Origin of the sequence: Nocardioides islandensis (assembly GCF_015352455.1) — a bacterium.
Classification (GTDB): domain Bacteria; phylum Actinomycetota; class Actinomycetes; order Propionibacteriales; family Nocardioidaceae; genus Nocardioides; species Nocardioides islandensis.
Genome location: NZ_JADKPN010000015.1, coordinates 54,950 through 141,527 on the forward strand (window position 1 = coordinate 54,950; position 86,578 = coordinate 141,527).

The 86,578-nt window shown below is 72.1% G+C and carries 87 protein-coding genes, 1 tRNA gene and 1 pseudogene (1 of these 89 only partly in view); 45 read left to right on the forward strand and 44 right to left on the reverse strand.

The genetic code is table 11. The features are described 5' to 3' along the window. The 5 genes from ISU07_RS19955 to ISU07_RS19975 form a co-directional block, all read left to right on the forward strand. A protein-coding gene (locus ISU07_RS19955; RefSeq protein ID WP_194708590.1) for an FABP family protein crosses the window boundary here: on the forward strand, nt 1-239 show its 3' portion. Its footprint begins 301 nt before the window's first position; only the last 239 of its 540 coding nucleotides appear in the window; the start codon falls outside the window, past its left edge; its stop codon occupies nt 237-239. Continuing rightward, on the forward strand, nt 236-667 hold the full coding sequence (locus tag ISU07_RS19960) for a Fur family transcriptional regulator (RefSeq protein WP_194708591.1): 432 nt from the start codon (nt 236-238) through the stop codon (nt 665-667). The genes ISU07_RS19955 and ISU07_RS19960 overlap by 4 nt, the downstream gene beginning before the upstream one ends. Next, the gene (ygfZ, locus tag ISU07_RS19965) at nt 664-1,614 is read left to right on the forward strand and encodes a CAF17-like 4Fe-4S cluster assembly/insertion protein YgfZ (RefSeq protein ID WP_194708592.1); all 951 of its coding nucleotides are present in this window, start codon (nt 664-666) and stop codon (nt 1,612-1,614) included. Before ISU07_RS19960 ends, ygfZ begins: the two co-directional genes overlap by 4 nt. Nucleotides 1,615-1,780: 166 nt before the next feature. Then, nucleotides 1,781-3,031, forward strand: coding sequence for a FlgD immunoglobulin-like domain containing protein (locus ISU07_RS19970; protein ID WP_194708593.1), 1,251 nt, complete (start codon nt 1,781-1,783; stop codon nt 3,029-3,031). Next, complete coding sequence (locus ISU07_RS19975) at nt 3,028-4,278, forward strand: FlgD immunoglobulin-like domain containing protein (RefSeq protein ID WP_194708594.1); 1,251 nt, start codon at nt 3,028-3,030, stop codon at nt 4,276-4,278. The genes ISU07_RS19970 and ISU07_RS19975 overlap by 4 nt, the downstream gene beginning before the upstream one ends. A 4-nt stretch (nt 4,279-4,282) precedes the next feature. Here ISU07_RS19975 and ISU07_RS19980 read toward each other — a convergent pair whose 3' ends face one another. The 10 genes from ISU07_RS19980 to ISU07_RS20025 form a co-directional block, all read right to left on the reverse strand. Further along, nucleotides 4,283-5,710, reverse strand: coding sequence for an ArnT family glycosyltransferase (locus ISU07_RS19980; RefSeq protein ID WP_194708595.1), 1,428 nt, complete (start codon nt 5,708-5,710; stop codon nt 4,283-4,285). A gap of 7 nt (nt 5,711-5,717) precedes the next feature. Next, nucleotides 5,718-6,968: a sulfate adenylyltransferase subunit 1 gene (locus ISU07_RS19985; RefSeq protein ID WP_194708596.1), complete on the reverse strand. Its 1,251-nt coding sequence runs from the start codon at nt 6,966-6,968 to the stop codon at nt 5,718-5,720. Then, nucleotides 6,968-7,915, reverse strand: a complete 948-nt coding sequence (gene cysD / locus ISU07_RS19990) for a sulfate adenylyltransferase subunit CysD (RefSeq protein ID WP_194708597.1) — start codon at nt 7,913-7,915, stop codon at nt 6,968-6,970. Before cysD ends, ISU07_RS19985 begins: the two co-directional genes overlap by 1 nt. 91 nt (nt 7,916-8,006) lie before the next feature. Next, complete coding sequence (locus tag ISU07_RS19995) at nt 8,007-9,005, reverse strand: sulfite exporter TauE/SafE family protein (protein ID WP_194708598.1); 999 nt, start codon at nt 9,003-9,005, stop codon at nt 8,007-8,009. A 54-nt stretch (nt 9,006-9,059) separates the two neighbouring features. Then, a complete protein-coding gene (gene cysC / locus ISU07_RS20000) occupies nt 9,060-10,244 on the reverse strand; it encodes an adenylyl-sulfate kinase (protein ID WP_323742725.1) in 1,185 nt (394 codons plus the stop codon). A gap of 227 nt (nt 10,245-10,471) precedes the next feature. Next, entirely contained in the window at nt 10,472-11,188 is a 717-nt protein-coding gene (locus ISU07_RS20005) for an ABC transporter permease subunit (protein WP_194708600.1), read from the reverse strand. Continuing rightward, nucleotides 11,185-12,111 (reverse strand): ABC transporter ATP-binding protein, encoded by a 927-nt coding sequence (locus tag ISU07_RS20010; RefSeq protein ID WP_194708601.1) that lies wholly within the window; start codon nt 12,109-12,111, stop codon nt 11,185-11,187. The genes ISU07_RS20005 and ISU07_RS20010 overlap by 4 nt, the downstream gene beginning before the upstream one ends. A gap of 7 nt (nt 12,112-12,118) precedes the next feature. Further along, on the reverse strand, nt 12,119-13,024 hold the full coding sequence (locus tag ISU07_RS20015) for an ABC transporter permease subunit (protein ID WP_194708602.1): 906 nt from the start codon (nt 13,022-13,024) through the stop codon (nt 12,119-12,121). Further along, the gene (locus ISU07_RS20020) at nt 13,017-13,931 is read right to left on the reverse strand and encodes an ABC transporter ATP-binding protein (protein WP_194708603.1); all 915 of its coding nucleotides are present in this window, start codon (nt 13,929-13,931) and stop codon (nt 13,017-13,019) included. The genes ISU07_RS20015 and ISU07_RS20020 overlap by 8 nt, the downstream gene beginning before the upstream one ends. Before the next feature lie 5 nt (nt 13,932-13,936). After that, a complete protein-coding gene (locus ISU07_RS20025; RefSeq protein ID WP_194708604.1) occupies nt 13,937-15,100 on the reverse strand; it encodes a glycosyltransferase in 1,164 nt (387 codons plus the stop codon). A gap of 23 nt (nt 15,101-15,123) precedes the next feature. Between ISU07_RS20025 and ISU07_RS20030 the strand changes: the two genes are divergently transcribed. The 5 genes from ISU07_RS20030 to ISU07_RS20050 all read left to right on the forward strand — a co-directional run bounded on the left by ISU07_RS20030 (nt 15,124) and on the right by ISU07_RS20050 (nt 18,012). Beyond that, nucleotides 15,124-16,080, forward strand: coding sequence for an asparaginase (locus ISU07_RS20030; RefSeq protein WP_194708605.1), 957 nt, complete (start codon nt 15,124-15,126; stop codon nt 16,078-16,080). 129 nt (nt 16,081-16,209) lie between these two features. Then, nucleotides 16,210-16,632 carry a helix-turn-helix domain-containing protein gene (locus ISU07_RS20035; protein WP_194708606.1) on the forward strand — a complete coding sequence of 141 codons (423 nt, stop codon included), beginning with the start codon at nt 16,210-16,212 and terminating at the stop codon, nt 16,630-16,632. A 26-nt stretch (nt 16,633-16,658) separates the two neighbouring features. Then, nucleotides 16,659-17,276 carry a hypothetical protein gene (locus ISU07_RS20040; RefSeq protein WP_194708607.1) on the forward strand — a complete coding sequence of 206 codons (618 nt, stop codon included), beginning with the start codon at nt 16,659-16,661 and terminating at the stop codon, nt 17,274-17,276. Between the two features lie 80 nt (nt 17,277-17,356). After that, on the forward strand, nt 17,357-17,644 hold the full coding sequence (locus tag ISU07_RS20045; RefSeq protein ID WP_194708608.1) for a DUF2516 family protein: 288 nt from the start codon (nt 17,357-17,359) through the stop codon (nt 17,642-17,644). 29 nt (nt 17,645-17,673) lie between these two features. Further along, the gene (locus ISU07_RS20050; protein WP_194708609.1) at nt 17,674-18,012 is read left to right on the forward strand and encodes a phosphomannose isomerase type II C-terminal cupin domain; all 339 of its coding nucleotides are present in this window, start codon (nt 17,674-17,676) and stop codon (nt 18,010-18,012) included. Here ISU07_RS20050 and ISU07_RS20055 read toward each other — a convergent pair. Together ISU07_RS20055 and rfbB are read right to left on the reverse strand one after the other, a co-directional pair. Then, nucleotides 18,000-19,418 carry a sugar nucleotide-binding protein gene (locus ISU07_RS20055; RefSeq protein WP_194708610.1) on the reverse strand — a complete coding sequence of 473 codons (1,419 nt, stop codon included), beginning with the start codon at nt 19,416-19,418 and terminating at the stop codon, nt 18,000-18,002. The genes ISU07_RS20050 and ISU07_RS20055 overlap by 13 nt on opposite strands. Further along, a complete protein-coding gene (gene rfbB, locus ISU07_RS20060) occupies nt 19,415-20,410 on the reverse strand; it encodes a dTDP-glucose 4,6-dehydratase (protein WP_194708611.1) in 996 nt (331 codons plus the stop codon). The genes ISU07_RS20055 and rfbB overlap by 4 nt, the downstream gene beginning before the upstream one ends. Before the next feature lie 25 nt (nt 20,411-20,435). Between rfbB and rfbA the strand changes: the two genes are divergently transcribed. Further along, entirely contained in the window at nt 20,436-21,302 is an 867-nt protein-coding gene (rfbA, locus tag ISU07_RS20065) for a glucose-1-phosphate thymidylyltransferase RfbA (RefSeq protein ID WP_194708612.1), read from the forward strand. A gap of 625 nt (nt 21,303-21,927) precedes the next feature. On the opposite strand, the gene gmd is transcribed toward rfbA, so the two are convergent. Next, nucleotides 21,928-22,905, reverse strand: coding sequence for a GDP-mannose 4,6-dehydratase (gmd, locus tag ISU07_RS20070; RefSeq protein ID WP_194708613.1), 978 nt, complete (start codon nt 22,903-22,905; stop codon nt 21,928-21,930). A 36-nt stretch (nt 22,906-22,941) separates the two neighbouring features. Here gmd and galE point away from each other — a divergent pair, with 36 nt between their 5' ends. After that, nucleotides 22,942-23,949 (forward strand): UDP-glucose 4-epimerase GalE, encoded by a 1,008-nt coding sequence (galE, locus tag ISU07_RS20075; protein ID WP_194708614.1) that lies wholly within the window; start codon nt 22,942-22,944, stop codon nt 23,947-23,949. Beyond that, entirely contained in the window at nt 23,946-24,719 is a 774-nt protein-coding gene (locus ISU07_RS20080) for an N-acetylmuramoyl-L-alanine amidase (protein WP_323742726.1), read from the forward strand. The genes galE and ISU07_RS20080 overlap by 4 nt, the downstream gene beginning before the upstream one ends. Before the next feature lies 1 nt (nt 24,720). On the opposite strand, the gene ISU07_RS20085 is transcribed toward ISU07_RS20080, so the two are convergent. The 4 genes from ISU07_RS20085 to ISU07_RS20100 all read right to left on the reverse strand — a co-directional run bounded on the left by ISU07_RS20085 (nt 24,721) and on the right by ISU07_RS20100 (nt 29,844). Further along, complete coding sequence (locus ISU07_RS20085; RefSeq protein ID WP_194708615.1) at nt 24,721-25,827, reverse strand: glycosyltransferase; 1,107 nt, start codon at nt 25,825-25,827, stop codon at nt 24,721-24,723. 56 nt (nt 25,828-25,883) lie between these two features. Next, on the reverse strand, nt 25,884-27,341 hold the full coding sequence (locus tag ISU07_RS20090) for a sugar transferase (RefSeq protein WP_228522260.1): 1,458 nt from the start codon (nt 27,339-27,341) through the stop codon (nt 25,884-25,886). Between the two features lie 290 nt (nt 27,342-27,631). Next, nucleotides 27,632-28,723 carry a MauE/DoxX family redox-associated membrane protein gene (locus ISU07_RS20095; protein WP_194708616.1) on the reverse strand — a complete coding sequence of 364 codons (1,092 nt, stop codon included), beginning with the start codon at nt 28,721-28,723 and terminating at the stop codon, nt 27,632-27,634. Further along, complete coding sequence (locus ISU07_RS20100) at nt 28,720-29,844, reverse strand: adenylate kinase family protein (protein ID WP_194708617.1); 1,125 nt, start codon at nt 29,842-29,844, stop codon at nt 28,720-28,722. Before ISU07_RS20100 ends, ISU07_RS20095 begins: the two co-directional genes overlap by 4 nt. A gap of 52 nt (nt 29,845-29,896) precedes the next feature. Here ISU07_RS20100 and ISU07_RS20105 point away from each other — a divergent pair, with 52 nt between their 5' ends. The 4 genes from ISU07_RS20105 (at nt 29,897) to ISU07_RS20120 (ending at nt 33,217) form a co-directional block, all read left to right on the forward strand. Further along, nucleotides 29,897-31,066 carry an acyl-CoA dehydrogenase family protein gene (locus ISU07_RS20105; RefSeq protein WP_194708618.1) on the forward strand — a complete coding sequence of 390 codons (1,170 nt, stop codon included), beginning with the start codon at nt 29,897-29,899 and terminating at the stop codon, nt 31,064-31,066. A gap of 89 nt (nt 31,067-31,155) precedes the next feature. Next, nucleotides 31,156-32,019 (forward strand): dihydropteroate synthase, encoded by an 864-nt coding sequence (gene folP / locus ISU07_RS20110; RefSeq protein WP_194708619.1) that lies wholly within the window; start codon nt 31,156-31,158, stop codon nt 32,017-32,019. A gap of 11 nt (nt 32,020-32,030) precedes the next feature. Continuing rightward, nucleotides 32,031-32,561 carry a class III extradiol ring-cleavage dioxygenase family protein gene (locus tag ISU07_RS20115; RefSeq protein ID WP_323742727.1) on the forward strand — a complete coding sequence of 177 codons (531 nt, stop codon included), beginning with the start codon at nt 32,031-32,033 and terminating at the stop codon, nt 32,559-32,561. Beyond that, a complete protein-coding gene (locus tag ISU07_RS20120) occupies nt 32,558-33,217 on the forward strand; it encodes a dihydrofolate reductase family protein (protein WP_194708621.1) in 660 nt (219 codons plus the stop codon). Before ISU07_RS20115 ends, ISU07_RS20120 begins: the two co-directional genes overlap by 4 nt. Here the strand turns inward: ISU07_RS20120 and ISU07_RS20125 are convergent. Continuing rightward, nucleotides 33,211-34,569 (reverse strand): hypothetical protein, encoded by a 1,359-nt coding sequence (locus ISU07_RS20125; protein WP_194708622.1) that lies wholly within the window; start codon nt 34,567-34,569, stop codon nt 33,211-33,213. The two genes, ISU07_RS20120 and ISU07_RS20125, sit on opposite strands and share 7 nt — an antisense overlap. 93 nt (nt 34,570-34,662) lie before the next feature. Here ISU07_RS20125 and ISU07_RS20130 point away from each other — a divergent pair, with 93 nt between their 5' ends. The 3 genes from ISU07_RS20130 to ISU07_RS20140 are packed head-to-tail and all read left to right on the forward strand — an operon-like array spanning nt 34,663 to nt 37,016. Then, entirely contained in the window at nt 34,663-35,109 is a 447-nt protein-coding gene (locus tag ISU07_RS20130) for a hypothetical protein (RefSeq protein ID WP_194708623.1), read from the forward strand. Further along, nucleotides 35,110-36,078, forward strand: a complete 969-nt coding sequence (locus ISU07_RS20135; protein WP_194708624.1) for a GTP pyrophosphokinase — start codon at nt 35,110-35,112, stop codon at nt 36,076-36,078. It abuts the gene before it with no gap. After that, nucleotides 36,075-37,016: a hypothetical protein gene (locus ISU07_RS20140; RefSeq protein WP_194708625.1), complete on the forward strand. Its 942-nt coding sequence runs from the start codon at nt 36,075-36,077 to the stop codon at nt 37,014-37,016. The genes ISU07_RS20135 and ISU07_RS20140 overlap by 4 nt, the downstream gene beginning before the upstream one ends. Here ISU07_RS20140 and ISU07_RS20145 read toward each other — a convergent pair. The 8 genes from ISU07_RS20145 to typA all read right to left on the reverse strand — a co-directional run bounded on the left by ISU07_RS20145 (nt 37,000) and on the right by typA (nt 48,750). After that, a complete protein-coding gene (locus ISU07_RS20145) occupies nt 37,000-39,843 on the reverse strand; it encodes an ATP-binding protein (protein WP_194708626.1) in 2,844 nt (947 codons plus the stop codon). The two genes, ISU07_RS20140 and ISU07_RS20145, sit on opposite strands and share 17 nt — an antisense overlap. A gap of 87 nt (nt 39,844-39,930) precedes the next feature. Then, a complete protein-coding gene (locus ISU07_RS20150) occupies nt 39,931-40,701 on the reverse strand; it encodes an intermediate filament family protein (RefSeq protein ID WP_194708627.1) in 771 nt (256 codons plus the stop codon). 406 nt (nt 40,702-41,107) lie between these two features. Then, the gene (locus tag ISU07_RS20155) at nt 41,108-42,115 is read right to left on the reverse strand and encodes a LacI family DNA-binding transcriptional regulator (RefSeq protein ID WP_194708628.1); all 1,008 of its coding nucleotides are present in this window, start codon (nt 42,113-42,115) and stop codon (nt 41,108-41,110) included. 5 nt (nt 42,116-42,120) lie between these two features. Next, nucleotides 42,121-43,536: a glycoside hydrolase family 1 protein gene (locus ISU07_RS20160; protein WP_194708629.1), complete on the reverse strand. Its 1,416-nt coding sequence runs from the start codon at nt 43,534-43,536 to the stop codon at nt 42,121-42,123. Then, complete coding sequence (locus ISU07_RS20165; RefSeq protein WP_194708630.1) at nt 43,533-44,351, reverse strand: carbohydrate ABC transporter permease; 819 nt, start codon at nt 44,349-44,351, stop codon at nt 43,533-43,535. Before ISU07_RS20165 ends, ISU07_RS20160 begins: the two co-directional genes overlap by 4 nt. Then, a complete protein-coding gene (locus ISU07_RS20170; RefSeq protein WP_194708631.1) occupies nt 44,348-45,373 on the reverse strand; it encodes a carbohydrate ABC transporter permease in 1,026 nt (341 codons plus the stop codon). Before ISU07_RS20170 ends, ISU07_RS20165 begins: the two co-directional genes overlap by 4 nt. A 32-nt stretch (nt 45,374-45,405) precedes the next feature. Next, the gene (locus ISU07_RS20175; RefSeq protein ID WP_194708632.1) at nt 45,406-46,692 is read right to left on the reverse strand and encodes an ABC transporter substrate-binding protein; all 1,287 of its coding nucleotides are present in this window, start codon (nt 46,690-46,692) and stop codon (nt 45,406-45,408) included. Nucleotides 46,693-46,863: 171 nt separating this feature from the next. Then, nucleotides 46,864-48,750, reverse strand: a complete 1,887-nt coding sequence (gene typA, locus ISU07_RS20180) for a translational GTPase TypA (protein ID WP_194708633.1) — start codon at nt 48,748-48,750, stop codon at nt 46,864-46,866. A gap of 275 nt (nt 48,751-49,025) precedes the next feature. Here typA and ISU07_RS20185 point away from each other — a divergent pair, with 275 nt between their 5' ends. Continuing rightward, nucleotides 49,026-50,126 carry a hypothetical protein gene (locus ISU07_RS20185; protein WP_194708634.1) on the forward strand — a complete coding sequence of 367 codons (1,101 nt, stop codon included), beginning with the start codon at nt 49,026-49,028 and terminating at the stop codon, nt 50,124-50,126. Nucleotides 50,127-50,227: 101 nt separating this feature from the next. Further along, a complete protein-coding gene (locus ISU07_RS20190) occupies nt 50,228-51,583 on the forward strand; it encodes a M4 family metallopeptidase (protein ID WP_194708635.1) in 1,356 nt (451 codons plus the stop codon). A gap of 124 nt (nt 51,584-51,707) precedes the next feature. Here the strand turns inward: ISU07_RS20190 and ISU07_RS20195 are convergent, their stop codons facing one another. Next, nucleotides 51,708-52,397, reverse strand: coding sequence for an aspartate/glutamate racemase family protein (locus ISU07_RS20195; RefSeq protein ID WP_194708636.1), 690 nt, complete (start codon nt 52,395-52,397; stop codon nt 51,708-51,710). Nucleotides 52,398-52,407: 10 nt separating this feature from the next. Further along, on the reverse strand, nt 52,408-53,151 hold the full coding sequence (locus ISU07_RS20200; RefSeq protein WP_194708637.1) for an SDR family oxidoreductase: 744 nt from the start codon (nt 53,149-53,151) through the stop codon (nt 52,408-52,410). A 56-nt stretch (nt 53,152-53,207) separates the two neighbouring features. Here ISU07_RS20200 and ISU07_RS20205 point away from each other — a divergent pair, with 56 nt between their 5' ends. The 3 genes from ISU07_RS20205 to ISU07_RS20215 all read left to right on the forward strand — a co-directional run bounded on the left by ISU07_RS20205 (nt 53,208) and on the right by ISU07_RS20215 (nt 55,421). After that, on the forward strand, nt 53,208-53,558 hold the full coding sequence (locus ISU07_RS20205) for a hypothetical protein (RefSeq protein WP_194708638.1): 351 nt from the start codon (nt 53,208-53,210) through the stop codon (nt 53,556-53,558). 68 nt (nt 53,559-53,626) lie between these two features. Further along, complete coding sequence (mshA, locus tag ISU07_RS20210) at nt 53,627-54,892, forward strand: D-inositol-3-phosphate glycosyltransferase (protein WP_194708639.1); 1,266 nt, start codon at nt 53,627-53,629, stop codon at nt 54,890-54,892. Nucleotides 54,893-54,902: 10 nt separating this feature from the next. After that, nucleotides 54,903-55,421, forward strand: coding sequence for a type III secretion system chaperone family protein (locus ISU07_RS20215; RefSeq protein ID WP_194708640.1), 519 nt, complete (start codon nt 54,903-54,905; stop codon nt 55,419-55,421). Here the strand turns inward: ISU07_RS20215 and ISU07_RS20220 are convergent. The 4 genes from ISU07_RS20220 to ISU07_RS20235 all read right to left on the reverse strand — a co-directional run bounded on the left by ISU07_RS20220 (nt 55,377) and on the right by ISU07_RS20235 (nt 58,589). Next, nucleotides 55,377-55,730: a DUF1304 domain-containing protein gene (locus ISU07_RS20220; RefSeq protein ID WP_194708641.1), complete on the reverse strand. Its 354-nt coding sequence runs from the start codon at nt 55,728-55,730 to the stop codon at nt 55,377-55,379. The two genes, ISU07_RS20215 and ISU07_RS20220, sit on opposite strands and share 45 nt — an antisense overlap. A 9-nt stretch (nt 55,731-55,739) precedes the next feature. Then, nucleotides 55,740-56,675, reverse strand: coding sequence for a DMT family transporter (locus ISU07_RS20225; protein ID WP_323742728.1), 936 nt, complete (start codon nt 56,673-56,675; stop codon nt 55,740-55,742). 97 nt (nt 56,676-56,772) lie between these two features. Further along, nucleotides 56,773-57,450 (reverse strand): response regulator transcription factor, encoded by a 678-nt coding sequence (locus ISU07_RS20230; RefSeq protein ID WP_194708642.1) that lies wholly within the window; start codon nt 57,448-57,450, stop codon nt 56,773-56,775. Beyond that, on the reverse strand, nt 57,447-58,589 hold the full coding sequence (locus ISU07_RS20235; protein WP_194708643.1) for a sensor histidine kinase: 1,143 nt from the start codon (nt 58,587-58,589) through the stop codon (nt 57,447-57,449). Before ISU07_RS20235 ends, ISU07_RS20230 begins: the two co-directional genes overlap by 4 nt. A gap of 122 nt (nt 58,590-58,711) precedes the next feature. Between ISU07_RS20235 and phoU the strand changes: the two genes are divergently transcribed. Further along, entirely contained in the window at nt 58,712-59,368 is a 657-nt protein-coding gene (phoU, locus tag ISU07_RS20240; RefSeq protein WP_194708644.1) for a phosphate signaling complex protein PhoU, read from the forward strand. A gap of 102 nt (nt 59,369-59,470) precedes the next feature. Here phoU and ISU07_RS20245 read toward each other — a convergent pair whose 3' ends face one another. The 3 genes from ISU07_RS20245 to ISU07_RS20255 all read right to left on the reverse strand — a co-directional run bounded on the left by ISU07_RS20245 (nt 59,471) and on the right by ISU07_RS20255 (nt 61,524). Further along, entirely contained in the window at nt 59,471-60,214 is a 744-nt protein-coding gene (locus tag ISU07_RS20245) for a phosphoglyceromutase (RefSeq protein ID WP_194708645.1), read from the reverse strand. After that, entirely contained in the window at nt 60,211-60,735 is a 525-nt protein-coding gene (locus ISU07_RS20250) for a hypothetical protein (RefSeq protein WP_194708646.1), read from the reverse strand. The genes ISU07_RS20245 and ISU07_RS20250 overlap by 4 nt, the downstream gene beginning before the upstream one ends. Before the next feature lie 66 nt (nt 60,736-60,801). Then, the gene (locus ISU07_RS20255; protein WP_194708647.1) at nt 60,802-61,524 is read right to left on the reverse strand and encodes a UbiA family prenyltransferase; all 723 of its coding nucleotides are present in this window, start codon (nt 61,522-61,524) and stop codon (nt 60,802-60,804) included. A gap of 178 nt (nt 61,525-61,702) precedes the next feature. Between ISU07_RS20255 and ISU07_RS20260 the strand changes: the two genes are divergently transcribed. Together ISU07_RS20260 and ISU07_RS20265 are read left to right on the forward strand one after the other, a co-directional pair. Further along, nucleotides 61,703-62,188, forward strand: coding sequence for a CarD family transcriptional regulator (locus ISU07_RS20260; protein WP_194708648.1), 486 nt, complete (start codon nt 61,703-61,705; stop codon nt 62,186-62,188). A gap of 74 nt (nt 62,189-62,262) precedes the next feature. After that, nucleotides 62,263-62,823: a 2-C-methyl-D-erythritol 4-phosphate cytidylyltransferase gene (locus ISU07_RS20265; protein ID WP_194708649.1), complete on the forward strand. Its 561-nt coding sequence runs from the start codon at nt 62,263-62,265 to the stop codon at nt 62,821-62,823. Here ISU07_RS20265 and ISU07_RS20270 read toward each other — a convergent pair. Next, nucleotides 62,807-63,502: an IspD/TarI family cytidylyltransferase gene (locus tag ISU07_RS20270; protein ID WP_194708650.1), complete on the reverse strand. Its 696-nt coding sequence runs from the start codon at nt 63,500-63,502 to the stop codon at nt 62,807-62,809. The genes ISU07_RS20265 and ISU07_RS20270 overlap by 17 nt on opposite strands. 71 nt (nt 63,503-63,573) lie before the next feature. Between ISU07_RS20270 and nirD the strand changes: the two genes are divergently transcribed. Beyond that, nucleotides 63,574-63,978 (forward strand): nitrite reductase small subunit NirD, encoded by a 405-nt coding sequence (gene nirD / locus ISU07_RS20275; RefSeq protein ID WP_194708651.1) that lies wholly within the window; start codon nt 63,574-63,576, stop codon nt 63,976-63,978. Nucleotides 63,979-64,069: 91 nt separating this feature from the next. Here the strand turns inward: nirD and ISU07_RS20280 are convergent, their stop codons facing one another. Next, nucleotides 64,070-66,937: a M4 family metallopeptidase gene (locus ISU07_RS20280; protein WP_194708652.1), complete on the reverse strand. Its 2,868-nt coding sequence runs from the start codon at nt 66,935-66,937 to the stop codon at nt 64,070-64,072. Nucleotides 66,938-67,177: 240 nt separating this feature from the next. Between ISU07_RS20280 and ISU07_RS20285 the strand changes: the two genes are divergently transcribed. Beyond that, nucleotides 67,178-68,260 carry a PrsW family glutamic-type intramembrane protease gene (locus ISU07_RS20285; RefSeq protein ID WP_194708653.1) on the forward strand — a complete coding sequence of 361 codons (1,083 nt, stop codon included), beginning with the start codon at nt 67,178-67,180 and terminating at the stop codon, nt 68,258-68,260. Continuing rightward, the gene (locus ISU07_RS20290; protein WP_194708654.1) at nt 68,257-69,207 is read left to right on the forward strand and encodes a hypothetical protein; all 951 of its coding nucleotides are present in this window, start codon (nt 68,257-68,259) and stop codon (nt 69,205-69,207) included. The genes ISU07_RS20285 and ISU07_RS20290 overlap by 4 nt, the downstream gene beginning before the upstream one ends. Nucleotides 69,208-69,275: 68 nt before the next feature. Here ISU07_RS20290 and ispF read toward each other — a convergent pair whose 3' ends face one another. Next, a complete protein-coding gene (gene ispF, locus ISU07_RS20295; protein WP_323742729.1) occupies nt 69,276-69,827 on the reverse strand; it encodes a 2-C-methyl-D-erythritol 2,4-cyclodiphosphate synthase in 552 nt (183 codons plus the stop codon). A gap of 32 nt (nt 69,828-69,859) precedes the next feature. On the opposite strand from ispF, the gene ISU07_RS20300 reads away from it, so the two are divergent. Continuing rightward, entirely contained in the window at nt 69,860-71,431 is a 1,572-nt protein-coding gene (locus ISU07_RS20300) for a molybdopterin-dependent oxidoreductase (protein WP_323742730.1), read from the forward strand. Nucleotide 71,432: 1 nt separating this feature from the next. Here ISU07_RS20300 and ISU07_RS20305 read toward each other — a convergent pair whose 3' ends face one another. After that, nucleotides 71,433-72,596, reverse strand: coding sequence for a C39 family peptidase (locus tag ISU07_RS20305; protein ID WP_323742731.1), 1,164 nt, complete (start codon nt 72,594-72,596; stop codon nt 71,433-71,435). Nucleotides 72,597-72,687: 91 nt separating this feature from the next. Between ISU07_RS20305 and cysS the strand changes: the two genes are divergently transcribed. The 9 genes from cysS to ISU07_RS20340 all read left to right on the forward strand — a co-directional run bounded on the left by cysS (nt 72,688) and on the right by ISU07_RS20340 (nt 80,411). Then, the gene (cysS, locus tag ISU07_RS20310; RefSeq protein ID WP_194708656.1) at nt 72,688-74,145 is read left to right on the forward strand and encodes a cysteine--tRNA ligase; all 1,458 of its coding nucleotides are present in this window, start codon (nt 72,688-72,690) and stop codon (nt 74,143-74,145) included. Between the two features lie 64 nt (nt 74,146-74,209). Beyond that, nucleotides 74,210-75,151 (forward strand): 23S rRNA (guanosine(2251)-2'-O)-methyltransferase RlmB, encoded by a 942-nt coding sequence (gene rlmB, locus ISU07_RS20315; RefSeq protein ID WP_194708657.1) that lies wholly within the window; start codon nt 74,210-74,212, stop codon nt 75,149-75,151. A 45-nt stretch (nt 75,152-75,196) separates the two neighbouring features. Further along, complete coding sequence (locus ISU07_RS20320) at nt 75,197-76,573, forward strand: metallophosphoesterase (protein ID WP_228522261.1); 1,377 nt, start codon at nt 75,197-75,199, stop codon at nt 76,571-76,573. After that, nucleotides 76,486-76,737: a hypothetical protein gene (locus tag ISU07_RS24255; protein WP_228522262.1), complete on the forward strand. Its 252-nt coding sequence runs from the start codon at nt 76,486-76,488 to the stop codon at nt 76,735-76,737. The genes ISU07_RS20320 and ISU07_RS24255 overlap by 88 nt, the downstream gene beginning before the upstream one ends. 19 nt (nt 76,738-76,756) lie before the next feature. Then, entirely contained in the window at nt 76,757-77,905 is a 1,149-nt protein-coding gene (locus ISU07_RS20325) for an acyl-CoA dehydrogenase family protein (RefSeq protein ID WP_194708658.1), read from the forward strand. A gap of 118 nt (nt 77,906-78,023) precedes the next feature. Further along, on the forward strand, nt 78,024-78,710 hold the full coding sequence (locus ISU07_RS20330) for an energy-coupling factor ABC transporter permease (protein WP_323742732.1): 687 nt from the start codon (nt 78,024-78,026) through the stop codon (nt 78,708-78,710). Continuing rightward, entirely contained in the window at nt 78,707-79,006 is a 300-nt protein-coding gene (locus ISU07_RS24260; protein WP_228522263.1) for a PDGLE domain-containing protein, read from the forward strand. The genes ISU07_RS20330 and ISU07_RS24260 overlap by 4 nt, the downstream gene beginning before the upstream one ends. After that, complete coding sequence (gene cbiQ, locus ISU07_RS20335) at nt 79,006-79,674, forward strand: cobalt ECF transporter T component CbiQ (RefSeq protein ID WP_194708659.1); 669 nt, start codon at nt 79,006-79,008, stop codon at nt 79,672-79,674. Before ISU07_RS24260 ends, cbiQ begins: the two co-directional genes overlap by 1 nt. Then, nucleotides 79,671-80,411: an energy-coupling factor ABC transporter ATP-binding protein gene (locus tag ISU07_RS20340; RefSeq protein ID WP_194708660.1), complete on the forward strand. Its 741-nt coding sequence runs from the start codon at nt 79,671-79,673 to the stop codon at nt 80,409-80,411. Before cbiQ ends, ISU07_RS20340 begins: the two co-directional genes overlap by 4 nt. An 83-nt stretch (nt 80,412-80,494) precedes the next feature. Here the strand turns inward: ISU07_RS20340 and ISU07_RS20345 are convergent, their stop codons facing one another. Next, nucleotides 80,495-81,787, reverse strand: coding sequence for a DUF4032 domain-containing protein (locus tag ISU07_RS20345; RefSeq protein WP_194708661.1), 1,293 nt, complete (start codon nt 81,785-81,787; stop codon nt 80,495-80,497). A gap of 51 nt (nt 81,788-81,838) precedes the next feature. Here ISU07_RS20345 and ISU07_RS20350 point away from each other — a divergent pair, with 51 nt between their 5' ends. Further along, nucleotides 81,839-82,366 carry a DUF402 domain-containing protein gene (locus ISU07_RS20350; RefSeq protein ID WP_194708662.1) on the forward strand — a complete coding sequence of 176 codons (528 nt, stop codon included), beginning with the start codon at nt 81,839-81,841 and terminating at the stop codon, nt 82,364-82,366. Between the two features lie 85 nt (nt 82,367-82,451). After that, on the forward strand, nt 82,452-83,480 hold the full coding sequence (locus ISU07_RS20355; protein WP_194708663.1) for a hypothetical protein: 1,029 nt from the start codon (nt 82,452-82,454) through the stop codon (nt 83,478-83,480). Here ISU07_RS20355 and soxR read toward each other — a convergent pair. From soxR to pdxY, 3 genes are all read right to left on the reverse strand, one after another. Beyond that, the gene (gene soxR, locus ISU07_RS20360) at nt 83,477-83,908 is read right to left on the reverse strand and encodes a redox-sensitive transcriptional activator SoxR (protein WP_194708664.1); all 432 of its coding nucleotides are present in this window, start codon (nt 83,906-83,908) and stop codon (nt 83,477-83,479) included. The genes ISU07_RS20355 and soxR overlap by 4 nt on opposite strands. Before the next feature lie 47 nt (nt 83,909-83,955). Then, nucleotides 83,956-84,027: transfer RNA gene (locus tag ISU07_RS20365), tRNA-Thr, on the reverse strand. Nucleotides 84,028-84,049: 22 nt separating this feature from the next. Then, nucleotides 84,050-84,901: a pyridoxal kinase PdxY gene (pdxY, locus tag ISU07_RS20370; RefSeq protein WP_194708665.1), complete on the reverse strand. Its 852-nt coding sequence runs from the start codon at nt 84,899-84,901 to the stop codon at nt 84,050-84,052. 70 nt (nt 84,902-84,971) lie between these two features. Between pdxY and ISU07_RS20375 the strand changes: the two genes are divergently transcribed. Beyond that, nucleotides 84,972-85,919 carry an aldo/keto reductase gene (locus ISU07_RS20375; RefSeq protein WP_194708680.1) on the forward strand — a complete coding sequence of 316 codons (948 nt, stop codon included), beginning with the start codon at nt 84,972-84,974 and terminating at the stop codon, nt 85,917-85,919. After that, nucleotides 85,916-86,464 carry a GNAT family N-acetyltransferase gene (locus tag ISU07_RS20380; protein ID WP_194708666.1) on the forward strand — a complete coding sequence of 183 codons (549 nt, stop codon included), beginning with the start codon at nt 85,916-85,918 and terminating at the stop codon, nt 86,462-86,464. Before ISU07_RS20375 ends, ISU07_RS20380 begins: the two co-directional genes overlap by 4 nt. A gap of 10 nt (nt 86,465-86,474) precedes the next feature. On the opposite strand, the pseudogene ISU07_RS24265 reads toward ISU07_RS20380, so the two are convergent. Beyond that, a pseudogene (locus tag ISU07_RS24265) lies at nt 86,475-86,578 on the reverse strand (IS481 family transposase); the annotation flags it as partial.

Sequence of the window (86,578 nt, forward strand, 5' to 3'; positions counted from 1 at the left end):
GGCACGGCGAGATCCACCCCGACCAGCCGCGCATCGAGATGGTCACCGACGCGGTGGCCCGGACGGCCACGGCCAAGGACTACACCGCCGGCAAGCGGCTCTACGGGTACGTCGACGGCGACCTGCTCTACGCCTACGACATGGCCGCGGTGGGCCAGGAGCTCCAGCCGCACACCTGGGCGCGGCTGCAGCGCGACGACGGCGGCGGCCACGTCGGGTCCCACCGGGGGACCGGGTGAGCCACGAGCACGTCGACCTGCGCAGCCGGCTGCGCGACAGCGGCCTGCGGCTGACGCCGCAGCGCGAGCTGATCCTGGCCGCCGTCGACCGGCTCGGCCACGCGACGCCGGACGAGGTGCTCGCCGAGGTTCGCCAGCACTCCTCGGCGGTCAACGCCTCGACCGTCTACCGCACGCTCGAGGTGCTGGAGGAGCTCGGCCTCGTCCGGCACGCGCACCTGAGCGACCGCGCCCCGACGTACCACTCCGTGACCGACCACGAGCACTTCCACCTGGTCTGCCGGAATTGTGGGCGCATCGTGTCGGTTGGACCAGACATGCTCCAGCCCGTGACCGACCGCCTGCGCGACGAGCAGGCCTTCGTGGTGGACGTCGGCCACCTGACGGTCTTCGGCACCTGTGTCGAGTGCCCGGGGGAGCAGGCATGACCAGCGCCCTGCTCACGCTGCCCGGCGCGGTGGCGGGCGACGGCATCGACGCCGGCGTGGCCGCCCACTACGGATCGTTCAACACCGAGCAGCGGGCGTTGGAGGCCTACGACGCGTTCGTCGACCTGTCCCACCGCGACGTCGTGCGCATCAGCGGCCCGGACCGGCTCACCTGGCTGCACTCGCTGACCACGCAGTACTTCGAGGGCCTGCCCGCCGGCCGGTGGACCGAGGCCCTCATCCTGTCCCCGCAGGGCCACGTCGAGCACGCGTTCACCGGCGTCGACGACGGCGAGGCGTTCACCGCGCACACCGAGCCCGGCGCCGCGGTGGCGCTGGTCGAGTTCCTCGACCGGATGCGGTTCATGATGCGGGTCGAGGTGGCCGAGGTCACCGAGGAGATCGCCGTGACGTGGCGGCCGCGTGAGGGCGTCGACGCCGCCGCGGCGTACGAGCTGGTCCCGCGTGACAAGCTCGAGGCGTACGCCGCCGCGGCCGGCCGTCCCGCGGGCACCTGGGCCTTCGAGGCGCTGCGCATCGCCCGCGGCGAACCGCGCTTCGGCCTCGACACCGACCATCGGACCATCCCCAACGAGGTGGGCTGGGTCGGTCCGGCCGTGCACCTCGACAAGGGCTGTTACCGGGGCCAGGAGACCGTCGCCCGCGTGCACACGCTCGGGCGTCCGCCGCGGCGGCTCATCCTGCTGCACCTCGACGGGACCGAGAACCGCCTGCCGGCCCGGGGCGCGGACCTGCTGCTCGACGGCAAGACCGTCGGGTTCGTCGGCAGCTCGGCCCGGCACCACGAGCTCGGCCCCATCGCCCTGGCCGTCGTGAAGCGGAACGTCGCGTCGGACGCGACCCTCGACGCCGATGGCATGCCCGCCGCCCAGGAGGTCGTGGTCGACCCCGAGGTCGGCCTCCACGTCCGTCCCCACCTGCGCTGACCCCGGCGAACCGGAGGGCTCCGCCCGGCGTCGTGCGGGTAGGACGACGCGGGAGGGACCGTGCGTGGAGCGGCCATCCTCGGGACGGCGCCGGTGCCCTGACGCCCGTCCCGACAGCCGTCCCGGGCGACCGAACCAAGGACTGATCCGGCGCATCACATGGGGCATGAGACCCCGCTCCGCCGTGGCGCTGGCGGCCGGCCTGGTCGTCGGCCTGGTCGTCGGCCTGGTCGCGCTCCTGCCGACGGAGGCCACCGCGTCGGTGGGACGCGAGTCCGAGCCGCCGAACCACGCGTACCTCTCACCCGACGGTGACGGGGTCGCCGACACGGTGCGCATCCCGTACCCGGTCGAGAAGCCGGCCGGCGTGCGGATCCTGGTCCGCTCCGCGGTCAACTCCGAGGTCCTGCGCCGCGTCGTCCGGACCCACCAACAGCCAGGACAGCACCACTGGCGCTGGGACGGTCGTGACGACGCCGGCTTCGTGGTGGCGGACGGTTCGTACCTCATCGACATCAGGGTCAAGCGCGGCACCAACGTCGACCGCTGGGGCACGCAGGCACTTGTCGACACCGACGGCGACCAGGGCACGCTGCTCACCAGCCGGCCGACGGTGTACCCCGACGCCACCGTCGTGGACGACAGCGTGCTCCTGACGTACCTGCGGCAGGGCTGGAACCCCACCGAGGACGCCTACCCCGGGGAGGACTACTTCGGCGCGCGCATCCCCCTGCGGGCGCGCCTGAGCGTCGTGTCCCGCCGCGGCAAGGTCGTCTGGGAGGCCGCGCACCGGGTCGGCGGCATGTCCACGAGGTTCGTCTGGGCCGGGCGCCGGAGCGACGGCACGGTCGTCGCGGCGGGACCGTACGACGCGCGGCTGCTCGTCACCGACGCCGCCGGAAACGTCACGTCGTACGTCCAGCAGGTCCGTGTCTCGCACCGGCAGCTCGTCGCCGAGACGCTGACGGTGCACCTCGACCCGGCCACGACCGAGCGCACCGGCAGCATCTCGCCGCCCGGTTGCAACGGCTGCGGTGAGGGCTGCTCGCCCGTCGACAGCGACCGCTTCCCGGGGGGCCTGAGCTTCCGCGACTGCCTGGGATACGGGTACGACGCGCAGACCTACGCCAGGTTCGCGCTCCCGCTGCCCTTCGCGGCCGCACCCGTCGACACGTACCGGGTGACGGCGACAGGTGGTCCACCCACGGCCGGCGGGACCGGCGCGGGCAAGCTGAGCGGCCTGACCATGGGTCCCGGGGACGCCACGGTCACCACCGGCTGGGGGAGCGTCGACCTGAGCCACTACCCATACCTGCCGGAGCAGGACCTCGCGGCGACGTGGGGCTTCACCACGACCCAGGACTACGACCTGGCGTCGTTCACCGTCGAGTACCAGCACTACGTGGAGGTCTCGTGAACGCCCGCCGGTGGCTCCTCGCGCTGACGGCGCTCCTCCTCGCCGCCGCCACGACTCCCGCCGTCTCCGCGGCTCGGCCGTACCTGACCGTGCACCTGGCCCAGCAGACGATCTCCTTCTCCCCGGACGGCGACGGGCGCCAGGACCGTGCCCGGATCCGCTTCTCCCTCACCAGGGCCGCGGACGTGACCGTCCGGGTCGAGCGGGCGGGCGACGTGGTCCGCGGGCCGGTGATGCTGGGCCGCCTCCGTGCCGGGGTGCACGCCTGGACCTGGGACGGCACCCGGAACGGTGGCCCGAGGGTGCACGACGGCACGTTCGAGATCCTGATCCACGCCGAGGGAGGCGGCCAGCACACCCTGGTCGGGGTCACCACGTACGTCGACCGGATCGCCGACGCAGGCCGGCTGCTGACCAGCCGCCCGGCGGTGTACCCGAAGGCCGGCGTCGTCAGCGACCGAGTCGCCCTCGTCTACCTGCGGGAAGGCTGGAACGCCGAGGAGGCGGCCACCCCGTTCGACGGGACCTACGAGCCGCGCCCCGTGCTGGACCTGCAGCTCACGGTCGTCGACGGCTCCGACCGGACCGTGTGGCAACGCGGGTGGACCCCGCAGTACGGATGGCAGGACGGGAGCGGGCTCACCTTCACCTTCTCCTGGTACGCCCGCGGGCCTGGCGGCGAGCCCGTGCCCGAGGGCACGTACACCGCGCGGGTGCGGGTACGCGACCCCGCCGGCAACGAGTCGACGTACTCGGCTCCGATCACGGTCTCCCACCAGCAGCTGAAGGCAGCTCTCTGGACGACGACGGTGCCGGCCGCCTCGGCCACCCGGTACACGCCGGCGGGCTGCGGTCCCTCGTGCACGCAGGGCTGCTTCCCCGTCGCCAGCGACCGGTTCCCGGGTGGCCTCAGCTTCCGGGCGTGCCCGGACAACGGCAGCACCCGGGCGTGGCTCTCGGCCGCCCCTCCGGTCCTCGGCGCGCCGGTCGACACCTACCGGATCACGGCGACCGGAGGTCCGACCACGCCCGGTACGGACGACGTCGGCAGCCTGAGCGGCTACCGGACCATCGGACCCGGCGACGCCACCGCGTCGATGCCCTGGCTGCACGCCGGGCTGGTGGCCCCGCCGTACCTGCCCGACCAGCACGCGTCGGTCTCGTGGGGCTTCTCCACGAGCGTCGGTGACTCCTACGACATCGCGTCGTTCACGGTCGACTACCGGTACTACGTGCCGGTCGGCTGACGCGTCAGGGCCGCCGGCACACCAGCACCTGTCCGACCAGCTCCACGGACGGGAACCGCTCGTCGAAGGCCGACGCCGTCGCGTCCGTCCAGCGTTCCCGGTCACCCGGCAACAGCACCGCCGCATCGGCCCGGTCGAGGTCGGCGAGGGTCTGGCGCTGGTACGCCGCGGACAACCGGTACTCCTCGATGGTGCCCGTGCCGCCGCCGCTCGCCAGCACCGTCGCGTAGTCGTCGAGCGAGCCGGCGCACGGTGACTGCTCGCGGTCCACGGCGATCGCGGTGGAGGCGGTGCGGGTCCACACGCACTGCTCGTCGCCGAGGGCGGCGGTGACGCCGTCGGCCGGGAAGTCCGAGACGCTGGTCGCCTGGCGGAGGCCGGCGGCGACCACGAACGCCGCCACCGCGAGACCGACCGGGACGAGCACCCGGAGGTGGCGCGCCAGGAGCCTGGTCTCGGCCAGGGCGAAGCCGATCGCCACCGCCTCCGGGGCCGCGACGAACGCCGCGTAGTGGTCGAAGAACAGCGGGCCGGCCATCACCACGGCCGTCGTCACCAGGGTCAGGACGGCCCACACGCGTCCCCGCTCGGAGCGCAGGGCGAGCATCGCGAACAGCAGGAGCGCCAGGCCGAGAGCGGCCATCCCGCCCGTGCCGAGGACGCGGCCGATGGGCGGAGGTCCGCCCATCCAGTCGAGGTACTGGACCCGCGAGGCCCAGCCCGTCCAGACCCGCGCACGGCCCAGCTGGTAGCCGAAGACCTGGTCGACGAACCCGGACGGGGCGACCAGCAGGGCGGGCAGCACGAGCACGACGACGACGAGGCTCGCCGCCGCGGTCCAGGTCATGGCCGCACGCGTTCCGCGCCGACGCCAGACCGCCCAGAGCAGCACGGGCGCCACGGGCAGCAGGAAGAGCTTGGTGGCGGCGCCGAGGCCGACCAGCGCGCCGCTCAGCACCTGTCGCCGGCGCGTGGGACCGAGCCACCAGAGGGAGCCGACCAGGCAGAAGTTGAGCACCGCCTCGAGCATCACCGTGCGCTCGCCCGCCAGCGCCGCACTGCTGACGGCGTAGAACACGCCGGCGAAGAGGGCGGCTCGGCGGTCGGCCTGCGCCACGACCAGGTAGATCAGCACGGCCGTCGACGCGCCGAGTGCGGCCACGGCGACCCGGGCGGCGAGCATCGCCCAGGGATCCGACGTGACGTGCGCCAGCAAGCCGAACGGCGAGAGCAGGTAGACGATCCCGGGCGGGTGCACGAAGAGGAAGTCGTGGTACGGCAGGTCGCCGCCGGTGGCCCGGATGGCCGCGCCGAGGTAGACCCCGTCGTCGTTCTCCATGACGGCGCCCGTGCCGCCGGCGATCAGGACCAGGGCGATGCGGGTCGCGAACGCGACCGCCCAGACGGCCACTGCGGCCGCCCGAGTCCTCATCGAGAGGTCAGCTCGCGTTGTTGATCATGCCCGCACCGACCGTGACGCCCGTGGCCTCGTCGATGAGGATGAACGAACCCGTCGTGCGGTTCTTGGCGTAGGAGTCGCACAGCAGCGGCACCGTGGTGCGGAGCTGGATGCGGCCGATCTCGTTGAGGCCGAGCTCCTTGGTGTCCTGGTCGCGGTGCAGGGTGTTGACGTCGAGGCGGTACTGGATGTCCTTGACCAGCGCCCGGCCCATGCGGGTGGTGTGCTTGATCGCGAGCTTGGCGCGCGGCCGCAGCGGCGCGTTGGTCATCCAGCAGATCATCGCGTCGATGTCCTGCGCGGGCTTCGGGGCGTTCTTGACGCGGGCGATCATGTCGCCGCGGGAGACGTCCACGTCGTCGGCCAGGCGGACGGTGACCGACATCGGCGGGAAGGCCTCGTCGACCTCCTTGTCGAACACGTCGATGCCCTCGATCGTCGAGGTCATGCCGCTGGGGAGCACGACGACCTCGTCGCCCTTCTTCAGGACGCCGCCGGCCACCTGGCCGGCGTACCCGCGGTAGTCGTGGTGCGCGTCGGACTTCGGGCGGACGACGTACTGGACCGGGAACCGCGTGTCGACCAGGTCGCGGTCGGAGGCGACGTGGACGTGCTCGAGGTGGTGCATGAGCGTGGGGCCGTGGTACCAGGGGGAGTTCTCCCCGCGGTCGACGACGTTGTCGCCGTTGAGGGCGGAGATCGGGATGACCTCGAGGTCCGGGATGGACAGCTTGGTCGCGAACTGCGTGAACTCCTGGTGGATCCGCTCGTAGACCTCCTCCGACCAGTCGACGAGGTCCATCTTGTTCACGCACAGCACGAGGTGCGGCACCCGGAGCAGCGACAGGAGCACGGCGTGCCGGCGCGACTGCTCGGTGAGGCCCTGGCGCGCGTCGACGAGCACGAGGCCGAGGTCGGCGGTCGAGGCGCCGGTGACCATGTTGCGGGTGTACTGCACGTGGCCCGGGGTGTCGGCGATGATGAACTTGCGGTTGGGCGTCGCGAAGTAGCGGTAGGCCACGTCGATGGTGATGCCCTGCTCGCGCTCGGAGCGCAGGCCGTCGGTGAGCAGGGACAGGTCGGTGTACTCGTGGCCCTTGGAGACGCTGGTGGCCTCCACCGCCTCGAGCTGGTCCTCGAAGATCGACTTCGAGTCGTACAGCAGCCGGCCGATGAGGGTCGACTTGCCGTCGTCGACGGAGCCCGCCGTGGCGAATCGCAGCAGGTCCATCAGAAGTAGCCTTCCTTCTTGCGGTCTTCCATGGCCGCCTCGGAGAAGCGGTCGTCACCGCGCGTGGCGCCGCGCTCGGTGATCCGCGCGACGGCGACCTCCTCGATGATCTTCTCGATCGTGTCGGCCTCGGACTCCACGCAGCCGGTCAGCGTGATGTCGCCGACGGTGCGGAACCGGACGGTGCGCTCCTCGACGACCTCGCCGGGGCGCAGCGGGTTGTGCTCGCTCTCCGACATCCACATGCCGTCGCGCTGGAAGACGCGACGCTGGTGGGAGAAGTAGATGGACGGGAGCTCCACGCCCTCGCGCCCGAGGTAGTCCCAGACGTCCAGCTCGGTCCAGTTGGAGATCGGGAAGATCCGCATGTGCTCGCCGGAGTGGATCTTGCCGTTGTAGAGGCTCCAGAGCTCGGGGCGCTGCATCTTCGGGTCCCACTGGCCGAAGTCGTCGCGGTGGGAGTAGACGCGCTCCTTCGCGCGGGCCTTCTCCTCGTCGCGGCGGCCGCCACCGAACATCGCGGTGAAGCCGTTCTCCTCGATCGCGTTGAGGAGGGTGCCGGTCTGGAGCCGGTTGCGGCTGGTCTTGCCGTCGTCGACGACGATGCCGTTGGCGATGGCGTCCTCGACGCTGGCGACGATGAGGCGCACGCCGAGGCGCTGGACCCAGTGGTCACGGGTCTCCAGCACCTCGGGGAAGTCGTAGCCGGTGTCGATCTGGAGCACGGGGAACGGGATCTTGGCCGGGTAGAAGGCCTTCTCGGCCAGCCGCATCATCACGATCGAGTCCTTGCCGCCGGAGAACATCAGGGCGGGCTTCTCGAACTCGGCGGCCACCTCGCGGAAGATGTGGATCGACTCCGCCTCCAGCTGGTCGAGCTGGCTCAGCTGGTAGTCGGCATGGGTGGCCGGGGCGGTGTCTGGTGCGGAGTTCTGGGCGGTGCTCATCGTGTCGTCAGGTACCTCTCCGGAAGCGGATCCTCGTCATGCTATCGGGGCCTCACAGGGGTGCCGTGAATCGCGAGCGGTGTGCGGACGCTCACGCCGGACGGTCTCGTCCGGCCCGTTCGTACCGGTCACCCTCGAGCTCGGCGACCGTGGGGGAGCCGAACATGGGCAGTCCCTGCTGCTTGCGCAGCAGGCCCCACACGAACGGCACCACGACCACCATCACCAGGCCGATGACTCCCACCAGCATGGGGTGGGTGTCGTCGTCCCCGGCACCGAGGGGCGCCCAGCCGGCCTTGTCGAGCAGCGCGACGCCCGACATCGTCAGCACGATCACGATGCCGCGGCGGATGAACGACTGCGGCACGCGCGGCGCGATCTTGCTGCCCAGCAGGGTGCCGGGCACCGACCCGATCACCAGCGGGATCAGCAGCGACCAGTCGAGGCCGTGCAACACGATGTTGGAGATCGCGGCGGCGAGCACCAGCGGGACGGCCTGGACGAGGTCGGTGCCGACCAGGCGCACGGCGGCCAGGCCGGGGTACAGCATGAGCAGCGCGATCATGATCACCGAGCCCGAGCCCACGCTGGTCACGCCGACGAGCAGGCCGCCGAGCGCGCCGACCAGCAGGGTCGCGAGCGGCCGGATCTTCGGGGTCTCGTCGTGCTCGTGCCCGCGGCGTACGCGGCGGAGGTTGATGTAGAGGCGCAGCGCGTAGGTCAGGGCGGCCAGCAGCAGCGCGAACCCGATGCAGAGCTTGAGCGTCTTGTCGAGGTCCTCCGGATCGGTGAACCACGACACCAGGTGAGGACCGAGCAGGGCCATCGGCACCGAGCCGAGGATCAGCCACTTGGCCAGCTGCATGTTCGGCGAGCCCTCGCGCTTGTGCACGATCGCGCCGCCGGTCTTGTAGACGGCCGCCGCCGTGAGGTCGGCCGTGACCACGGTGGCGGCGTCGCCGACGCCCAGGAAGATCAGGGCCGGCGTCATCAGCGCGCCGCCGCCCATCCCCGTCAGCCCGACCACGATGCCGACGAAGAACCCGGCGGCGAGGATGGAGAAGAACGAGTCGCTGATCAGGTCGGCCATGAGGTCCTCGGGGTGAAGTACGACAAACTTCAGGAACTCTACTGAATCAGGCGCTTATCCCAACAACGGCGCCAGGGCCCGCAGCACCTCGTCGCGGCAGTCCTCGATGCTGCGCCCGGTGGTGTCGATCCGCAACGCGGCGTCCTGCGGCGCCTCGTACGGCGAGGAGATCCCGGTGAACTCCGGGATCTCGCCGCGGCGCGCCTTGGCGTACAGGCCCTTGCGGTCGCGTCGCTCGCACTCCTCCAGCGGCGTGGCCACGTGCACGAGGAAGAAGGCGCCGCCGGCGTCCTCCACCATCGCGCGCACCTGCTGGCGGGTCGCGTCGAACGGCGCGATGGGGGAGCAGACCGCGAGCCCACCGTGCCGCGAGATCTCGGCGGCCACCCAGCCGATCCGGCGGATGTTGGTCTCCCGGTCCTCCTTGGAGAAGGTCAGCCCGGCGCTGAGGTTCCGGCGGACCACGTCGCCGTCCAGGCTGGTGATGGTCCGGGCGCCCTCCTCGAGGAGGTGGTCCATCACCGCCCGGGCGACCGTCGACTTCCCGCTGCCGGAGAGACCGGTGAAGAACAGCACGACGCCCTGGGCACCGGGCGCCGGCTGGTCGGCGTCGACGATGGCGCCGATCTCGTCGCTGAGCGGCGCGTCGCCCTCGGTGACGCCGAGCACGGTGTCGCCCGCGGCGTACGCCTCGATGACGCGGACCCCGAGATGGTGGTCGACCTCGGCGTCACCGTGCGAGGCCAGCGGTACGGCGACCACGGCGGCGTCGGCGAGCCGCCGGGCGGCCGCGAGGGTGGCACGGAGCAGGCCGACCGCGGTCAGCTCGGGCGTGCCGTGCCCGACCAGGGCGACCAGCACCACGCGGCCGTCCACGTCCCCCAGGACACCGATCTGCTCCTCGTCGAGGGCGTCGGTGACGGGGACGAACGTGGACCCGGCGTACTGCTCGCGGACCTGCGTGGGGGTCAGGTACAAGCGGCGGAACGGCCCGTACTGCGCGTGCGTGAGCGCCTCGACGCTCCCGTCGGCCGCCACCCGCGCCAGGGGCAGCCCCTCGGGGTCGACCAGCTCGACGGCCTCGACGCCGGCCAGGTCGTCGGGCAGCGCGAGGGTGATCGGGGACCCGGGCTCGTTGAAGCGGACCACGGGGGCGAGCGCGCCGGAGGTCAGCAGCTCGAGGTCGTCGAGCTCGCGCTGGGTGGGGTGGTACTGGGCGACGGGTTGGGCGACGGGCACGGCCGCCATCCTGTCAGCCCCTCGAGCTGCGCCCCCGGTACGTGCGAGTTGCGCCTCCGGTACGTGCGAGTTGCGCCTCCGGTACGTGCGAGCTGCGTCTCCGGTACGGGTTGGTGGTGCGCCGGGCCGCAACTCGGCGGTGTCGGGGGCGCAGCTCGGCGGTGTCGGGGGCGCAGCTCGGCGGTGTCGGAGGCGCAGCTCGGCGGTGTCGGGGGCGCAGCTCGGCGCTACTCGTCGCCGCGAAGGGTGAAGGAGCGGAGGCGGTCGCCGGCGAACCAGACCGAGCCGGCGGTGACGACGAGGGCGGCGAGGAGGGCGTAGGTCAGCCCCGTACCCGGCTCGTCGACGGCGTCGCTGATGGCCGAGCCGACCTGCAGGCCCCACGGTCCGATGGCCAGCCACCGGATGCCGGTCAGCAGGGCGCCGAGGAGGCCCTCCCAGAGCAGCACGTACAAGAGCCCGATCACCACCGCGTGCCGGGTGAGCGCCGCCAGGCCGAGGAAGAGGGCCGTGTACGCCGTCCCGGAGACGAGGGACGCGAACCCCCACGCGACCGCTCGGCCGGGCTCCGAGGCGTCGAGCACCACGCCGGCGAGGAACAGCGGGAAGGCGCCGAGCGCGACGGTCGCGAGCCAGGCGACGACGTACTTGCTGACCGCCACCGCGTGCCGCGGCACCGGCTTGGCGATCAGGTAGACGATCGAGCCGTCGTCGATCTCGGGGCCCAGGACCGCCGACGCCGCGAGCAGCGCCACGATCGGGAGCGCCAGGGTGTACCCGACCTCGCTGACGATGTCGTACCCCACGCCCTCCTCGGTCAGCGCGCGCACCACGACCGCCAGCACCAGCACGAGCCCGGGGATCAGCATCAGCACCAGGCCCCGCCGCCGACCCAGCAGGGCCTGGGCCGACAGTCGCAGGATCGTCGGGTTCAGCACGGTCATCGCCCCACCAGGTAGGCGAACACGGACTCCAGCGACTCGTCGGTCGGCGTCAGCTCGAGGAGGCGTACGCCGCAGTCGCGGGCCAGCCGGGGCAGCTGGACCGCGAACGAGCCGAGGTCCGAGACCGAGACGTCGACGCCGCGGCGGCCGCCGATCTCGGGCCGCAGCGCCACCGCGACCACGGACGGCTCGCCGATGAGCGCACTGGCCAGCCGGCGGTCGTCGCTGCTGACGACGACGTACTGCACCGGGCGATCGGTCATCAGCCGCCGGATCTCGCCGAAGTCCCCGGACGCGGCGTGCCGTCCGGAGACCACCACCTCGATCTGGCGGGCGACCTGCTCGACCTCCTCGAGGATGTGCGAGCTGAACAGGACCGTGCGGCCCTCGGCGCCGAACCGCTGGAGCAGCGCCATCAGGTGCAGCCGCTGACGGGGGTCGACGCCGTTGAACGGTTCGTCGAGCAGCAGCACCGAGGGGTCGTGCACCAGCGCCGACGCGAGCTTGACCCGCTGGCGCATGCCCTTGGAGTACGTGCCGATGCGACGCGCCGCCGGCTCGACCATGTCCACGATCTCCAGCGCCCGCTGGGCCGCGGCGCCCGGGTCGGGCAGCCCGTGCAGCTCGGCGTTGGCGAGCACGAACTGGCGCCCGGTGAGGTAGTCGAAGCTGATCTCCCGCTCAGGTACCAGGCCGATCGTGCGGTAGGCCTCGGTGTGCCGCCACAGCGCCGTGCCGTCGAGGGTGACGCTGCCCGCCGACGGCGAGAGGAAGCCGGACATCAGCGCGATCAGCGTGCTCTTGCCGGCGCCGTTCGGGCCGAGCAGCCCGGTCACGCCGGGCCCGATCGACATGGTGATGCCGTTGACCGCCACCACGTTGCCGTACCACCGCGACACGGCCTCCAGCTCGATGGTGCTCACCGCCGGGTCACCGCCCGGCCAGTCGCCGGTACCGGACGAGCAGCGCCCCGAGACTGACCAGGGCGAGGGCGACCATCACGCCGAAGTACGCCGCCTGGAGGCCGCCCCCGGTGGGCGGGGTCAGCACGCGCTCGTCGGTGAGCGCGCCCATCGCGCCGCGGTACAGGGAGTACGGCGAGAACAGCCCGGCCACCTCGCCGATGCGCGGCCGGCTCTGCTCCTCGGAGATGCCCTGCACCGCGGTGACGACGCCGTTGCCCAGCAGCAGCACGGCGATCGTGGCCACGACCGCGAACCCGCGGCGCACCGACACCGACGCGATCAGGCCGCTGATGCCGGTGAGCCCCGTCGCCAGCAGCACGGCGAGCAGCGCGGCCTTCAGCGCCGCGGCGGTCTGCTCGCCGAAGTCGAGCTCGCCGAGCACGGCGCCGAGGTACAGCGCGAGGATCGGGGTCAGCAGGAAGACCAGGGTGGCCGCCAGCAGCGAGGCCCAGCGCGCCACGGCGTACGCCGTCGAGGGCAGCGGCCGCGCGAGGTACAGCGCGATGGTGCCGTGCCGCAGGTCGCGCGAGAACAGCACCGGGGCCTGGGCCGCCACGAAGATCGAGAGCAGGACCTGGGTGCGCGAGGCGTACGCCGCGTAGCCCAGCGGCAGCTCGTCGAGGTGGATGAACACCAGGACCCCGACGATGATCACCACGGGCAGCAGGTTGATGCCGAGCAGCAGGAACGGCAGCACCTTCGACCGGCCCGACCGGCCCAGCCCGAAGGCGTTGCGGAACCCCTCGACGAACAGCGCCCAGGCGATCGCGCCGAGGCCGTTGCGCGGGCCGTCGTAGGGGCGGTATCCGAGGTCGTAGATGGCACCGCTGACCGGGCCCCGGCCGCCACCGGAGGGAACAGGGTCAGCCATCGGCGAACACGTCCTCGATGCGGCGGTGGTCCGCCTGGATCCGCACCAGCCCGACGCCGAGGTCGAGGGCGGTGTCCCGGATCAGGTCGTGGACGTCGTGCGGGGAGTCGGGGTCGGGGTCGAGGGCGAGCAGGCCGCCGCGCGGGTGGACGGGCACGCCGGCCGCGGCGAGCGCCTGCCCCATCCGGGCCTGCGCGTCCTGGCCGAGCACCTCGACGAGGAGGGTGCCGGTGGCGTTGAGGAACTCGCGGGTCTCCGAGGACCGCAGCAGCCGGCCCGAGTCGAGGATCACGACGTGGTCGCTGACCCGCTCGAGCTCGCCGAGCAGGTGCGAGGTGACCAGCACCGAAATGCCGAAGTCGTCGCCGACCCGCTGCACCAGCCCGAGCATGTCGTCGCGGGCCGCCGGGTCGAGTCCGTTGGTCGGCTCGTCGAGCAGCACCAGCCGCGGGTCGTGGGCCAGCGCCTGGGCGAGCTTGGCCCGCTGCTTCATGCCCGTCGAGTAGCCGCCCATCGGCCGGTACCGCTCCTCGGCGAGGCCGACGTGCCGCAGCACCTCCGCAGCCCGCTCGCGCGCGGCCACCCGCGGCAGGCCCGACATCATGCCGAGGTGCACGACGAAGTCGCTGGCGCTGACGTCCGGCGGGAGGCAGTCGTGCTCCGGCAGGTACCCCACCCGCCCGCGGATCTCGGCGGACTCCGTCGCGACGTCGAGCCCCAGCACCTGCGACGAGCCGGACGTCGGCATCACCAGGCCCAGCAGGATCTTGATGAGCGTCGACTTGCCGGCCCCGTTGGCGCCGACCAGGCCGGTGATGCCGGGGCCGATGTCGAGGGTCAGGTCTGCGAGCGCGACGACCGAGCCGTAGTCCTTCGTCAGGCCACGGGTCGAGATGACCGGCTCCACACCCGTCACCCTACGAGGGACTCGAGCAGGCGGACGGCATCCGACGCCGGCGGCAGGTCCGCGATCGACCGCGCCACGCCCCGCGCCCCTTCGGCGTACGACGCGTCGGCCAGGAGGGTGCTCAAGGCATCGGCGGCCCTGGCGGGCGATCCGGGGCCCATCGGCACGGCGATCCCCGCGCCGCTGGCCGCGACGTGGAGCCCGTTGGCGAGCTGGTCGCTGGTGAAGATCGGCATCACGACCTGCGGCACTCCGGCGGCCAGCGCGCCCATCGTCGTGCCGAAGCCGCCGTGCCCGACCATCGCCGCGGAGTGCGCGAGCGCGTCGGCCTGCGGCCACCACGGCACGACGCACGCGTTCGCCGGCAGCGGTCCGAGCCCGTCGATGTCCAGCCTGCGCCCGACCGTCATCAGCACCCTCGCCCGGATCCCGGCCAGCGCGTCCAGGGCCTCGCGGTAGAGCCCGGCGAACGGCGGCAGCGAGGCCGTCACCGAGCCGAAGGTCACGTAGACCAGCGGCAGGTCCGGGTCGCCCCACGGCTCGGGGAGCGGGCCGTCCCCGACGGCCGGCGCCGGGTCACGGAACCGGTGCACGCCGGCGAGCGCGTCCCCGACCGCGTCGTCGAGGTCGGCCGGGACGGTGCTGAGGACGACCTCGGCGGCCTGGGCCGACGAGCAGGTGCCCTCCGGCAGCCCGACCAGGCGGTCGAGCTCCAGCAGGGGTTCGAGGACCGCCTCGGCGAACCTCGTGACGATCTCGTGCATCCCGATGCAGACGTGCGCGTGCGGCAGCCCGGCACCCTCCGCCGCGGCCAGCGAGGCCAGCTCGGCGGACTCCCGGACGACGACGTCGGGCCGCCAGCGCTCGATGGTCTCCACGACCCCTGGGAGCCCGGCCTGGGCGTCGATGCGGCCGAACACCTCGCGCACGACCGTGTCGTCCGCCTCCTCGAACGGCAGCGACGGGAGCCGCCCCATGACCGGCCCGATGAGCTCGGGCGGCGCGTCGGCGAAGGGCTCGTGCACGACCCCCGCACGCTCCAGCGCCGCGGCGTACGACGCCGGCGCGGCCACGCGCACCTCGTGCCCGGCCGCGGCCGTCGCCCGCAGGAACGGGACGAGCGGGCCGAAGTGACCGTCGTTGGCAGTGGTGGCGAAGAGTGCCCGCATCCGGCGACGCTAGCGTTGCGGTCATGTCCCAGCCAGTGGTCGCCGAGATCGTCCGGTCGGGGTTCGTGGAGGGCCACCACCACGGCGCCGTCGTGGCGCTCGCAGCCGACGGCTCGGTCGACTGGTCGGTCGGCGACGTCGCGTCTCCCGTGCTCCCGCGCTCGTGCAACAAGCCCCTTCAGGCGCTCGGCATGGTGCGGATGGGCCTGGACCTCGAGCCCGAGCTGCTGGCCCTGGCCTGCGCGTCGCACTCGGGCGAGGACTTCCACGTCGAGGGCGTCCGCCGCATCCTCGCTCAGGCAGGTCTCGACGAGTCCGCGCTGCAGACGCCCCCGGACTACCCGCTCGACGACGAGGCGCGGGACGCGGTCATCCGCGCCGGCGGGTCGAGGCTGCCGGTGCTGATGAACTGCTCGGGCAAGCACGCCGCGATGCTGCTCACCTGCGTGGCGAACGGGTGGGACACCGCGACCTACCGCGAGCCGGACCACCCGCTCCAGGTGGGCATCCGCGTGTTCTTCGCCGAGCTCACCGGCGAACCCGTCGAGGTCGTCGCGGTCGACGGCTGCGGCGCCCCGCTGCTGTCGGCGTCGCTGACCGGCCTCGCCCGCGGGTTCCAGGCACTCGCGGTGGCCGAGGACGGCCCCGAACGACGGGTGGCCGACGCGATCCGGCAGCACCCGGCGTACGTCTCGGGCACGACCCGCGACGAGCTGACCCTCCTCAGCGCGATCCCGGGCGCGATCGGGAAGGCGGGTGCGGAGGCGTGCTACGCCGTGGCGCTGGCCGACGGTCGCGCGTTCGCGCTCAAGGCCGACGACGGGTACCCCCGGGTGCGGCCGGTCCTGATGGGTGCCGCGCTGCGCCGGAGCAAGGTCGACACCGAGCCCGGCGTCGACACCGACGCCGTCCGGGGGACCGGCCGGGTCGAGCTGCTCGGCGGCGGCGTACCCGTGGGTGAGATCCGCGCGACGTTCTGAGTGCTAGCAGGCGGCTACCTGAGGGTCGCCTCTGTTTCCCGGGTATTTACGGGCATTCCGAGGCACTGGTGACTCGAATCACGTGCCCAGGGTTTGAATTTGCTAACACCTGTTAGCAAGGATGGGGGTATGGCAAGGACCAAGGTGGGGCGGACGGTCGGCTCGCTCACCAACCAGCTGGGCGACCAGCTGGGCGAGTACCTGAGGGAGCAGCGCACCGCGTCGCGGCTCACCCTCCGGCAGCTCGCCGACCAGGTCGGCGTCTCCAACCCGTACCTGAGCCAGATCGAGCGCGGGCTGCGCCGGCCCTCGGCCGAGGTCCTCCAGCAGCTGGCCAAGGCGCTCCGTGTCTCTGCGGAGCAGCTCTACATCCGTGCGGGGATCGTCAGTCCCGAGGTCGGCAACAGCTCCGTGGAGCTCGCCGTCCTCGACGACCCCGCGCTCACCGAGCGCCAGAAGCAGACGTTGCTCGACGTGTACTCCTCGTTCATCGCCCAGAACGTCGTCTCGAACGACCTGGTGAACGACGTGCTCGCCGGTCCGAACGACTGAAACCCACCCACAAGAAGGAGCACGACATGCCGAAGACCACGTTCGACATCACCACCATCCAGACCGAGGCCCAGAAGTCCGCGCAGCGCGCGTTCCACGCCGGCGTCGGCGTCACCGACCTCGCGGTCGAGGTCGTCCGCGACTACGCGGCCGGGGCCCAGAAGCGCCTCCTCGAGGTGCAGAAGAGCGTCACCACCTTCGACCCGAAGGCCGCTCGCAAGCAGGCCGCCAAGGACGCGAAGGCCCGTCGCACCGCCATCGAGAAGCGCGTGGCCGAGCTGCGTGCCGAGGCCGTCGAGGTCCCGACCCTGGTCCAGAAGACGATCGGCGCCACCACCGCCACCGCCACCGAGGCGTACGGCGACCTGGTGAAGCGCGGCGAGACCCTGGTCCGCCGCATCCGCCGCCAGAAGTCCACCCAGGACACGGTGGCCGCCGCCGAGACCACGGTCGCCAAGGCCAAGACCACCCGGACCCAGGCGACCACGGCCGCCAAGAAGTCCACCACCGCCGCCAAGAAGGCGTCGGCCACCAAGCGCACCGCCGCGAAGTCGAGCGCCAAGGCCACCCGTACCTCGGCCAAGAAGACCGTCTCCGCCGGCTCGCGCGCCCTCGCCGACGCCGCCAAGAAGATCGGCGACTGACCACCTAGTCCAACGGACAACCGGCCCCCGGGACGCTTCGGCGCCCCGGGGGCCGGCCGCTTTCCAGGTACCCTGAGCCCATGAACCCGTTCGCCGTCGAGGGGATGACCATGCTGGTCATCGACATCGTGCTGCTCGCGGTGAAGATCTACGCCTTCGTCACCGCGCTGAGGTACTCCGACGAGGCGTACCGCGCGGCGGGCAAGCTGAACAAGATGGCCTGGACGGTCATCCTCGGGCTCGGTGTGGCGGCCCAGGTGGTGCTCGCCGGCTCGCCGCTGAACTTCATCAATCTGGCCATGACGGTCGCGGCGCTGGTCTACCTTGCTGATGTCAAGCCTGCTCTCAGCGCGCTCACGCGACGCTGAGGATCCGACCAGCAACGGGGACGACAGACATGGAATCCGACCAGCGGCCCTGGGGTGCGTGGTACGTGCTCGACCGCGGTGACGGCTACCAGGTCAAGCGCATCGTCGTGACGCCCGGCCAGCGCCTCTCGTACCAGACCCACCGCCACCGCGCGGAGCACTGGACCGTCGTGACCGGCACCGCCACCTGCACCGTCGACGGCGAGACCGTCGAGGTGAAGACCGGCGGCTGCGTCGAGGTCGGCGTGGGTGTCCCGCACCGCATCGCGAACCTGCACGACGACGAGCTGGTGATCATCGAGGTCCAGCGCGGCGAGTACCTCGGCGAGGACGACATCTGCCGCCTCGAGGACGACTACGGCCGCTGAGCGGGCTGGCTCGCGCAGTACGCCGCGAGCTGCTCCAGGTGGTCGCCCGGCGTGAAGCCGGTCGCCTCGATCTTCGACAGGTCCAGCGTGCCGTTGGCCGGCCGCGGTGAGATGCCCTCGCGCCCGCCGACGTACTCCTCGGTCGTCACCGGCGTGACGTCCTCCGGCGCCCGCCCGCTGAGCCGGTAGACCTCCCTGGCCAGGTCGCACCACGAGGTGACCCGGCCGGCGCCCTGCACGTTGTAGATGCCGAACGGGGCGCCCCGGTCGACCAGGTGCCTCGTCGCGCGCGACAGGTCGGGGGTGAACGTCAGCCGGCCGACCTGGTCGTCGACCACGGTCGGCGAGACGCCGTCGCCGGCGAGCTTCTGCATGGTGCGCACGAAGTTGTGGCCGTCGCCGATCACCCACGACGTGCGCAGGATGTAGTGCCGCGGCGCGGTGGCGACGGCGATGTCGCCGGCCGCCTTGGTCTGGGCGTACACGCCCAGCGGGGAGTACCGCTCGTCCTCGGTGTGCACCTCGGCGGTGCCGTCGAACACGTAGTCGGTGGAGTAGTGCACCAGCGTGATCCGGTGCTCGGCGGCGATGCGCGCCAGCGTGGCCGGGGCGGCGGCGTTCGCGGCCCAGGCCGCTGCGCGTCCCTCCGTCGTCTCCGCCTTGTCGACCGCGGTGTACGCCGCGGCGTTGAGCACCAGGGCGTACTCGTGCCACGGGAACGCCTCGACCTCGACGGAGTCGGACACGTCGAGCACGTCGACGCCGGGACCGGCGACCATGTCGACCAGGTCGGCGTCGGGGAAGTCGGCCCGGAGCGCGCGACCGAGCTGGCCGAGGGCGCCGATGATGAGCGTCCTGAGCGGCTTCATCGGCACGACTTCGGCCATCCGCGGCGTGCTCAGGTCCTTCTCGGAGATCTCCGACTCGGCGAGCGGGATCGGCCAGTCGATGGCGACGGTCTCGTCGGCCAGGTTGAGGGCGGGGTACGCCGTGCCGGGACGCCAGTGCTCGTTGACGAGGTAGGAGTACGTCGTCGCGTCCTCCAGCGTCTGGTAGCTGTTGCCGACGCCGCGCGGCACGAACACCGCGGTGTGCGGGTCCATCTCGATCGTGAAGACCGTGCCGAACGTCGCGCCCTCGCGCATGTCGACCCAGGCGCCGAAGACGCGGCCGGTGAGGATCGAGACGAACTTGTCCCACGGCTCGGTGTGGATGCCGCGCGTCGCGCCACGCGCCGTGTTGAACGAGACGTTGTGCTGCACCGGCCCGAAGTCGGGCAGGCCGAGGTCGACCATCTTCTCCCGCTGCCAGTTCTCCTTGAACCAGCCGCGGCTGTCCTCGCGGACGTCGAGCCGGAGCACGACGAGCCCCGGGATCGGCGTGACCTCCAGGGCGAGGTCGCTCATGCCTGCCCCTTGGCGGCGTACGCCGCCTCGGTCGCCTCCTTGTGCGGGCGCCACCAGGCCTCGTTGGCCTGGTACCACTCGATCGTGGCGGCGAGGCCGGCCTCGAAGTCCTGGAACTTCGGCTGCCAGCCGAGCTGCTGGCGCAGCTTGCCGGACTCGATGGCGTAGCGGCGGTCGTGCCCGGCGCGGTCGGTCACGTGGTCGAAGTCGTCCTCGGGACGGCCGAAGTGCTTGAGGATCATCCGCACGACGTCGAGGTTCGTCTGCTCGCCGTCGGCGCCGACGAGGTAGGTCTCGCCGATGGTGCCCTTCTCGAGGATCGTCCAGACCGCGCTGGAGTGGTCGTCGGCGTGGATCCAGTCGCGGACGTTCAGCCCGTCGCCGTACAGCTTCGGCCGGCCGCCCATGATCACGTTGGTGATCTGGCGGGGGATGAACTTCTCGATGTGCTGCCAGGGCCCGTAGTTGTTGGAGCAGTTGGAGATCGTCGCCCGCACGCCGAAGCTGCGCACCCACGCGCGCACCAGGTGGTCCGAGCCGGCCTTGGAGGCGGAGTACGGCGAGGACGGGTTGTACGGCGTGTCCTCGGTGAACCGCTTCGGGTCGTCGAGGTCGAGGTCGCCGTACACCTCGTCGGTCGAGACGTGGTGCAGCCGCGTGCCGGCCTTGCGCACCGCCTCGAGGATCGTGAACGTGCCGAGGATGTTGGTCTTGATGAAGGGGCTCGGGTCGTTCAGCGAGTTGTCGTTGTGGGACTCCGCGGCGTAGTGCACGACCGCGTCGTGCTGCGCGACCAGGGGCTCGACCACGTCGCCGTCGGCGACGTCGCCGACGACCAGCTCGACGCGGTCCAGGCCGTCGATGGCCTCCCGCGTGGCGGCGTACGTGAGCTTGTCGAGCACCGTGATCCGGGCGTCGGTGTTGGCGACCAGGTAGTGCACGAAGTTGGAGCCGATGAAGCCGGCACCACCGGTCACGAGCAGGCGAGACATGCGCGTCATCCTAGGATGGCCGCTCATGAAGGGGATCATCCTGGCCGGCGGCACGGGCTCACGCCTGCACCCGATCACCCAAGGGATCAGCAAGCAGCTGATGCCCGTGTACGACAAACCGATGATCTACTACCCGATCTCGACGCTGATGCTGGCCGGGATCCGCGACATCCTGGTGATCACCACGCCCCACGAGGCCGACGGGTTCGTGCGGCTGCTCGGGGACGGCTCGAGGTTCGGGATCAACCTCAGCTACGCCCAGCAGCCCAGCCCCGACGGGCTGGCCCAGGCGTTCATCATCGGCGAGCACCACATCGGCGACGACCCGGCCGCCCTGGTGCTCGGCGACAACATCTTCTACGGCAGCGGGCTGGGCTCCCAGCTCACCCGGTTCAGCGACCTCGACGGCGCCGCGGTCTTCGGCTACCGCGTGGCCGACCCGACGGCGTACGGCGTCGTGGAGTTCGACGAGTCGTTCCGCGCGGTGTCGCTGGAGGAGAAGCCCGACGAGCCCAAGAGCGACTACGCCGTGCCCGGGCTGTACTTCTACTCCAACGACGTCGTCGAGTACGCCAAGGACCTCAAGCCGTCCGCGCGCGGCGAGCTCGAGATCACCGACCTCAACCGGATCTACCTCGAGCAGGGCCGGCTCTTCGTCGAGGTGCTGCCGCGAGGTACGGCCTGGCTCGACACCGGCACCTTCGACTCCCTCAACGACGCCTCCAACTTCGTGCGCACCATCGAGGGCCGCCAGGGCACCAAGATCGGCGCTCCCGAAGAGGTCGCCTGGCGCCAGGGCTTCCTCTCCGACGACGAGCTCGTCGAGGTCGCCCAGCCGCTGCTGAAGTCGGGGTACGGGATGTACCTGATGGAGCTCCTGAGACACCACTGACCGTTGCACGGTGGTCGAGCCGCGAGGCCGGCCACGGCGCTTCATGGTGGTCGAGCCGTGAGGCCGGCCACGGCCGAGCGTGTCGAGACCGCGTAACGGTCACGGGGTCTCGACACGGGCTCGCCCAGGGGCTCGCCCGGCTCGACCAGCGTGGTGTGCGCGACCACAGGTACGGCGCTGCATGGTGGTCGAGCCGTGAGGCCGGCCACGGCGCTTCATGGTGGTCGAGCCGTGAGGCCGGCCACGGCCGAGCGTGTCGAGACCCCGGAACCGTCACGAGGGTCTCGACACGGGCTCGCCCAGGGGCTCGCCCGGCTCGACCAGCATGGGGTGCGCGACCACAGGTACGGCGCTGCATGAGACCCAGGAAGCGTCACGGGGGTCTCGACACGGGCTCGCCCAGGGGCTCGCCCGGCTCGACCAGCATGGGGTGCGCGACCACAGGGACGGCGCTGCATGAGACCCAGGAAGCGTCACGGGGGTCTCGACACGGGCTCGCCCAGGGGCTCGCCCGGCTCGACCAGCATGGGGTGCGCGGCCACAGGTACGGCGTTGCATGAGACCCAGGAAGCGTTACGGGGTCTCGACACGGGCTCGCCCAGGGGCTCGCCCGGCTCGACCAGCATTACCGGCGGGACTGCTCCTTGAGGTCGTTCTCGACCATCATGGAGACCAGCTCGACGAACCCGACCTGGGGCTTCCAGGCGAGGCGCTCACGGGCCCTGGTGGCGTCGCCGACCAGCTCGTGGACCTCGGCGGGGCGGCGGAACTCCTCCGACAGCCGCACGTACCTGGCCCAGTCGTCGATCCCGACGTGGGCGAAGGCCGCCTCGACGAACTCGCGCACGGAGTGGGTCTCGCCGGTGGCGATGACGTAGTCGTCGGGCTGCTCCTGCTGGAGCATCAGCCACATCGCCTCGACGTAGTCGCCGGCGTAGCCCCAGTCGCGGCGGGCGTCGAGGTTGCCCAGCACCAGCTCGTCCTGGAGGCCGAGGTGGATGCGGGCGACCGCTCGGGTGATCTTGCGGGTCACGAACTCCGGCCCGCGGCGCGGCGACTCGTGGTTGAAGAGGATCCCCGACGAGGCGTGCATGCCGTAGGACTCGCGGTAGTTGACGGTCATGTGGTGGCCGAAGGCCTTGGCCACGCCGTACGGCGACCGGGGCCACAGCCGCGTCGTCTCCCGCTGCGGCACCTCCTGGGCCTTGCCGAACATCTCCGAGCTGGAGGCCTGGTAGAAGCGCACCGCGGACGGGTCGTCGCCTCCGTGCAGCCGCACGGCCTCGAGCACCGTCAGCACGCCCTTGCCGGTGACGTCGGTGGTCAGCGCGGCGTTCTGCCAGGAGTACGCCACGAAGCTGATCGCGCCGAGGTTGTAGACCTCGTCGGGCTGCGACTCCCGTACGGCGCGCACCACGCTGGACATGTCGGTGAGGTCGCCGGTGTGCAGCCGTACCTCCGGCACCAGTGCCTGCACGACCTCGCGGCGCGGGTTGTTCTGGCCGCGGATCAGGCCGTGGACGTCGTACCCCTTCGCCAGCAGCAGCTCGGCCAGGTACAGACCGTCCTGGCCGGTGATGCCGGTGACGAGGGCTGAGGGCATGCGGGGATTCTGCCAGTCACTTACTAACCTGACGGCATGAAGGTTCTGGTCACCGGAGGCGCGGGGTACATCGGCTCGACGACGGCGAAGGCGCTCGAGGAGGCCGGCCACACGCCCGTCATCCTCGACTCGCTGCTGACCGGGCCGCAGGTCTTCGTGGGCGACCGCATCTTCTACGAGGGCGACATCGCCGACCGGGCGCTGCTGGCGCGCGTCGTCGACGAGCACCCGGACATCGACGCGACCATCCACATGGCCGCCCGGATCATCGTGCCGGAGTCGGTGGAGCAGCCTTACGAGTACTACCGCGACAACGTCGCCAAGTCCCTCGAGCTGTTCGACACCCTCCACCACCTGGGCAAGAACCGCGTCCTGTTCTCCAGCTCCGCGTCCCTGTACGCCGCGCCCGCCGAGGGCTTCGAGGTCCGGGAGGAGGACGCCCTCGACCCGCCGTCGCCGTACGCCCGCACCAAGTGGATGATGGAGCAGGTCCTCCAGGACCTGGCGGCCGCCACCGACCTGCGTGCGATCATCCTGCGCTACTTCAACCCGATCGGGTCCGACCCCGACCTCACCACGGGTGTGTACGCGAAGGAGCCCAGCCACGTGCTCGGCCAGCTCGTCCGCGCCGCCCGGGGCCAGCAGGACGCCTTCACCATCACCGGCACCGAGCACCCCACGCCCGACGGCACCGGCATCCGCGACTACGTGCACGTCTGGGACGTCGCGCGGGCGCACGTCCAGACGGTCGAGGCGTTCGACGAGGTGATCGCGAAGGTGGGCGAGCCCAGCGTCGTCATGAACATCGGCCGTGGCGAGGGCGTCTCCGTGCGCGAGCTGATCGCCGCATTCGAGCGCGTCTTCGGCCGCTCGGTGCCGACCCGCGAGGCGCCGCCGCGTCCGGGCGACGCCGTCGGCGCGTACGCCAACGTCGACCGCATCGCCGAGCTCGTCGGCTGGCGGGCCGAGGAGTCGATCGACGACGCCATCGCCTCGGCGCTGGCCTGGAGCGAGAAGCGGCACGAGATCCTGGGCTACGAGTGACCCGTCGGTTCGCCGTGGCCATGCTCACGGCGGCGGTCCTCCTGGTGCTCGTCCCGAGCGCCGGTGACGCCGCGCCCGACCGCGTCGACCTCATCCCGCCGCTGGCGGGCAGGGTGGTCGTCGTCGACCCTGGCCACCAGCTCGGCAACCACAACTTCCCGGGCCGGATCCACCGGCTGGTGCCGGCGGGCGGCTTCCGCAAGCCGTGCAACATGACGGGGACGGCGACCAACGGCGGCTACCCCGAGGCCAGCCTCACGTGGGACGTCGCCCTCCGCCTGCGCGAGCAGCTGCGGGCCCTCGGCGCCACCGTCCTGCTGACGCGGCACGGCAACCGTCAGGACGAGTGGGGTCCGTGCGTCGACGCCCGCGGCCGGGCCGGCAACCTCGAGCGGGCCGACCTCAAGCTCAGCATCCACGCCGACGGCTCCTTCGCACGCGGCGCGCACGGCTTCCACGTGATCATGCCGCCCGACCGCCGCCCGTGGACCCACGACATCTACCAGGCCTCGCGGCGCCTGGCCCTCGTCACGCGTGAGGCCCTGGTCGAGCGCGGCCTGCACCGTGCGACGTACGTCGCCGGCGGTGTCGGCCTCGACGTGCGCCGCGACCTCGGCACCCTCAACCTGTCCGACGTGCCGACCGTGATGGTCGAGCTCGGCAACATGCGCGACCGCGGCGATGCGGCGATGATGACGCGGCCCGGTGGCCGCGCGCACTACGCCCGGGCGCTGGGCCTGGCCGTCCGCCGGTTCCTCGACGACCGCTGACTCAGGTCGCCGACGCGAGCTGTGCGTCGACCTCGGCGACGATCGCGTCGCGGAACTGCTCCTCGCCGAACTGCTGGGCGTGCTTCTCGATGGCCTCGGGGTCCCATTCGATGGCCCGTTCGCGATGGACGGCGTCGACGATGTCCGCAGCCTCCGGCCGCTCGAGGAAGAGACCCGTGATGCCCTCGGCGACCGTGTCGAGATAGCCACCCCGCCGCAGTGCGAGGGTCGGCTTGCCGAACGCGCCGGCCTCGAGCGGGGTCAGTCCGAAGTCCTCGATGCTGGGCGCCAGGAGGGCCGTGCAGCTCGCGTAGGCCCAGCGGAGCTCGGCGTCGCTGACCCCGCCCACGAGCGCGACGTTGGCCGGCATCGCTGCCCGCAGGCGCTGCTCGTCGGGCCCCTGGCCGATGATCAGCAGGCGCTCGTCCGGGAGGCCGGCGAACGCCGCCACGGCCTTGTCGACGTTCTTGTAGGGCAGCAGTCGGGAGACGAGCAGGTGGAACCCGGGAGGGAACGGGCCGACCGGCGCCTGGGGGCCGGCGCCGGTGACCGTGGCCGGCGGGAAGAGCACCGGCGCTTCGCGACCGTACGTCGCCTCGATGCGGTCGCGGACGACGGTGGAGTTGGCGAGGTACCGATCGTGGCGGGCCGCCGCCTTCCGGTCCCAGCGTCGCAGCGCCGGGCTGAGCGCGCGCAGCCCCAGGGCGGGCACGGTGAGGGCCCGGGCGTCCCCGACGTACTCCTCGGCCTGGTAGAGCCAGCGCGCGGGGTTGTGGCAGTAGACGACCGTCCGGCCGCGGAAGTCGAACCCGTGGGCCCACCCGGAGGTCGACACCACGGTCACGTCCGCGTCGACCACCATCCGCCCGGCGGCGGCCGCCAGCACCGGGAGACCCAGCCGGTGGTGGCGACGGAGCACGGACACGTGGTTCAGGGGGGACGTCACGACCGGGATGTCACGGAACTCCGGGAACGTCTCCTCGGCGTCGTACAGCAGCGTGTGCACCGTTGCCTCGGGGAAGGCGCGGTGCAGCGCCAGCACGACCCGCTCGGCGCCTCCGCGCTGAGTGAGGTAGTCGTGCGCGATGGCCACCCGCGGACGCGTCACCCAGGAATCCTGGCACGCCAGGCGTCACGGGGTCCGGCGAACCGGCACGTCGGGCGTCAGTAGGCGCCGCGGGAGCTCAGCACCGCCGACACCGTGCGCGCCAGGATGTTGAGGTCCTGCACCATCGACCAGTTGTCGACGTAGTAGAGGTCGAGGCGGACGGTCTCGTCCCAGCTGAGGTCCGAGCGCCCGGAGACCTGCCACAGGCCGGTCATGCCGGGACGGACCCGCAGTCGACGGCGCATGTCGGTGCCGTAGCTGGCCGCCTCGTGCGGGAGCGGCGGGCGCGGGCCGACCAGGCTCATCTGGCCACGCAGGACGTTCCAGAGCTGCGGGAGCTCGTCGAGCGAGAGCCGGCGGATCAGCCGCCCGGGCCGGGTGACGCGCGGGTCGTCGACCAGCTTGAACAGCACCGAGCTGCGCTCGTGGTTGACCTCGAGGTCGGTGAGCCGCTGCTCGGCGTCGACGACCATGCTGCGGAACTTCAGGCAGCTGAACACGCGCCCGTCGCGACCGACCCGGGTCTGGCGGAACAGGACCGGGCCGCCGTCGTGGAACTTCACCGCGACCGCGACGGCCAGCAGGACGGGGCTGATCAGCGCGAGGATGCCGAGCGAGCCGAGGAAGTCGAACGCGCGCTTGGCCCAGTGCGAGGCCTGCACCGTGCGCGGGGCGTCGACGTGCACGAGCGGCAGCCCGGCCACCGGGCGCACCTTGAGGCGCTCGCTGGAGATGTCGGAGAGGCTGGGGACCACGATCGCGCGGACCGACTGGCCCTCGAGGTCCCACATGGCGCGGCGCAGGTCGTGGGCGCTGTTGAAGGCTCCGTCGACGAAGATCACCACGTCGGCCTTGGCGCCCTCGATCGCGGCGGCCATGTCCTCGGTCGAGCCCAGGACCGGGATGCCGGCGGGCGTCTCGACCTGCTCCGAACCGGGCGTGATGAGCGCGCCGAGCACCGTGTAGCCGAGCCACGACTCGCGGCGCAGGACTGCGGCGAGGTCGTCGATGTGGCGCGGGTTGCCCGCGATGACCACGCCTTCGCGGAGGTGCCCGTGGCGGCGGGTGTGCTGGATCGACCGGCGCAGCGCGAGTCGCCACAGCAGCAGGAGCGGCACGCCGATGGCGAAGGCCAGCAGGAAGAACCCGCGGGAGAGGTTGAAGCGGGTGAGGAAGCAGCCGATGCCGAGCAGGCCCGCGCTCAGCAGCGAGGCCTTGAGGACCAGCTTGTACTCCTCGGTCCCGGCGCCGAAGATGTCGCGCGTGTAGGCGCCGACCCCGAGCAGCATGCTGACCCAGCCGAACAGCAGCGGGCCGGCGGCGATGCTGACCGCGTCGGCCACGTCGGCGCTCGGGTTGAAGAACGTGAGCTGCTGGCGGCCGATCATCGCGATGATGACGGCGATCGAGAGCGTGGCGATGTCGCCGATCGCGGCCGCGAGCGGGATCAGCCGTGCGGACTGCGATGGCTGCGTGCGCGCCATCCTGCCGACGGCATGGTCGAGCAAGGTCATGATTGTCCCCCCGAACAATGCGGCGCCGCCCCCAGCAGCGCCACCCCCTCGACGGCACCACGCAACGACCCCGTGAAGGATTGTGCTCCCCCCCGGGGAGATACGAAAGCCGAAGACGAAAAACGTCGGCAAATGTCCGGACCGGACGGTGTGACCGCGGACACGTCTCCTCCTCTCGTTCGGGCTCGTCGACGAGCCCGACCGAGGGAGAACGTCGGGGTCAAGGGTAGGTGTGTCGCAGGACCCCCGTCCGCGGTTCCGACAAGTCCGGGACGTGGCGTGGACGACGCTCAGTGCTGGTGGTCGTGGTCGTTCTCGATGGGGTGCCCGTGCCCGTGCCCGTGGCCGTGATCGTGATCGTGACCGTGTGGGTCGGCCTCGTAGTAGACGACCTGGCCGGGTGCCTCGTCGACCGCGGCCAGCTCGGCGACGATGTCGGCGACGAACTCCGTCACGGCGATCGAGCCGGCCACCGGACCGCCGGCCAGCAGGCCGTCCGCACCGAGCAGGACGGCTGCGGGGCGGCCGGTCGGCGCGAAGGTGTGGGTGGCGCCGTCCTCGACGTCGAACCAGGCGGGGACGCCCGGGGCGGTGACGTTCGCCGGCAGGGTGTCCAGCTCGGCGGTGTACACCGTCTGGATCTGGACCGGGCCCAGGTCGGCGCTCCACTCCGGCAGCCTGGCCGCGACGTCGACGCAGGAGCCGCAGCTCGGCGACAGGAAGACCAGCAGCTGGGGGCGGGCGTCGGCGAGCTCGCGCAGCGTCGTCCGGCGGCCCTCGGAGTCGGTCAGTAGCGCGAACGGGATCGGCTGCCGGTCGTAGTCGAGCAGGTCCTCGTCCGCGGTGGCGGCGGGTCCGGGCGCCTGGCGACCCACGACGAGCACGCCCGCGGCGGTCACGGCGAGCGCCATCAGCAGCCACGCGGCGTCCGCACCGGAGAGGTCGCGCACGACCGTGGGCACCCCCTCGCCGGAGGCCCCGAACGCGGTCGCCAGACCGGCGAGCACCAGCAGCACTGAGTTCCGGGCCAGGGTCGTGCCGGTGACGCGGTCGTCGCCGACCGCCCCGAAGCACCCGCAGTCGACGTCGTCTCCGCGGCGCAGGACGAGCAGCACCAGGACCCAGTACGCCGCGAACAGCGCGGTGGTCGCCCCGGCGACGACGGCCAGTGGCCACGACCAGGTGACGAGCAGCAGCAGGGCCAGCCCGGCCTCGACGTACGGGAGCGAGCCGACGACGGCGTCGCCGCGCAGGGCCCGCGGCACCGAGAGCGCCGTGAAGGCGTCGCGGGTGCCGGCCGGGTCGCGGGCCTTCGCGACCCCGCTGAGGGCGAGGACGACGCTGCACGCCAGGGGCGCGAGCACCAGCGCGACGGCGGTCACGCGCCGATCATGCCAGCCGGCTCCGAGTCCCCGCGGACGATGAGCCCTTCTCCCTCCAGCCGGTCCAGCGCCTGCTCGACGAGCGCGACCGCCTCGGGATGGGTGCCGTGGGCCAGCTCCGCGACGGCCACCAGCTCCGCCGGCGTCCGGGGCGACTCGAGCTCCAGCCAGACGGTGGCCATCAGGTTCGCGAGACGGACCGCGCGGCCGTGGCGGAGCACGAGCACGTCGTGGTCGAGCACGAGCGCGTCGACCCACTCCGACCGCGCGACCCGTCCGGGGGGCACGTCGATCGCCACGAAGTTGCCCGTGTAGCGGCGGCCCGGGTGCCGGACGGGCGCGGACGCGGTCTCCGGCGGCACGTCCTCGGCCAGCAGGGCGACCAGGTCGTCGACGTGGTCGGCGATCTCGGCGTACTCGAGGGCGAACACGCCGCCCACGGACTCGACCAGCCGGAGCAGCGTGGTGAGTGGGTCCGGTACGTCGCCGAGGGAGGAGGACTGGGCGATCAGCTCGAGCAGCCCCTCCACCGGGTCCAGGTGGACCAGGCCGTGGGGAGCCGGCCCGCCGCGACGGAGCACGACGATCCGAGCCAGCCGGCCGGCGTGCGGCGTCGGCAGCAGCCCGAGGTCGTCGGGCGACAGCTGGAGCTTCTGGCCCGCCTTCGTGGGGTCCGCCATCACCGAGAGCGGCTTGGCGTGCGGGTGCACGGTGCCGTCCACCTCCAGCGACACCGTCTCGTCGGAGAGGTAGTCGAGGCGCTCCGCGAGCACGCGGGTGGCCGTCGTCTTGCCGGTGCCCGACCCGGCGACCAGGGCGAGCACCCGGCCGTCCCGGTCGGCCAGGCCGCCGGCGTGCAGGTTGAAGCGGTTCCCGACGGTGGCCTGGAGCGCGGCCAGGGTGACCTGGGTGGTCAGCGTGTAGTCGTGGGCCTCCTGGAGCTCCGGCGGCCCGTCCAGGGCCTGCACCGTCCGCGCGGCCGGCCCGTCCTCGGCCGGGACGACGGCCCGCGACCACTGGTGCGCGAGCCGGGCCCGCGTCTCCTCGTCGGGCGACTCGATCGCGACCGTCACGCCCATGACGCGCACGTGCAGCGGTGGCACGGCGTCGGCGGAGGTCACGCGGCCATTGTGGCGGGCGCCCCGCCCCAGAGCGTGTCCTAGTGTGCGCCACATGGACCTGAGCCTGAGCGACGAGGAGCGCGAGATCCGTGACTGGGTCCGCACCTTCGTCACCCGCGAGATCATGCCGCTCGAGTCGACCGTGCTCGAGCGCGAGCGGCGCGGGGAGCGCGGGCTGAGGCGTGAGGAGCTCCGGGAGCTGCGCGACAAGGCCAAGCAGTCGGGGTTCTTCGGGGTGCAGACGCCCGAGGAGTACGGCGGGATGGCGCTCGGCGCGGTGATGACGGCGCTGATCGAGGTCGAGCTCGGCCGGTCGTTCGTGCCGTTCAGCTTCGGTGGCGACGCCGACAACATTCTCTACTCCGCCAACGACGAGCAGAAGCAGCGGTACCTGCTGCCCACGATCGCCGGCGACAAGATCAGCTGCTTCGCCATCACCGAGCCCGGAGCCGGGTCGGACGCGCGCAACATCCGCACCGCCGCCGTACGCGATGGCGACGAGTGGGTCATCAACGGTGAGAAGACGTTCATCACGTGGGGCGACGTCGCGGACTTCGTGATGGTCTTCGCCGTCACCGACAAGGAGAAAGGTGCCGACGGCGGCGTCACCTGCTTCGTGGTCGACCGGGAGGCCGGCTGGACCTCATCGCCGATCCCGACGATGGGGGAGTGGGGGCCGGCGTCCCTGAGCTTCCAGGACGTGCGCGTGCCGCACTCGGCGATCCTCGGCGAGGAGGGTCGTGGCTTCGAGCTGGCGATGCGGTGGATCGGCAAGGGCCGCTACATGCTGCCGGCGCGCGCCCTCGGCGCTTGTGAGCGCCTCGTCGAGATGGGCATGGAGCACGCGCGGCAGCGTGAGACGTTCGGCGAGCCCATCGCGAACCGCCAGGCGATCCAGTGGATGGTCGCGGACTCCGCGGTCGAGATCGAGGCGCTGCGCTGGCTGGTGCTGACCGCGGCCTGGCAGGTCGACCACGACATCGACTCGCGGCAGTCCCAGTCGATGGCCAAGCTGTACGGCGGCGTGAAGGCCAACGAGATCGTCGACCGCGTCCTGCAGATGCACGGCGGCATGGGCTACACCCGCGAGCTGCCGGTCGAGCGGTGGTACCGCGAGCTGCGCGTCCTGCGCATCTACGAGGGCACCGACGAGATCCAGCGCCGCACGATCGCCCGCAACCTGCTGTCCGGCCACGTGTCCGTGCGCGGCCACCTCGGCTGACGTCCCGCAGCCCGGTGCGCCGGCTCCGTTGCGGGGTCTCGTGACGGTCGCTGCGCGACCTCCTCGACCAGCGGTGACAGGATCGCGGCATGCAGATGCGCCTGGGCCGGCACACCTTCGGCCCGGACGACACGGTGATGATGGCGATCGTCAACCGCACCCGGGACTCGTTCTACGACCGCGGAGCGACCTTCGACGACGGGCCCGCGCAGGAGCGCGTGCACCGCGTGGTGCACGAGGGCGCGGAGATGATCGACATCGGCGGCGTACGTGCGGGGTACGGCGAGCAGGTCGACGCGGCCGAGGAGATCCGGCGGGTGGCTCCGTTCGTGGCGTGGGTGCGTGAGACGTACCCGGGCGTGGTCGTCAGCGTGGACACCTGGCGCTCGGAGGTGGCCCGCGAGGTCTGCCGGGCCGGCGCGGACGTGCTCAACGACGCGTGGGGCGGGCACGACCCGGCCCTGGTCGAGGTGGCGGCCGAGCACGACGCGGCCGTGATCTGCACGCACACCGGCGGGCTGGCGCCGCGCACCGACCCGTACCGGATCGAGTACGACGACGTGGTCGCCGACGCGATCGCCGAGACCACGCGGCTGGCCGAGCGGGCGCTCGCCGCGGGAGTGGCGCGGGAGTCGATCGTCATCGATCCCGCCCACGACTTCGGCAAGAACACCTTCCACTCGCTCGAGATCACCCGGCGGCTCGGCGAGATGGTGGCGACCGGCTGGCCCGTCCTGGTCTCCCTGTCCAACAAGGACTTCGTCGGCGAGACCCTCGACCTGCCGACGCAGCAGCGGCTCACCGGCACGCTCGCCGCGACGGCGATCTGCGCCCTCGCCGGCGCCCGCATCTACCGCGTCCACGAAGTGGTGGAGACCCGGGAGACCGTCGACATGGCCTGGTCGATCGCCGGCCGCCGGCTGCCGCGTCGCGCCATCCGAGGCATCCAGTGAGGGTCGCGCTCGTGCCGGGCGTGCTCGCCTTCCTGCCCGAGTACGCCGGGCAGGTCGACCCCGTCCCCGACGTCCGGGCCGCCGCCCTGGCGGCGGCCGCGTGGCTGGCCGAGGACGGGCCGGTCTCGGTGGTCGCCGACGAGCAGGGCGCCCGCGTCGGCCGCCACCTGCTGCGCGCCGTCGGGGCTGCGGAGGGTGAGGGCCCGGACAGGTCGACCGGGTACCTGGTCGTCGCCAACGGTTCCGCGCGCCGTACCGACACCGCGCCGGGGTACCTCGATGAGCGCGCCGTCCCGTACGACGCCGCGGTCGAGGCTGCCCTGCGCGCACCGGATCCGGACGCGCTGGCCGGCATCGACGTCGCGCTCGGGGCCGCGCTGCTCGTCGGGAACCCCGCCGCGCTGGTGCACCTCGGCACCCTCCTGCGCGGCGCGGGACCAGCCCTGGTGGACTATGCGGACGACCCCTACGGCGTCCAGTACTGGGTGATGCGGTGGGTGGTCACCGACCCAGGACACGTCTCGGAGGGAAGTGACGCATGAGGACCCTGCTCGGACCGGACGGCGACCTGCGGGAGGTGTACGCCGCCCCACGCACGCCCTGGCTGCGGGTCAACATGGTCTCGACCATCGACGGCGCGGCCAGCGGCGAGGACGGCCTGACCGGGTCGATCAACAACGACGCGGACCAGCGGGTCTTCCATCTCCTGCGCGAGCTGGCCGACGCGGTGGTCATCGGCGCCGGCACCGCGCGCGCCGAGGGCTACCCGCCCCTCGACCAGCCCGTCGTCGTGGTGTCGCGCTCGGGACGCCTGCCGGAGACGCTGCGCGGCGCCGCGCCCGGTCGGGTGCTGATGGCGACCGTCTCGGTCGCCACCGGGCTCGACGAGGCGCGCGACGTGCTCGGGACCGACAACGTGCTCGTGCTGGGCTCGCACCGCGTGGACCTGGCCGCGATGAAGCAGCAGCTGGTCGACCGCGGGTACGTTGACCTGCTCTGCGAGGGCGGCCCGCACCTGCTGCGCGACCTGCTCGACCAGGGCGTGGCCGACGAGGTCGCGTGCACCTACGTGCCGAAGATCGTCTCCGGCCTGCACCCGCGCATCACCGACGGCCCGCCCGTCGACGTCCCGCTCACCCTGCACTCGCTCGTCGAGGAGGAGGGCACGCTGCTCGGACGGTGGTTCACCCGTCAGTAGGCCACCCAGCGCGACGTCGTCAGGGTCCGCACCACGAGCACCACGTCGCCCTGGTCGTTGACGCGGCTGGTGCTGAGGTCGACGCAGGACTGCTCGCCCAGCGGCATCGCGCCGCGGCCGAGGCAGGCGGCCACGGGGTCGTAGTCGGAGCTCGGCCCGCTGGCGTGCCCGACAGTCAACGCGGCGGGGTCGGCCGACGGCTCGCCCGGGCCGCCGAACAGCGACGCGTCGTATCGGAGCTCGATGACGGCCGGGTCGGCGACGTTCGCCTCGAGCCCGGTCGCGTGCACCTTCATCGGGTGGCCGACCGTGCCCGGGACGTCGACGGCGGTCAGCGGCTCGATGGTCGTCCGCGTGTCGTTGCCGGAGACGGTCGGGATCCGGATCGAGGCCACCTGGGGGTGCGCCGGCGTGGTGGTCGTGCCCGATCCCGGCGTGGCCTGCACGACGAGCGGCGGGATGAGGAGGGCGCCGTTGCCGCCCGCATCCCCGCTGGTCTTCCCGTTGCCGAAGTACCGGCCCTGGATGTCGGTGACACCCTGACCGCGCTTGGCGATCCGCCCGCGGTTCACGAACGTCGGCGGCCGCTTGATGCCGGCCTTGGCTCCGGCCGCGAAGTCCCCGTCGTTGAGGACGACCAGCTTCCCGACGCCCGGTCCGAAGTAGTGCCGCTGGAGCATGAACGTGGTGCCGTTGTCGGCCAGCAGGCCGGACTCGTCCAGCATCCGGGCCCGGCCGTGCACGTCGACGAGGTACCGCGTCGACAGCCGGACCGGCTCGGCACCGCGCAGGTCGAGGGTGCCCTCGTCGCCGATCTCGAGGATCCCGGGCTTGCCGGAGTACGTCGACCCCGCGGGCTCGGTGGTCAGCACGGCGGGCGAGCCGCTCACCGACCAGTGCACGTCGAGGGTCCCGATCACGTGCAGCCGGCCACCGCCGCCGAGCGTGGCGCCGTCGAGCTCGATGACCGAGCCTCGCTTGGTGATCGAGCGGACGTCGTCCTGGTCGCCCCAGACGAAGAGGGCCGTGCCGGGGCTCAGCGTCAACCGCGCGCTCAGGCCGAGCTCGAGGAGGTTCAGGTCCAGGCGCGGCGTGGTCGCGTCGACCACCACGGCCGAGCCCTGCGGGATGCAGGCGTAGTCGCGGTTGCCCACGCCGGGCACCCGGCCCTTCGACCACTTCGTCGCGTCGGCCCAGGTGCCGGCGCCGCCGGCCCACAGGTTGACGTCGTACCCGCGCGCCGCCCAGCGGCACTCGGGTGCTGCCGCGTCGGACGACGCGGCCGGCAGCGCGACCAGGGCGACGGGCAGGAGAAGGGTCGTGAGCAGGCTGGTCCAGCGCGAGCGTGTCATCCCGGTCCCTCCCCGACGCGGCCACGAACGAGTCGTTGCACCATAGAGCGCCGGAGGCTGCGGGCACTACGGTGTTGCGCCGGAGGAGGGCCCATGGGGGAGCGTGCGTGCGTGGTCGCGGGTGCCGGCGCGTGGTCGTTCTACCTCGCCACGGGCGCCTGGGTCGGTCAGGAGAACCGCCGGTTCGGCGGCGCCGAGCGGCTCGGCTTCTACTCGGGACGGCAGATCCACGGGGCGCTGCCACGGATCCGGCACGTCGTCGGCTCGGTCCCGCTGACGCCCGAGGAGGCGGCCGGTCGCACGCTGGGCACGGACCCCGTGCAGCGGCTGGTAGGGGAGGCGCTGGCCGCTGCCCTCCACGACGGCATGGCGTCGCCTCGCGTCGCCGTCGTCCTCCTGTCGCCGGCCGACGATCCCGACACCCTGACGATGGAGCCGCTGGCCCACGACGGGGACGCCGCGTGGACCATGTTCCAGCGGGTGGTCGACGTCGACCGCCTGCGAGCCGCCTCGTCCACGGCCGACCTCGGGGCGGGCTGAGTGGGCACCGCGCGCGAGCAGCGCCGCGAGGAGCTGGCGGCGTGGTACGACGAGCACGTCGACGGGCTGCGTCGTGTGGAGGCCGCACTGCGCGACCACCTCGGCGGGGCGATCACCGCCGCGGGCCTCGACGACGCCCGGCTCGAGACGCGCACCAAGGCGCGCGAGAGCTTCCTGGCGAAGGCCACGAAGTCCGACGGTCGGGGCGGGTTCAAGTACGCCGACCCGACCAGCCAGCTGACCGACTTCGTCGGCGCTCGCGTGCTGGTGCCGCTCAGCGCCGACGTCGCCCCCGTGGCGCGGCTGGTCCAGCGCCTGTACCTCGTCGAGGAGATGTCCGACCAGCGCGCCGACCAGCTGCTCGACGTACCCGGGTACCAGAGCCTGCACTTCCTGCTGCGGTTCCGCCCCGAGGACCGGGAGGTGCTCGGGCTGGCCGACGCCCCCGACGTACCGGTCGAGGTCCAGGTGCGCTCGATCCTGCAGCACGCGTGGGCGGCCCTCCAGCACGACGTGATGTACAAGGGCGAGCGGGTGCCGACCGACCGGGTGCGCCGGCGGTTGATCGCCCTGGCCGGGCTGCTCGAGCTGGCCGACCACGAGTTCATGTCGGTCCGCGTCGAGCACGGCGACTCGGCCGGCATGCTCGACGACGCGCACGCCGGCGGGTTCGACGTGGCCGGCGTGGGCGCGTGGGCCGAGGAGTACGTCGGGGACGAGGCCGGCAGCGAGCCGGCCGCGTGGGCCGCGGCCCTGCGGGGCGTGCTCGGCGAGCTCGGCGCGACCGATCCCGGCGAGGCGACGAGCCTGCTCGGCGCGTGGGCGGACCGCGGGTCCGAGCTGGCGCTCACGGTGCGGGCCACGCGACCGTGGGCCACGGCGTCGTACGTCGCCGACCTCGCCCTCAGGGAGGCGCTCGGCGAGGACTACCTGACCCGTCGCGGTGCCCGGCAGGACGGCGCGTCGTGAAGATCCTCTACGTCCTGCTCGAGATCGGCTTCGCCGTCGCCGTGTGGCGGCTCGGCGACCGGGCCCGCAAGCAGCAGCTGACCGCGCGGTCGGCGGCTCTGCTCGCCGGCGTGTGCGCGGCGCTGCTGATGTTCCTGATCGCCACCGACTGGCCGCTCACCGACTGGGCCCCGGCGGTCAACCGGTTCTGGGACGAGCACGGCATCGTCGGCGGCACGATCCAGAGCGTGCTGCTCCTCGGGGTCGGCCTGCTGTCCTACGAGGCGGGACAGCTGCGGGCGCAGGAGAGGCTGGACGAGAGCGTCACCGCGGCCGGCCTCGGCGGCATCGTCGACCACGTCGTGGACGCCGAGGTGGGGCTGGCGTTCCTGTCGTCGCCCGAGCCGCCCGACGCGCACGGCTGGGACTGGGCACCCGGCCGGCCGCTGCAGTGGCTGCGGCACGGCCGCGCCCGGTTGCACCGCACGGCGTCCGACCGGAGCGGCGACCCCCGTACCTGGCCGGCGACGCTCCCCCCGACGGCCGACTCCGAGTGGCGGGTCGAGCTGGTCGACCAGTGCATCCGCCGGCTGCTGGTGGCCCTGCGCGACTGGACGCCCCTGATCGCCAGCTCCCGCAACGGCACCCGGGTGCTCGTGGCGATGGCCGAGCTGCGCAAGGACCTGGTGGAGCTCGAGTCCCGGCTGGGTGACGACCGCGCCGTCGTCGAGGGGCTGCTGCTCAGCCTGCGGGGGCGGGCCCGGCTGCTGGCCTACTTCCTGGAGCTGAAGAGCGGCGCCGACCCGCTGCGACCCGAGGTGCTCGAGTCGTTCGAGCCGCTGCCGGTGACGCCGGCGTCGCTGGAGTGGGCCGCCGACCCGTCGGGCCGCGACCTCTTCGGTGCGGAGTGGACCCGTGACCTGGAGTCCGCGACGCAGGCGCTCACGCGGGGGAGCTGACCCGCTCCAGCTGCTCGACCAGCTGGGCTCGCGCCGCGGCCAGCGGGAGCGCGCTGCCCAGCGTCCACGCGGCCCGGGCCGCCTGTTCGCCCAGCGCCGCGCGGGCCTCGGCCAGCCCGGCCGCCAGGTCCTGCTCGAACGGCACCTCGCTCTCGCCGGGGGGCGGTGCGAGGACGTGGGCCGCCGCGAACAGGCGGACCGCCGCGTCCGCGTCGCCGTGCGCGACGGCGAGGCAGGCCCCCACACGCATGCATTGCGCGAGCGACAGTGACTGGCCGAGGCGCTCGCTCAGTGGCAGGGCGTCGGCCAAACGGTCGGCGGCGCCGGCGAGGTCTCCCTCGACGATCGCGGCCCGCGCCAGGGTGATGGTCGCGTCGCGGGTGACCGGTGGCAGCCGTTGCCCGGCGAGGTCGACGGCCTCGGCGGCGAAGACCCGGGCGGTCGCGGCGTCCGCCTCGTCGAGCGCGATCTCGGCGAGGGTGTTGAGCGCGTCCGCCGTACCTCCCAGGTCGCCCTTCGCCCGGACGAGCTCCAGCCGCTCCTCGTGGGCCCGGCGCTCGCCGTCGAGGTCGCCGGCGATGGCGCGGCCCATGGCGAGCACGGACAGCGCCTGTCGGGCCAGCGGGTAGAGGTCGAGCGCTTCGGCTCCCTTCGCGCCCGCCTCGGCCAGCGGCACGCCGTCGGCCAGGTCGCCGGCCAGGACCAGCTCCGCCCCGAGGAAGGTCTGCGCCATCGCGGCCGAGGCCCGGTCACCGTGCCGCTCCGCCAGGTCGAGGGCCCGGCGGCCGTAGCTGCGGGTCTGCTCGTGGTCGGTGAGCTGGTGGGACAGCATCGCCGCGGCGGCGAGCAGCCGGGCGGCGTCGGGTCCCTGCGCCGGCACCGCGTCCAGCACCCGCTGCGTCAGGCCGAGAGCCTCGTTGAACCGACCCGCGGCGGCCCAGCAGCTGAGCGACGCGAGGAGGAGCTCGACGGCGGCGCCGATGCGCCCGGCCTCGAGGGCCCACGTCGTCGAGGCGGCGATGTCCGCGGCGTCGTCGTCGAACCGCGCCTGGACGATCGCCCCGTCCGTGCCATGGAGGCTGCCGGCGGACGCGTGCGCGAGCCCGGTCAGGTACGACGCGAGCCGCGCGCGGCTGGACATCAGGTCCGCGCGCGCGAACAGGCGCGCGCGCGCGAAGGCCCGGACGGTGCCCAGGACCACGAAGCGCACCTCCGCCCGGCTGGGCGTCGCGCGGACCAGGCGGGCGTCGACGATCGCGGCCAGCGCCTCGACGACGCCGTCGACGTCCGGGCACACGGCCTCCACCGCCTCGATCGTGAAGCCACGCTCGAACAGCGCCAGCCGGTCGCACACCAGCTGCTGGTCCCCGGACAGCCGGTCGTAGCTCCACCGGATGGCCGTCGTCATCGCCCGCTGGCGCTCGGGGATGCCCGTGGCGCCGGTGGCCAGGAGGTCGAGGCTGGTGCGCAGCCCGTCGATGATCCGGTCGAGCGGGAGCAGCTTGACCCGGGCGGCCGCCAGCTCCAGGGCCAGGGGCAGGCCGTCGAGCAGAGCGCACACCTCGGCGACGTCGTGCTCGCGCCCCTCGAGCCGGAACGACGGCTCGGCCGATGTCGCCCGGTCGGCGAACAGGCGCACGGACGGCGTGGCGGCGATCGTGTCGCGACGGTCGGCGGTACCCGGCACCTCGAGCGGGGGCACCGGCCGCTCGTGCTCGCCGGGCAGGTGCAGCGCGAGCCGGCTGGTGACGAGGAGGGTGAGCCCGGCGGACGCCTCGAGCAGGCGGCGGACGACGGTCGAGCCGTCGGTCATCGACTCCAGGTTGTCCAGCACGACCAGGCCCCTGAAGTCCGCGCCGAACGCGGCCAGCGCGTCGGCGAGGTCCGCCCTCGGGTCCGCGCCCAGGGCCAACGCGACCTCCACGGCGAGCTGCTGGGCGTTGACCACCTCGGTGACGGGGAGGAACACGGCCTCGGCGAACTGCTGCTCCACGGCCGTGGCCACCAGCGTCGCCACCCGGGACTTGCCGCTGCCGCCGATCCCGGTGAGCGTCACCAGCCGGACGTCGTCGCGCACGACCAGGTCCGCCAGCTCGGCGGTCAGTGCCTCCCGTCCGAACGTGGACGAGGTGAGCGCCGGGATCCTCGCGCGGCGGCGCGGCTGCGGGGCCGCGTCGTCCGCGCCCGGCTCGGCGTCGTTGCGGAGCATCCCGGTGAGCAGCTGCTGGAGCGCTTCGCCGGGCTCGATGCCGAGCTCGTCGGCGAGCGTCTCGCGGGCCTCGGCGTACGCCGACACCGCCTCGTCGCGCCGGCCCGCGGCGTACAGAGCGGTCATCAGCAGTCCCCAGAGGCGCTCGCGCGTGGGGTGCTGGTCGACCAGCTCGCGCACCTCGTCGACCAGCTCCGCCGACCGGCCCTCGCGCACGCCGAGGTCGAGCCGGTCCTCGAGGGCGGTCAGCCGCAGCTCGGTGAGCCGTCGGGCCTGAGCCTCGAGGTACGTCGTGTCGCGGACGTCCTCGAGCGGCTCGCCGCGCCACAGCGCGAGGGCCTCGTCGAAGTGGGACTCCGCGGTCAGTGCGACGAACCGGTCGGCGTCGGTGGTCAGCGGCCCGGCGAGGTACGAGACGAGCTGGGCGCGGAGGGTGTCGAGCGCGCCCGCGGGGTCAGGGGGCGGCGTGGGCCAGGTACGGGCGACGAGCTCGTCGTCGGTGAGCGGCTCGGCCCCGGCCAGGGCGAGGACGGCGAGCAGCGCACGGGCTCGCTTGCCGGGCCCGGTGGCTCCCTCGGGGACCGGGACCGAGACGGGTCCCAGGACCCCCACTTCCATGCCCTGAGGGTAGATGTCGGCGTTCCGGGGTGCGCCACGAGAGAGGCCGAGGGCCCCGTCCGGACGGACGGGGCCCTCGGACCGGGATCACTGGAAGCTGATGAGCTGACCGGAGATGGTCAGGTTCTTCACGGTGACCGTTCCCGGGATGTTGTTGTCGTAGACGATGCCGGCGTTGCCGACGCGACCGTTGACCGGGATGGTCCAGGTCTTGGTGAACGTGCCGTCACCGTTGGCGGTGCCGGCGTCGGTGGGGTCGGCGTCGAACGTGTTGTAGTACGTGCCGCCGATCTCGATGAAGACCCGCGGGGCGCCGGTGGTGTACTGCGCGCCGTTCTCGAGCTTGTAGGTGAACGTGACGGTCTTGGTCGCCTGGACGGGCAGGTCCAGGTTCTGGATCTCGACCGAGGTGCCGGCGTTGTTGCCCGCTGCCAGCACCAGGCGCACGGTGTGGGCGTCGACGATGGTCGAACCCTGGCCGGCGGCCCAGTTGGTGTTCACGCCGGAAGCGTCCTGCGCCTCGAGCTTGGTCACGCGGGTCTCGAGCGCGGCGATCTGCGCCTCCAGGGCCTTGATCTTCGCGGGGTCTGCGTCCTTGCCGTCCTTGCCGGCGGGGCCGGCCTTCTCGATGGCGGCGCGAGCCTTCGCGTTGAGGTCGCTCAGTCGCAGCGATCCGTCCTTGACCTTCTGGGTCTTGACGGCGTTCTTGTGGATGTCCACGCCGCGGATGGTCTTGTCCTGGATGTCCTTGGACGTGATCAGCGAGCCCGCGACCGCCCCTCCGCCGGCGGTGAGGGCGAGGACAGCGGCGGCCGTGACGACCGTCAGGGCCTGTCGGTGCTTGGTGAGCAGCTTCATGCGTACTTCCTTCGTGGGTTGTCGATGTCCCCGGAGAGGCGACCAACCCACACGCACACACGCGCATGCCTCCCGATCGCCCGAGATGGAGACCCCTCGACCCTAGGCCCTACCACTTCACCCCGTCAGGCGGGGTCCCTCATCCCCTCGGCTGAGGTGAGGGGAGGTGAGCGGAGGTGAGGGGAGTTGAGGGGAGGTGAGGGGAGGTGAGGGGAGTTGAGGGGAGTTGAGTTGGGTTGGGTGGGTGAGTTGAGTGAGTTGAGTTGCGCCTGCGGTACGTGCGAGTTGCGTGTCCGGTACGTCGAGGGCGTGCCCGAGGCGCAGCTCGACGGTGCCCGAGGCGCAGCTCGACGGTGCCGGAGGCGCAGCTCGACGGTGCCGGAGGCGCAACTCGCCCGGGGGGGGGTCAGGCGGAGTCGCGGCGGACCAGGACCGGAGGGATGACGACGCGCATGGCGCCGGGGCGGCCCTGGTCGAGCTGCTCGAGGAGCAGGCGGGTGGCGCGCTCGGCCATCTCGTCGATGCTCTGGCGGACGGTGGTCAGCGGCGGGGAGGTCCGCTCGGCGACGCCCAGGTCGTCGTACCCCACCACCGCGACGTCGCCGGGCACCTGCCGGCCGAGCTCCGCGAGCACCTTCAGGGCCCCGGCGGCCATCAGGTCCGAGGCGACGGCGATGCCGTCGAGGTCGGGGTGCCGGTCGAGCAGCTCGCGGGCGGCCTCCTCGCCGCTGGCCTCGGTGAAGTCCCCGATCGCGACCGCGTCGTCGGGGAGCCCGGCCGCCGCCATCGCCTCCCGCCAGCCGAGGAGGCGGTCGACGGCCGCGGTCATGTCCGGCGGCCCGGCGATGGTGCCGATCCGGGTGGCGCCGCGCTCCACCAGCAGCCGGGTCGCCTCCCGGCCGCCGGCGACGTTGTCGACGTCGACGTACGTCACCCGCTCCGCGCCGTTCCAGGGCCGGCCGACGAACACGCACGGCAGGCCGATGGCCGCGAGGTGGTCGGCGAGCCCGTCGTTCTTGTGGTGCGAGACCACGACCGCGCCGTCGACGTGCCCGCGGGAGAGGTACCTGATGGTCCGCTGCCCCTGCGCCCCCGGGGTCGCGAGCAGCAGCACCAGCTGGAGGTCGCGGGTCGCCAGCACCCGGTTGACGCCGCGCAGCGTGCCCGCGAAGAACGGGTCGCTGAACACGCGCTCGTCGGGCTCCGGGACGATCACCGCGACCGAGTCCGTACGCCGCGTGACCAGCGACCGCGCGGCAGGGTTCGGCACGTACCCCAGCGAGCGCACGGCCTCGTCGACCGCGCGCTGCGCGGTCGCGCTGACCCGCGAGCCGCCGTTGATCGCGCGGGACGCCGTCGCCCGCGAGACGCCCGCGATCCGGGCGACCTCGTCGAGCGTCGGCTGGCTGTTCATCGGCGTCACGGTAGCGAGCCGGTGCGGGCCACGTCGGCGTACCAGCGCGCACTGGACTTCGGCGTCCGCGCCTGCGTCGCGTAGTCGACGTGCACGATCCCGAAGCGCTTGTCGTACCCGTAGGCCCACTCGAAGTTGTCGAGGAACGACCACACGAACACACCGCCCACGTCGGCACCCTGCTCCATCGCCTCGCGCACCGAACGCAGGTAGGCGTCGAGGAACGCCAGTCGGTCCTGGTCGTCCACGACGCCGTCGACGACGTGGTCCTCGTACGCCGCCCCGAACTCGGTCACGTACATCGTCGGCGCGCCCAGCTCCTGGAGCCGCACCAGCAGCCGCCGCAGGCCGTCCGGCTGGACCTCCCAGCCCATCGCAGTGCGCGGCAGGTCCCTGGGCGCGACCGACACGTGCTCGGCTCCCGGGAACGGGGACGAGCCCGGCCGCCCGGGCGACGCGGCGAGCCCGGTGGCGGCGGGCAGGGTGACCCCCGAGATCGCGTCACCGTGGTAGTAGTTCACGCCCAGCACGTCGATCGGCGCGCCGATCAACGCGAGGTCGCCGTCGCGGACCACGTGCTGCCAGCCCAGGTGCTCGGTGTCGCGCAGCACGTCGGCGGGGTACTCCCCGCGCAGCACCGCGTCGAGGAAGAACCGGTTGTGCAGCCCGTCGATCCGCCGGGCGGCCTCGACGTGGACCGGCTCGTCGGCGATCGGGTCGGCCACGGTGAAGTTCAGGCTGATGCCCCAGCTCACCTCGTCACGCCCCCCGAGCGCGTCCAGCACCAGCCCGTGACCCAGCAGCAGGTGGTGCGCGGCGACGAGCCCCGCCGCGCCCTCCTCCCGGCCGGGCGCGTGCACGCCGGCGGTGTACCCGAGGAACGCCGAGCACCACGGCTCGTTGAGCGTCGTCCAGACCGGGACGCGGTCGCCGAGCGCGTCGTACACGGACGCCGCCATGTCGGCGAACCGGTACGCCGTGTCGCGGTTGGTCCAGCCGCCGGCGTCCTCGAGCGCCTGCGGGAGGTCCCAGTGGTAGAGCGTCAGCCACGGGTCGATGCCGTGGCCGAGCAGCTCGTCGACCAGCCGGTCGTAGAAGGCCAGCCCCTGGGGGTTGACCTCTCCGCCGCCCGGCTGGATGCGGGGCCAGGCGACGGAGAAGCGGTAGGACGTCAGGCCGAGCTCGGCCATCAGCGCGACGTCGTCGGGCATGCGGTGGTAGTGGTCGCACGCGATGTCGCCGTGGTCGCCGTTCGCGACCGCGCCCGGCGTGTGGGCGAACGTGTCCCAGATCGACGGGGTGCGGCCGTCCTCGTGCGCCGCGCCCTCGATCTGGTACGCCGCGGTGGCGGCGCCCCAGAGGAAGCCCGGAGGGAACGTGACCGCTCCCGTCGTGACGGGCTGCTGCTCGACGGAAGTCATCCCTTGACGGCTCCTTGCATGATGCCGGCGACGAACTGCCGGCCGGTGACGACGAACAGGACGAGCAGCGGGATGGTCGCCAGCGTCGTGCCGGCGAGCACGAGGGCGTAGTCCTTGAAGTAGCCGCTCTGGAGCTGGTTGAGCGCGACCTGGACGGTGGGGTTCTCGGCCGGCAGCACGATCAGCGGCCAGAAGAAGTCGGTCCACACCATCATGAACGTGAACAGCCACAGCACCGCCATGGCCGGCCGGGCCGCCGGCACGGCGACGGTCCAGAACGTCCGGAACATGCTGCACCCGTCGACCCGCGCGGCCTCGATGAGCTCGTCGGGCACGGCGTCCACGAGGTACTGCCGCATGAAGAACACCCCGAAGGCCGTGACGATCGTCGGGATGATCGCGGCCCACACGCTGCCGGTCCAGCCGAGCTTGGCCATCACGATGAAGAGGGGTACGACGCCGAGCTGGGTCGGCACCGCCATCGTCACGACGACGAACACGAGCAGCGGGGTGCTGCCGCGGAACCGCAGCTTCGCGAAGGCGTAGCCGGCGAGCGTCCCGAAGAAGACGACCGACGTGGCCGCCACGCTGGACACCATCAGGCTGTTGCCGAAGGCCTTCCAGAACGGCACCGAGTCGAACACCCGCTGGGCGTTCTCGAAGAAGTGACCGCCGGGCAGCAGTGGCGGGGTGTCGCGGGTGATCACCTCCTTGGTGTGCGAGCCGATCAGGAACGACCAGTAGAGGGGCGCGGCCGAGCCGAGGATGAACGCGGTCAGCAGGCCGTACACGAGGAAGCCAGGTCGCTTCGTCATCGTCTCCTCCCTCGGTGCCGCAGGCCGGCGATCGTCCCGAATCGGCGGGAGGCGTAGTAGTTGACGAACGCGATGACGATGATCAGCAGGAAGAGCAGCCAGGCCGTCGCGGCCGCGCGGCCGAGGTCGCGCAGGTGCCAGCCGAAGTCGTAGACGAGCATCGTCATGGTGCTGAACTGCCGGTCACTGCCGCCGTTCTGGGCGAGCGTGGTGTCGAACAGGCGCGGCTCGGCGAAGATCTGCAGCCCGCCGATGGTCGAGGTGATGACCACGAACAGCACGGTGGGCCGGATGCTCGGGATCGTCACCGACGTGAACTGGCGGACCTTGCTCGCCCCGTCGATCGCCGCGGCGTCGTACAGGTCCCGCGGCACCGCCTGCATCGCGGCCAGCAGGATCAGCGCGTTGTAGCCGGTCCAGCGCCAGTTGACCATCGTCGCGATGGCGAGGTGGCTGGCCAGCCGGTCGGTGTGCCACGGGACGCCGGAGAGCCCGATCCACTCGAGCGCCTGGTTGATCAGGCCGTAGCGGTCCCCGAACAGGCTGCCGAAGATGATGGCCACCGCGGCCGGCGCGACCACGAACGGCAGCAGCACGCCCATCCGCCAGAACGTCGCCCCGCGCAGCGCGGTGTCCAGCAGGCCGGCCAGCCCGAGCGCCATCACGATCTGCGGGCCCGAGCTGAGCACGAAGATGCTGACGGTGTTGACGGCCGACTTCAGGAAGTACGGGTTGTCGATGACGTCGCGGTAGTTCTGCAGGCCGACGAAGTCGCCCTTCCCGCCGATCAGGCTCCAGTCGTAGACCGACACGACCGCCGTGTAGACGAGCGGGAACATCCCGACCACGAGGAAGAGCAGGAAGAACGGCGAGATGTAGGCGTACGGCGAGAACCGCACGTCCCAGCGGCTGAGCCGCTCCCGCCAGGCCGACCGGGGGCGCGCCCCCGACCGGCGACCGGCGGGCTGTTCGGGTGGAGGGGCGGCCGGGGACGCCGCGTCGGCGACGTCCCCGGTCCTCACCTCGACATCGTGGGGCAAGGGATCCCCTGGTGTCAGAGCGCGGCGACGTCGGAGAGGAACGTCTGCCACGACTCGTCAGGGGTGTTGCTGCCGTCGTCCACCCGGATCAGGGCCTGCTGGAAGGCCTGGAGGATGTCGGAGTACTTCGGGCCCTTGTACGGCTGCACCGTGATGGCGGCTGCGCGGTCGCCCAGGATCTGGCCGACGGGGGCGTTGTTGAAGAACTCGTTGGTCATGTCCGTCACCGCGGGGTCGTCCAGCGCGTCGACCTGGCTCGGGAACGCACCGATCGCCTGGAAGGCCTTCACCTGCTGCTCGGGCGCCGTGATCCAGTTGGCGAACTCCTTGGCCTCGTCGGGGTGCTTCGACTGCTTCGGCACCACCAGGAACGAGCCGCCCCAGTTGCCGCCGCCGCCCGGGAAGACGTTGGCGAAGTCCCAGCCCTTCACGCCGTCGGCGTTGCCGGCGACCACGCCGAGCATCCAGCCGGGGCAGGCCATCGTGGCGAAGCCGTCCTTCTGGAACGACGCCGTCCAGTCGTCGCTCCACTGGGTGAGCTTGGTCGACAGGCCCTTCGCGTGGTTGTCGGTCAGCGTCGCGTAGAGCGCCTCGAGCTCGGGGTTCTCCACGTCGACGGTGTTGTCGTCCTGCTCGAACGGGTTCTGGATCTGGTTGAGCATCGCCTGGGCGGTGCCACCTGTGGAGTCGTACCAGGCCGTCCCCGGCACCTTCTTGATGAACTCCTCGCCGGTGGCGAAGTAGTCGTCCCAGGTGCCCATCAGGCCGGCGACCGCGTCGCGGTCGGTGGGCAGCCCGGCCTTCTTGAACAGGTCGGAGCGGTAGCAGATGCCCTCGGGACCCGCGTCGGTGCCGTAGCCGATCATCTGGCCGTCGGCGTTGGTCGCGGCGGCGGCCTTGAAGTCCAGCCAGCGTCCGTCGAGCGAGGGGTCGGTGAGGTCCACGAAGGCGTCGGACTCGGCGAGCATCGCCGGCATCGAGTCGCCCTCGATCGCCTCGATGTCGGAGAGCCCCGAGCCGGCGGCCAGCTTGGTGTAGAGGTTCTCCTTGGCGTCGTCCCAGGTGCCGACCTTCTTCTGGGTCACCTGGATCTCGGGGTGGGCGGCGTTCCACTCGTCGATGAGGTCCTCGTAGCCGAACTCGTTGAACGTCGCGATGGTGATCTTCACCGGGTCGTCGGCCGAGCCGCCGCCGCCCCCGTCGCCGTCGTCACCTCCGCACGCGACCAGACCGAGAGAGAGAACGACCGCCGACGCGGCGGCCAGGGCTGTGCGCCTGGGCCATGAGGTGCTGCGAACCACCGGGTGCCTCCTGGGAGTGTGAGAGCGCTTCCACTCTCGGTTGCGCAGGACTATGACCGCGCTCACACGTCCGTGTCAAGGTACGCGTGAAAATTGGATCGTTCAATGTGGAAGCGCTCTCATGAACCGTCCACAGATTGCCTCCGAGTTCGGCCCGTCGGCGCCGCTGCCTCAGGAGGACTTGCGGGCCCGGGAGGCCATCTTCGCGCGCTCGTTCTGGTCCAGCACCACCTTGCGCAGGCGGACGTTCTGCGGGGTCACCTCGACGCACTCGTCCTCGCGGCAGAACTCCAGGCTCTGCTCGAGGGACAGCTTCCGCGGCGGCACGAGCTTCTCGAAGTTGTCGGACGTGGAGGAACGGATGTTGGTCTGCTGCTTCTCCTTGGTGATGTTCACGTCCATGTCGTCGGCGCGGGAGTTCTCGCCGACGATCATCCCCTCGTAGACCTCGGTGGTCGGCTCGATGAACAGGATGCCGCGCTCCTGGAGGTTCGTCATGGCGTACGCCGTGGCGGCACCGGAGCGGTCGGCCACCAGCGAGCCGGAGTTCCGCGAGCGGATCTCGCCGGCCCACGGCTCGTACCCCTCGCTGATGTGGTGGGCGATGCCCGTGCCGCGGGTCTCGGTGAGGAAGTCGGTGCGGAAGCCGATCAGGCCGCGGGCCGGGACGATGAACTCCATCCGCACCCAGCCGGTGCCGTGGTTGGTCAGCTGCTCCATCCGCCCCTTGCGGTTGGCCAGCAGCTCGGTGATCGGGCCGAGGTACTCCTCCGGCGCGTCGATCGTCAGCCGCTCCATCGGCTCGTGCAGCTTGCCGTCGACCTCCTTGGTGACGACCTGCGGCTTGCCGACGGTCAGCTCGTACCCCTCGCGGCGCATCTGCTCGACCAGGATCGCGAGCGCGAGCTCACCGCGGCCCTGTACCTCCCAAGCGTCCGGCCGGTCGGTCGGCAGGATCCTCAGCGACACGTTGCCCACGAGCTCGGCGTCGAGGCGGTCCTTGACCAGCCGGGCGGTCACCTTGGCGCCCTTCACCCGCCCGACCAGCGGAGAGGTGTTGGTGCCGATCGTCATGGAGATGGCCGGCTCGTCGACGTGGATGAGCGGCAGGGCCACGGGGTTCTCGGCATCGGCGAGCGTCTCGCCGATCGTGATCTCCGGGATGCCGGCCACGGCCACGATGTCACCCGGGCCCGCCGACGTACCCGGCTTCCGCTCGAGGCCCTCGGTGACCAGCAGCTCGGTGATGCGGACGTTCTGCTTCGAGCCGTCGCGGCGCATCCACGCGACGGTCTGGCCCTTGCTCAGCTCGCCCTCGTGGATGCGCAGCAGCGCCAGCCGGCCGAGGAAGGGCGAGGCGTCCAGGTTCGTGACGTGCGCCTGGAGGGGTGCGCCCTCGGTGTACGTCGGGGCGGGGATCGTCTCCAGGATCGTGCGGAACAGCGGTGCGAGGTCGGGGGAGTCGGGCATCCCGCCGTCGGCCGGCTGCTCGAGCGACGCGCGGCCGGCCCGGGCCGAGGCGAAGACGACCGGGAAGTCGAGCGCGTCCTGGGCGTGGTGCTCGTCGAGCAGGTCGAGGAACAGCTCGTACGTCTCGTCCACCACCTCGGAGATCCGCGCATCCGGACGGTCCACCTTGTTCACGACCAGGATGACCGGCAGGTCGGCGTTGAGCGCCTTGCGCAGCACGAACCGCGTCTGGGGGAGGGGCCCCTCGGAGGCGTCGACGAGCAGCACGATGCCGTCGACCATCGAGAGACCGCGCTCGACCTCGCCACCGAAGTCCGCGTGTCCGGGCGTGTCGATGATGTTGATCGTCAGGTCGCCGTACCTCACCGCGGTGTTCTTGGCGAGGATGGTGATGCCCTTCTCGCGCTCGAGGTCGCCGGAGTCCATGATCCGGTCGGCGACGCCCGCCTCCTCCTGGTGCGCGGAGAACGCGCCGGCCTGGTGCAGCATCGCGTCGACCAGCGTGGTCTTGCCGTGGTCGACGTGCGCGACGATCGCGACGTTGCGGAGGTCGTCGCGCAACACGCGGCCGGGACTGTTGGTGGGCATGCGGAAGAGCACCTCTTACAGGGAGAAGGGTGGCGCGGAGGCCAAACCCGCAGAGTCTACGAGGCGGTATGGTCCACCGCCGCATCGTCCTTTACCCCCCAGATGCCCCTGGTTACCCTCGAACTGCGCTCGCCAGGGGGTGGTGGGCCTATGTGTGTTCGACCAGTGCGTCGCACGTACGTCAGATCTGGGGGGATCTCGATGGGGGGCACGGCCTGCCTGCGCACGCCCGCGCCCGCGTGTCCGCACCAGCGGACCGGGGCGGAGCGCCGTACGTGACGCGCGCCTCCGGCCACCACCCGCTCGTGCCGCTCGAGCTCTTCGGTCGCCGCGTGCGCGTCGACGCCGGCGGCCACCCCGCCACCGCCCAGGTCGAGGCCCTCTGGTCCCGGTGCCGTCCCCCGCCCGCCGACGCCCCCTCCGATGTCCTGTCCAGCGACACCCACATGGGAGAGCCACCGACCGTGATCACCCTGCCGAGGTCCGACCGGCCGCTGGGCCCGGAGACGACCGTCGACCTCCGCGACCGGCTCCGCACGATCGCGGTGGACGCCGCCGCTGACAGCCTGCTGCTGCTCCGCGCCGCCGCCGTCGCGACGCCCGGTGGCGCCGCCCTCGGCCTGGTCGCCGACGACGCCGAGCAGCGCGCGTCGGTCGCTGCCGAGCTGAGCCGCCGCGGGTTCGGGTACGTCACCGACGAGCTGCTCGCCCTGGACGAGTCCTTCGACGTGGTCGCCTTCCCCGAGCCGATCGCGTTCGAGCAGCCGGACGAGGACGTGGCGGTCCTCGCCGGGCCCGACGCCCTCGGGCTGCGGCCCTGTCCGGCCGCGCTCCACCTCGCGGCGATGGTCGTCATGGACCACGTCCCGGCCCGCCGCGAGGCCCCGGAGCTGGTACGGGTGGACCGTTCCGGCGACGTGCTCCTCCTCGAGCCGGCCGTCGTCACCGCGCCCGCGTCGTGGGCGGAGACCGCACTTCCCGACCTCGTGGACGAGGTGGACGGGCTGTGGCGGCTGACGTACGGCGACGTCCACGCCGTCGCCCCGGTGCTGGCCGAGCTGCTCGTCGAGCGCACCCGGCCGGCGTCGGGACCCATCGAGCTGTACGTCGCGGTCGGCCTCGGCGAGAACGAGCCGTCGCGGCGGCCGGGCATCAGCGGCCACGACCTCGCCCTCGACGGGCTGCGGCGCACGGTGTGGGAGTCCGCCGCCGGCGGCGCCACGCTGGAGGGCCTGCACACCGCAGCGAACCTGGAGCTGGGCGGGCCGCACCATATCTCGGTCCAGCTGGTCGCCGCGGCCGTGCGTGATCTGATGGGCCTCGGACTGCTGGTCCCGGAGACGGCGAGACCGCACGCGGACCTCGCCCGCCGATGACCGGACGCTGAAGCTTCTCGGGACGGCGGTCCCGGCCGACATGGGGTCGGTCGGGACCTGCCGGCCTTTTGGATGTCGGCCCCGCAGGGTAGGCAGGACACATGAGTGCCCCACCAGCGACCTGCTCCTTCATCCCCCCGTACCTCCTCGAGCAGATCGCGCGAGCCGACTCGGCGGCCGCGGCGCGGATGACCGCGACGCTCACCGTCGACGCCCGCCTGCGCGACCAGCGCCCTGCCGTGCCCCACCCCCACCCGACCGTGGCGCCGACGACAGGGGCGGCGGCGATCGTGCCGGACTGGACGGTCCACACCGCGAAGGGCTCCACGACCCTGCCGGGCACCGAGGTACGCGGCTCCGGCGATCCCGCGTCCGGTGACCCGGCGGTCGACGAGGCCGCCGACGGCATCGCCGGAGCGCTCCGGCTGTTCGCCGAGGTCTTCGACCGATCGTCGTACGACGGCGCCGGCGCTCCCGTCTCCCTGACCGTGCACTACGGCCGCGACTACGTGAACGCCTTCTGGGACGGCACCCAGCTGGTCTTCGGCGACGGCGACGGCGAGATCTTCGACCGCTTCACCAAGCCGGTCGACGTCCTGGGCCACGAGCTCAGCCACGCGGTCACCGAGCACACCGCGGCGCTGCGCTACCAGGACCAGCCGGGCGCGCTGAACGAGTCGGTCTCCGACGTCTTCGGGACCTGCCTCAAGCAGTGGCTGCTCGGCCAGAGCGTGGACCAGGCCGACTGGCTGATCGGCGCGGGTCTCTTCCTGCCCGGCGTCAACGCCCGCGGCCTGCGCGACATGGCCAACCCGGGCACGGCCTACGACGACCCCAAGCTCGGCAAGGACCCGCAGGGCGCGTCCATGGACGAGTACGTCGAGACCTCCGACGACAACGGTGGCGTGCACCTCAACTCCGGGATCCCCAACCGGGCGTTCCAGCTGGCCGCCACGGCGATCGGCGGCACGTCGTGGGAGGGCGCCGGTCAGATCTGGTACGCCGCGCTCACCGGCCCTGACGTCGGCGAGGACACCGACTTCGCCGGGTTCGCCGCAGCGACGGTCGCCGCCGCCGGCGACCACGCCGACGCTGTACGACAGGCCTGGGAGACCGTCGGCGTGACGCCGCAGGCGGGCTCGACGTCGGACGCCGGCACGGGCTCGAGCCCCAGCGAGGAGACCCTGGTGTCGGTGCGGCGCACGGGCGGGTTCGCCGGCCGGGTGGCCGAGGGGTCGGTCGACCTGACCTCGCACGACGCGCGCGTGCCCGAGGTGCGTTCGCTCGTCGAGCGCATCGACCTGGCCCACGTGGCGGGCGGCAACCCGCACCCGGACATGTACGTCTACGCCTTCGACCTCTGCGGCCGCCGCGCCCAGGTGCCGGAGCACCACCTGACGCCCGACCTCTCGCGCCTGGCGCTCATCGTGCTGGAGACCGGCGACCCGGCGTCCTAGTCGGGCACGTGGTGAAGCGCGGCCGCCCTGTTGGGACGGTGACTCGGCCGAGTGCCTGCGGGCGCGCTGAAGAGAGAAAGGCGGGACGTTGCAGCGCGTCGGACAGTCGAGCTCCGCTCGACCATCAAGACAGAGCTCGGTCCAGCGCGGCGTTCACGTGCAGGGTCGTGCAGGGGATGACGGGGAGCTCGACGTCGGCCTGGGAGACGAGCGTCTCGATCTCGGTGCAGCCGAGCAGGATGGCGCGGGCGCCGGCGTCCCACAGCTCCTCGGTCAGCTCCACGACGCGGCGGCGGGTGGCGTCCACGACCCGGCCGTGCACCAGCTCGTCGTAGATGGCGGAGTTCAGCCAGTCGTGGTGCTCGGGCGCGGGCATGATCACCGAGACCCCGTGGCGGCCGAGACGCTCGGCGAAGAAGTCGTCCTCCATGGCCACCTTGGTGCCGATGAGGCCCACGGTCGTGGCGCCCTGCGCGAGGCAGGCCTCGGCGACCACGTCGCCCAGGTGCAGCAACGGGATGTCGACGGCCTCCTCGACCTGGTCGGCGACCTTGTGGAACGTCGTGGTGCACAGCAGCAGGAAGTCGGCACCCGCCCGCTCGACCCCGCGACCGGCCTCGGCGAGCAGCTCGCCGATCTGGTCCCAGCGCTCGGTCTCCTCCAGGTCGGTCAGCTCGGCGAAGTCCACCGTGCTGAGCACCAGGCGGGGCGAGGAGAGCCCGCCGAGCCGCTGGCGCACCCCGAGGTTGAGGTCGCGGTAGTACACCGCGCTGCTCTCCCAGCTCATCCCGCCGACGAGGCCGATCGTCTGCATGACGTGGAAGTTAGCCGACCCGGTGCACCTTGTGCTGCGCGGCTTGCGCCCGCGGACGCACGACCACCTCGTCGACATCGACGTGGGAGGGCCGGGTGGCCACCCAGGCAACGATGTCGGCGATGTCCTCGGCGGTGAGCGGGTCGGGGACGCCGGCGTACACCGCCGCCGCCCGGGCCTGGTCCCCGTGGAACCGGTTGACCGCGAACTCCTCGGTCCTCACCATCCCGGGCGCGATCTCGGTGACCCGGATCGGCTCCCCGCTCAGCTCGAGGCGCAGCGTCCCGGTGAGCGCCTTGAGGGCGTGCTTCGCGGCGGTGTACTCGCCGCCGTTCTCGTAGACCACCCGCCCCGCGGTCGAGCCCATGGTGACCACCAGGCCGTCGCCGCTCGCGCGCAGGGCCGGCAGCAGGGCCTGGGTGACGCGCAGCGTGCCGAGCACGTTGACGTCGTACGACCGGGCCCAGTCGTCCGGATCCCCGCCCTCGATCGAGTCGCCGGTGAAGGCGCCGCCGGCGTTGTTCACGAGCACGTGCAGCACCGGCCCCACGGCCTCGGCGAGCGCGGCCACCGCCGCCCGGTCGGTCACGTCGCAGGCCGTCGCCACCCCGCCGATCTTCTCGGCGAGGGCCTCGATCCGGTCGGTACGCCGTGCCGCGACGTGCACGTGGAAGCCCTCGGCGGCCAGGCGGCGGGCGCTCGCTGCGCCGATGCCGCTGCTCGCGCCGGTGACGAGGGCGATGCGCTTCTCCATGCCCGCGATTGTGCCCCGATTGTGTCGTGGGGCCGTCCTCGGCAGACTGACCGGTCATGATGAGGGCCGCTCAGCTTCTCGGACTCGTCGGCGGTGTGGCCTGGGTGGCTGCGGCCTTCCTCTGGGACGGCGGTGACGGCCCCCTCGAGCTGGCGCTGTTCTGGCTGGGCGCGGTGCTGGTCACGCTCTACCTGCTCGATCTCGGCATGCTGCTGGTCAAGCGGGGGCTGCTGGCCCTGCGGCTGTTCGTGGCGTGCGCACTGCCGCTGCTGGTGTGGATGGTGGTCGTCTTCGCGGCGACGTCGGCCTCCGACGACGGCATCGTCTGGGGCATCACGGGCGCGGCCGTCGCCGTGTTCGCGGTCGTGCAGCTGGCCCGGCCGGTGCCGCAGCGCGCCACCCTCTGAGACAGTCCGGGAATCCTTCTCGAGTCTGCACGGTTGGCCTCTCTGGAGGAGTCCGCCGACCGGAAGGTATGCACGTGGGAGCGCTCGATCGCGTCGCGATGATCAGCCTGCACACCTCTCCGCTCGACCAGCCGGGCACGGGTGATGCCGGCGGCATGAACGTCTACGTGCTCGAGCTCGCCAAGCGGCTCGCCGACCGGGGCACCGCGGTCGACATCTTCACCCGCGCCACCTCGTCGTCCCTGCCGACCGAGGTCGAGGCCGCGCCCGGTGTCCTGGTGCGCAACATCCATGCGGGGCCCTTCGAGGGACTCACCAAGGCCGAGCTGCCCGGTCAGATGTGCGTCTTCGCCCGCGAGGTGCTGCGCGCCGAGGCCTCGCAGCCGCTGGGCCACTACTCCGCCGTGCACTCCCACTACTGGCTCTCGGGCCAGGTCGGCGCCCTCGCCCGCGACCGCTGGGGAGTCCCGCTGGTGCACTCGATGCACACGATGGCCAAGGTGAAGAACGACGCGCTCGCCGAGGGCGACACGCCCGAGCCGCCGGTGCGGATCTACGGCGAGGAACAGGTCGTCCAGGCCGCCGACGTGCTGATCGCCAACACCGACACCGAGGCCAAGCAGCTGATCAACCTCTACGACGCGTGTGCCTCCCGCGTCGAGGTGATCCACCCCGGAGTCGACCTGGACGTGTTCCGGCCGCGCGACAAGGCCGACGTACGCCGCCGGCTCGAGCTCCCTGCGAACGCGTCGGTGGTCATGTTCGCGGGGCGCATCCAGCCCCTGAAGGCCCCCGACGTCCTGCTGCGTGCGGTGCACGTGCTGCTCGACCGCGAGCCCGGACTGCGGTCGCGACTCGTGGTCCCGGTCGTCGGCGGGCCGTCCGGGTCCGGGCTGGAGCACCCCGAGTCCCTGGCCCAGCTGGCGCAGCACCTGGGCATCGCCGACGTCGTCCGCTTCGTGCCGCCGGTGGAGCAGGCGAGGTTGGCCGAGTGGTACGCCGCGGCCGACGTAGTCGCCGTCCCGTCGTACAACGAGTCCTTCGGGCTGGTCGCCATCGAGGCCCAGGCGTCCGGTACCCCCGTCGTGGCCGCCGCGGTCGGCGGTCTGACGACCGTCGTCGACGACGGCCGCAGCGGCCTGCTGGTCGAGAGCCACCGGTCCGACGACTGGGCCGACGCCCTGGGCCGGCTGGTGCTCGACACCGACCTGCGCACGCGGCTCGCCGCGGGTGCGGTGCAGCAGGCCCGGCACTTCTCGTGGGACGTCACCGCCGAGCAGACCCTGGAGACCTACGCCCGGGCGGCGTCGTTCATGCGCGAGGCGGTTGCCTAGGCTCGGTGGCGTGACCTCCGACGTCGTCCGCTCGTACCTGACCGAGCACGACATCGCGTTCACCGAGCCGGCCGAGGGTGTCTTCAGCTTCTCGCTGCCCGGCGAACGCAAGCTCCAGACCGCGGTCCGCCTCGACATCGGCCCGCACGCGCTCGGCGTGCACGCGTTCGTGTGCCGGGCGCCCGACGAGAACCACGAGGGCGTCTACCGGTGGCTGCTCCAGCGGAACCTGCGGATGTACGCCGTGTCGTTCGCGGTCGACCGGCTCGGCGACATCTACCTGGACGCGCGGCTGCCGCTCGCAGCCGTGACCGCCGAGGAGCTGGACCGGCTGCTGGGCTCGGTGCTGACGTACTCCGACGAGTCGTTCAACACCATCCTCGAGCTCGGCTTCGCCTCCTCGATCCGCAAGGAGTGGGAGTGGCGCAACCTGCGCGGCGAGTCGACCGCCAACCTCGAGGCGTTCCGCGGCTGGCTGGAGGAGTCAGTGGGCGAGGACGACGAGCACCAGGGCGACGGCCGCGGGTAGCGCCTGCACGACCAGGATCTTGCGGCTGACCGTCGCGGCGCCGTAGAGCCCGGCCACGATCACGCAGAGCAGGAAGAACACCGTGACGTCGTCCTTGTCCGCGACCAGTCCCCAGACCAGTCCCGCGACCAGGAACCCGTTGTAGAGGCCCTGGTTGGCGGCCAGGGTCTTGGACGCCTCCGCGAACTCGGGGTCCGTGCCGAACGCGGCCCGGCCCCGGGGGGTGGTCCAGAGGAACATCTCCAGGACGAGGAAGTACAGGTGGAGGGCCGCCACCAGGGCGACCAGGATGCCGGCGACCACGCTCACGGTCGGAGACTAGCCGTGAACGCGGGCACCCTCCTGCGGTTGCGGCACCGCGGCGCGCGGCTTCGGCTTCCGACGAGCGACCGCGACGCCCAGGAGGGCGAGCACGCCGCCGGCGTACGCGACCGTGGGCGGCGCCTCGGAGAGGAAGACCAGGCCCATCACGATGGTGATCGGCGGGACGAGGTACGTCGTCACGCCGAGGCTGGACGCGCTCATGTGGCGCAGGGCGTAGGCGTAGGTGGTGAACGCGATCGCGGTCGGGAAGACGCCGAGGTAGACGACCCACAGGATCGAGCTGGTGGGTGCGTCGCGCACGTCGTCGACGAGCTGGCCGGCGAACGGCAGGCACACGACCGCGCCCACCGTGCACGCCAGCCACGTCACGATCACGGCGGAGAGCCGCGCGACCAGTGGCTTCTGGAGGATCACGCTGATCGAGTAGACCGCCGCGGCGACCAGGCAGAGCAGGACGCCGACCAGGTCGCGGCCGCCGCCGTCGCCGCTGTCGGCGGTGCCGATGAGCACGACACCGGCGAAGGCGAGGGCCAGGCCGACGGCGAGGTACGTCGTGAACTTCTCGCTCAGGAAGATCGTGGCCAGCGCCGCGATGATGATGGGGCTGACCTGGAGCAGCATCGAGGCCGTGCCGGCGTCCACGTGGTGCTCGCCCTGGTTGAGGGCGACGTTGTAGATCCCGAACCACAGCACGCCGATCGCCACGATCGCCGCCCACTCACGCCCCGTCGGCCGGGGCATGGTGCGCACCTTCGGCGCGGCCACGATCCCGAGGGCGACCGCGCCCACGAGCAGCCGTCCGAGGGACAGCGACCCCGGAGTGAAGTCGTGACCGAGGTGCCGGATCGCGACGAACGCCGACGCCCAGAGCACCAGCGTCACCGACACGGCGGCGAGCGGGAGCCAGGACTTGGCGGGTACGGCGTTCACCCGCCAAGCCTAGGAACGACCACCGACATCGATCGAGCGGAATTCGGCCGTCGTACGTGGATATCCCGCCGACCTTCGCGGGCGAACCTGCGACCCGCTACAGGTCGAGCTTGTACCCCAGCCCCCGCACCGTGACGAGGTACTTGGGGTCGGAGGGGTCGGGCTCGAGCTTGGCGCGCAGGCGCTTGACGTGGACGTCGAGGGTCTTGGTGTCGCCGACGTAGTCGGAGCCCCAGACGCGGTCGATGAGCTGGCCGCGGGTGAGGACGCGTCCGGGGTTGCGCAGGAACAACTCCAGCAGCTCGAACTCCTTGAGCGGCAGCCGCTGCTCCGAGCCGTCGACGGTGACGACGTGGCGCTCGACGTCCATCCGCACCGGGCCGGCCTCGAGGGTCATCGGGGCCAGGTCGGGCTCCTGGCCGCGGCGGAGCACGGCGCGGATGCGGGCGACCAGCTCGCGCGGGGAGTACGGCTTGGTGACGTAGTCGTCGGCGCCGAGCTCGAGGCCGACGACCTTGTCGACCTCGTCGTCCTTGGCGCTGACCATGATCACCGGGACGTTGGAGGTGGTCCGGATCTGGCGGCACACCTCAGTGCCGGGCAGGCCGGGCAGCATCAGGTCGAGCAGCACGATGTCGGCGCCGTTGCGGTCGAACTCCGCGAGCGCGTCGGGTCCGGTGCCGGCGATGGCGACGTCGTACCCCTCCTTGCGGAGCATGTAGGCGAGCGCGTCCGAGTAGCTCTCCTCGTCCTCGACGACGAGAACACGGGTCATGTGAGTACTTCCTGGTTGGCGCGCGGCAGGGTCAGGGTGAACGTGGAGCCCTGGCCCTCGACGGACCACACGCGGATCTCTCCGCCGTGGGTGGCCGCGACGTGCTTGACGATGGACAGCCCGAGCCCCGTGCCGCCGGTGGAGCGGTGGCGAGCGGGGTCGACGCGGTAGAACCGCTCGAAGATGCGGTCGAGCTCCCCTGAAGGGATCCCGATGCCCTGGTCGACGACCGAGATCTCCACCATCCCCTCGTCGGAGCCGCTGCTCGGCTTGGTCGAGACGAGCACGGTGGAGTCGTCACCGGAGTACGCCACGGCGTTGGCGACCAGGTTGGCGACGGCGGCACTGACCTGCTCCTCGTTGCCGAAGACCTTGAGGTCGTGCGTGCCGTTGGTGACGATCTTGATGCCGCGGGCGTTGGCGTCGATGGCCGACGCGTCGACGGCTCCCGCGACGACCTCGTCCACCGACACCACCACGGGGGCGTCGAGCGGGTCGTCGTCCTGGAGCCGCGACAGCTCGATGATCTGCTGGACCAGCCGGGAGAGCCGGTCGGACTCGGTCAGCATCCGGCCGGCGAAGCGGCGTACGGCGACCGGGTCGTCGGCCGCGTCGCACACGGCCTCGGCCAGCAGCTTGATGGCGCCGACGGGCGTCTTCAGCTCGTGGGAGACGTTGGCGACGAAGTCCCGACGGACGGTCTCGACGCGGCGTTCCTTCGTCCGGTCCTCGACCAGCGCCAGCACCAGCGTCGACGTCAGCGGCGCGACCCGGACGGTCACGTGCCGAGGGACGGCGTGCTGGCGGGCCATCAGCAGCTCGGTCTCGCGGATCTGGCCGTCGCGGCGTACCTGCGTCACCAGCTCCGCCAGCTCGTGCGACATCAGGCTGGTCCCGGAGACCAGGCCCATGGCGTACGCCGGGGCGCTGGCCTTCAGCACCGTGTCGTCGGCGCCGACCACGACCGCGCTGCTGCGCAGCACCGAGAGCACGGACGCGACGCCCTCGGGGACGGCGGGCTCGTCGGTCGGCGCCACGATGCCCTGCTGCCGCTCGCTCACGTGCCAGGCGAGGACGCCGCCACCGGCCACCAGCGCTCCGATCAGCGCGGCGACGAACGCCTGCGTCGTCGGGTCCACGTCAAGAATCGTACGCAGCGGCGTGCCCGTGTCCCGCTTCCGCGACGGCCCCTCGACGAGTGTTCACCGCCCGTTCACCGCTTGACGCCAACTGGTCACCCGGTACCCGTAACGTCGGGGACATGCGTGAGGCCTACCACGACCAGCTCGACTCCATCTTCCGCGACCTCTCCGCCGTGTGCGGCAACGTCCAGGAGGCGGTCCGGCTGGCCACCCGGGCGCTGCTGACCGGCGACGCCGAGACGGCCGAGGCCGTGATCTCGGCCGACAGCGCCATCGACGAGGCCACCGAGCGGGTCGAGGACAACTGCTTCTCCCTGCTCTCCCTCCAGCAGCCGGTCGCCGGCGACCTGCGGGTCATCGTGTCGGCGCTGCGGATGGTCAGCGAGCTCGAGCGGATGGGCGACCTCTCGGTCCACGTCGCCAAGATCGCCCGGCTGCGCGTCCCGCAGATCGCTGTGCCCGAGGAGGTCCGCCCGACCATCGCCCGGATGGCCGAGGTCGCCGAGGACATGGTCTCCCGCGTCTCCCAGATCATCACCGAGCGCGACGTCGAGGCGGCGATCGCGCTGAGCCGCGACGACGACGAGATGGACCGGCTGCGCCGCAACAGCTTCACCCAGCTGCTCTCCGACGACTGGGAGCACGGCGTCGAGGCGGCGGTCGACATCGCCCTGCTGGGCCGGTACTACGAGCGCATCGCCGACCACGCCGTCTCGGTCGGCAACCGCGTGGTGTTCGTGGTGACGGGGTCGTTCCCGGTCGCCTCGGACGTCTGAGCACCTCGCTGGTCGAGGAAGGCTGTCACGAGACCCACGCGGGCTGCCTCTCCCACGAGGTCTCGTGACGGTCGCTGCGCGACCTCCTCGACCAGCGGTAGGTCAGCGTCCCTGGTTCGCGACCGCTGCAGCGGCGGCAGCAGCGGCCTCGGGGTCGAGGTACTCGCCGCCGGGGACGGTCGGCCGGAAGTCGTCGTCGAGCCGGTAGAGCAGCGGCATGCCGGTCGGGATGTTCAGGCCGGCGATGTCCTCGTCGCTGATCCCGTCCAGGTGCTTGACGACCGCGCGCAGGCTGTTGCCGTGGGCGGCGACGAGCACGCGCTGCCCGTCCCGCAGGTCCGCGATGATGTCGGACTCCCAGTAGGGGAGCATCCGCACGATCACGTCCTTGAGGCACTCGGTGTGCGGCATGTCGTCGCCGAGGCCGGCGTACCTCGGGTCACCGAACTGCGAGTACTCGTCGTCCTCCGCGATGGGCGGGGGAGGGACGTCGAAGGACCGGCGCCAGAGCATGAACTGCTCCTCACCGTACTCCTCCATCGTCTGCTTCTTGTCCTTGCCCTGGAGCCCGCCGTAGTGCCGCTCGTTGAGCCGCCACGACCGGCGGACGGGGATCCAGTGCCGGTCGCACACGTCCAGCGCGAGGTGTGCGGTGGTGATCGCCCGGCGCAGCAGGGACGTGTGCACGACGTCGGGCAGCAACCCGGCCTCGGCGAGCAGCTCGCCGCCGTGCACGGCCTCGCGGCGGCCCTTGTCGTTGAGGTCGACGTCGACCCAGCCGGTGAACAGGTTCTTCGCGTTCCACTCGCTCTCGCCGTGGCGGAGCAGGACGAGCTCGTAGGTCATGACGCCGAGGCCGTGGGAGCCGGCGCGGGCGACCCGGTGCCGTTGTCGTACCCCTCGTACTCGTCGTCGGCGACCACGACGTGCACCTTCATGTCGGCGCTCTCACCGTTGTCGAAGCCGACCGTCAGCGACAGGAAGTCGCCGGCCTTGAAGTCCCCGCTGACCTTGATGCCCTGGCCATTGGTCAGGTTGACCACGGCGTGCGGCTTGACCTCGATGGGGTCGAACGCCGCGACCTGGGTCGTCGAGTTGCTCCCGAAGTCCAGGGAGCTCATGTGGATCGTCTCGGTCGCGGAGTTGTTCGAGAGCGTCGCGATGAACGTGCCGGAGCCGTCGTCCTGGGACACGATGACGGCGTTCAGCACGTCGACCGTGCCCGACTTGTCGCTGGTGCCGTTGGAGATGGTGTTCTCGCGGTCCGTGGCGTAGTTGAAGCCGCAGGACGCGACGCCGGGGACGGCGAGGATCAGCGCCCCGAGGCTGAGCGCGATCCGGTGACGGCGGGAGAGCCGATGGTCCATGGGTCACAGGCCTTCGTGGTCGACGGGTATCGGTACCTCACCCTAGTGCTCCCGCAGGCGTGATCGTCACTGGCTCAGGCCCGTGGTCAGCCCGGCGACCACGAGCGAGGCGACCAGGAACACCGTGACCGCGATGGTGATCCAGAGCAGCCGCGGCGCTCCGGTCCGCAGGGCGATCCGCAGGGGCAGGTGTCGCAGCCCGTCCTCGTTGTCCGCCACGAGCCCGGGGAGGGCCAGCAGCACGTGCACGGCCACGCCGAGCAGCGCGGCCAGCACGGTCACCACGACCGTCGGCGGGTCGCCATCGGCAGCACCACCCCACCCGCCGTACGACACGAACGCCGGCAGCAGGCCGTACGACGCCGCCCACGGCAGCCAGGAGAGCGCCGAGCCGCGCAGCAGCACGTTGCCCAGGAGCGCGACCGCGACCGAGATGAGGTACGCCGAGCCGGCGGTCAGCCCGTTGGCCAGCGAGAGCGGCACCAGCAGCAGCACGGCACAGGCCACCGCGAACCAGACCGTGCCCGGCTCGAGGTCGCCGGTCGCCAGCGGCTTGCCGGTCGTCCCGCGTGCGGCGTCGCGGCGACGGTCGACGAGGTCGTTGTGCAAGCCGATGACCGCCTGGCCGACCAGCACCGTCGCGGCGACCAGCCCGACCTCGCGCAGCGGCCGACCGGCGGCGGTGGCCACGCCCGCCAGCACCAGCGCGGTCACCAGCGCCTGCAGGGGGTGCGCCGCACGCACGAGCCGCACCGGTGTGGCGATCGGTCCCGCGGCCGCTGGCGACATGGCCGTCAGTATGGCGATCGGACGGACCGGACTCCGGTCCGCGGGTGCCGGCGGGACCTCAGCGGCACACGACCCACGGTCTTGTCAAGCCTGGATTGGGCCTCTGACCTGCACAAACGTGCCGGTCGCTCATTGGCTGACGTGTTAGACTGGTCACCTGGAAAGGGGTACTGAACATATGACCTTCACCGTCGGCGAAACGGTTGTCTACCCGAATCACGGGGCCGCAGTCATCGAAGACATCGAGATGCGCACGATCAAGGGGGAGGACCGGCAGTACCTCGTCCTGCGGATCGTCGCCCAGCAGGACCTCGTCGTACGCGTTCCCGCGTGCAACCTGGACCTGGTCGGGGTGCGCGACGTCGTCGACAAGGACGGCCTGGACCGCGTCTTCGACGTGCTCCGCGCCGCCCACGTCGAGGAGCCGACCAACTGGTCGCGTCGCTACAAGGCGAACCTCGAGAAGCTGCACAGCGGAGACGTCATGAAGGTCGCGGAGGTAGTCCGCGACCTGTGGCGCCGCGAGCGCGACCGCGGCCTGTCCGCGGGTGAGAAGCGGATGCTGGCCAAGGCGCGCCAGATCCTCGTCTCCGAGCTGGCCCTGGCCGAGCACACCAACGAGGACAAGGCCGAGGCCATCCTCGACGAGGTGCTCGCCTCCTGAGGTAGTCAGAACCACCAACGCCCCGCCCGGTCCACCGGGCGGGGCGTTGTCCTGTCCGGGCCTACTGTTCGGCCATGCAGACCGAGGTCGACGTGATCGCCGTTGGCCGCGTCCTCGACGAGGGCCGGGGGTCGCTGCCCTACGCACTCGTCCACGGTGAGGCCCTGGTCGCGGCCGCCACCTGGGCCCTGTCGGCGGCCGGGGTGCTGCCCATCGATGCGCGTACCTCCCTCGGCGACGTCCTCGACGGCCACCTCCCTCTGGTGCTGCACGACGCGCTGTGCCCCATGACGCCGCCGGCCTTCATCGCCGCGTGCGTACGTCGGGCCGCCGAGGAGGACCTGGCGGTGGCCGCGGTCCGGCCGGTGACGGACACGGTCAAGGTGCTCGACGGCGACCTGCTGGGCGCGACCGTCGACCGGGACGCGCTGGCGCGTGTCGTCTCACCGGTCGTCGTCCCCGCGCGCCTGCTGGAGGATCCGGCCCTCGACGATCTCTCGGTGGACCTCGCCGACCTGGTGACCCGGCTGGGCGGCCAGGGTCGGGTGCTGCTCGTGGAGGCACCCCCGGAGGCGATGCGGGTGTCCGACGCCGAGGACCTCCGGGTCCTCGAGGCGCTCACCCGGCCGAGCTGACCAGCCCCGCGGCGAGGTCGAGGTCCTCGGGGAACGTGACCTTCAGGTTGGCCGGCGTCGAGGGCACGGCGGCGATCCGCAGCCCGCTGTACCGCTCGACGCAGGATGCGGTGTCGGTCCCGGTGAAACCGTCCCGCTCGGCCTGGCCGTAGGCCGCCAGCAGCTCGGCGGCACGGAACGCCTGAGGCGTCTGCACGCCGGCCAGGGACGGCGCCTCGACCGGCGATCCGTCGCGGCGGACGAGGTGGTCGAGGGTCACGACAGGGATCGCCCCACCGTGCTCGCGAGCCGCGGCGAACGTGCCCTCGAACAGGTCGACGTCGGCCAGCGGGCGGGCCGCGTCGTGGACCGCGATGACCCGGACTGCGTCCGCGTCGACATCCTCGGCCAGCACCCGGAACGCCTGCCACTCCGAGTCGTGGCGGGTCTCACCGCCGGGGAGCAAAGTCACCTCGCGGTCGCCCAGGTACGGCGCGAGCGCCTCGGCCATGGCCTCTCGCTCGTCGGCGCGATGGACCACGACCACGCGACGTACGTCGGGCAGGCCGAGCGCGGTCCGGACCGACCAGGCGACGACAGGCACGCCCAGCAGGGGCAGGAAGACCTTGTTCACGTCCGCGCTGAGCCGGGTGCCCGCCCCAGCGGCCACGACGACCACCGCGACGTCGGGTTCGGTCATGACCGGACACTAGTGACGCGGTCGTAACACGGCGAAACACCCTCACAACATCCCCGGCCTAGCGTCCGGGCATGGTGCCGACCGAGGAGTGGCTGCCGGTCTGCCGGCTGGCCGAGCTCGAGGTGGGCCTCGGGGCGAGCGCGCTCGTGCACGGGCACGCGATGGCGATCTTCCGGGGCGCCGACGACGAGGTGTACGCCGTGGGGAACCACGACCCGTTCGACCGCACCGTGGTGCTCTCCCGCGGGATCATGGGGTCCCGCGAGGGCGTGCCCATCGTCGGCTCACCGCGGCACCGGCACGTGTTCGACCTGCGCACCGGCCGGTGCCTGGACGACGAGCACGTCAGCGTGCCGGCGTACGAGGTGCGCGTCGTGGAAGGAGTGATCCTCGTCGGCCGGCGGCGTTCCATGCTGGTCGAGCCCGGCGAGCCCCTGGGCGAGCCGGTGTCGAGACCCGGTGACCTTCGCCACTAGGTCTCGACACGGTCGGCCGTGGCCGGCCTCCCGGCTCGACCAGCATGGCCGAGGGGCGAGGCGTCTCGAACAGCCGGACCGGCATGAGCCGTCACAAGCCCGGGGGCAGCGTCACCTGCATGATGTCGTCGCCGCCGAAGACGCCGTCCTGCCAGACCAGCCGGTTGCCCGAGATCGACGGGAAGCCCTGCTGGCCGCGCTCCTCCAGGGGGCTGTAGATCTTCCCGGTCTTGAAGGAGTAGAGGTACAGGTCGGTGTCGACCATCTGGCCGCCGAGCGCCTGGTTGACTCCGCCCGGGAGGCTGTCGACGGCTACCGGGAAGACGGCGTAGTCGGCGTTGGTCGCCGCCCCGAACGGGAAGCCGAAGTCGCTGAGGTGGGCCTTGTTGCCCGACGTGTCGAAGGCGTCGGCCGACTGGTTGCCGTCGACGGCGACGACGTGGTCGCCGTAGGCCGCCAGCGAGAGCACCGCCCCGCTCATCGTGCCGATCTGCTGGAGCTGGTTCGTGCCGGCCCGCCAGACGCCGATCCGGCCCGAGTCGGTGCCGAAGGCCACCAGCCCGCCGCCGGTCGCCATCGACGTGACCGTGTCGCCGCCGAGGCCGTTGACCTTGATCCGGCTGACCTTGCCGCCCGGTGAGACGTAGCTGAGCGTGTCGGTCTCGCCGACCCACCAGGCCGCGCCGTCCTCGGAGCCGGCCAGGCCGGCCAGGAACGTCGAGAAGGAGAGGTCGGCCAGCTTCGTCGTGCGGCCGCCCTTGTCGTGCAGCACGATCGCCTCGCCCTGGTTGGTCAGCTCGGCGCTGACCAGCGAGTCGCCCGCCCACGCGATGTCGTAGGTCATCGGGTTGTCCGCGATGCCGCTGCTGACCGACGGCGTGCCCGGGCCGCCGACGGGGTTCAGCCACGCGGTGTTCTTGCCGGACACCACCGGGCTGACCTCGGACTGCGCCGCGTTGCTGACGATGTCGCCGGGCACGGGGCCGGGGTCGTAGCAGCCGGCGCACAGCTCGTCCTGGTCGAAGACCTCCTTGGCGACGCGGATGAGCGCGGCGTCGGCGCCGGCCTTGACGGCGGTGTCCTCCACGGCGTTGGCCGCGTCGACCATCGTCGAGTTCGGGCCGAGCTGGTGGGTCAGCGTGTAGTAGACGATCAGGTCGAAGTCGTGGGCCAGCGGCGACTTGTACGCCGGCTGGTTGTCGATCTGGGCCACCCGGCTGCGGATGGTCCACAGCGCGTTGTTCCAGATCGCGGAGTTGAGGTGCACGCCGCCGTTGTCGGTGATCCGGCCGACGGCGAGCGACCAGCGGAACGGCGGGTCCAGGACGTTGAGGTAGTCGTCCATGGTGTTGCCGTTGAGCATGTATCTCGTGGCGAGCGCCCCGGTCGGGTTCTGCGAGCACAGCGACTGCGGGGACTTGGCCGTCGAGCAGCCGTCCTCGCCCAGCGTCGAGGAGTCGCGCTGGTAGTAGTGGTCGCCGATCACGTTGCCGAAGTAGTCGGAGAACGCCTCGTTCAGGGCGCCGGACTGTCCGGTGTAGTTGAGGCCCGCGGTGGAGTCGGTGACGCCGTGCGTCACCTCGTGGCCGGTCACGTCGAGCGTGACCAGCTGCATGGCGCCGTTCGGGCCCTCGCAGGGGTTGCCGTAGACCATCTGCTGGAGCGCGGAGCTGAAGAACGCGTTGCAGAACTCCCCGTCGCTGAAGTTGACGGTGGAGAGCATCGAGGCGCCCTTGCCGTCCCAGGAGTTGCGGCCGATGCTCGCGTAGTAGTCGTAGACCACACGGCTGATCGTCTGGGCGCTGATCGCGTCGGGGTCGCGGATCGTGGTGCCGTTCTCGACGTACTGCCGCCCGGGCAGCGCGGAGTTGCTGCTGGACCCGTCGGCGGTGAACGTGTAGATGCCGCCCTTGCCGGTCGACGACTGGTAGCTCGGCGTCGTGGTGTCGATGAGCGCCACGCCCTGGTTGGTGCGCAGGCCCTTGGCGGTGACCTGGCCGAGGTACGGCGCGGTGCCGGTCACGTCGACCGGCTGGCCCTTCGGCCCGTCGGCCGGCGACAGCTGCTCGACCGCCATCCGGCTCAGGTTGCGGGCGACCTTCGGCGAGGCCTTCGACAGCAGCTTGCTGTAGACGCTCGGTGAGGCCAGCTCGGCGCTGGTCGGCCGTACCTCGACCAGGTCGCCGGACACCGCGTCGAGGTAGTAGAGCCCGTCGCTGAGCTGGACGCCGGCGCCGGACTTGCCCGCCGCGACGACGTTCACCTCCCACACGAGCCGGCCGGCGCCGGTCGGCAGCACGACCAGCCGGGCGTCGCCGACGACGGTGCCGTGGGTCAGCTTCTCGGCCAGCCGCTGGGCCAGCGCCGGGGTGATGCGCGGGTCGGTCAGCACGTCGATGCCGGGGTACACGCGGCCGCGCACGGTGTTGAGCCGCGGCTGCTGGTCGTCGCCGCCGACGGTGAGCACCAAGCCGCCGTCGAGCACGGGCACGCCCTGGACCTCCTGCGCCGCGTCGAGCACGGTGCTGCCCGCCGCGTCGACCTCGCCGGACGCCGCGACCGTGACCTGCTCGGCCGGCACGCCGAACAGGTCCTCGCCGTACTCCGCCACGAACGCCGTGGCGGTCTCGCTCGGGCTGCCGCCCGCGTCGGTGCTGTCAGGGGCCCACCGGCCGCCGGACAGCTCGCCCAGGTATCCGGTGACGTCGTCCTGCCGGCCGACCCAGCCTGAGCCGGTGCTCGACCGCAGGTCGTCGATGACCCGCTGGAGACCGGCCAGACGAGCGGCGACGTCGACGTCGGGGTTGGCGGCGGCGTACGCCGCGGAGGGGACCAGCGACCTCGGGCCGGGCTGGTCACCGCCCAGGGACCGGCCGCCGTCACACGCGGTGAGCGCGGCGGCGAGAGCCACGGCCACCGGGATCGAGAGGAGTCGTCGCGACAGCGGCAGGCGGCTCATGGTCGGGATTCTGACCCATTCGACCGATTCCGGCATCGGACAATCGGCGAAAAGATCTTCCCCGGGCCCGCAAGCGCAAATAGCCTGCATCCCACCTGACCCGCCGATCCAGGACCCGACGGAGGTCGACCAGTGCCCTGCCCCACCTGCGCGACGGAGAACCCGGAGGTAGCCCTCTACTGCTACCGCTGCGGGACGCCACTCCGTGGCGGCGCATCCACGCGTACCGGCTCCTATGCCGTGCAGTCCTCCGAGGGCGTGAACCAGTTCGCCCTGATCTCCACGATCATGCCCCACACCAACCGGGAGACGGCGGACAACTACCGCTGGGCCATGATCATCAGCGCGGTGCTCATCGTCGCCGCGACCGGGCTCGGCCTGCTGCCCATCGCGGTGGCCGCGGCGGCGTTCCTGATCCCGATCGTCTACCTCGTCTACATCTACGACGTGAACATGTGGGAGGACGCCCCGGTCTCGGTGGTCGCCGGCCTGTTCATCTTCACCGGCGCCATGGCCGTACTGGTGTCCCTCTTCTTCTTCCGCTGGGTCTTCGAGGACCAGTTCAACACCTTCGCCGCCGGCTCCCGGATCGGCGTGGACGCCTTGTCGTTCCCGGCGCTGCTGATCTTCGCGGTGCTGCTGCCGGTGGTGGCCGAGGTGGTCAAGAACATCGGCGGCATCATGCTGGCCAGCCGGCCGCAGTACGACGACATGATCGACGGGCTCGCGTTCGGCATCGCCGCCGGCACGGCGTACGCCGCCTTCGAGACGGTCGTGCTCTACTCCTCGGTCTTCACCTCGCCGGACTTCCGCACCACCGACGGGCTGGCCTCGTGGGCCGTCGTGGTGGTGAACCTGATGGTGGTCAAGTCGCTGATCTACGGCACCGCCACGGGCATCGCGGTCGCGGCGTTCTCCGGCAAGGGCGAGAAGTACGACGGGTTCACCCCGTCGTACTTCATGGCCTTCGGCCTCGCGGTCGCGGCCAACGTCGGCTACTGGCTCGGCGTGCGGCTGCTGTCCTACGTGCCGTTCGGGCAGGCGCTCGGTCTGCTGTGGGGCTTCGTGATCCTGGCCGTGCTGGTCCTGCGGATCCGCACGACCATGCAGGCCGCGCTGCTCGAGGCCGCCGTCGAGGACGCCGTGCGTGAGGACGGCGAGCGGTCCAAGCGCGCCACGGTGGTCGACAGCTTCTGCCCCGAGTGCGAGAACCTGCTGCTGGCCGGCTCGAACTTCTGCCTCGTCTGCGGCACCTCGGTGCGCTCCAGCAGCCGCCAGGCCCGCCGAACGATGAGCTCGCCGACGCCGGGAGGTGCCGCGTGAGCACGACGCCTCCCGAGCCGCCGGCCGAGCCGACGCAGCCGACCGAGCCGACGCCGACGGTCGAGCCGACCACGCCGGCCTACGCGCCGGCCACGGCCGCGCCGGCGTACGCGCCGGCCGGTCCCACGCCGCCCGCGGGTCCCGGCGGCAACTTCCGGTCCAGCCGCGGCAAGACCATCGGGCTGATCGTGGCCGGCGTGGTCGCGGTCGGTGCCCTCGGTGGCCTCGGCGCGCTGCTGTTCGGCGGCGGCGACGGCGACAAGCTGACCAGCCCCGGCAAGGCCGGAGGCCAGCCGAGCGCCGAGGTCAGCCCGAGCACCGACGGAGGCGGCATCCTCGACCCGACCCCGGTCGGCTCCGCGTCGCCCGACCCCGGCGCCACGGACGAGGCGTCACCCTCGCCCGAGGCCACCGACGGGCCGACCCTGCCGAGCATCCCCACCGAGGAGCCGTCGCCGACCCTCGACCCGACGACCGACGGCACCGACGTCGTCACCATCGGGTCCGGCGTCCAGGTGCCGGTGCTCCCCGGGTGGGACGTGGTCGGCCAGGGCGACAGCGACGTGCTGCTCGGCGACGGGCAGAACAGCTACGTGTACGCCGTCACCGGCGTCGTGGACCCGTCCTCGGACGCCGCGTCGGTGATCTCGGCGTCGATGGACAGCATCCTGCCGAAGCAGAGCTACACCCAGCTGCGCAAGACCGACATCACGCCGCTGGAGGCCTTCGGGTCGGTGGTCTCGATCGCGGGGCTCCAGTACCAGGCGACCTGGACCGACCAGCAGGCCTCGGTCCCGCTCCAGGGGCTGCTGATCTGCGCGGTCCGGCAGGACGGCACGGCGATCATCATGACCGCCGAGCACGCACCGCCGGACGAGTTCGAGTCCAGTGCCGAGTCCTGGGCGCCGGTCCTCAACGCCACGCTGGGGCTGTTCGGGTCGTCGTGACCCGGCCGCTGGTCGAGGAGGTTGCGCTAGCAACCGTCACGAGACCCGCTGAGGTGTCCACGGACCTCTCACGGGGTCTCGTGACGGGACTTCGTCCCTCCTCGACCAGCGGGCGCAGGGAGGATGAGCGCGGTCGCGATCGCGGCGACGCCCTCGCCGCGGCCGGTGAGGCCGAGGCCGTCGGTGGTGGTCGCGGAGACCGAGACCGGTGCCCCGGCCGCCTCCGACAGCGCGGCGGCGGCCTCGTCGCGGCGCGGGCCGAGGCGCGGGCGGGTGCCCACGACCTGGACCGCCACGTTGCCGATCTCGTACCCCGCGGCGCGCACGCGGGCGGCGGTCTCGCGGAGGAGGGCCGTCCCGGCCGCGCCGGCCCACTGCGGGTCGGCGGTGCCGAAGTGGCTGCCGAGGTCGCCCAGGCCGGCCGCCGACAGCAGCGCGTCGCAGGCGGCGTGGGCAGCCACGTCGCCGTCCGAGTGACCCTCGAGCCCCTGGTCCTCGTCCGGCCACGCCAGGCCGGCCAGGTGCATCGGCACACCGGCCGCCAGCCGGTGCACGTCCACGCCGACGCCCACGCGGGGTGCGCCCCCGACGTCATCACTGCGTAAGGGCTCATCGGTCACGGGCCGATCATGCCTGAGCCACAATCGAGGACGTGAGGACCGCCCGCCAGACCCAGCCGTGGATCTGGTCGGTCGCCGGCGTGGTGGCCGGCATCGCCGGGCTGGCGACCAGCTACTTCGTCGCTGCGGTGCTCGGGGTCCGCAGCTCGCCCGTGGTCGCCGTGGCCGAGCTGATCATCAAGCTCACCCCCGGCGCATTCGCCGAGCGGGCCATCCAGACCCTCGGCCACAAGGACAAGCCGTTCCTGGTCTCGGTCGTGCTGCTCGTGCTGATGGTCGTCTTCGCCGTCGTCGGCCGGCTGTCCCGCGGCTCCTGGTCACGCGCCCTGCTGGTGCTCGCCGCGCTCGCGGTGGTCGGCGGGTACGCCGTGTCCCGGCAGCGCAACGCCGGCCCGTCGGACTACCTGCCGGTGCTCGTCGGGTTCATCACCTGGGTCGTGTGCCTCTCGATCCTGGCCGACAACGTCCGCGCCGCGGAACGCCGCGAGGAAGCCGCCGAGAAGGTCGCTGGGGAAGCGGCCCGGGAGCCGGCCGCTGCGGCGTCCGGCCGTCGCGGCTTCGTCCTCGGCGCGGGGGTGATGGTCGTCGCCGCGGCCGGGGTCGGCGTGGTCGGCCGGGTGGTCGGTGCGGGTCGCCGCCAGGTCGAGGCCGCTCGCAGCCTGCTGCGGCTGCCCGGGGTCACCGCGCCGGTGCGGCCCGGGGGTGTGACCCTCGACGTCAAGGGCCTCTCGTCGTGGGAGACCGACGCGACGTCCTTCTACCAGGTGCACACCGCGATCGTGCCGCCGGCGATCGAGCCGGACTCGTGGAAGCTGCGCATCCACGGGATGGTCGACCAGGAGGTCACCCTCACCTACGAGCAGCTGATGGCCCGCCGGCTCACCGAGGCCTGGGTCACCCTCAACTGCGTCTCCAACCCGGTCGGCGGGCCGCTGATCGGGAACGCGTGGTGGAGCGGCGTACGCCTCGCCGACATCCTCGCGGAGGCCGGCGTCCAGGACGGTGCCGACGCCGTGCTGCAGACCTCCGACGACGGCTGGACGTGCGGCACGCCGCTGGCCGCCCTCACCGACGGCCGCGATGCGATGCTCGTGGTGGCCATGAACGGCGAGCCGCTGCCGATCGAGCACGGGTTCCCCGTGCGCACGCTGGTGCCCGGGCTGTACGGCTACGTCTCGGCCTGCAAGTGGGTGGTCGACATGGAGGTGACCCGCTTCGACAAGATCTCGGCGTACTGGACGCAGCGCGGGTGGGCCGAGCTCGGCCCGGTGAAGATGTCGTCGCGCATCGACGTGCCCCGCCGCGACGACGAGATCGACGCCGGCGAGACGCGGGTCGGGGGCATGGCCTGGTCGCAGCACACCGGCATCAGCGCGGTCCAGGTCTCCCTGGACGGCGGCGCCTGGCAGGACGCCGAGCTGGGCAACGCCGACACGATCGACTCCTGGGCGCAGTGGGCGACCACCATCACCGTCGAGAAGGGCGACCACACGCTCCGGGTGCGCGCGACCGACGACAACGGCAAGGTCCAGACCGGGGTGGTGGCGGACGTGCTGCCGGACGGCGCGTCCGGGTGGCACGAGGTGCACTTCACCGCCGTCTGAGCTACCAGTTCGCCTGCGCGGGGGCCGGCGGCAGCGGGTGGCCGGCGTCGTGGATGACGTACACCAGGCCGCCGGAGGTCGGCAGCCAGGCGTTCTCGAACTGCGCCCGGTCGTAGGTCGTCCGCACGCCGGCGGCCGTGTCCGCGGCCGGGTCGTTGGTGACCACGTCGCCCTCGGCGGTGAACCCGACGATCACCACGAGGTGGCCGTTGCTCGCGGAGACGTGGGCGCCGTCGAGCTCCCCGTGGCCCCACGAGATCGATGCGACGAGCGGGATGCCGGCGGCGATGAACTCCTCGGCCTCGCGCAGCGAGCGCAGCCGCGTCACGAACGCGTCACCGGCCAGCGGGGCGGCGTACGCCGTGTTGAACGGCCAGTTGCCCGTGCCCTCGTAGTCGGCGTCGTACGTCTTGCGGGCGGCGTAGTCGACCCAGGGCGCGGGATGGCCGGCGGGCACGAAGCGGTAGGCCGACTTCGGGGGCAGCGCGCCGAAGTACCCGAGGACCATCGACGTCGACGTCGGCGAGCACCAGGCCTCGCCTCCGCCGCCCCACTGCGGGTAGTGGCCGGCGTGCGCCATCTGGGAGTACGCCGGCACGTCGAGGACGGTGCCCACGTGCGGGCCGGGGGTCGAGACCGTCACGGACGTGGTGCGCGGGAGCCGGCTGGCCATGGCGCCGAGCGAGGCGACCGTGGGTCCGGTGGTGCCGGCCTTGCGGTAGAGCGAGAGCCGCAGCTGCCACGAGACGAGGCCGACGCTGCCGGTGCGCCAGGTGTCGACCGACACCGACGCCAGGTCGTCGCTCTGCGGGCTGTCGGTCGTGCGCCTCACGAACTTGTCGCCGCTCGTCCAGCGACCGAGCAGGTCCCAGCTCGACAGCACCCCCTTGCTGTTGCGGCCCCGGACCTCGACCTCGATCCAGCTGTCGCCCGGCGTGGTCGCCTCCCAGGACGCGACCAGCTCGGTGAAGGAGAACGCCGACGCCTGCCAGGGACCGCTCCAGCGGGCCCGCTCGTAGGACCGGCCGCCGTAGTCCCGCGTGCCCGTGCGCGTGCCGAAGGCGACGCCCGCGTCGGTGACGACCGTGCCGTGGCTGGTGCCGACGCTCATCCCCGACCCCTGCCAGCGGGTGAAGGAGATGTCGCGGGTGGGGGTCGGTGCCACGGCCGCGAGGCTACCGACCGGGCTGAGGAGGGCGCTCCCGAGGAGCAGCGCGGAAACCAGTCGGAACATCGATCGACCATAGACTTCCGGGGTGACGCTCCGGCTCTACGACACCGCGACCCGCGAAGTCCGTGACTTCGTGCCCCTCGAGGAGGGGAAGGCCGGCGTCTACGTGTGCGGCCTGACGGTCCAGTCCGAGCCGCACGTCGGCCACGTCCGCTCGGCGGTGAACTTCGACGTGCTGCGCCGGTGGCTCGCGCACCAGGGGTACGCCGTCACGTTCATCCGCAACGTCACCGACATCGACGACAAGATCCTCACCAAGTCCGAGGAGCAGGGCCGGCCCTGGTTCAACCTGGCCTACGACATGCACCGCGAGCTCGACAAGGCCCTGGCGTCGATCAACGTGCTGCCGCCGACCTACGAGCCCGGCGCCACCGGCCACGTGCCCGAGATGGTCGAGCTGATCACCACCCTGATCGGCCGCGGTCACGCGTACCCCGCCGAGGACGGCTCCGGCGACGTCTACTTCGACGTGCGGTCGTGGCCGGCGTACGGCGAGCTGACCAACCAGGGCGTCGACGACATGGCCCCCGCGGAGGACGCCGACCCGCGCGGCAAGCGTGACCCGCGCGACTTCGCCCTCTGGAAGGGCTGGAAGAAGGAGTCCGAGCCGGAGACGGCCGCGTGGCCCTCGCCGTGGGGGCCCGGCCGTCCGGGCTGGCACATCGAGTGCTCGGCGATGGCCGGGAAGTACCTCGGCAAGGCCTTCGACATCCACGGCGGCGGCGTGGACCTGCGGTTCCCGCACCACGAGAACGAGCAGGCCCAGTCGCGAGCGGCGGGGTACCCGTTCGCGTCGTACTGGATGCACAACGCGTGGATCACCACCGCGGGCGAGAAGATGAGCAAGTCGCTCGGCAACTCGCTGCTGATCCCCGAGGTGCTCAAGCGGGTGCGCGGCATCGAGCTGCGCTTCTACATCGTGGCCGCGCACTACCGCTCGCACGTCGAGTTCTCCTTCGAGGCGCTCGACGAGGCCGCCGCGGGGTTCCGCCGGATCGAGAACTTCCTGGACCGCGCCGCCGCGATCGGCATCGGGCGCGACGAGGTGCCGACGACTCCCTCGCGGGTGGGGGGTCCGGCCGACGTGCCGCTGCCCGACGCCTTCGTCGCGGCCATGGACGACGACCTCGGTACGCCGGCCGCCGTGGCGGTCGTCTACGACACGGTCCGCGAGGGCAACAAGCTGCTGGCGGGAGGCCCCACCGCGGAGCTCACCACGGCGGTGCGGCAGGTCTTCGGGATGCTCGAGGTGCTCGGGCTCGACCCGACCGACCCGGCCTGGCCGGACGCCGGCGGCGGCGCCGACATCCGGCTCACCGACGCCGTGGACGTCCTCGTCCAAGGACTGCTCGAGGAACGGGCCGAGGCGCGCGCGGCCAAGGACTGGGCCCGCGCCGACCGGATCCGCGACCAGATCAAGGCGGCCGGCATCGAGGTCGAGGACACCCCGTCCGGCCCGGTGTGGACGCTGGGAGAGAAGTGACTCGTGCCTGAGGTTTCGAGACGCTCGCTTCGCTCGCTCCTCAACCACCGAAAAGGAGCACTTCGTGCCTGGTAACTCTGCGCGCCGAGGCGCCATCCGCAAGACGTCCAAGAAGCCGGCCGCCGGCTCCGGGGGCCGCGTCAAGCGCGGCCTCGAGGGCAAGGGGCCGACGCCAAAGGCCAAGGACCGCCCGAACCACAAGGCGTACAAGCAGGCGAAGCGTGCCGAGAAGGGCACGTCCACGCGCCCGCGTCGCCGGACCACGGGTGACGCCGAGTGGATCGCCGGGCGCAACCCCGTCGTCGAGGCGCTGCGGGCCGGGATCCCGGTCAACGCGCTGTACGTCGCCGAGGGCTCCGAGCGCGACGGCCGGCTGCGCGAGGCGTTCAAGATCGCGCAGGAGCGGGGCATCTCGTTGCTGGAGATCACCACGCGCGAGCTGGACCGGCTGACCGGCAACGCCGTGCACCAGGGGCTGGCCGCGCGCATCCCGGCCTACGAGTACGCCCACGCCGACGAGCTCCTGGACCGCGCCGCGGACCTGGGCGAGCCGCCGCTGATCGTCGCGCTGGACTCGGTCACCGACCCCCGCAACCTCGGCGCCGTCGTCCGCAGCGCGGCCGGGTTCGGCGCGCACGGCGTGCTGGTGCCCGAGCGCCGCGCGGCGGGGATCACCGCGTCGGCCTGGAAGACCAGCGCCGGCGCGGCCGCCCGGCTCCCCGTCGCACAGACGGTCAACCTGGTGCGTCAGCTCAAGAGGTACCAGGAGGCCGGCTGCATGGTCGTCGGCCTGGCCGCCGACGGCGACGTGAGCCTCCCCGACCTCGACCTCGGCGACGGGCCTCTCGTCCTGGTCGTCGGCTCCGAGGACGCCGGGCTCTCCCGCCTGGTGACCGAGACCTGCGACCAGCTCGTCTCCATCCCGATGGCCGGCAACCTGGAGTCCCTGAACGCCGGCGTCGCGGCGAGCGTCGCGCTGTACGCCGTCTCGCGCGCCCGCGCCTGACACGTGCTCGCCGGCCGCCTGGAGGGCCTCCGGTCCCGGTGGCAGGTGAAGGTCCTGCTGGCGGTCGGGGTCTGGGCGGTCGTGACGGTGGCGGCCGCGCTGGCGATCTTCCTCGGCAGCAGCCGGACCCTGGTGCTGGCCACGCACGACGCCGTGCTCCAGCCGTCGCTCGACGGGTACGCCGTGCTGCACACGGGTCCGGTCCTGCCCGATGTCCGCGTGCCGACCGGCAGCCGCATCGGGGTCGACGTGACGCTGGGCAAGACCGATGCCGCGTCGGTCGACGAGCTGCTCCAGCGCTACGCGTACCTGGCCTCGTCGCCGGAGGGTCAGGTCACCAAGGTCCGTGAGGCGTTGGCCGACATGCTCGTCGGCGCGCTGGTGAGAGGCGCTCTGGTCGGTCTCGTGCCGGTCGCGCTGTGGCTGCTCGTCGGCCGGCGGCGCCGGGCCGAGCTCACCGGGGTCGTGGGGCGGCGCCGACTGATGGCGGCCGGGCTGGTGGCTGCGCTGTCCGTGGCGCTGTGGTTCGAGCCGTGGGAGGGCCGGGACGCGGGCGTCCTGGAGGGCCAGCGGTGGATCCCGCTCGCGGAGTTCCTCGGTCCGCAGGTGCCGCTGCCCGACGAGGTCCGCGACCTCGAGGTGCGCGGGGACGTCACGACCGACCAGACCCGCCGCCTCATCGAGAGCGCCATCTCCACCTACGACCAGAGCAAGACGTTCTACCGGCAGGCGGCGCTGGACGCGGCCGCCCTGTCCCTGCGGCAGCCGTCGGAGGACGAGACCGTCGTGCTGCTGGTCGCCGACCGGCACGACAACATCGGCATGGACCAGGTCGCCCGCGCGGTGGGCGACCGCGGTGGCGCGACGGTGGTGATGGACGCGGGCGACGACACGTCGGTCGGCCGGACCTGGGAGACGTTCAGCCTCGACTCGCTGGTCGCGGCCTTCGAGGGCTACGACGAGCTCGGGGTCGCCGGCAACCACGACAACGGGCCGTTCGTGCGCGGGTACCTGGCGGAGCACGGCTGGACCATGCTCGACGGCACGCCGGTGCGCGGGCCGGCCGGCATCCGGCTGCTCGGCGTCGACGACCCCCGCTCCAGCGGCCTCGGGAACTGGCGGGACGAGACCGGGCTGAGCTTCGACGAGGTCGGCAGCCGCCTCGCCGACGCCGCCTGCGACGCCCAGGACCAGGGTCACCGGGTCTCGACGATCCTGGTGCACGACGCCCATCTCGGTGCCGAGGCTCTCGCCCGCGGCTGCGCCGACCTGGTGGTCGGCGGGCACACGCACGTCCAGGCCGGGCCGACCGGGTGGTCGGCGAGAACGGCGCGATGGGCTACACCTACACGACGGGCACGACCGGCGGTGCGGCGTACGCCATCGCCATCGGCAGCAAGCCGCGGCGCCCCGCCGGGATGACCCTGCTGACCTACCGGGACGGGCGACCGGTGGGCGTGCAGGCGGTCACGCTCCAGACGACGGGCGTGTTCGAGGTGGGCGACTTCGTGGTGCTCTCGGTCGCCGACGCGCCGGACCAGGCCGACCCCGCCCTGGGCGGGGACGTGATGGGCGGGCGTTCGTAGGGACCCCTACGATCGACGCATGGCGACCCCCGTCGACCGGCTGCTGCCCACCGAGGAAGCAGAGGCGCTCCTCGAGCTGACGCGCGAGCTGGCGACCAAGGAGCTGGCCCCGCAGGTGCACGACGCGGAGGAGAAGGGCGAGTTCCCCGCGGCGGCGTACGCCCTACTGGGGAAGTCCGGCCTGATGAGCCTGCCGTTCGGCGAGGAGCTGGGCGGGGGCGGGCAGCCGTACGAGGTGTACCTCCAGGTCGTCGAGGAGGTCGCCGCCGTCTGGCCGAGCGTCGCGGTCGGGCTGAGCGTGCACACGCTGACGGCCTCGGTCGTCGCGAACAACGCCTCCGACGAGCAGTGCGCGACCTGGCTGCCGCGGATGCTCGGCGGCGACTGGCTGGGTGCCTACTGCCTGTCCGAGCCGCAGGCCGGCTCCGACGTCAGCGGCATCAAGGCCCGCGCCCGCCTCGACGGCGACGTGTACGTCGTCGACGGCACCAAGCAGTGGATCAGCAACGGCTCCTGCGCCGACTACTACATCCTGTTCGCGCGCACCGGCGACCACCCGACCCGCGGGCTGAGCGCCTTCGTCGTGCCCGCGGACACGCCCGGCCTGTCGTTCGGTGCCCCCGAGAAGAAGATGGGCCTGGCCTGCGACGTCACCACCCAGGTGCTCCTCGACGGGGCGCGCATCCCCGTCGACCAGCGGATCGGCGACGAGGGCGACGGCATGAAGGTCGCGCTCTCGGCCCTCGACTCCGGGCGCCTCGGCATCGCCGCCGTCGGCACCGGCCTCGCCCAGGGCGCCTTGGCCTACGCCGTCGGCTACGCCCGTGAGCGCCGGCAGTTCGGCAAGGCGATCGGGGAGTTCCAGGGGCTGCAGTTCCTGCTCGCCGAGCTCGGCGCCGAGGTCGAGCGGGCGCGGGCGACGTACCTCCACGCCGCCCGGCTCAAGGACGCCGGCCGGCCGTTCTCGCGGCAGGCGAGCATCGCCAAGCTGACCGCGACCGACGCGGCGATGCGGGTCAGCACCGACGCCGTCCAGGTGCTCGGCGGCAACGGCTACACCCGCGACTACCCCGTCGAGCGGTACTTCCGCGACGCCAAGGTGACCCAGATCTTCGAGGGCACCAACCAGATCCAGCGGATGGTCATCGGCCGCGACCTCCTGAAGTAGGGGTTCGACCCATCCGTCCGGGTGGTGACAACGAATCCTTGTTGCGAACGACTTGCAACAACGACCGGCTCGTCCCTAGGGTCGAGAGCGGCCGGACAAATAAGGGGAGGGACGCAACGTGCACGTGCCCGACGGGTTCCTTGACGCGCCGACGTCCGTGGCGACCGGGGTGGTCGCGGCGGTCGGCATCGGGATCGCGCTGCGCGGCGCCCGCCGCGAGCTCGACGACCGCACCGCACCGCTGGCCGGCCTGGTCGCGACGTTCGTCTTCGCCACCCAGATGCTCAACTTCCCGGTCGCCTCCGGCACGAGCGGACACCTGCTGGGCGGAGCCCTCGCGGCGGTCCTGGTCGGCCCGTCCACGGGCCTGCTCTGCATGGCGGTCGTGTTCCTGGTCCAGTGCCTGCTCTTCGCCGACGGCGGCATCACGGCACTGGGCACCAACATCTCCCTGATGGGCATCGTCACCGTCGTCGTCGGCTGGGCGGTGTTCCGCGGCGCCCAGGCGGTGCTGCCGAAGAGGGTCTCGATGGTCGCGCCCGCGGCGGCGGCCGCCGCGCTCGTGTCCGTGCCGGTCGCCTCGATGGTGTTCGTCGCCCTGTACGCCGCCGGCGGCACCGTCGACATCCCCCTGGGCCAGCTGACCACCGCGATGGTCGGCGTGCACACGCTCATCGGCATCGGCGAGGCGGCCATCACGTTCCTCGCCGTCGGCAGCATCGTCGCGGTGCGGCCGGACCTCGTGTACGGCGCCCGCCGGGTGCTGGCCGCGCGCACGCTCCAGATCAGGGAGTCCGTCCGATGAGGGGCCGGGTCTCCACGCGGGCCGTCGTCCTGGGCGGGCTCGCCGTGGCGCTGGTCCTGGCCGGGGTCGTCAGCCGTTTCGCCTCCTCCGAACCCGACGGACTGACCAAGGTCTCGGAGGACCACGGCTTCGCCGGAGCCGGGAAGCAGCACGACGGCCTCGTCGCCTACGGCGGGATGTCGGGCCTGGTCGGCGCCGTGGTCGTCCTGGCGATCGTCGCCGTCGCGGTCCACCTCCTGCGGCGCCGTCGCGCGACGGAGGACTCCGAGCCCGAGCGCGAGCCCGAGTCCGTCTGATGGGCGCGCCGCACGGCCACACGCTGCACTTCCACGGCCACTCCTGGCTGCACCGTCTGCCCGCGCACGTGAAGCTGGTGGCGCTGGTCGTCTTCATGCTCACCGTGGTGGCGACGCCCCGCGAGTGGTACCCCGTCTTCGCCGGCTACCTCGCGCTGCTGCTGCTCCTGGTCGCCACCAGCCGGGTGCCTCCGACGTACCTCGCGAAGCGGATGGTCGTCGAGGTGCCGTTCGTGGTGTTCGCGCTCCTGCTGCCGTTCGTCGCCACCGGTCCGCGCACCGAGGTCCTCGGCCTGTCGGTGAGCGAGCACGGGCTGCTCGGCGCCTGGTCCCTGCTCGCCAAGGGCACGCTCGGCGTGACGGCCAGCCTGCTCCTCGCCGCCACCACCGAACCGCGCGCCCTGCTCACGGGGCTCGAGCGGCTGCGCGTGCCCACGTTGCTCGTGCAGATCATGGGCTTCATGGTCCGCTACCTCGACGTGGTCACCGACGAGCTGCGACGCATGCACGTGGCGCGGGAGTCTCGGGGGTTCTCGGCGCGCAACCCGCGCCACTGGCCGGTGATCGCGAAGTCCGCCGGCGTGCTGTTCATCCGCTCCTACGAGCGCGGCGAGCGGGTGCACCTGGCGATGCTGTCGCGCGGGTACGACGGGCGGATGCCCCGATGATCCCGGTCCTCGACCTCCAGGGCGTGGCGTTCGCCTACCCCGACGGCCACCAGGCCCTCCACGGCGTCGACCTCCACGTGCACCAGGGCGAGCGGGTCGCGCTGCTCGGCCCCAACGGCGCCGGCAAGACCACACTGGTGCTGCACCTCAACGGCATCCTGATGCCCGGCCTCGGCACGGTCGCCGTCTCGGGCCTCCCGGTCACCAAGGCGAACCTCCTCGAGATCCGCCGCCGGGTCGGCATCGTCTTCCAGGACCCCGACGACCAGCTGTTCATGGGCTCGGTACGCGAGGACGTCGCGTTCGGCCCGATGAACCTGGGCCTGCGCGGACCCGAGCTCGAGGCCCGCGTGTTCGCAGCCCTCGAGGCGGTCGGGATGGCCGAGTACGCCGACCGGCCGCCGCACCACCTCTCGTTCGGCCAGCGGCGTCGTGTCGCCGTCGCGACCGTGCTGGCGATGGAGCCGGAGATCCTGGTGCTCGACGAGCCGTCCTCGAACCTCGACCCCGCGTCGCGGCGCGAGCTGGCCGACATCATCCGCTCGCTCGACGTCACCGTGCTGCTGGTGACCCACGACCTGCCGTACGCCCTCGAGCTCTGCCCGCGGTCGGTCATCCTCTCCGACGGCGTCGTCGCCGCCGACGGGAACACCGCCGAGATCCTCGGGGACGAGGCCCTGATGAAGTCGCACCGCCTGGAGCTTCCCTTCGGGTTTGTGCCGAGCAGTCGAGTGTGAGGAACGAACACTCGGCGTGCGGCGAGAGATCAGGCGGCCCGAGCTAGGTGGTCTCGAGGCTCGTCGCTGGCGCTCCTCGCACCTCAGCCACCGATGGGCGGCAGCTCCTCCTCGTCCTCGTCCGGGACGACCGGGATCTCGGAGGTGTCCGGGGCGGGGCCGGCGGCGGGGGTGACCAGCTCGTCGGGCTTGTGGCGCAGCACGTTGTCGATGTAGTCCCGGGCGGTCTCGAAGATGGAGACCTCGCGACCGCGCTGCTCGGAGAGGTACCAGCGGTGGACGAGGATCTCGTGGAAGATCTCGGCCGGCTCGAGCTTGCCGCGCGCCTCGGGCGGCACCATCTCCATGATCGGCTCGAAGATCTCGCCGAGCCAGCGGCCGGCGATCAGCTCGCGCGACTCGCGGCCGAGGTCGAAGTGCGCGGTGTAGGCCGCGATGTCGTTGAGCAGGCGCCGGGCCTGGGCGTCCTCGACGTGCAGGCCGGTGAGCGCCTGCAGCTCGCGCTGGTGGTGCCCGAGCTCCACGACCTTCGGCTGGATCCGCACCCGGTCGCCGTCGAAGTCGGTGACGATGTCGATCTCCTCGACGTCGAAGCCGAGGTCGTTGAGGCGCTCGATCCGGCTCTGGATCCGCCACATCTCCTCGACCCGGAACTCCTCCTCCTTGGTGAGCTCGTCCCACAGCTCGTGGTAACGCCGCTCGATCAGCTCGGCGATGTCGAAGACGTCGAACTCCGGGTTGAGCGAGCTGCTGGCCTGGAGGTCGAGCAGCTCGGCGAAGACGTTCTCGCAGCCGACTCGCACGTCGTACTCCCGCATCGGCGCCGAGAGGGTGTCGCGGATCTCGCCGGTCTCGGCGTCGACCAGGTACGCCGAGAAGCCGCCGGCCGCGCGCCGGAACAGCACGTTGGACAGCGAGACGTCACCCCAGTAGAAGCCGCCCAGGTGCAGCCGGACCAGCAGCACGACGAGCGCGTCGATCAGCGACGGCAGGTTGTCGGCCTGGAGGCCGTGGGCGAACAGGCTGCGGTACGGCAGGGAGTAGCTCAGGTGCTCGGTGAGCAGGGCCGACGGCAGCGGCTCGCCGTCGGCGTCGACGCGGCCGGTGACCACGCCCTGGGGAACGACGGCCGGCAGCGGGATGCGCTGGAGGTCGCGCAGCAGCCGGTACTCGCGGAACGCGATCTCCTCGACGGTCTCCTTGACGGCGTACGTGCGGGTGCCGAGGCGCACGATGCGGACCACGTGCCGCGAGAGTCCACGGGGGAGGGGGACGACGTGCTCGGTCCACTCCTCGAGCGGCAGCGACCACGGCAGCGTGACGATCGCCGGGTCGGGACGGCTGGCGACGATCCGGAGAGCGTGGGGAGCCGCCATGTCGCCACCGTAGTGAAATGGCGCGCCGTCAGCCGGATAGTCTCGCCCCTCGTGCCGTACCGTCCCGGGGACCCGATCGTCCGCCGCGAGGTGCTGCACGGGCTGCCCTGGCTCGAGAGCCCGGTCACCGTGGTCGCCGACGACGGGGACGTCCTCGCGGTCCGGATCGACCCGGGCGCCCGGTTCACGTTCTTCGACCACCCCTTCTCGGTGCACCCCTGGGCCGCGCACGAGGCGTGGGGCGGCACCACGGTCCTCCAGGTGCACCGCGAGGGTGCGGCGTACGCCGTGTGGCTGTTCTTCGACGCCGGAGTGTTCCGCTACTGGTACGTCAACTTCGAGGCTCCGGTGGCCCGTCACGACGGCTCGTTCGACACCGACGACCACGGTCTCGACCTGATCGTTCACCCGGACGGCCGGCGAGAGTGGAAGGACGTCGATCACCTGTCGGAGCTGGTCCGGTCCGGGCGGATGACCGGGGAGCAGGTCGTCGGCGTGCTGCACGCGGCCGCGGAGGTCACCGCGCTGCTCGACGCCGACCGGCGCTGGTGGGCGCCGTTCGACGACTGGCGCCCCTAGTCCTGGTCGGGTCCAGGCAGACCGACCAGCGGAACTCCGGCCGAAATCGCGCGCCGGACAGCCCCGCTGACCTACATTCCGGGACATGGCCGACGACCCCCCTGGCAACCTCGCTGGGCTGCTGTCCTCGACGGCCGGCCGTCGGACGGTCGGCACGGAGATGGCCGTGCTGCTGCGCCGCCGGGAGTTCGAGCAGGTCGAGAAGCTGCTGGTCGAGCACCTCACGTCGTACCCCGGCCAGATCGCGACCGCGTGCCGCGGCGTGCAGGACGGCAACGTCGTGCTCACCGGCTGGGACGAGGTGGACGCCGACCTGGTCGACCTGCGCCGCCGGGGCCACCAGGTCACCGCGATCGGCCTGGACCTCTCGAACTACAGCGACAGCCAGGGCCAGGCCTGGTGGGACAAGGAGCCGGTGGTCGAGTTCGCGGCGTACACCGACGAGGTCTACCCCTTCTCCGAGAGCCGCCGGCAGGACCTGCTCGACCTCAGCGAGACCTACCCGTCGCCGTGGGCCGGGCAGGCGATCGGCGAGGAGAGCGCGCACCTGACCGTGACCGGCGCCCGGGCGCTGAACGGCGCGCTGCTCCGGCACGCCAGCGCCGAGCCGTGGCACCCCAGCTCGAGAGCCCCCTTGTCGAACGAGGCGGTGGCGGAGTACCTCGGCTGGTGGTGGCTGCACCTGCGCTTCCAGCAGGCCGTCGTGCGTGACCTCGACGACCGCGGTCTGGCCCTCACGGTCCCCGTGGTGGTCGGCACCCACGACGTCGGCCCCTGGCTGCAGACGGTCCACGTGCCCGCGCGGGTGTCCGACCACGAGGCGAGCACCGAGCGGATCCTGCACGACCGGGCCCAGCTCGGCCCGGTGGCGCGCGCCGCCGAGACCGAGGAGATCGTCCACGAGCTGCGCGAGCTCCGGGACACCTTGCGCACGTACGGCTTCTTCAGCCGCGGGCCGGAGCGGAAGGCCGCCGAGGACTTCGCCGCCGCGAAGGTCGCGGTCACCTGCCAGAACGCCGGTCTCCCGCTGCCGCCGCGCTCGATCGGCCAGATGGGCTCCCGGGAGTTCGAGCAGCTCGTCGAGTCGATCCGCATCGCCCGCGCTCGCGGTTAGGGGCGCAGCCGCACCGGGCCCGGACCGTCCTGCGCCAGCCAGTCACCCGGGTTGACCAGCGAGCACGTCCGCAGGCTGAGGCAGCCGCACCCGATGCAGCCGTCCAGCCGGTCGCGCAGCAGCTCGATGCGGCGGATCTGCTCGTCGAGCCGGGGCCGCCAGGACCGGCTCAGCCGTGCCCAGTCGGCCTTCGTGGGCGTGCGGCCCTCCGGGAGCGTGGCCAGCGCGTCCGAGACCTCCTCGAGCGTCAGTCCGACCCGCTGGGCGGTCCGGATGAACGCCACCCGGCGCAGCGTCGCTCGCGGGTAGCGGCGCTGGTTGCCCGTCGTACGCCGTGAGGCGATCAGGCCGCGCTCCTCGTAGAAGCGCAGTGCCGACGGAGCCACGCCCGAGCGTTCCGCCAGCTCGCCGATGGTCAGGTCGTTCATGCGCCCGAGAATTGCTCAACCTCGATCGAGGTTCAAGTTCTGCGCAGAGCCGCGTGTCAGGATTGAACTGACGACCGTCCGCTTACAAGGCGGGTGCTCTACCACTGAGCTAACGCGGCGTGTCGGGCCGAGCCATCGTAGTCACCGGACCCGGGTGACCTCGAACTGCATCCGCGGGTGCGCGTAGTACTCCTGCGACTGCACCAGCTGCAGCTCGCGCTCGCCGGACTCGTGCGTGGTGCGCAGCAGGTCCCAGACGCTGGAGGTCGTGCGGGCGAGGGCGTCGGCGGCGTCGCCGGTGCTGCGGTAGTGCCCCGTGAACAGGGCCGCGGTCACGTCGCCGGAGCCGTTGGCCTTCATCGGGATGCGTGGCGTGGCCACCAGCCAGGCGCCGTCCGGTGTGACGGCGAGCATCTCGAGGGTGTCCTCCTCGGCGTCCGGGCGCTCGACGCTCGTCACCAGCACGCTCGACGGTCCCATCGCCCGCGCGGCGTCGACGGACGCGAGCGTGGACTCGAGGTCGGTCGGCTCGGTCCCGGTGAGGAAGCCGAGCTCGAACTGGTTGGGCGTGATCAGGTCGGCCTGCGGGACCACGCGCTCGCGCAGCAGCACCGGGATCGCCGGGTGCACGAAGCAGCCGGACTTCGCGTTGCCCATGACGGGGTCGCACGTGTACGTCGCGGCGGGGTTGGCCCTCTTCACCCGGGCGACGGCGTCCAGGATGACGTCCCCGATCTCCTCGCCGCCCTGGTACCCCGACAGCACCACGTCGACCTGCTCCAGCGCCCCGCGCTCCTCGATGCCGGTGATCACGTCCCGGACGTCCTCGGCGGCGAGCAGGGGGCCGCGCCACGCGCCGTACCCGGTGTGGTTGCTGAAGTGCACGGTGTACACCGGCCAGACCTCGTGCCCCAGCCGCTGCAGCGGGAAGACCGCCGCGGAGTTGCCCACGTGGCCGTAGGCGACCGACGACTGGATGGACAGGATCTTCACGCCGTCATCGTCGCACCGGCCCTCGACCAGCGGGTGGGCGTGCCGTCCTAGGCTCGCTGGCGTGACGGAGATGACCTACCGCCAGCTCGGCGACTCGGGGCTGCGCGTCAGCGTGGTCGGCATCGGCACCAACGCGTTCTCGCGGCGCGTCGACCAGGACGGGGTGGCCGGGATCATGGCGGCCGCGCGCGACGTCGGCGTGACGCTGATCGACACCGCGGACGTGTACGGCGCCACGCACGGCGCGAGCGAGGAGATGATCGGGCTCGCGCTGGAGGGGCAGCGCGACGAGTTCGTGGTCGCGACGAAGTTCGGCGGCGGGCAGGTCGCGCGGGACCGCGGGCCGGGCGGCTCGCGGTGGTACGTCGTGGAGGCGGTCGAGGGCAGCCTGCACCGGCTGCGCACCGACCACATCGACCTGTACCAGTACCACGTCCCCGACGACGTCACGCCGCACGAGGAGACGCTCTCGGCCCTGGACTCGCTGGTGACGTCCGGCAAGGTCAGGTACGTCGGGTGCTCGAACTTCGCGGGCTGGCAGGTCGCCGACGCGGACTGGACGGCGCGGACGGCGGGGTACGAACGGTTCGTCTCGGTCCAGAACCGCTACTCGCTGCTCGACCGCGCCGCCGAGGAGGAGGTCGTCCCCGCCTGCGAGGCGTTCGGTCTGGGGCTGCTGCCCTACTTCCCGCTGGAGTACGGCCTGCTGACCGGCAAGTACCACCGCGGCGAGGAGGCGCCCGCCGGCTCCCGCGCGGCGCTCGACCCGACGCGGTCGCGCTGGCTGGCGGAGGCCGACTGGGACCGGATCGAGGCGCTGGCGGCGTACGCCGAGAAGCGTGACCTGTCGCTGCTCGACGTCGCGATCGCCGGGCTGGCCGCCCAACCCGCGGTGGCCTCGGTCATCTCCGGCGTCACGCGCGGCGACCAGGTGCGCGCGAACGCCGCGGCGCTGCGGTGGCAGCCCACCCCCGAGGACCTGGTCGAGCTGGACGAGGTGACGGGAGCCGGGTCGTGACGTTCGAGGTGCGGCCGCTCGACGAGTCCACGTGGCCGGCGTTCGCGGCGCTGGTCGAGGCCAACGGCGGGATCTTCGGCGGCTGCTGGTGCGTCGGCATGCACCCCGACGGCTTCACCGACAGCGCCGAGGGCAACCGGGAGCGCAAGCACGAGATGGTGCGCGCCGGTACGACGCACGCCGCGCTGGTCTTCGACGGCGAGGAGTGCGTGGGCTGGGCGCAGTTCGGCCCACCGACCGAGGTGGCGCGGATCAAGAACCGCCCGGCCGCCGAGAAGGGACGCGATCTGCCCGACTGGCGGATCGGCTGCTGCTACGCCGGCAAGGGCCACCGGCGGCAGGGCGTCAACAGCGCGGCCATCGCCGGGGCCGTGGACCTGATCCGCGACCTGGGTGGTGGCCTGGTCGAGGGCTATCCCGAGGACGCCGCCGACGTGGCCGCCGGCTTCCTGTACCACGGTGCGCTGTCGACGTACGACAAGCTCGGCTTCGAGCGGGTGGTCAAGGTCGGCAAGCACCGCTGGGTGGTGCGCAAGCAGGTATAAGGGCGTGGCCCTAGGTGTTCTGTCCGGGCACGTTGGGCACGAGGTCGATGGGTGACTTGCCCTTGAGCGAGGTGTGTCCGCGGTGGTGATTGTAGAAGTGGAGCCAGGCCGGGT

Excerpts from the sequence above, each read along its gene's own strand:
- ygfZ (WP_194708592.1), top strand. The coding sequence starts at position 664 with ATGACCAGCGCCCTGCTCACGCTGCCCGGCGCGGTGGCGGGCGACGGC.
- ISU07_RS19970 (WP_194708593.1), top strand. The coding sequence starts at position 1,781 with ATGAGACCCCGCTCCGCCGTGGCGCTGGCGGCCGGCCTGGTCGTCGGC.
- ISU07_RS19980 (WP_194708595.1), bottom strand. The coding sequence starts at position 5,710 with ATGAGGACTCGGGCGGCCGCAGTGGCCGTCTGGGCGGTCGCGTTCGCG.
- ISU07_RS19985 (WP_194708596.1), bottom strand. The coding sequence starts at position 6,968 with ATGGACCTGCTGCGATTCGCCACGGCGGGCTCCGTCGACGACGGCAAG.
- cysD (WP_194708597.1), bottom strand. The coding sequence starts at position 7,915 with ATGAGCACCGCCCAGAACTCCGCACCAGACACCGCCCCGGCCACCCAT.
- ISU07_RS19995 (WP_194708598.1), bottom strand. The coding sequence starts at position 9,005 with ATGGCCGACCTGATCAGCGACTCGTTCTTCTCCATCCTCGCCGCCGGG.
- ISU07_RS20005 (WP_194708600.1), bottom strand. The coding sequence starts at position 11,188 with ATGACCGTGCTGAACCCGACGATCCTGCGACTGTCGGCCCAGGCCCTG.
- ISU07_RS20015 (WP_194708602.1), bottom strand. The coding sequence starts at position 13,024 with ATGGCTGACCCTGTTCCCTCCGGTGGCGGCCGGGGCCCGGTCAGCGGT.
- ISU07_RS20025 (WP_194708604.1), bottom strand. The coding sequence starts at position 15,100 with ATGCGGGCACTCTTCGCCACCACTGCCAACGACGGTCACTTCGGCCCG.
- ISU07_RS20030 (WP_194708605.1), top strand. The coding sequence starts at position 15,124 with ATGTCCCAGCCAGTGGTCGCCGAGATCGTCCGGTCGGGGTTCGTGGAG.
- ISU07_RS20035 (WP_194708606.1), top strand. The coding sequence starts at position 16,210 with ATGGCAAGGACCAAGGTGGGGCGGACGGTCGGCTCGCTCACCAACCAG.
- ISU07_RS20040 (WP_194708607.1), top strand. The coding sequence starts at position 16,659 with ATGCCGAAGACCACGTTCGACATCACCACCATCCAGACCGAGGCCCAG.
- ISU07_RS20045 (WP_194708608.1), top strand. The coding sequence starts at position 17,357 with ATGAACCCGTTCGCCGTCGAGGGGATGACCATGCTGGTCATCGACATC.
- ISU07_RS20050 (WP_194708609.1), top strand. The coding sequence starts at position 17,674 with ATGGAATCCGACCAGCGGCCCTGGGGTGCGTGGTACGTGCTCGACCGC.
- ISU07_RS20055 (WP_194708610.1), bottom strand. The coding sequence starts at position 19,418 with ATGAGCGACCTCGCCCTGGAGGTCACGCCGATCCCGGGGCTCGTCGTG.
- rfbB (WP_194708611.1), bottom strand. The coding sequence starts at position 20,410 with ATGTCTCGCCTGCTCGTGACCGGTGGTGCCGGCTTCATCGGCTCCAAC.
- rfbA (WP_194708612.1), top strand. The coding sequence starts at position 20,436 with ATGAAGGGGATCATCCTGGCCGGCGGCACGGGCTCACGCCTGCACCCG.
- gmd (WP_194708613.1), bottom strand. The coding sequence starts at position 22,905 with ATGCCCTCAGCCCTCGTCACCGGCATCACCGGCCAGGACGGTCTGTAC.
- galE (WP_194708614.1), top strand. The coding sequence starts at position 22,942 with ATGAAGGTTCTGGTCACCGGAGGCGCGGGGTACATCGGCTCGACGACG.
- ISU07_RS20090 (WP_228522260.1), bottom strand. The coding sequence starts at position 27,341 with ATGACCTTGCTCGACCATGCCGTCGGCAGGATGGCGCGCACGCAGCCA.
- ISU07_RS20105 (WP_194708618.1), top strand. The coding sequence starts at position 29,897 with ATGGACCTGAGCCTGAGCGACGAGGAGCGCGAGATCCGTGACTGGGTC.
- folP (WP_194708619.1), top strand. The coding sequence starts at position 31,156 with ATGCAGATGCGCCTGGGCCGGCACACCTTCGGCCCGGACGACACGGTG.
- ISU07_RS20120 (WP_194708621.1), top strand. The coding sequence starts at position 32,558 with ATGAGGACCCTGCTCGGACCGGACGGCGACCTGCGGGAGGTGTACGCC.
- ISU07_RS20125 (WP_194708622.1), bottom strand. The coding sequence starts at position 34,569 with ATGACACGCTCGCGCTGGACCAGCCTGCTCACGACCCTTCTCCTGCCC.
- ISU07_RS20130 (WP_194708623.1), top strand. The coding sequence starts at position 34,663 with ATGGGGGAGCGTGCGTGCGTGGTCGCGGGTGCCGGCGCGTGGTCGTTC.
- ISU07_RS20145 (WP_194708626.1), bottom strand. The coding sequence starts at position 39,843 with ATGGAAGTGGGGGTCCTGGGACCCGTCTCGGTCCCGGTCCCCGAGGGA.
- ISU07_RS20150 (WP_194708627.1), bottom strand. The coding sequence starts at position 40,701 with ATGAAGCTGCTCACCAAGCACCGACAGGCCCTGACGGTCGTCACGGCC.
- ISU07_RS20155 (WP_194708628.1), bottom strand. The coding sequence starts at position 42,115 with ATGAACAGCCAGCCGACGCTCGACGAGGTCGCCCGGATCGCGGGCGTC.
- ISU07_RS20160 (WP_194708629.1), bottom strand. The coding sequence starts at position 43,536 with ATGACTTCCGTCGAGCAGCAGCCCGTCACGACGGGAGCGGTCACGTTC.
- ISU07_RS20165 (WP_194708630.1), bottom strand. The coding sequence starts at position 44,351 with ATGACGAAGCGACCTGGCTTCCTCGTGTACGGCCTGCTGACCGCGTTC.
- typA (WP_194708633.1), bottom strand. The coding sequence starts at position 48,750 with ATGCCCACCAACAGTCCCGGCCGCGTGTTGCGCGACGACCTCCGCAAC.
- ISU07_RS20190 (WP_194708635.1), top strand. The coding sequence starts at position 50,228 with ATGAGTGCCCCACCAGCGACCTGCTCCTTCATCCCCCCGTACCTCCTC.
- ISU07_RS20195 (WP_194708636.1), bottom strand. The coding sequence starts at position 52,397 with ATGCAGACGATCGGCCTCGTCGGCGGGATGAGCTGGGAGAGCAGCGCG.
- ISU07_RS20200 (WP_194708637.1), bottom strand. The coding sequence starts at position 53,151 with ATGGAGAAGCGCATCGCCCTCGTCACCGGCGCGAGCAGCGGCATCGGC.
- ISU07_RS20205 (WP_194708638.1), top strand. The coding sequence starts at position 53,208 with ATGATGAGGGCCGCTCAGCTTCTCGGACTCGTCGGCGGTGTGGCCTGG.
- mshA (WP_194708639.1), top strand. The coding sequence starts at position 53,627 with ATGCACGTGGGAGCGCTCGATCGCGTCGCGATGATCAGCCTGCACACC.
- ISU07_RS20230 (WP_194708642.1), bottom strand. The coding sequence starts at position 57,450 with ATGACCCGTGTTCTCGTCGTCGAGGACGAGGAGAGCTACTCGGACGCG.
- phoU (WP_194708644.1), top strand. The coding sequence starts at position 58,712 with ATGCGTGAGGCCTACCACGACCAGCTCGACTCCATCTTCCGCGACCTC.
- ISU07_RS20245 (WP_194708645.1), bottom strand. The coding sequence starts at position 60,214 with ATGACCTACGAGCTCGTCCTGCTCCGCCACGGCGAGAGCGAGTGGAAC.
- ISU07_RS20250 (WP_194708646.1), bottom strand. The coding sequence starts at position 60,735 with ATGGACCATCGGCTCTCCCGCCGTCACCGGATCGCGCTCAGCCTCGGG.
- ISU07_RS20255 (WP_194708647.1), bottom strand. The coding sequence starts at position 61,524 with ATGTCGCCAGCGGCCGCGGGACCGATCGCCACACCGGTGCGGCTCGTG.
- ISU07_RS20260 (WP_194708648.1), top strand. The coding sequence starts at position 61,703 with ATGACCTTCACCGTCGGCGAAACGGTTGTCTACCCGAATCACGGGGCC.
- ISU07_RS20265 (WP_194708649.1), top strand. The coding sequence starts at position 62,263 with ATGCAGACCGAGGTCGACGTGATCGCCGTTGGCCGCGTCCTCGACGAG.
- ISU07_RS20270 (WP_194708650.1), bottom strand. The coding sequence starts at position 63,502 with ATGACCGAACCCGACGTCGCGGTGGTCGTCGTGGCCGCTGGGGCGGGC.
- nirD (WP_194708651.1), top strand. The coding sequence starts at position 63,574 with ATGGTGCCGACCGAGGAGTGGCTGCCGGTCTGCCGGCTGGCCGAGCTC.
- ISU07_RS20280 (WP_194708652.1), bottom strand. The coding sequence starts at position 66,937 with ATGAGCCGCCTGCCGCTGTCGCGACGACTCCTCTCGATCCCGGTGGCC.
- ISU07_RS24255 (WP_228522262.1), top strand. The coding sequence starts at position 76,486 with ATGGGCTACACCTACACGACGGGCACGACCGGCGGTGCGGCGTACGCC.
- ISU07_RS20325 (WP_194708658.1), top strand. The coding sequence starts at position 76,757 with ATGGCGACCCCCGTCGACCGGCTGCTGCCCACCGAGGAAGCAGAGGCG.
- ISU07_RS24260 (WP_228522263.1), top strand. The coding sequence starts at position 78,707 with ATGAGGGGCCGGGTCTCCACGCGGGCCGTCGTCCTGGGCGGGCTCGCC.
- cbiQ (WP_194708659.1), top strand. The coding sequence starts at position 79,006 with ATGGGCGCGCCGCACGGCCACACGCTGCACTTCCACGGCCACTCCTGG.
- ISU07_RS20340 (WP_194708660.1), top strand. The coding sequence starts at position 79,671 with ATGATCCCGGTCCTCGACCTCCAGGGCGTGGCGTTCGCCTACCCCGAC.
- ISU07_RS20345 (WP_194708661.1), bottom strand. The coding sequence starts at position 81,787 with ATGGCGGCTCCCCACGCTCTCCGGATCGTCGCCAGCCGTCCCGACCCG.
- ISU07_RS20355 (WP_194708663.1), top strand. The coding sequence starts at position 82,452 with ATGGCCGACGACCCCCCTGGCAACCTCGCTGGGCTGCTGTCCTCGACG.
- soxR (WP_194708664.1), bottom strand. The coding sequence starts at position 83,908 with ATGAACGACCTGACCATCGGCGAGCTGGCGGAACGCTCGGGCGTGGCT.
- ISU07_RS20375 (WP_194708680.1), top strand. The coding sequence starts at position 84,972 with ATGACCTACCGCCAGCTCGGCGACTCGGGGCTGCGCGTCAGCGTGGTC.